The sequence below is a fragment of the Burkholderia sp. KJ006 genome, assembly GCF_000262695.1.
GTDB lineage: Bacteria > Pseudomonadota > Gammaproteobacteria > Burkholderiales > Burkholderiaceae > Burkholderia > Burkholderia vietnamiensis.
The window spans coordinates 1423361-1536419 of the sequence record NC_017920.1; the positions used below are offsets into that span (position 1 = coordinate 1423361).

104 protein-coding genes, 5 tRNA genes and 2 pseudogenes (1 of these 111 only partly in view) are annotated in these 113059 nt (G+C 66.6%); 69 read left to right on the forward strand and 42 right to left on the reverse strand.

The features are described 5' to 3' along the window. Positions 1–46: 46 nt before the first annotated feature. Both MYA_RS06450 and MYA_RS06455 read right to left on the reverse strand, forming a co-directional pair. Positions 47–316 (reverse strand): hypothetical protein, encoded by a 270-nt coding sequence (locus MYA_RS06450; RefSeq protein ID WP_014722915.1) that lies wholly within the window; start codon positions 314–316, stop codon positions 47–49. Positions 317–535: 219 nt separating this feature from the next. Next, positions 536–1252: a YdcF family protein gene (locus MYA_RS06455; protein ID WP_014722916.1), complete on the reverse strand. Its 717-nt coding sequence runs from the start codon at positions 1250–1252 to the stop codon at positions 536–538. A gap of 157 nt (positions 1253–1409) precedes the next feature. Between MYA_RS06455 and MYA_RS06460 the strand changes: the two genes are divergently transcribed. Then, the gene (locus MYA_RS06460) at positions 1410–1727 is read left to right on the forward strand and encodes a hypothetical protein (protein ID WP_011884575.1); all 318 of its coding nucleotides are present in this window, start codon (positions 1410–1412) and stop codon (positions 1725–1727) included. A 208-nt stretch (positions 1728–1935) separates the two neighbouring features. On the opposite strand, the gene MYA_RS29400 is transcribed toward MYA_RS06460, so the two are convergent. Together MYA_RS29400 and MYA_RS06465 are read right to left on the reverse strand one after the other, a co-directional pair. Next, the gene (locus MYA_RS29400) at positions 1936–2187 is read right to left on the reverse strand and encodes a hypothetical protein (RefSeq protein ID WP_014722917.1); all 252 of its coding nucleotides are present in this window, start codon (positions 2185–2187) and stop codon (positions 1936–1938) included. A gap of 199 nt (positions 2188–2386) precedes the next feature. Continuing rightward, positions 2387–2782: pseudogene (locus MYA_RS06465) on the reverse strand (transposase); the annotation flags it as partial. Between the two features lie 428 nt (positions 2783–3210). Between MYA_RS06465 and MYA_RS06470 the strand changes: the two are divergent. The 8 genes from MYA_RS06470 to truB all read left to right on the forward strand — a co-directional run bounded on the left by MYA_RS06470 (position 3211) and on the right by truB (position 14105). Further along, entirely contained in the window at positions 3211–4113 is a 903-nt protein-coding gene (locus tag MYA_RS06470) for a LysR family transcriptional regulator (protein ID WP_041493818.1), read from the forward strand. Positions 4114–4510: 397 nt separating this feature from the next. Then, complete coding sequence (scpB, locus tag MYA_RS06475; RefSeq protein WP_014722921.1) at positions 4511–5533, forward strand: SMC-Scp complex subunit ScpB; 1023 nt, start codon at positions 4511–4513, stop codon at positions 5531–5533. Between the two features lie 60 nt (positions 5534–5593). After that, a complete protein-coding gene (rluB, locus tag MYA_RS06480; RefSeq protein ID WP_034195583.1) occupies positions 5594–7285 on the forward strand; it encodes a 23S rRNA pseudouridine(2605) synthase RluB in 1692 nt (563 codons plus the stop codon). A 414-nt stretch (positions 7286–7699) separates the two neighbouring features. Beyond that, positions 7700–8158 carry a ribosome maturation factor RimP gene (gene rimP / locus MYA_RS06485; protein WP_011884583.1) on the forward strand — a complete coding sequence of 153 codons (459 nt, stop codon included), beginning with the start codon at positions 7700–7702 and terminating at the stop codon, positions 8156–8158. Next, on the forward strand, positions 8158–9633 hold the full coding sequence (gene nusA, locus MYA_RS06490) for a transcription termination factor NusA (RefSeq protein ID WP_011884586.1): 1476 nt from the start codon (positions 8158–8160) through the stop codon (positions 9631–9633). Before rimP ends, nusA begins: the two co-directional genes overlap by 1 nt. Before the next feature lie 91 nt (positions 9634–9724). Then, a complete protein-coding gene (gene infB, locus MYA_RS06495) occupies positions 9725–12649 on the forward strand; it encodes a translation initiation factor IF-2 (protein ID WP_014722923.1) in 2925 nt (974 codons plus the stop codon). A gap of 112 nt (positions 12650–12761) precedes the next feature. Beyond that, positions 12762–13160 carry a 30S ribosome-binding factor RbfA gene (gene rbfA, locus MYA_RS06500; protein ID WP_011884590.1) on the forward strand — a complete coding sequence of 133 codons (399 nt, stop codon included), beginning with the start codon at positions 12762–12764 and terminating at the stop codon, positions 13158–13160. 12 nt (positions 13161–13172) lie between these two features. Beyond that, positions 13173–14105, forward strand: coding sequence for a tRNA pseudouridine(55) synthase TruB (truB, locus tag MYA_RS06505; RefSeq protein ID WP_014722924.1), 933 nt, complete (start codon positions 13173–13175; stop codon positions 14103–14105). An 84-nt stretch (positions 14106–14189) separates the two neighbouring features. Here truB and MYA_RS06510 read toward each other — a convergent pair whose 3' ends face one another. The 4 genes from MYA_RS06510 to MYA_RS06525 form a co-directional block, all read right to left on the reverse strand. Next, the gene (locus MYA_RS06510; protein ID WP_011884592.1) at positions 14190–15749 is read right to left on the reverse strand and encodes a DHA2 family efflux MFS transporter permease subunit; all 1560 of its coding nucleotides are present in this window, start codon (positions 15747–15749) and stop codon (positions 14190–14192) included. 27 nt (positions 15750–15776) lie between these two features. Beyond that, a complete protein-coding gene (locus MYA_RS06515; RefSeq protein ID WP_014722926.1) occupies positions 15777–17000 on the reverse strand; it encodes an HlyD family secretion protein in 1224 nt (407 codons plus the stop codon). A 52-nt stretch (positions 17001–17052) separates the two neighbouring features. Further along, positions 17053–18558, reverse strand: a complete 1506-nt coding sequence (locus MYA_RS06520) for an efflux transporter outer membrane subunit (protein ID WP_014722927.1) — start codon at positions 18556–18558, stop codon at positions 17053–17055. Between the two features lie 87 nt (positions 18559–18645). After that, positions 18646–19137 carry a MarR family winged helix-turn-helix transcriptional regulator gene (locus MYA_RS06525; protein WP_014722928.1) on the reverse strand — a complete coding sequence of 164 codons (492 nt, stop codon included), beginning with the start codon at positions 19135–19137 and terminating at the stop codon, positions 18646–18648. A 334-nt stretch (positions 19138–19471) separates the two neighbouring features. Here MYA_RS06525 and typA point away from each other — a divergent pair, with 334 nt between their 5' ends. The 6 genes from typA (at position 19472) to MYA_RS06555 (ending at position 29157) form a co-directional block, all read left to right on the forward strand. Beyond that, a complete protein-coding gene (gene typA / locus MYA_RS06530) occupies positions 19472–21298 on the forward strand; it encodes a translational GTPase TypA (protein ID WP_011884600.1) in 1827 nt (608 codons plus the stop codon). A gap of 316 nt (positions 21299–21614) precedes the next feature. Then, the gene (locus MYA_RS06535) at positions 21615–24479 is read left to right on the forward strand and encodes a 2-oxoglutarate dehydrogenase E1 component (protein WP_014722930.1); all 2865 of its coding nucleotides are present in this window, start codon (positions 21615–21617) and stop codon (positions 24477–24479) included. 135 nt (positions 24480–24614) lie between these two features. After that, positions 24615–25892, forward strand: coding sequence for a 2-oxoglutarate dehydrogenase complex dihydrolipoyllysine-residue succinyltransferase (gene odhB / locus MYA_RS06540; protein ID WP_011884604.1), 1278 nt, complete (start codon positions 24615–24617; stop codon positions 25890–25892). An 81-nt stretch (positions 25893–25973) separates the two neighbouring features. Further along, entirely contained in the window at positions 25974–27404 is a 1431-nt protein-coding gene (gene lpdA, locus MYA_RS06545; protein WP_014722932.1) for a dihydrolipoyl dehydrogenase, read from the forward strand. A gap of 99 nt (positions 27405–27503) precedes the next feature. Beyond that, positions 27504–28601, forward strand: a complete 1098-nt coding sequence (zapE, locus tag MYA_RS06550) for a cell division protein ZapE (RefSeq protein ID WP_014722933.1) — start codon at positions 27504–27506, stop codon at positions 28599–28601. Positions 28602–28743: 142 nt separating this feature from the next. Continuing rightward, positions 28744–29157 carry a transposase gene (locus MYA_RS06555; RefSeq protein ID WP_014722934.1) on the forward strand — a complete coding sequence of 138 codons (414 nt, stop codon included), beginning with the start codon at positions 28744–28746 and terminating at the stop codon, positions 29155–29157. Positions 29158–29257: 100 nt separating this feature from the next. Here MYA_RS06555 and MYA_RS06560 read toward each other — a convergent pair whose 3' ends face one another. The 4 genes from MYA_RS06560 to MYA_RS06575 form a co-directional block, all read right to left on the reverse strand. Continuing rightward, positions 29258–29719, reverse strand: a complete 462-nt coding sequence (locus MYA_RS06560) for a DUF2147 domain-containing protein (protein ID WP_014722935.1) — start codon at positions 29717–29719, stop codon at positions 29258–29260. A gap of 166 nt (positions 29720–29885) precedes the next feature. Continuing rightward, complete coding sequence (locus MYA_RS06565; protein WP_014722936.1) at positions 29886–31571, reverse strand: ShlB/FhaC/HecB family hemolysin secretion/activation protein; 1686 nt, start codon at positions 31569–31571, stop codon at positions 29886–29888. Between the two features lie 144 nt (positions 31572–31715). Next, on the reverse strand, positions 31716–33068 hold the full coding sequence (locus MYA_RS06570) for a collagen-like triple helix repeat-containing protein (protein WP_014722937.1): 1353 nt from the start codon (positions 33066–33068) through the stop codon (positions 31716–31718). A gap of 41 nt (positions 33069–33109) precedes the next feature. Next, a complete protein-coding gene (locus tag MYA_RS06575; protein ID WP_041493819.1) occupies positions 33110–34678 on the reverse strand; it encodes a collagen-like triple helix repeat-containing protein in 1569 nt (522 codons plus the stop codon). On the opposite strand from MYA_RS06575, the gene MYA_RS31830 reads away from it, so the two are divergent. The 15 genes from MYA_RS31830 to MYA_RS06645 all read left to right on the forward strand — a co-directional run bounded on the left by MYA_RS31830 (position 34655) and on the right by MYA_RS06645 (position 49196). Next, the gene (locus MYA_RS31830; RefSeq protein WP_014722940.1) at positions 34655–34879 is read left to right on the forward strand and encodes a hypothetical protein; all 225 of its coding nucleotides are present in this window, start codon (positions 34655–34657) and stop codon (positions 34877–34879) included. The genes MYA_RS06575 and MYA_RS31830 overlap by 24 nt on opposite strands. Before the next feature lie 460 nt (positions 34880–35339). Beyond that, positions 35340–35555 carry a Flp family type IVb pilin gene (locus tag MYA_RS06580; RefSeq protein WP_014722941.1) on the forward strand — a complete coding sequence of 72 codons (216 nt, stop codon included), beginning with the start codon at positions 35340–35342 and terminating at the stop codon, positions 35553–35555. 88 nt (positions 35556–35643) lie between these two features. Further along, positions 35644–36144 carry an A24 family peptidase gene (locus MYA_RS06585; protein ID WP_014722942.1) on the forward strand — a complete coding sequence of 167 codons (501 nt, stop codon included), beginning with the start codon at positions 35644–35646 and terminating at the stop codon, positions 36142–36144. Then, the gene (locus MYA_RS06590) at positions 36141–36584 is read left to right on the forward strand and encodes a TadE/TadG family type IV pilus assembly protein (RefSeq protein WP_011884614.1); all 444 of its coding nucleotides are present in this window, start codon (positions 36141–36143) and stop codon (positions 36582–36584) included. The genes MYA_RS06585 and MYA_RS06590 overlap by 4 nt, the downstream gene beginning before the upstream one ends. Positions 36585–36676: 92 nt before the next feature. Then, positions 36677–37621, forward strand: coding sequence for a Flp pilus assembly protein CpaB (cpaB, locus tag MYA_RS06595; RefSeq protein WP_014722943.1), 945 nt, complete (start codon positions 36677–36679; stop codon positions 37619–37621). Positions 37622–37685: 64 nt separating this feature from the next. Beyond that, entirely contained in the window at positions 37686–39017 is a 1332-nt protein-coding gene (locus MYA_RS06600) for a type II and III secretion system protein family protein (protein WP_011884617.1), read from the forward strand. A 60-nt stretch (positions 39018–39077) separates the two neighbouring features. Then, complete coding sequence (locus tag MYA_RS06605) at positions 39078–40352, forward strand: fimbrial protein (protein WP_011884619.1); 1275 nt, start codon at positions 39078–39080, stop codon at positions 40350–40352. Between the two features lie 3 nt (positions 40353–40355). Then, positions 40356–41732 carry a CpaF family protein gene (locus tag MYA_RS06610; protein WP_011884621.1) on the forward strand — a complete coding sequence of 459 codons (1377 nt, stop codon included), beginning with the start codon at positions 40356–40358 and terminating at the stop codon, positions 41730–41732. After that, a complete protein-coding gene (locus MYA_RS06615; protein ID WP_014722945.1) occupies positions 41725–42711 on the forward strand; it encodes a type II secretion system F family protein in 987 nt (328 codons plus the stop codon). Before MYA_RS06610 ends, MYA_RS06615 begins: the two co-directional genes overlap by 8 nt. 4 nt (positions 42712–42715) lie before the next feature. Beyond that, positions 42716–43708: a type II secretion system F family protein gene (locus tag MYA_RS06620; protein WP_011884625.1), complete on the forward strand. Its 993-nt coding sequence runs from the start codon at positions 42716–42718 to the stop codon at positions 43706–43708. An 18-nt stretch (positions 43709–43726) separates the two neighbouring features. Continuing rightward, complete coding sequence (locus MYA_RS06625) at positions 43727–44569, forward strand: tetratricopeptide repeat protein (RefSeq protein WP_011884626.1); 843 nt, start codon at positions 43727–43729, stop codon at positions 44567–44569. Positions 44570–44589: 20 nt separating this feature from the next. Next, on the forward strand, positions 44590–44919 hold the full coding sequence (locus MYA_RS06630; RefSeq protein WP_011884628.1) for a DUF3613 domain-containing protein: 330 nt from the start codon (positions 44590–44592) through the stop codon (positions 44917–44919). Between the two features lie 10 nt (positions 44920–44929). Next, positions 44930–46936, forward strand: coding sequence for a pilus assembly protein TadG-related protein (locus tag MYA_RS06635; RefSeq protein WP_238539583.1), 2007 nt, complete (start codon positions 44930–44932; stop codon positions 46934–46936). Positions 46937–47045: 109 nt separating this feature from the next. Then, on the forward strand, positions 47046–48437 hold the full coding sequence (locus tag MYA_RS06640; protein WP_011884633.1) for a sigma 54-interacting transcriptional regulator: 1392 nt from the start codon (positions 47046–47048) through the stop codon (positions 48435–48437). Positions 48438–48491: 54 nt separating this feature from the next. Beyond that, positions 48492–49196, forward strand: coding sequence for a DUF2968 domain-containing protein (locus tag MYA_RS06645; RefSeq protein ID WP_011884635.1), 705 nt, complete (start codon positions 48492–48494; stop codon positions 49194–49196). Positions 49197–49279: 83 nt separating this feature from the next. Here the strand turns inward: MYA_RS06645 and hfq are convergent, their stop codons facing one another. Next, the gene (gene hfq, locus MYA_RS06650; protein ID WP_014722947.1) at positions 49280–49855 is read right to left on the reverse strand and encodes an RNA chaperone Hfq; all 576 of its coding nucleotides are present in this window, start codon (positions 49853–49855) and stop codon (positions 49280–49282) included. Between the two features lie 294 nt (positions 49856–50149). Between hfq and MYA_RS06655 the strand changes: the two genes are divergently transcribed. Beyond that, the gene (locus tag MYA_RS06655; RefSeq protein WP_041493957.1) at positions 50150–50431 is read left to right on the forward strand and encodes a PXPV repeat protein; all 282 of its coding nucleotides are present in this window, start codon (positions 50150–50152) and stop codon (positions 50429–50431) included. Positions 50432–50461: 30 nt separating this feature from the next. Here MYA_RS06655 and MYA_RS06660 read toward each other — a convergent pair whose 3' ends face one another. The 4 genes from MYA_RS06660 to MYA_RS06675 all read right to left on the reverse strand — a co-directional run bounded on the left by MYA_RS06660 (position 50462) and on the right by MYA_RS06675 (position 55690). Next, positions 50462–51382, reverse strand: a complete 921-nt coding sequence (locus tag MYA_RS06660; protein ID WP_014722950.1) for a DUF1571 domain-containing protein — start codon at positions 51380–51382, stop codon at positions 50462–50464. 27 nt (positions 51383–51409) lie between these two features. After that, complete coding sequence (locus tag MYA_RS06665) at positions 51410–53164, reverse strand: AMP-binding protein (protein WP_014722951.1); 1755 nt, start codon at positions 53162–53164, stop codon at positions 51410–51412. Between the two features lie 270 nt (positions 53165–53434). Continuing rightward, on the reverse strand, positions 53435–54253 hold the full coding sequence (locus MYA_RS06670) for a TetR/AcrR family transcriptional regulator (protein ID WP_011884645.1): 819 nt from the start codon (positions 54251–54253) through the stop codon (positions 53435–53437). A 216-nt stretch (positions 54254–54469) separates the two neighbouring features. Then, complete coding sequence (locus MYA_RS06675) at positions 54470–55690, reverse strand: MFS transporter (protein ID WP_014722954.1); 1221 nt, start codon at positions 55688–55690, stop codon at positions 54470–54472. A 268-nt stretch (positions 55691–55958) separates the two neighbouring features. Between MYA_RS06675 and MYA_RS06680 the strand changes: the two genes are divergently transcribed. The 3 genes from MYA_RS06680 (at position 55959) to MYA_RS06690 (ending at position 58996) form a co-directional block, all read left to right on the forward strand. After that, positions 55959–56501 (forward strand): GNAT family N-acetyltransferase, encoded by a 543-nt coding sequence (locus MYA_RS06680; protein WP_041493958.1) that lies wholly within the window; start codon positions 55959–55961, stop codon positions 56499–56501. Between the two features lie 111 nt (positions 56502–56612). Then, complete coding sequence (locus tag MYA_RS06685) at positions 56613–57239, forward strand: ParB-like protein (protein ID WP_011884649.1); 627 nt, start codon at positions 56613–56615, stop codon at positions 57237–57239. A gap of 38 nt (positions 57240–57277) precedes the next feature. Beyond that, on the forward strand, positions 57278–58996 hold the full coding sequence (locus MYA_RS06690; RefSeq protein ID WP_011884651.1) for a SulP family inorganic anion transporter: 1719 nt from the start codon (positions 57278–57280) through the stop codon (positions 58994–58996). Between the two features lie 289 nt (positions 58997–59285). On the opposite strand, the gene MYA_RS06695 is transcribed toward MYA_RS06690, so the two are convergent. The 7 genes from MYA_RS06695 to MYA_RS06725 all read right to left on the reverse strand — a co-directional run bounded on the left by MYA_RS06695 (position 59286) and on the right by MYA_RS06725 (position 65199). Next, entirely contained in the window at positions 59286–60230 is a 945-nt protein-coding gene (locus MYA_RS06695) for an ABC transporter substrate-binding protein (RefSeq protein WP_011884652.1), read from the reverse strand. 82 nt (positions 60231–60312) lie between these two features. Next, positions 60313–61350, reverse strand: coding sequence for an ABC transporter permease subunit (locus MYA_RS06700; RefSeq protein ID WP_011884653.1), 1038 nt, complete (start codon positions 61348–61350; stop codon positions 60313–60315). 38 nt (positions 61351–61388) lie between these two features. Next, positions 61389–62942 (reverse strand): sugar ABC transporter ATP-binding protein, encoded by a 1554-nt coding sequence (locus MYA_RS06705; protein WP_014722957.1) that lies wholly within the window; start codon positions 62940–62942, stop codon positions 61389–61391. Beyond that, positions 62929–64176 carry an ROK family protein gene (locus tag MYA_RS06710; RefSeq protein WP_014722958.1) on the reverse strand — a complete coding sequence of 416 codons (1248 nt, stop codon included), beginning with the start codon at positions 64174–64176 and terminating at the stop codon, positions 62929–62931. Before MYA_RS06710 ends, MYA_RS06705 begins: the two co-directional genes overlap by 14 nt. A 277-nt stretch (positions 64177–64453) precedes the next feature. Continuing rightward, positions 64454–64540: transfer RNA gene (locus tag MYA_RS06715), tRNA-Leu, on the reverse strand. A gap of 259 nt (positions 64541–64799) precedes the next feature. Continuing rightward, positions 64800–64886 (reverse strand) — tRNA-Leu (locus tag MYA_RS06720). Positions 64887–65112: 226 nt separating this feature from the next. Further along, positions 65113–65199 (reverse strand) — tRNA-Leu (locus tag MYA_RS06725). 248 nt (positions 65200–65447) lie between these two features. Between MYA_RS06725 and rnr the strand changes: the two genes are divergently transcribed. The 6 genes from rnr to MYA_RS06755 all read left to right on the forward strand — a co-directional run bounded on the left by rnr (position 65448) and on the right by MYA_RS06755 (position 72651). After that, positions 65448–67931, forward strand: a complete 2484-nt coding sequence (gene rnr / locus MYA_RS06730) for a ribonuclease R (RefSeq protein WP_011884656.1) — start codon at positions 65448–65450, stop codon at positions 67929–67931. 149 nt (positions 67932–68080) lie between these two features. Next, positions 68081–68824: a 23S rRNA (guanosine(2251)-2'-O)-methyltransferase RlmB gene (gene rlmB / locus MYA_RS06735; protein WP_041493820.1), complete on the forward strand. Its 744-nt coding sequence runs from the start codon at positions 68081–68083 to the stop codon at positions 68822–68824. Between the two features lie 131 nt (positions 68825–68955). Further along, positions 68956–69786 carry an N-acetylmuramoyl-L-alanine amidase gene (locus tag MYA_RS06740; RefSeq protein ID WP_050991221.1) on the forward strand — a complete coding sequence of 277 codons (831 nt, stop codon included), beginning with the start codon at positions 68956–68958 and terminating at the stop codon, positions 69784–69786. Between the two features lie 89 nt (positions 69787–69875). Further along, positions 69876–70568, forward strand: coding sequence for a ribose-5-phosphate isomerase RpiA (gene rpiA / locus MYA_RS06745; RefSeq protein WP_011884660.1), 693 nt, complete (start codon positions 69876–69878; stop codon positions 70566–70568). A gap of 282 nt (positions 70569–70850) precedes the next feature. After that, positions 70851–71567: a FadR/GntR family transcriptional regulator gene (locus MYA_RS06750; RefSeq protein WP_011884662.1), complete on the forward strand. Its 717-nt coding sequence runs from the start codon at positions 70851–70853 to the stop codon at positions 71565–71567. 97 nt (positions 71568–71664) lie between these two features. Beyond that, complete coding sequence (locus MYA_RS06755) at positions 71665–72651, forward strand: Gfo/Idh/MocA family protein (RefSeq protein ID WP_014722961.1); 987 nt, start codon at positions 71665–71667, stop codon at positions 72649–72651. A gap of 46 nt (positions 72652–72697) precedes the next feature. Here the strand turns inward: MYA_RS06755 and MYA_RS06760 are convergent, their stop codons facing one another. The 7 genes from MYA_RS06760 to MYA_RS06790 form a co-directional block, all read right to left on the reverse strand. Further along, on the reverse strand, positions 72698–73390 hold the full coding sequence (locus tag MYA_RS06760) for an amino acid ABC transporter permease (protein ID WP_041493821.1): 693 nt from the start codon (positions 73388–73390) through the stop codon (positions 72698–72700). A gap of 122 nt (positions 73391–73512) precedes the next feature. Continuing rightward, the gene (locus tag MYA_RS06765) at positions 73513–74307 is read right to left on the reverse strand and encodes a cystine ABC transporter substrate-binding protein (RefSeq protein ID WP_011884668.1); all 795 of its coding nucleotides are present in this window, start codon (positions 74305–74307) and stop codon (positions 73513–73515) included. Positions 74308–74406: 99 nt separating this feature from the next. Continuing rightward, complete coding sequence (locus tag MYA_RS06770) at positions 74407–75444, reverse strand: quinone-dependent dihydroorotate dehydrogenase (RefSeq protein ID WP_034193041.1); 1038 nt, start codon at positions 75442–75444, stop codon at positions 74407–74409. 159 nt (positions 75445–75603) lie between these two features. Continuing rightward, positions 75604–76434, reverse strand: coding sequence for an arginyltransferase (locus tag MYA_RS06775; RefSeq protein ID WP_011884672.1), 831 nt, complete (start codon positions 76432–76434; stop codon positions 75604–75606). 33 nt (positions 76435–76467) lie between these two features. Then, positions 76468–77232, reverse strand: coding sequence for a leucyl/phenylalanyl-tRNA--protein transferase (gene aat, locus MYA_RS06780; RefSeq protein WP_014722964.1), 765 nt, complete (start codon positions 77230–77232; stop codon positions 76468–76470). A gap of 11 nt (positions 77233–77243) precedes the next feature. After that, positions 77244–77789: an NUDIX hydrolase gene (locus MYA_RS06785; RefSeq protein WP_011884676.1), complete on the reverse strand. Its 546-nt coding sequence runs from the start codon at positions 77787–77789 to the stop codon at positions 77244–77246. 172 nt (positions 77790–77961) lie between these two features. Then, positions 77962–78038, reverse strand: a tRNA-Met gene (locus tag MYA_RS06790). A 213-nt stretch (positions 78039–78251) separates the two neighbouring features. On the opposite strand from MYA_RS06790, the gene MYA_RS06795 reads away from it, so the two are divergent. From MYA_RS06795 to MYA_RS06805, 3 genes are read left to right on the forward strand one after another with little or no spacing between them, the layout of a single operon-like run. Further along, a complete protein-coding gene (locus tag MYA_RS06795; protein WP_014722965.1) occupies positions 78252–78749 on the forward strand; it encodes a heme-degrading domain-containing protein in 498 nt (165 codons plus the stop codon). Positions 78750–78758: 9 nt separating this feature from the next. Then, positions 78759–79091 (forward strand): DMT family transporter, encoded by a 333-nt coding sequence (locus MYA_RS06800; RefSeq protein WP_371464602.1) that lies wholly within the window; start codon positions 78759–78761, stop codon positions 79089–79091. A 31-nt stretch (positions 79092–79122) separates the two neighbouring features. Further along, positions 79123–80283: an enoyl-CoA hydratase/isomerase family protein gene (locus tag MYA_RS06805; protein ID WP_041493822.1), complete on the forward strand. Its 1161-nt coding sequence runs from the start codon at positions 79123–79125 to the stop codon at positions 80281–80283. A gap of 130 nt (positions 80284–80413) precedes the next feature. Here the strand turns inward: MYA_RS06805 and MYA_RS06810 are convergent, their stop codons facing one another. After that, positions 80414–80842 carry a hypothetical protein gene (locus MYA_RS06810; RefSeq protein WP_014722967.1) on the reverse strand — a complete coding sequence of 143 codons (429 nt, stop codon included), beginning with the start codon at positions 80840–80842 and terminating at the stop codon, positions 80414–80416. 341 nt (positions 80843–81183) lie between these two features. Between MYA_RS06810 and ssuD the strand changes: the two genes are divergently transcribed. The 8 genes from ssuD (at position 81184) to MYA_RS06850 (ending at position 86309) form a co-directional block, all read left to right on the forward strand. Continuing rightward, entirely contained in the window at positions 81184–82341 is a 1158-nt protein-coding gene (gene ssuD / locus MYA_RS06815; RefSeq protein WP_014722969.1) for an FMNH2-dependent alkanesulfonate monooxygenase, read from the forward strand. A 16-nt stretch (positions 82342–82357) separates the two neighbouring features. After that, positions 82358–83167: an aliphatic sulfonate ABC transporter permease SsuC gene (gene ssuC / locus MYA_RS06820; RefSeq protein ID WP_014722970.1), complete on the forward strand. Its 810-nt coding sequence runs from the start codon at positions 82358–82360 to the stop codon at positions 83165–83167. Further along, positions 83164–84129 (forward strand): ATP-binding cassette domain-containing protein, encoded by a 966-nt coding sequence (locus tag MYA_RS06825; protein ID WP_014722971.1) that lies wholly within the window; start codon positions 83164–83166, stop codon positions 84127–84129. Before ssuC ends, MYA_RS06825 begins: the two co-directional genes overlap by 4 nt. A gap of 55 nt (positions 84130–84184) precedes the next feature. After that, positions 84185–84400 carry a TOBE domain-containing protein gene (locus MYA_RS06830; protein WP_006400187.1) on the forward strand — a complete coding sequence of 72 codons (216 nt, stop codon included), beginning with the start codon at positions 84185–84187 and terminating at the stop codon, positions 84398–84400. 143 nt (positions 84401–84543) lie between these two features. Continuing rightward, positions 84544–84741, forward strand: a complete 198-nt coding sequence (locus tag MYA_RS06835) for a hypothetical protein (RefSeq protein ID WP_011884695.1) — start codon at positions 84544–84546, stop codon at positions 84739–84741. A 55-nt stretch (positions 84742–84796) separates the two neighbouring features. Further along, positions 84797–85051, forward strand: coding sequence for a hypothetical protein (locus tag MYA_RS06840; RefSeq protein ID WP_011884697.1), 255 nt, complete (start codon positions 84797–84799; stop codon positions 85049–85051). A gap of 136 nt (positions 85052–85187) precedes the next feature. Then, positions 85188–86174 (forward strand): tRNA dihydrouridine(20/20a) synthase DusA, encoded by a 987-nt coding sequence (gene dusA / locus MYA_RS06845; RefSeq protein ID WP_014722972.1) that lies wholly within the window; start codon positions 85188–85190, stop codon positions 86172–86174. Between the two features lie 59 nt (positions 86175–86233). Next, positions 86234–86309, forward strand: a tRNA-His gene (locus MYA_RS06850). 403 nt (positions 86310–86712) lie between these two features. Here MYA_RS06850 and MYA_RS06855 read toward each other — a convergent pair. Further along, positions 86713–87441 (reverse strand): lysozyme inhibitor LprI family protein, encoded by a 729-nt coding sequence (locus MYA_RS06855; RefSeq protein ID WP_041493960.1) that lies wholly within the window; start codon positions 87439–87441, stop codon positions 86713–86715. Positions 87442–88088: 647 nt separating this feature from the next. Between MYA_RS06855 and MYA_RS06860 the strand changes: the two genes are divergently transcribed. After that, positions 88089–89528, forward strand: coding sequence for a PAS domain-containing sensor histidine kinase (locus MYA_RS06860; protein WP_034193189.1), 1440 nt, complete (start codon positions 88089–88091; stop codon positions 89526–89528). A 79-nt stretch (positions 89529–89607) separates the two neighbouring features. On the opposite strand, the gene MYA_RS06865 is transcribed toward MYA_RS06860, so the two are convergent. Next, complete coding sequence (locus MYA_RS06865) at positions 89608–90072, reverse strand: plasmid fertility inhibition factor family protein (RefSeq protein ID WP_011884706.1); 465 nt, start codon at positions 90070–90072, stop codon at positions 89608–89610. Between the two features lie 618 nt (positions 90073–90690). Beyond that, positions 90691–91434, reverse strand: coding sequence for a DUF695 domain-containing protein (locus MYA_RS06870; RefSeq protein ID WP_014722976.1), 744 nt, complete (start codon positions 91432–91434; stop codon positions 90691–90693). Between the two features lie 120 nt (positions 91435–91554). On the opposite strand from MYA_RS06870, the gene MYA_RS06875 reads away from it, so the two are divergent. Both MYA_RS06875 and MYA_RS06880 read left to right on the forward strand, forming a co-directional pair. Then, positions 91555–91863 (forward strand): hypothetical protein, encoded by a 309-nt coding sequence (locus tag MYA_RS06875; RefSeq protein WP_011884709.1) that lies wholly within the window; start codon positions 91555–91557, stop codon positions 91861–91863. A gap of 270 nt (positions 91864–92133) precedes the next feature. Next, positions 92134–92607 (forward strand): VOC family protein, encoded by a 474-nt coding sequence (locus MYA_RS06880; protein WP_014722977.1) that lies wholly within the window; start codon positions 92134–92136, stop codon positions 92605–92607. 95 nt (positions 92608–92702) lie between these two features. On the opposite strand, the gene MYA_RS06885 is transcribed toward MYA_RS06880, so the two are convergent. Next, positions 92703–93674: a GGDEF domain-containing protein gene (locus MYA_RS06885; protein WP_011884713.1), complete on the reverse strand. Its 972-nt coding sequence runs from the start codon at positions 93672–93674 to the stop codon at positions 92703–92705. 228 nt (positions 93675–93902) lie between these two features. Between MYA_RS06885 and MYA_RS06890 the strand changes: the two genes are divergently transcribed. Beyond that, positions 93903–94124: a hypothetical protein gene (locus MYA_RS06890; RefSeq protein ID WP_011884715.1), complete on the forward strand. Its 222-nt coding sequence runs from the start codon at positions 93903–93905 to the stop codon at positions 94122–94124. Positions 94125–94284: 160 nt separating this feature from the next. Here the strand turns inward: MYA_RS06890 and MYA_RS06895 are convergent, their stop codons facing one another. Then, on the reverse strand, positions 94285–94908 hold the full coding sequence (locus MYA_RS06895; protein ID WP_011884717.1) for a phospholipase D family nuclease: 624 nt from the start codon (positions 94906–94908) through the stop codon (positions 94285–94287). Positions 94909–95145: 237 nt separating this feature from the next. Between MYA_RS06895 and MYA_RS06900 the strand changes: the two genes are divergently transcribed. The 5 genes and pseudogenes from MYA_RS06900 to MYA_RS06920 all read left to right on the forward strand — a co-directional run bounded on the left by MYA_RS06900 (position 95146) and on the right by MYA_RS06920 (position 99531). After that, a complete protein-coding gene (locus MYA_RS06900) occupies positions 95146–96198 on the forward strand; it encodes an NADP(H)-dependent aldo-keto reductase (protein WP_014722978.1) in 1053 nt (350 codons plus the stop codon). Positions 96199–96358: 160 nt separating this feature from the next. Further along, a pseudogene (locus MYA_RS06905) lies at positions 96359–96548 on the forward strand (LysR family transcriptional regulator); the annotation flags it as partial. 153 nt (positions 96549–96701) lie between these two features. Continuing rightward, a complete protein-coding gene (mnmH, locus tag MYA_RS06910) occupies positions 96702–97841 on the forward strand; it encodes a tRNA 2-selenouridine(34) synthase MnmH (protein WP_014722980.1) in 1140 nt (379 codons plus the stop codon). Beyond that, on the forward strand, positions 97838–98896 hold the full coding sequence (locus tag MYA_RS06915) for a permease (protein WP_011884723.1): 1059 nt from the start codon (positions 97838–97840) through the stop codon (positions 98894–98896). The genes mnmH and MYA_RS06915 overlap by 4 nt, the downstream gene beginning before the upstream one ends. Before the next feature lie 212 nt (positions 98897–99108). After that, positions 99109–99531, forward strand: coding sequence for a hypothetical protein (locus MYA_RS06920; protein ID WP_011884724.1), 423 nt, complete (start codon positions 99109–99111; stop codon positions 99529–99531). A gap of 48 nt (positions 99532–99579) precedes the next feature. On the opposite strand, the gene MYA_RS06925 is transcribed toward MYA_RS06920, so the two are convergent. Together MYA_RS06925 and nodI are read right to left on the reverse strand one after the other, a co-directional pair. Then, complete coding sequence (locus tag MYA_RS06925) at positions 99580–100413, reverse strand: ABC transporter permease (RefSeq protein WP_014722982.1); 834 nt, start codon at positions 100411–100413, stop codon at positions 99580–99582. A gap of 6 nt (positions 100414–100419) precedes the next feature. Continuing rightward, positions 100420–101334: a nodulation factor ABC transporter ATP-binding protein NodI gene (gene nodI / locus MYA_RS06930; protein WP_014722983.1), complete on the reverse strand. Its 915-nt coding sequence runs from the start codon at positions 101332–101334 to the stop codon at positions 100420–100422. Positions 101335–101659: 325 nt separating this feature from the next. Between nodI and MYA_RS06935 the strand changes: the two genes are divergently transcribed. Next, complete coding sequence (locus MYA_RS06935; RefSeq protein ID WP_011884727.1) at positions 101660–102157, forward strand: universal stress protein; 498 nt, start codon at positions 101660–101662, stop codon at positions 102155–102157. A gap of 111 nt (positions 102158–102268) precedes the next feature. On the opposite strand, the gene MYA_RS06940 is transcribed toward MYA_RS06935, so the two are convergent. From MYA_RS06940 to lexA, 3 genes are read right to left on the reverse strand one after another with little or no spacing between them, the layout of a single operon-like run. Further along, on the reverse strand, positions 102269–102970 hold the full coding sequence (locus MYA_RS06940; protein WP_014722986.1) for a DUF2939 domain-containing protein: 702 nt from the start codon (positions 102968–102970) through the stop codon (positions 102269–102271). A gap of 29 nt (positions 102971–102999) precedes the next feature. Next, a complete protein-coding gene (locus MYA_RS06945) occupies positions 103000–103338 on the reverse strand; it encodes a hypothetical protein (protein ID WP_011884731.1) in 339 nt (112 codons plus the stop codon). 26 nt (positions 103339–103364) lie between these two features. After that, positions 103365–104012, reverse strand: a complete 648-nt coding sequence (gene lexA, locus MYA_RS06950) for a transcriptional repressor LexA (protein WP_011884733.1) — start codon at positions 104010–104012, stop codon at positions 103365–103367. Positions 104013–104276: 264 nt separating this feature from the next. Here lexA and MYA_RS06955 point away from each other — a divergent pair, with 264 nt between their 5' ends. The 8 genes from MYA_RS06955 to MYA_RS06990 all read left to right on the forward strand — a co-directional run. Further along, complete coding sequence (locus MYA_RS06955) at positions 104277–105314, forward strand: sulfate ABC transporter substrate-binding protein (RefSeq protein WP_034193191.1); 1038 nt, start codon at positions 104277–104279, stop codon at positions 105312–105314. Positions 105315–105460: 146 nt separating this feature from the next. Next, a complete protein-coding gene (cysT, locus tag MYA_RS06960; protein ID WP_014722988.1) occupies positions 105461–106348 on the forward strand; it encodes a sulfate ABC transporter permease subunit CysT in 888 nt (295 codons plus the stop codon). Further along, positions 106345–107292: a sulfate ABC transporter permease subunit CysW gene (cysW, locus tag MYA_RS06965; RefSeq protein WP_014722989.1), complete on the forward strand. Its 948-nt coding sequence runs from the start codon at positions 106345–106347 to the stop codon at positions 107290–107292. Before cysT ends, cysW begins: the two co-directional genes overlap by 4 nt. Before the next feature lie 13 nt (positions 107293–107305). Beyond that, positions 107306–108364 carry a sulfate/molybdate ABC transporter ATP-binding protein gene (locus MYA_RS06970; RefSeq protein ID WP_014722990.1) on the forward strand — a complete coding sequence of 353 codons (1059 nt, stop codon included), beginning with the start codon at positions 107306–107308 and terminating at the stop codon, positions 108362–108364. A gap of 80 nt (positions 108365–108444) precedes the next feature. After that, the gene (locus MYA_RS06975) at positions 108445–109371 is read left to right on the forward strand and encodes a CysB family HTH-type transcriptional regulator (protein WP_011884743.1); all 927 of its coding nucleotides are present in this window, start codon (positions 108445–108447) and stop codon (positions 109369–109371) included. A gap of 531 nt (positions 109372–109902) precedes the next feature. Continuing rightward, on the forward strand, positions 109903–110853 hold the full coding sequence (locus tag MYA_RS06980) for a sugar ABC transporter substrate-binding protein (protein ID WP_014722991.1): 951 nt from the start codon (positions 109903–109905) through the stop codon (positions 110851–110853). Positions 110854–111008: 155 nt separating this feature from the next. Further along, entirely contained in the window at positions 111009–112622 is a 1614-nt protein-coding gene (locus MYA_RS06985) for a sugar ABC transporter ATP-binding protein (RefSeq protein WP_041493823.1), read from the forward strand. Then, positions 112619–113059 carry the start of an ABC transporter permease gene (locus tag MYA_RS06990; RefSeq protein WP_014722992.1) on the forward strand. The gene runs 579 nt beyond the window's last position, so 441 of the gene's 1020 nt are visible here — the first part of the coding sequence; its start codon is at positions 112619–112621; the stop codon falls past the right edge of the window. The genes MYA_RS06985 and MYA_RS06990 overlap by 4 nt, the downstream gene beginning before the upstream one ends.

Sequence of the window (113059 nt, forward strand, 5' to 3'; positions counted from 1 at the left end):
CCCGGTTGCCCGGATTCGGCTTTTCGCTTGTGCGGTGCCGTCGAACTTACTGGCTGGCAGCGTCTGCCGGGGCGGCCTTCTTGGCGGCCTTCTTCGTTGCCTTGTGGTGGGCAGCCTTCTTGCCGTGATGCTCTTCGTGCATCATCGGCTGAGCCGCTTCGGCCGCTTGCTGCTGTTGCAGCGCCTGCGCGCGTTGCTCGATTTCGGCGATTTTTGCGGGATCGGTGATCGTCTGGATTTGCGTGCTCTCTTGCGCATACGCTGCGCCAGTCAGCGCCGACATCGCGACCAGAATAGCCAGGGACGTCTTCTTCATTGCTTTACCTCCGCTAAAGTGGTGATGAACCCGAATGTTGCCGTTTTCTGGCGACCGCAAACGAGTGCGTGACGAGTGTAACAAAAGTGACGGATCAATGTGAACCGGATCGCCGCGCGGCGCAACCCCTCGTTGAAGTCGCGCAACACTTCGCTAAATTCGTCATGCGCATGCCGTTCGGCGCAGTGTAGTGGCGGTCGGTCACGGGTCGCAACGCCTTCAAAACCAGCCGAGTTGCCGATATACGTAGAACTGGGCGATACCGATGAGCTCGTGCACCGCCTGGTTCGCCGCCGCCAGATTGCGCCAACGGGGCAGCAAGCCGCATTGCGCGAGCCGGCGGTTCGCGTACACCGGCTGCGGATCGATGCCGAAGTGACGGAAATCGAGTAGCGCGCGCCGCATTTGGTACGACGACGTGACGAGAATGCGCGAGTCGTCATGTTGTGAGCGTAGTATAGACGCAGTGAACTTGGCGTTTTCGTAGGTCGTGCGGCTGTCGGGTTCGAGAATGAGGTCAGCCGGTGCAACGCCCTGTGCGAGCAACAGGCGGCCATAGACGGCAGCCTCGGTGTCGCCGTGACGCTGCGGGTCGCCGCCCGACATTACGACGGTGCAGCGGATCGTCTGTTCGCGACAGACGCGATAGAGCGCAGCGGTTTTGCGGATTCGCGCTTCGCCATCGGGTGGCGGTCGCAGGCCGTTGTCGCTGCGGCGCGTCCCGGTGCCGAGCACGATCAACGTCGTTCGCCCGTGCATGTCGGGGTGCTCGACGGGTGCGACGCCAGCTTCGCTCCATGCGATCAGCGGGGCGGCGAGCCATCCGGTGGCGAGCAGCCAGAACACTGCGGCGGCGGCGATGGCGATGTGCCGCCGCTGCTTGCGACAGAGCATGAAACAGATGAAGAGAAGTGCAAATGAATCGAACAGAATCAATTTGATTGGGGTATGGTGTCTTTTTATGGATCAGTGACGATCCAGCCTTGACGCGACGCCGAATCTCGGCCCCCAGAACCGGTGGCGGTATCCGCGGGTGGTGATTTTGCCCGACGTGCCGCTTCGCATTGTCGCTGCACTTTAAGAAAGAATCGAGATGGCCACGTATTCCAACGAAGCGGTGCTCGACGCATTGAGACGAGTGCAGTACCGCCAGGTACCGTGGGCGCGCCGCCCGGGCGTGTTCGAGTATCTCCGGTCGCTGGGGCTGATGGACACGGTCAGGCAGAAAACCGTCGCTCCTGCACCGGGTTTTCATGCCCCGGTCGACATCGCGGTACTCACCGACAGCGGTCGAGCCGAATGTGCGCGCCTCGAGCGCGACGAGAAATTGCTCTCCTGGGTCGATCGTCGTATGGACGACTACGTATTGAGCGATGCGGGCGCCATGTCGATCCTCGAAAGCCGCCTCTAGCAGCGCACTCCCTTCCTCGCCCGTCCGCTCGCGGGCGATGTCAAAAAAAAGCCCGTATCGCGAGGATACGGGCGTACCGGATACTTTTGCTGTTGCCACGCTGTGCTCATGGCAACCATGTGACTCGTCGGCTGGCGGCCAGTTCCCCAAGCGAGGGATTTTCTTTAGGGAACCGTTGCGATGCGACGTACCAATATCGGACTGCAGACTACGGATGACGCCGCGGCTCAGACAACTGCGGGCCGATGCGCGCGCGTGCATTGCTTGCAATGTCGCCGCGCAAATCGCCACGCGGCACCGTCTGCCGATTGAACGATGCCGGCGGTGGTTGCTGGCGAAGGGTGGTGCGGTGATCCTGCTGGCGGTGAGGCGGTTTCGCGCGATCGTCAGCGCGTGCGGGGGCGGTCAGCGCCAGCGAAATCACAATGCCCCATGCAACGAGCAGTGACATTGGTTTCATGGCGGGCTCCCTTCAAGCCGTCGGTGCGGCTTGTTGATATTTCGCTAAGGTAAGCGCGGGAGTGCAGGCTTGCTGTAAATATTAGTAAATAGATGTATCGCTACGCGACAACGACGCCGACGGGACGACCGTCGCGTGCACGACGCCGCGGCGCCAAAACGAACCGGGCGGCCGAAGCCGCCCGATCACGGATGCGTTACGCCATCTTCACGGGTGCGCGCCACGATTCCGGGTTGGTCCAGAACGCGCCGCGCAGGCGGTCGCGGCTGGGCGGTGCGGGCGGCTTTGCCGCAGTTGCGCCGATCCGGCCGCGCAGCGAGATCTGACGGCCGTTCGTGCCGAGTCGCTTGACGATTTCGGCGAGCGTACCATCAGCCTGCCATTCGTCGAAACGACGGCGGCAGGTCGGCGGCGACGGGTAGCGGCCGGGCAGCTTCGACCAGCCTTCGCCGGTCGACAGTACCCAGAGCACGGCGTTGACCACCGAACGGGCCTCCACGCGGGGACGGCCGCGTCGTTCGCTCCGAGCCGGCTCCGAGCAAAACAGACCCTCGACCAGCGCCCATTCGTTATCTCTCAAATCGTCGAACAGCATCATGTCCTCACCTCAGCGAAGCTAACTCCGGTGCGCTGCCCTGCGCCGCGCACTCTTCAAGCACTCGAGCGTCGAGTGCCAGGTGGGGGCGTCCGGTTGGCCGGCAGCGGCGTTTCTGCCTTCCGCCCGACGAAACCTGCGCCCTGTACGCCATCTCACGCATGAAGCGTGCCATGTCTGGGGCGATACCCTCGAGAGCCGCTTGGCAGCGGGCTGACGGCTAAGTCAGCTAGGGGCGTATAAGACGCCAAAATAACCCGCCAGCAAATCGGGACAATCACCAATCTTGTGCAAGTCGCCCGCGTCACGTGCGTTTGCGGTGATATTGCACCGCAGCGAAACATGGCCGATAGGCGCTCGATCGGCGTGTCGTCGCTCGGCAGGCATTAGAATCGCGCATCGATGGCGACGATTGATGAGGGGTGGAGATGAACGTAACGCTGCGGCAGCTTCGCGTATTCATCGAAGTCGCGCGGCTCAGCAGCTTCAGCCGCGCGGGCGACGAGATCGGGCTCACGCAGTCCGCGGTCAGCCGGTGCGTGCGTGAGCTCGAGGCCGAGCTCGGGCTGAAACTGATCGACCGGACCACGCGCGACGTGCAGCTGACCGACGTCGGCGCCAATCTGATCGCGAGCGTGTCGCGCCTGATCGACGATCTCGACGATACGTTGCGTGAAATTCGCGAGATCGGCGAACAACGGCGCGGGCGCGTGATCGTCGCCGCGAGCCCGACGATTGCCTGCCGACTGATGCCGCGCGTCGTGGCGGCGTGCGAGCGCCAGTTTCCGTTCGTCACGCTGGGGCTGCGCGACGACGTGCAGAGCGACGTGCTGCGCAAGGTGAAATCGAGCGAAGTCGATTTCGGCGTGGTCATCGGCCCGCTCGCTGCCGGCGATCTCGTCTGCGAACCGTTGATGACCGATTCGTTCTGCCTCGTAGCGCGCGCCGATCATCCGCTCGCGGCGCGCAACTCGGTGCCGTGGGCGGCGCTCGAGGGTGAGCGCCTCGTGCTGCTCGACCACGCGTCCGGAAGCCGGCCGCTGATCGACGCCGCGCTGGCCGCTCACCGCGTCAACGCGACGGTCGTGCAGGAACTCGGTCATTCGGCGACCGTGTTCGGGCTCGTCGAAGCCGGCGTCGGCGTGAGCGTGCAGCCGTGGCTGTCGTTGCCGCTGCCCGCCGGATCGACGCTGGTCGCGCGGCCGCTCATGCCGCGCACCGAGCGCACCGTGGAACTGGTGCGCCGCCGTGACCGGTCGCTGTCGCCCGCCGCGCAGGCGATCTGGGAGCTGGTGCGCCAGATGCCGTCGAGGGCGGAGGATCTGGACTAGGCGTGGGTTGTGCGCATGTGCGTCTACGGCGTGGGTCGTGTGTTTCGACGCCGATTTTCGAGCACCGCTTGCGTGCACGCCACGCGCCGACGCCGACACTGTGCCGCATGGCCGACCCGCACCGCAGCCGGAATGGAGCAGCGTGGTATGAGGCGGAGTAGTGCGATCGGCTTATCTTTACGCACCGGGCAATTTTGCGTAATATGGCGCTCAGTCACGCGGTTCCGCCGTTGAGCCGTGCTGTTCCGTCCGGTTTGGGCCTGGCTTGAAGTTGGTTCGCCGCCCCCGGTTCGTGCTCCCATCAATATGACCGATCAGAATCGGGCGAGCGCGTCTTCCGTTCCTTTCGTCTGTTCGTTGATCCGGTTCGTTTGACCACAGGGTCTGGCCTAGCTGCATGAATACCCAAGAGGCGAAGATCGTCCTCGAGACTGCTTTGATCTGTGCGCAGGAGCCGCTGAAGCTCGGCGATTTGCGTAAGCTCTTTGCCGACGGCGTGTCGGCTGACACGGTCCGCACGTTGCTCGAAGATCTGAAACAGGATTGGTCCGGCCGAGGCGTCGAACTGGTGGCGCTGGCAACCGGATGGCGCTTCCAGAGTAAGCCGGCGATGCGCCATTTTCTGGATCGCCTGCATCCCGAGAAGCCGCCGAAATATTCGCGCGCGGTGCTCGAAACGCTCGCGATCATCGCGTATCGGCAGCCGGTCACGCGCGGCGACATCGAAGAGATTCGCGGCGTCACGGTCAATACGCAGGTGGTGAAGCAGCTCGAGGATCGCGGCTGGATAGAGGTGATCGGCCATCGCGACGTGCCGGGCCGCCCGGCGCTGTACGCGACGACCAAGCAGTTCCTCGACGACCTCGGCCTGAAGGCGCTCGACGATCTGCCGGCGCTCGAGGAGCCCGCGGCGAACATCGAGGCCGCGCTGCTTGCCCAACAGGCGATGGATTTCGACGGCGATGCGGCGGTTGCGGAAGCGGAGCCGGAGGCCGTCGAACCGGCGGCCGACGAGCCGCATGACGCACCGAATGAATTGCCGGTCGACGCTGCCACGGGCGCAGCGTCGACGCAGGAAACGCCGAATCGCGATACGCTGCAAGCTGATCGCGCCCAGGCGGAGCAGGGCGGCGCCGAAGCAGCGCCGGCCGGCGTGCAGCCCGAGCCGCTGCACGAGCAATGGAACGAGGAAGACCGCAAGCCGGCCGCCGATGCGGCTGCCGGAGACGGAGCGGAAGCGGCCGGCGACATGCCGGGCGAGGCTGGCCAGGCCGATGCCTCGCGCTCCCGTCCCGCGGACGGCGAGATGCTGGACGATACGTCCGACAGCCTGGCCGATGCCGTACGCAGTGCGAGCGCGCCCCGCGGCGCCGACGCGCTGCCCGACGACGAAGCAGAACCCGAACAGCGCCGCGCCTGATCGCGGCCGACTTCTTGCCGCGCCCGGGCCGGGCGCGAGACCTGACATTTTGAGGTTGTTTTGACAGATATCCACGATATTGAATCGTCCGCGCCTGCCGTGCAGGCCGCGCGTGCTGACGATGCGCCGGAGCAGGACGCTGGCGCCGCGGGTGGTGACGAACGTCCCCGTCGCGGCCTGCGGCGCGGCCCGCGCAGCCTGATCGCGCGCCGGCGCGCTGCTGCCAAATCGAAGGGCGCCGATGGCGAACCGCAAGGCGGCGAAGCCGCGGATGCGCCGCCGGCCGACGCTGCCGACGCGCAACCCGCGCGTGCGCCGCGCAAGGACGCAGCGGCCAAGGGCGGCCGCAAGCCGGCCGGCAAGCGCGAAGGTGCGGCCAAGGCCGCGCAGGGCGGTCAGGGGCGGCGCGGCGGCGCGGCCAAAACCGACGGCGCCGTCGCGAATGCCGGCACCGAGGCGGCATCGCAGGACGATCTGTTCGCCTACGTGACGTCGCCGGCGTTCGACGCGGACAACGCCGCGGGCGGCAGCGGCGTGCGTGCGCCGATGCTGCGCCGCGGCCGCGCCCAGCCGGCGAATAAGCGCGTGCTGTCGCCGGACGACGATGCGCCGAAGCTCCACAAGGTGCTGGCGGAAGCCGGCATGGGTTCGCGCCGCGAAATGGAAGAGCTGATCGTTGCCGGCCGCGTGTCGGTGAACGGTGAGCCCGCGCACATCGGCCAGCGCATCATGCCGACCGACCAGGTCCGCATCAACGGCAAGCCGGTCAAGCGCAAGCTGCCCAACAAGCCGCCGCGCGTGCTGCTGTACCACAAGCCGACCGGCGAAATCGTCAGTCACGCCGACCCGGAAGGTCGTCCGTCGGTGTTCGATCGCCTGCCGCCGATGAAGACGGCGAAATGGCTGGCGGTCGGCCGTCTCGACTTCAACACCGAAGGTCTGTTGATGCTGACGACGTCGGGCGATCTCGCGAACCGTTTCATGCATCCGCGCTACAGCGTCGAGCGTGAATACGCGGTGCGCGTGGTCGGCGAGCTGTCCGAGGGGATGCGTCAGAAGCTGCTGCACGGTGTCGAGCTCGACGACGGTCCGGCGAACTTCCTGCGCATCCGCGATGGCGGCGGCGAAGGCACGAACCACTGGTATCACGTCGCACTGGCCGAGGGCCGCAACCGCGAAGTGCGGCGGATGTTCGAGGCGGCCGGCCTGATGGTGAGCCGCCTGATCCGCACGCGTCACGGCCCGATTCCGCTGCCGCGCGGGCTCAAGCGCGGTCGTTGGGAAGAGCTCGACGAGGCGCAGGTGCGCAAGCTGATGGCGACCGTCGGCCTGAAGGCGCCGTCCGAAGAAAAGGGCAAGCGCGCCGGCGGCCAGCAGGAGCGCCGCCAACCCGATCCGATGCAGACGTCGATGGGCTTCATCAGCCGCGAGCCGGTGCTGACGACGCATGGTCAGCTCGATCAGCCGCGTCGCGGCGGCGGCCGGCGCGGCGCGCCCGGCCTGCCTGGCCTGAGCGGCTACGGCAGCCTGCCGGTTGCGCCGTCGGGCTATGGCAATCGCTCGGGCGGTCGCGATGTCGACGGCAATCGTGCGTCGTATGGCGCCGGTCCGAAGCGTGAAGGCGCGGGTGGCAAGCGAGGCGCCGGCAAGGGCGGCCCGCGCACCGCGAACGGCAATCGTGCCGACGGCGCCGGCAACGGCGGTGCGCGCGGCGGCCAGCGTCCGCAGCGCAATCGCTCGCGCGGTCGCTGACCGTTCGCGCAAACGACGGCGGCATGACGCCGCCGATGTGCCGGCGAAATCGGCGCACGCCGATTCGGCCGGTATCTCGCCCGCTGTTTTCGACTGTATATATGTCGTGTTGCCGGATTGTGCCGCGTGGTCGGGCAGTCCGGCTTCGCATTTTTGGCCGGTAAAGGCGGGCTGAACGCTGCTTTAACCGGCTGGCTTGGCGATTGCGCTAAAAAACGCTATAATCGCGGAGTCGCTGGGCGTACGGATTCAATGTGCGGCTCAGGTGCGACCACCAGTAAGAGAAGATGGGCGTTCCGCCCATTTTTTTTTGCTGAAACGGTTAGGCATCTCGGGTAGCGCTTCCTGCGCCGGCTAAGGCGCGCGCCCGCGGGTGAATCGCGAGCGGCGGGCGCGAACACCTGAGAGGACACTGTGCAACTGACGGAACTGATAGAAACCACGGTCACCGGGCTCGGCTATGAGCTCGTGGATCTCGAGCGCACCGGGCGCGGCATGCTTTGCATCTATATCGATCAGCCTGCCGGCATTTCGCTCGACGATTGCGAAAAGGTGACGCGTCAGCTCCAGCACGTCTTGACGGTCGAAAACATCGATTACGAACGGCTCGAAGTCTCGTCCCCGGGGCTCGACCGCCCGTTGAAGAAACTGGCCGACTTCGAGCGCTTCGCCGGCAGCGAAGTTTCCGTGACCTTGAAAAAGCCGCTGGACGGGCGCAAGACGTACCGGGGCATTCTGCACGCGCCGAATGGCGAAACGATCGGTTTGGAATTTGAGAGGAATAAGGGCGAGGCCGCCATGCTGGATTTCACGCTGGCCGATATCGACAAAGCCCGCCTGATTCCGCAAGTTGACTTTAGGAGCCGCAAATAATGAGTCGCGAAGTGTTGATGCTGGTGGATGCGCTGGCGCGCGAGAAAAACGTCGACAAGGATGTGGTGCTGGGCGCCCTCGAGGCCGCGCTCGCTTCCGCTTCCAAGAAGCTGTTCGACGAAGGCGCCGAAATCCGCGTCCATATCGATCGCGAAAGCGGCGAGCACGAAACCTTCCGTCGCTGGCTCGTCGTGCCCGACGAGGCAGGCTTGCAGGAGCCGGATCGCGAGATCCTGCTGTTCGAAGCACGTGAGCAGAAGCCCGACGTCGAAGTCGGCGAATTCATCGAGGAACCGGTGCCGTCGATCGAGTTCGGCCGGATCGGCGCGCAGGCTGCCAAGCAGGTGATCCTGCAGAAGGTGCGCGACGCCGAGCGCGAGCAGATCCTGAACGACTACCTCGAGCGCGGCGAAAAGATCATGACCGGTACGGTCAAGCGCCTCGACAAGGGCAACTTCATCGTCGAATCGGGCCGCGTCGAAGCGCTGCTGCGCCGCGACCAGTTGATCCCGAAGGAAAACCTGCGCGTGGGCGACCGCGTGCGTGCGTACATCGCGAAGGTCGACCGCACCGCGCGCGGCCCGCAGATCGAACTGTCGCGTACCGCGCCCGAGTTCCTGATGAAGCTGTTCGAGATGGAAGTGCCGGAAATCGAGCAGGGCCTGCTCGAGATCAAGGCGGCCGCGCGCGATCCGGGCGTGCGCGCGAAGATCGGCGTGATCGCATACGACAAGCGCATCGATCCGATCGGCACCTGCGTCGGCATCCGCGGCTCGCGCGTGCAGGCCGTGCGCAACGAGCTCGGTGGCGAAAACATCGACATCGTGCTATGGTCGGAGGATCCCGCCCAGTTCGTGATCGGCGCGCTCGCGCCGGCAGCCGTCCAGTCGATCGTCGTCGATGAAGAAAAGCACTCGATGGACGTCGTCGTCGACGAGAACGAGCTGGCCGTCGCGATCGGCCGCAGCGGTCAGAACGTTCGCCTTGCCAGCGAACTGACCGGCTGGCAAATCAACATCATGACGCCGGACGAATCCGCCCTGAAGCAGGGCGAAGAACGCGAACGGCTGCGTGCATTGTTCATGGCGCGTCTCGACGTCGATGAAGAAGTCGCCGACATCCTGATCGACGAGGGCTTCACGAGCCTCGAAGAGATCGCCTACGTGCCGCTCAACGAAATGCTCGAAATCGAGGCGTTCGACGAGGACACCGTGCACGAACTGCGCAACCGCGCACGCGACGCGCTGCTGACGATGGCGATCGCGAACGAAGAAAAGGTTGAGAACGCTGCGCTGGATCTGAAGAGCCTCGACGGCATCACGCCGGAGTTGCTCACGAAGCTGGCCGAACACGGCGTGCAGACGCGCGACGATCTCGCCGAGCTTGCTGTGGATGAACTGGTCGACATGACCGGAGTGGAAGAGGATGCCGCTAAGGCGTTGATCATGAAAGCACGTGAACATTGGTTCCAGTGAGAAATGACCATGGCGCACTGATTTGATGGCGGCCGTATGGCCTGACCCGATGCTAACCGCAAGGAATCGGTCCTTGCACTAAGAGGAATGAATGGCGAGTAACAACGTAGCCCAATTTGCCGCGGAACTGAAAATGCCTGCTGGTGTGCTGCTCGAACAGCTGCAGGCAGCGGGCGTCCAGAAAGCGAGTGAAGACGATGCGCTGTCCGAGACGGACAAGGCGCGTCTGCTCGATCATTTGCGCAAGTCGCACGGCGCAACCGACGGCGACAAGCGCAAGATCACGCTGACCCGCAAGCATACGTCGGAGATCAAGCAGTCTGACGCGACGGGCAAGGCTCGCACCATTCAGGTCGAGGTCCGCAAGAAGCGTACGTTCGTCAAGCGCGACGACGTCGCCGAAGGTGCGGAACAGGGTCAGGCGCAAGTCGCCGAAGCGGACGACGATGCAGAACTGAAGCGTCGCGAGGAAGAAGCGCGCCGCGAAGCCGAGCTGCTCGAGCAGCAGGCGCAGGAGCTGCGCGAGCGTCAAGAGCGCCTCGAGCGTGAAGAAGCCGAGCGCCGCGCCCGCGAGGAAGCGGCCGAAGCCGAGCGCCGTCGTGCCGAAGAAGAGGCAGCGGCCAAGCGTGCGGCGGCGGAAGCCGCAGCGGCGCAGCAGGCTGCCGCGCAGCAAGCCGCCGAAGCGAAGCAGGAAGCGCCGGGCGCGCAGTCCGCGCAGGAAGAAGCACGCGCGGCTGCCGAGCGTGCAGCGCAGCGCGAAGCGGCGAAGAAGGCCGAGGACGCAGCCCGAGAGGCGGCGGACAAGGCGCGCGCCGAGCAGGAAGAGATTCGCAAGCGTCGCGAGGCGGCCGAAGCCGAAGCGCGCGCGATTCGCGAAATGATGAACACGCCGCGCAAGGCAGTCGTGAAGGCCGTCGAGCCGCCGAAGCCGGTCGAGGCACCGAAGCCCGCCGAGGCGAAGGGCACGCTGCACAAGCCGGCGAAGCCGGCAGGCGCAGGCGTGCAGGCACGTCCGGCCGTGAAGAAGCCGGCCGGTGCGACGCCGGCCACGACGCAGGCGCCGGCAGCAGGCGCGGGCGACCGCAACAAGAAGCCGGGCGGCGGCAAGGGCGGCTGGCAGGACGACGCAGCGAAGCGTCGCGGCATCAAGACGCGCGGCGATTCGAGCGGCGGCGTCGACCGCGGCTGGCGCGGCGGCCCGAAGGGGCGCGGCCGTCACCAAGACAGCGCATCGACGTTCCAGGCACCGACCGAACCGATCGTGCGTGAAGTGCACGTGCCGGAAACCATTTCGGTTGCCGATCTCGCGCACAAGATGTCGATCAAGGCCTCGGAAGTCATCAAGGTGATGATGAAGATGGGCCAGATGGTCACGATCAACCAGGTGCTCGACCAGGAAACGGCGATGATTGTCGTCGAGGAACTGGGCCACCGTGCGGTCGCGGCCAAGCTGGACGATCCGGAAGCGCTGCTGGTCGAAGGCGAAACGAGTTCGGACGCCGAGCAGCTGCCGCGTCCGCCGGTCGTCACGGTGATGGGTCACGTCGACCACGGCAAGACCTCGCTGCTCGACCACATCCGCCGCGCGAAGGTTGCCGCAGGCGAAGCGGGCGGCATTACGCAGCACATCGGCGCATACCACGTCGAAACGCCGCGCGGCGTCATCACGTTCCTCGACACGCCGGGTCACGAGGCCTTCACGGCCATGCGTGCACGCGGCGCGAAGGCGACCGACATCGTGGTGCTGGTGGTGGCGGCCGACGACGGCGTGATGCCGCAGACGAAGGAAGCCATCGCTCACGCGAAGGCGGGCGGTGTGCCGATCGTCGTGGCGATCAACAAGATCGACAAGCCGGAAGCGAACCCGGATCGCGTCAAGCAGGAGCTGGTCGCGGAAGGCGTCGTGCCGGAAGAGTACGGCGGCGATTCGCCGTTCGTGCCGGTGTCGGCGAAGACGGGCGCAGGCATCGACGATCTCCTCGAGAACGTGCTGCTGCAGGCCGAAGTGCTGGAACTGAAGGCACCGGTCGAGGCGCCGGCCAAGGGTATCGTGATCGAAGCGAAGTTGGACAAGGGCAAGGGCCCGGTCGCGACGATCCTGGTGCAGTCGGGTACGCTGAACCGCGGTGACATCGTGCTGGCAGGCTCGGCTTACGGCCGCGTGCGTGCGATGCTCGACGAGAACGGCAAGCCGACGAAGGAAGCCGGCCCGTCGATCCCGGTCGAAATTCAGGGTCTGTCGGAAGTGCCGGGCGCAGGCGAGGAAGTGATCGTGCTGCCGGACGAGCGCAAGGCGCGCGAAATCGCGTTGTTCCGCCAGGGCAAGTTCCGCGACGTCAAGCTGGCGAAGCAGCAGGCCGCGAAGCTGGAAAGCATGCTCGAGCAGATGGGCGAAGGCGAAGTGCAGAACCTGCCGCTCATCATCAAGGCCGACGTGCAGGGCTCGCAGGAAGCACTCGTGCAGTCGCTGCTCAAGCTGTCGACCGACGAAGTGCGTGTGCAGATCGTGCACAGCGCGGTGGGCGGCATCAGCGAAAACGACGTCAACCTCGCGACGGCATCGAAGGCGGTCATCATCGGCTTCAACACGCGTGCGGATGCACAGGCGCGCAAGCTGGCCGAAGCGAACGGCATCGACATCCGCTACTACAACATCATCTATGACGCAGTGGATGAGGTGAAGGCGGCGATGTCGGGCATGCTGGCGCCGGAGAAGCGCGAAGTCATCACCGGTATGGTCGAGGTGCGCCAGGTGTTCAAGGTGCCGAAGATCGGTACGGTCGCCGGCTGTATGGTCACCGACGGTATCGTCAAGCGCTCGTCGTCGGTGCGCGTGCTGCGCAACAACGTCGTGATCTTCACGGGCGAACTCGAATCGCTGAAGCGCTTCAAGGACGACGTGAAGGAAGTCAAGCAAGGCTTCGAGTGCGGTATGTCGGTGAAGAACTTCAACGACATCGTCGAAGGCGACCAGTTCGAAGTCTTCGAAGTGACCGAAGTCGCCCGTACGCTGTAATCGTCGCGTATCGGCTCGTGGGCGGGGCAGGCTTGGGCCTGTCCCGCCCATTTTCATGGCGGCGCGCCAACGGTGCGCCGCTTCATCCTGATAAACGGATCACGGATCGATCATGTCCAGGAAACGTACTTCCCCCAATCGCAACGTACAGATCGCCGACCAGATTCAGCGCGATCTGTCCGAGCTCATCATGCGCGAGGTCAAGGATCCGCGCATCGGCATCGTGACCATCCAGAGCGTGGAGCTCACGCCGGACTACGCGCACGCGAAGGTCTACTTCACGGCGCTCACCGGCGATCCCGAGAAGACGCAGGAAGCGCTGAACCACGCGTCGGGCCATCTGCACAACCTGTTGTTCAAGCGCCTGCACATTCACACGGTGCCGACGCTGCATTTCCATTACGACCAGACGATCGAGAAGGCCGTCGAGATGTCGCGGCTGATCAAGGAAGCCAACTCGACGCGCGCGAAGGACGACGACGAAGCCGGCGCGCCCGCGCAGGACGATTGAGCGCACGCGCCTATGACGACTGCAGCTCCCCAACGTCCGCGCGTGCCGCGGCGCGCGCTCGACGGCGTGCTTCTGCTCGACAAGCCGGTCGGCCTGTCGAGCAACGACGCACTGATACGCGCGAAGCGCCTGTTGCTCGCGAAGAAGGCCGGTCATACCGGCACGCTGGATCCGCTCGCCTCGGGGCTGTTGCCGCTGTGCTTCGGTGAGGCGACGAAGTTTTCGCAGGACCTGCTGGAAGCGGACAAGACCTACGAAGCGACGATGCGTCTCGGCGTGCGCACGACCACCGGCGACGCGGAAGGCGACGTGCTCGAGACGCGCGCGGTCGCATGCGATCGCGCGGCAGTGGCGGCGGCGCTCGCGCGCTTCACCGGCGACATCGTGCAGGTGCCGCCGATGTACTCGGCGCTCAAGCGCGACGGCAAGCCGCTGTATGAATATGCGCGGGCCGGACAGACCGTCGAGCGCGAAGGCCGCAACGTGACGATCCATGCGCTCGACCTGCTCGATTGCGCGCTGCCGGACGTGACGTTCCGCGTGACCTGCAGCAAGGGCACCTACGTGCGTACGCTCGCCGAGGACATCGGCGAAGCGCTCGGTTGCGGCGCGCATCTGACGATGCTGCGCCGTACCGGGGTCGGCGCGTTGACGCTCGAGCACGCGGTGACGCTCGACGCACTGTCGGACGCTGCCGAAGCGGCGCGCGACGCGTGGCTTCAGCCGGTCGACGCGCTGCTGTCGACGTTCCCGCTGGTGCGTCTCGACGACGCCAGCGCGAAGCGGTTCCTGCACGGGCAGCGCCTGCCGCTGTCGGCGCTCGATCCGATCGATGCGGCCGAAGGCGCGCGCGTGCGCGTGTACGACGCGCAGCGGCTGCTGGGCGTCGCACGCAAGGCGAGCGGCGTGCTCGCACCCGAGCGTCTCGTCGTGACGGCCGCCTGACCGGCCGCGCGCAAGCGCGGCGTCGGAACGAAAAAAGCCCGGCTGTCGCCGGGCTTTTGCATTGCATGCGTTCGCGCGTGCCGCTCAGTGCGCCGCCGACGCCGCCGCACCCGCATCGCCGCCGCCCGCGCGTTCGGGCTTGGTGATCCAGATCAGTCCGATCAGCAGCACGAAGATCGCCGCCGAGATGTAGAACAGATCGTTCACGCCGAGCTGGGCCGCCTGCTGCGTGGCCATGTTGTTGATGAGGCCGTGCGCCTGGTCCGGCGTCAGCCCGAGCTTGCCCATCTGCGTGACGGCCTGATTGAACGTCGGGTTGTACACGTTGGTCTGCTCGACCAGTTGCGCGTGGTGGAAGTTGTTGCGGTGATCCCACGCGGTCTGGAAGATCGACGTGCCGATGCCGCCGCACATGATCCGCACGAAGTTCGACAGGCCCGATGCCGCGGGAATGCGGTGGCCGGGCAGGCCGGACAGCGTGATCGACACCAGCGGGATGAAGAAGCCGGCCATCGCGATGCCCTGCACGAGCGTCGGCAGCGTCAGCGACCACTCGTCGACGTCGGTCGTGTAGCGCGAGCGCATCCAGAAGCACAGCGCGAACGTCAGGAACGCGGCCGTTGCGATATAGCGCGGATCGGTGCGCGGCAGGAACTTGCCGGTCAGCGGCGACAACAGGATCGCGAACAAGCCGACGGGCGCCATCACGAGGCCCGCATCGGTGGCGGTGTAGCCGATCTGCGTCTGCAGCCACAGCGGCAACAGCACGAGGTTGCCGAAGTAGAGACCGTAGCCGACGGCGAGCGCGATCGTGCCGCCCGTGAAATTGCGGATGCGGAACAGCGACAGGTCGACGACCGGATGTTCGGCGGTCAGCTCCCAGATCACGAAGAACGCGAACGAGACGACGGCGATCAGTGCGAGCGCGACGATCGTCGTCGACGCGAACCAGTCGAGATCCTTGCCCTTGTCGAGCATGATCTGCAGCGAGCCGACCCACAGCACCAGCAGCGCGAGGCCGACGCCGTCGATCGGCGCGCGGCGCACCGTCGATTCGCGCGTGCGATAGATCGACCACGTGGCGAGCGCAGCGGCGATGCCGACCGGGATGTTCACGTAGAAGATCCACGGCCACGAGTAGTTGTCCGAGATCCAGCCGCCGAGAATCGGCCCCGCGACCGGCGCGATCAGCGTCGTCATCGACCAGAGCGCGAGCGCCATCGGCGCTTTCGCGCGCGGATAGCTCGACAGCAACAGCGATTGCGACAGCGGAATCATCGGCCCGGCGACCGCGCCCTGCAGCACGCGCGACGCGAGCAGGAACGGCAGGGTCGGCGCGAGCCCGCACATCCACGACGAAATGACGAACAGGATGATCGACGCGAGGAACAGGCGCACCTGTCCGAAGCGGTCGGTCAACCAGCCCGTCAGCGGCACGGAGATCGCGTTCGCGACCGCGAACGACGTGATGACCCACGTGCCCTGGTCGGACGACACGCCGAGGTCGCCCGAGATGGTCGGGATCGCGACGTTCGCGATCGACGTGTCGAGCACGTTCATGAACACGGCGAGCGACACCGCGATCGTTCCGAGCACGAGTTGCCCGCCCTGCAGCGGCGGGTAGGAGACTGGAGCCTGTGCCATGTCGGTAGTTGTCCGGTGTCGAAGCCGTTACATCATCTTCGCGGCGGTGCCCGTCTTCGCCGCAGCCGCGGCCGATGCCAGCGCGTTGCCGCCGGCGTTCGCGGCGATGATGCGGGCGATTTCCGCGTCGGCTTCGTCGCCGTACTTCGCGAATACGTCGGTCTCGTAGACGGTGTTGTGTGCGTTGGCGAGCTGATCGCCGCGCTCGTCCTTGATGTCGACGTCGACCTGCATCGACAGCCCGATGCGCAGCGGATGCTTGTCGAGATCCTTCGGATCGATCTCGATCCGCACCGGCAGGCGTTGCACGACCTTGATCCAGTTGCCGGTCGCGTTCTGCGCCGGCAGCAGCGAGAACGCCGAGCCCGTGCCGGCCGAGAAGCCGACGACCTTGCCGTGGTAGACCGCCGACGAGCCGTAGATGTCGGCCGTCAACTCGACCGGCTGGCCGATGCGCATGTGCCTGAGCTGCACTTCCTTGAAGTTGGCATCGACCCACACCGCGTTCAGCGGCACGACCGACATCAGCGGCGTGCCCGGCGACACGCGCTGGCCGACCTGCACCGAGCGCTTCGCGACATAGCCGGTGACCGGCGCGGGCAGCACGTTGCGCGCGTTCGCGAGGTAGGCGTCGCGAACCTTCGCGGCCGCGGCCATCACGTTCGGATGCGACGCGATCGTCGTGTTGGCGGTCAGCGCGCGGTTCGACGCGAGTTCCTGCTGCGCGGCGTCGACCGATGCCTGCGCGGCGCGTACCGCGTCGCGCGCATGCGAGATTTCTTCCTGCGACACGGCGCCCGTCTGCGCGACGGCCAGCCGGCGGCGCAGGTCGTCCTGCGCCTTCGACAGGTCGGACTGGCGCAGCGCGACTTGCGCACGGTACTGATCGTCGTTGACGAACAGGCCGCGCACCTGACGCACCGTCTGCGCGAGATTGGCCTCGGCCTGCTGAAGCGCGATCTGCGAATCGGCCGGATCGAGCACGACGAGCGGGTCGCCGGCCTTGATCGTCTGCGTGTCGTCGGCCTTCACGGCGATCACCGTCCCGGTGACCTGCGGCGTGATCTGCACGACGTTGCCGTTCACGTATGCGTCGTCGGTTTCCTCATGGAAACGCGCGACGAGGAAGTAGTACAGACCGTACGCGATGGCCGCGATCACGATCACCGCGATCAGCAGCGTCATCATCCGTTTGCGCTTGCCGTTGTTCTGCGGCTGGGCGCCGGCCGCGTTTTGTTGAGGGTCGCTCATGGCGATTTTCTCCGTCCGTTATTTCGAGTGTCTGCGTAGTGGTGGCGCCGGATCAGTTGGCGGCCTGCCTTGTTTGCGTTTTCTGTTGTTCTGCGTCGGGCGCCGCGAGCCGCGTGCCGGTTGCGTCGAAGCCGCCGCCGAGCGCCTTGATCAGCGCGAGCTGCATGTCGCGCCGGCGCATCTTCAGGTTCGTGACCGTCTGTTCCGATGCGAGGCGGTTGCTGTCGGCGGTGAGCACCTGCAGCTGCGGCGACAGGCCGGCCTTGTAGCGGATCACGGCCAGGTCATAGGCGCGCGTCGATGCGTCGAGCGCACGCTGCGCGTCGTCCATCTGGCGGTCGGCCGCGCGGATCGACGCGACCTGCGTCGCCACGTCGTTCAGCGCGCCGATCAGCGTCTGGTTGTAGTTCGCGACCGACAGGTCGAAGTCCGCATAGCGGCCCTTGAGCTGCGCACGCAATGCGCCGGCATCGAAGATCGGCAGGTGGATGGCCGGGCCGAACTGCGCCTGGCGGCTCGCGAAGTTCAGGAATTTGCCCCAGCCGAACGCATCGAAGCCGAAGCCGGCCGCGAGGTTCACGTCGGGGAAGAACTCGGCCTTCGCCTCCTTCACGTCGTGCATCGCGGCTTCCACCTGCCAGCGCGCGGCGACGATGTCGGGGCGGCGCGCCACGAGGTCGGCCGGCAGGTTGCCGGGCAGGGCGACCGCGCCGGACGGGTTCATCACCGGCGCGGCGATCTGCAGCCCGCGGTCCGGCCCCTTGCCGAGCAGCGCGGCGAGCTGGTAGCGCACGGTCGTGATCTGGCCGTCGAGGTCGGACAGCGACGCCTGCGTCGTCGCGATGTTGCCGCGGGCGGTCTGACGCTCGACATTCGTGTCGAGGCCGGCCGACACGCGACCGTCGGTGATCTTGCCGACCGTCTGACGGTTGGTGATCTCGCGCTGCGCGATGTCGCGCAGCGCATACAGTTGCGCGAGCGAGTTATAGGTGCGGGCGACCGACGACGCGAGCGTGATGCGCGCCTGCTGCATGTCCGCTTCGGCGGCCTTTTCCTGCGACACGGCGGTGTGCAGCCGCTCGCGATTCTTGCCCCACAGGTCGAGATCCCACGACGCGCTCGCGAGCACATTGTTCTCGCTGTACCACTGGCCGCCGTATGGGGGCGGGAATAGCGCATTGGAAGAATAGAGCTCGCGCGTCCACGAGTAGCTCGCTTCGGCCTTCGGCATCAGGTTCGAGCGCGACGATTCGATATACGACGACGCCTTCGCGATCCGCGCCTGCGCCTGCGCGATCGATGGATTGCCCTGGAGCGCCTCGTCGATCAGCTTCGGCAGCTGCGGATCGCCGAACTGGCTGGCCCAGTCGAGCGTCGGCCACTGGCCGCCCTGGGCTGGCAGGCTTTGCGCCGATTCGAATTGCGACGCGGGCGCGATCTGCTTGTCGCTCTTGATGCCGATATAGTTTGCGCAGCCCGCCAGCGCCAGCGCGGCAACTGCGGCGGCGACGGCGGTGCGGCACGACCCGGCGCGCACGGACAACGTGGAGGATTTCATCGCGCTGTTCCCTGACTCGGAATGAATGATGGACACTGCAAGGATTTCCTTACATTAATCTGTCAAAAGTAATTGTTATGGCAACTATTACGTGATGCTATTGCCCGCGTTCTCGCAATAATTGCTGAGAATGCGGCGCAGCATGCTCTTCAAAAATCCGACTTCTTCCGGCGTGAAGCCCTCGAGCAGCTCGTCGAGCACGCTGCGGAACACGGGCGGCAACCGCTCGGCGAGCGCACGCCCTTCGTCCGTCAGCTCGAGGCGCACGACGCGGCGGTCCTCGATGCTGCGCACGCGGGACAGCAGCCCGCGCTTCTCGACGCGATCGAGCAGCCGCGTGACCGCGCTGGCGTCGATCCCATACTCGCGCGCCAGCTCCGCGGCCGTCGAACATTTGCCGACCGCGATCATGAACAGCATGCTCGCCTGCGTGCCGGTGATGCCGAGCTCTTCCTGCGTGCGCTGCGTGACGAGGTTGGTCATCACGGACTTCACGCGCGACATCAGATAACCGACGCTGTCGTTGATCTGGTACGAGGACAGCGGCGAAACGGGCGATTGAGAAGGAGAATCGGACATAAAACCCTGAAGCTGCAATAGTTGACTAGGCAGCAGTATAGGGGCAATTTGCTTGCCGCGGCAAATGTTAATCGAACAGGCAACGGCGCGCTGAAGGTGGGCGAATCACCTTGTCGGCGGCGGGGTTTTTGTCGCGGGTGGGCGCCGCCGGCGGGTGGGCGGGACGCGTCGGCGGGGCGGCCGAAGCGGCGTTGCTTGCTGCGATGCAACGGACGGTCCGGCTTTCGACATTCCGACGTGCTATAATTTGCGGTTTCCAAGCTGCAACGCGCGCGCACGTGTCCCGGTGACTGACGAGCGTGCGCGTTTGCGCGTTCAACGATTTCAGGTTTCTATGACCCGCGCCCTTCGCAACATCGCCATCATCGCTCACGTCGACCACGGCAAGACTACGCTCGTCGACCAACTGCTTCGCCAGTCCGGCACCTTCCGCGAGAACCAGCAGATTGCCGAGCGGGTGATGGACTCGAACGACATCGAAAAAGAGCGCGGGATCACCATCCTCGCGAAGAACTGCGCGGTCGAATACGAAGGCACGCACATCAACATCGTCGACACGCCGGGGCACGCGGACTTCGGCGGCGAGGTGGAGCGCGTGCTGTCGATGGTCGACTCGGTGCTGCTGCTGGTCGACGCGGTCGAAGGCCCGATGCCGCAGACGCGCTTCGTCACGAAGAAGGCGCTCGCGCTCGGTCTGAAGCCGATCGTCGTGATCAACAAGATCGATCGTCCGGGCGCGCGGATCGACTGGGTGATCAACCAGACCTTCGACCTGTTCGACAAGCTCGGTGCCACCGAAGAGCAGCTGGACTTCCCGATCGTCTACGCATCGGGCCTGAACGGCTACGCGTCGCTCGATCCGGCGACCCGCGAAGGCGACATGCGCCCGCTGTTCGAGGCGATCCTCGCGCACGTGCCGGTTCGCCCGGCCGATCCGGAAGCGCCGCTGCAGCTGCAGATCACGTCGCTCGACTATTCGACGTACGTCGGCCGCATCGGCGTGGGCCGCATCACGCGTGGTCGCATCAAGCCGGGTCAGCCGGTCGTGATGCGCTTCGGTCCGGAAGGCGAGGTGCTGAACCGCAAGATCAACCAGGTGCTGTCGTTCAAGGGGCTCGAGCGCGTGCAGGTCGAGTCGGCCGAAGCCGGCGACATCGTGCTGATCAACGGCATTGAAGACGTCGGCATCGGCGCGACGATCTGCGCGGTCGACACGCCCGAAGCGCTGCCGATGATCACCGTCGACGAACCGACGCTGACGATGAACTTCCTCGTCAACTCGTCGCCGCTGGCAGGCCGCGAAGGCAAGTTCGTGACGAGCCGCCAGATCCGCGACCGCCTGATGAAGGAACTGAACCACAACGTCGCGCTGCGCGTGAAGGACACCGGCGACGAAACCGTGTTCGAAGTGTCGGGCCGCGGCGAACTGCACCTGACGATCCTCGTCGAGAACATGCGCCGCGAAGGCTATGAGCTCGCGGTGTCGCGTCCGCGCGTCGTGATGCAGGAAATCGACGGCGTGAAGCACGAGCCGTACGAGCTGCTGACGGTCGACGTCGAAGACGAGCACCAGGGCGGCGTGATGGAAGAGCTCGGCCGCCGCAAGGGCGAGATGCTCGACATGGCGTCGGACGGCCGCGGCCGTACGCGTCTGGAATACCGCATCTCGGCGCGCGGCCTGATCGGCTTCCAGAGCGAATTCCTGACGCTCACGCGCGGCACGGGCCTGATGAGCCACATCTTCGACTCGTACGCACCGGTCAAGGAAGGCTCGGTGTTCGAGCGTCGCAACGGCGTGCTGATCTCGCAGGACGATGGCGCCGCGGTGGCGTACGCGCTGTGGAAGCTGCAGGATCGCGGCCGCATGTTCGTGAAGCCGGGCGACGCGCTGTATGAGGGCATGATCATCGGCATTCACAGCCGCGACAACGACCTGGTCGTGAACCCGATCAAGGGCAAGCAACTGACCAACGTGCGTGCGTCGGGCACCGACGAAGCCGTGCGCCTCGTGCCGCCGGTCCAGATGTCGCTCGAATATGCGGTCGAATTCATCGACGACGACGAACTCGTCGAAGTCACGCCGCAATCGATCCGTCTGCGCAAGCGCTTCCTGAAGGAACACGAGCGTCGTCGCGCAAGCCGTGAAGGCGCGGTCGACTGAGCATCGTGCGTTCCCGTGCATGACGAAAAAGGCTGCCTTCGGGCGGCCTTTTTTGCATTCGCTCGACGTGCAACCGAATAGCCGGCAAAACACTGTTTCCGCGCCTCGTGCCAATCCGGCAAAACCCCGCCACGCGGTGCTTTCGGGCACATTTCGGCGCGAACTCCGGTATCGGTTCTGTGATATGCTGCGCGCACGCAAGTTTAGGTCCTTCCAAGCAAGACTTGATTCGCAATCCGCTAAACGGTCAGGCCGTGTCGCGGAAGGTTGAGCAACCCGCTATTTCTCGAGAAGCTCGAAGAAAGGTGAGCGTAAAATGTCAGATGTAATGAAGCAGTTTCAGCTGAACTCCTATCTGTTCGGCGGCAATGCTTCGTACGTTGAAGAACTGTACGATGCATATCTCAACAATCCGGCGTCGGTGCCGGAAAACTGGCGAGAGTATTTCGACGCGCTGCAGAACGTGCCGGCAACGGACGGTTCGAATGCCAACGACGTCGCTCACTACCCGATCGTCGAATCGTTCGCCGAGCGTGCGAAGGCCAATGCCTTCATCCCGCGCGAAAGCGGCAGCAATCTGGCCACCGCGCGCAAGCAGGTTCATGTCCAGTCCCTGATCAGCGCCTATCGCTTCCTCGGCTCGCAATGGGCCAATCTGGATCCGCTGAAGCGTCGCGAACGTCCCGCCATCCCCGAGCTCGAACCTGCTTTCTACGACTTCTCCGAAGGCGACCTCGACCAGACGTACAGCGCAAGCAATCTGTACTTCGGTTTCGACCAGGCTTCGCTGCGCGACATCGTCAAGGGCCTGCGTGACACGTACTGCGGCACGATCGGCGCCGAGTACATGTACATCAGCGATCCGGAGCAGAAGCGCTGGTGGCAGGAGCGCCTCGAATCGACGCGCGCGACGCCGGCGTTCTCGGCCGACAAGAAGAAGCACATCCTGAATCGCCTGACGGCCGCCGAAGGCCTCGAGCGCTACCTGCACACCAAGTACGTCGGCCAGAAGCGCTTCTCGCTCGAAGGCGGCGAGAGCTTCATCGCGGCGATGGACGAAGTCGTCCAGCACGCGGGCAAGAGCGGCGTGCAGGAAATCATCATCGGCATGGCCCACCGCGGCCGTCTGAACGTGCTGGTCAACACGCTGGGCAAGATGCCGGCCGACCTGTTCGCCGAATTCGAAGGCAAGCACGTCGACGACCTGCCGGCCGGCGACGTGAAGTACCACAAGGGCTTCTCGTCGGACGTGTCGACGGAAGGCGGCCCGGTCCACCTGTCGCTCGCATTCAACCCGTCGCACCTCGAAATCGTGAACCCGGTGGTCGAAGGTTCGGCGAAGGCGCGGATGGACCGTCGCGGCGACGACGACGGCCTGCAGGTGCTGCCGGTGCAGATCCACGGCGACGCGGCATTCGCGGGCCAGGGCGTCGTGATGGAAACGCTGAACCTCGCGCAAACGCGCGGTTACGGCACGCACGGCACGCTGCACATCGTCATCAACAACCAGATCGGCTTCACGACGTCCGACCCGCGCGACGCGCGCTCGACGCTGTACTGTACCGACGTGGTCAAGATGATCGAAGCGCCGGTGCTGCACGTGAACGGCGACGATCCTGAAGCCGTCGTGCTCGCGATCCAGATCGCGATCGACTACCGGATGCAGTTCCACAAGGATGTCGTGATCGACATCGTGTGCTTCCGCAAGCTGGGTCACAACGAACAGGACACGCCGGCGGTCACGCAGCCGCTGATGTACAAGAAGATCGCGCAGCACCCGGGCACCCGTGCGCTGTACGCCGAGAAGCTGGTTCAGCAGGGCGTGATCACGGCGGAAGACGCGGACGGCTACGTGAAGGCGTACCGCAAGGCGATGGACGACGGCCACCACACCGTCGATCCGGTCCTGTCGAACTACAAGAGCAAGTACGCGGTCGACTGGGTGCCGTTCCTGAACCGCAAGTGGACGGACGCAGCCGATACGGCCGTGCCGCTCGCCGAACTGAAGCGCCTGGGCGAACGCATCACCACGGTCCCGGAAAACTTCAAGGTTCACCCGCTCGTCGAGCGCGTGATCAACGACCGCCGCAACATGGCGCGCGGCGACCAGCCGCTCGACTGGGGCATGGGCGAACACCTCGCATTCGCGTCGCTCGTCGCATCGGGCTATGCAGTGCGCCTGACCGGCCAGGACTCGGGCCGCGGCACGTTCACGCACCGTCACGCGGTGCTGCACGACCAGAACCGCGAGCGTTGGAACGACGGCACGTACGTGCCGCTGCAGAACATCGCCGACGGCCAGGCGAAGTTCACGGTGATCGACTCGGTGCTGTCGGAAGAGGCGGTGCTGGGCTTCGAATACGGTTACTCGACCGCCGAGCCGAACACGCTCGTGCTGTGGGAAGCGCAGTTCGGCGACTTCGTCAACGGCGCGCAGGTCGTGATCGACCAGTTCATCTCGTCGGGCGAAGTGAAGTGGGGCCGCGTGTCGGGCCTGACGATGCTGCTGCCGCACGGCTACGAAGGCCAGGGTCCGGAACACTCGTCGACCCGCATCGAGCGTTTCCTGCAACTGTGCGCGGATCACAACATGCAGGTCGTTCAGCCGACCACCCCGGCGCAGATCTTCCACCTGCTGCGTCGCCAGATGATCCGCCTGTTCCGCAAGCCGCTGATCATCGCTACGCCGAAGTCGCTGCTGCGCCACAAGGAAGCGGTGTCGGATCTGTCCGAGCTCGCGAAGGGCTCGTTCCAGCCGGTGCTGGGCGAAACCGACGGCGGCATCGACCCGAAGAAGGTCAAGCGTGTGCTGGCATGCTCGGGCCGCGTGTACTACGACCTCGTCGCGCACCGTCGCGAAGCGAAGGCGAACGACGTCGCGATCATCCGTATCGAGCAGCTGTATCCGTTCGCGCACAAGCAGTTCGAAGCGGAAATGAAGAAGTACGAGCACGCGACTGAAGTGGTCTGGGTGCAGGACGAGCCGCAGAACCAGGGCCCCTGGTTCTACGTCGAGCACCACCTGAAGGAAGGCATGAAGGAAGGGCAGAAGCTGGCATACAGCGGCCGCCCGGCTTCGGCCTCGCCGGCAGTTGGCTACTACGCGAAGCACTACGAGCAGCAGAAGGCCCTCATCGAAGGTGCATTCGGCCGCCTGAAGAGCACATCGATCGCGAAATAATCGACGTAAGCGAAACGGGAAGGCGCGCGGCGCTTTCCCGTCTCGTTTGGCCCGCGTGGCGCGTCGCGCGCCCTGGTGGCCGAGCGAGTCGCACGAACCTCGTCATTACCCAGATTAAGCATCCAGGAAAATCACATGGCTATCGTAGAAGTCAAAGTCCCCCAGCTTTCGGAGTCGGTTTCGGAAGCCACCATGCTGCAGTGGAAGAAGAAGCCGGGCGAAGCAGTCGCGCAGGACGAAATCCTGATCGAACTCGAGACCGACAAGGTCGTGCTCGAAGTGCCGGCACCGGCCGCGGGCGTGCTCGCACAAGTGCTGCAGAACGACGGTGACACCGTGGTCGCCGATCAAGTGATCGCGACGATCGACACCGAAGCGAAGGCAGGTGCTGCGCAAGCCGCAGCGGGCGCCGCGGAAGTGCAGCCGGCGGCAGCGCCGGCCGCAGCAGCACCGGCCGCACAGCCGGCTGCCGCAACGGCATCGAGCTCGGCCGCCGCATCGCCGGCCGCAGCGAAGCTGCTGGCCGAGAAGGGTCTGTCGACGGGCGACGTCGCAGGCTCGGGCCGCGACGGCCGCGTCACGAAGGGCGACGCGCTCGCCGCAGGCAGCGCACCGAAGGCTGCACCGGCCGCCGCACCGGCGAAGACCGCCGCTGCGAAGCCGTCGCTGCCGGAAGTGAAGGTCCCGGCATCGGCCACGACCTGGCTGAACGACCGTCCGGAACAGCGCGTGCCGATGTCGCGCCTGCGCGCGCGTATCGCCGAGCGTCTGCTCGAGTCGCAGCAAACGAACGCGATCCTGACGACGTTCAACGAAGTCAACATGCAGCCGGTCATGGACCTTCGCGCGAAGTACAAGGACAAGTTCGAGAAGGAACATGGCGTGAAGCTCGGCTTCATGTCGTTCTTCGTGAAGGCGGCCGTGCACGCGCTGAAGAAGTTCCCGCTGGTGAACGCGTCGATCGACGGTAACGACATCGTCTACCACGGCTACTTCGACATCGGTATCGCGGTCGGTTCGCCGCGCGGCCTGGTCGTGCCGATCCTGCGCAACGCGGATCAGCTGAGCCTCGCCGAGATCGAGAAGAAGATCGCCGAATTCGGCCAGAAGGCGAAGGACGGCAAGCTGTCGATCGAGGAAATGACGGGCGGTACGTTCTCGATCTCGAACGGCGGCGTGTTCGGCTCGATGCTGTCGACGCCGATCATCAACCCGCCGCAGTCGGCGATCCTCGGCGTGCACGCGACGAAGGAACGTCCGGTCGTCGAGAACGGCCAGATCGTGATCCGTCCGATCAACTACCTCGCGCTGTCGTACGACCACCGCATCATCGACGGCCGCGAAGCCGTGCTGTCGCTCGTCGCGATGAAGGATGCGCTCGAAGATCCGGCACGTCTGCTGCTCGACCTGTAAGCCGAGTCTCACCGCACTGACCCGTTCCGCACGCGCGCGCCTTCGCGCGCGCGTGCGGACGTACAAGTAGAAAGGATTGACATGTCCAAGGAATTTGACGTCGTCGTGATCGGCGCCGGCCCCGGCGGCTACATCGCCGCGATTCGCGCCGCGCAGCTCGGCAAGACCGTTGCCTGTATCGAGAAGTGGAAGAACCCGGCCGGCGCGCTGAAGCTCGGCGGCACCTGCCTGAACGTCGGCTGCATCCCGTCGAAGGCGCTGCTCGCGTCGTCGGAAGAGTTCGAAAACACGTCGCACCATCTGGCCGACCACGGCATCACGGTCGACGGCGTGAAGATCGACGTCGCGAAGATGCTCGGCCGCAAGGACGCGATCGTCGAGAAGATGACGAGCGGGATCGAGTTCCTGTTCAAGAAGAACAAGATCACCTGGCTCAAGGGCCACGGCAAGTTCACCGGCAAGACGGACGCCGGCGTGCAGATCGAAGTGAGCGGCGAAGGCGAAGCCGAAGTCGTCACCGCGAAGAACGTGATCATCGCGACGGGCTCGAAGGCGCGTCATCTGCCGAACATCCCGGTCGACAACAAGATCGTGTCGGACAACGAAGGCGCGCTGCGCTTCGACTCGGTGCCGAAGAAGCTCGCCGTGATCGGCGCAGGCGTGATCGGCCTCGAACTCGGCTCGGTGTGGCGTCGTCTGGGCGCCGACGTGACGGTGCTCGAAGCGCTGCCGGCGTTCCTCGGCGCAGCCGACGAAGCGCTCGCGAAGGAAGCGGCGAAGCTGTTCAAGAAGCAGGGCCTCGACATTCATCTCGGCGTGAAGATCGGCGACGTGAAGACGACCGCGAACGGCGTGTCGATCGCCTACACGGACAAGGACGGCAACGCGCAGACGCTCGACGCCGACCGCCTGATCGTGTCGGTCGGCCGTGTGCCGAACACCGACAACCTCGGCCTCGAGGCAATCGGCCTGAAGGCGAACGAGCGCGGCTTCATCGACGTGGACGACCACTGCCGCACGGCGGTGCCGAACGTGTATGCGATCGGCGACGTGGTGCGCGGCCCGATGCTCGCGCACAAGGCGGAAGACGAAGGCGTGCTGGTCGCGGAAGTGATCGACGGCCAGAAGCCGCACATCGACTACAACTGCATTCCGTGGGTGATCTACACGTACCCGGAAATCGCATGGGTCGGCAAGACGGAGCAGCAGCTGAAGGCGGAAGGCCGCGAGATCAAGTCGGGCAAGTTCCCGTTCTCGATCAACGGCCGCGCGCTCGGCATGAACGCGCCGGACGGTTTCGTGAAGATGATCGCGGACGCGAAGACCGACGAACTGCTCGGCGTGCACGTGATCGGCGCGAATGCGTCGGACCTGATCGCGGAAGCCGTGGTGGCGATGGAATTCAAGGCGGCGTCGGAAGACATCGCCCGCATCTGCCATCCGCACCCGTCGATGTCGGAAGTGATGCGCGAAGCGGCGCTCGCGGTCGACAAGCGCTCGCTGAACAGCTGAGCGCGGTATAGCGCCGGCCGGCGCTCGGCCGGCGCAGCCGTCTCATGACGAAGGCGGGCGGGAATTTCCCGCTCGCCTTCGTCTTTTCCGGTTTGCCCGATGAACGTCAACGAATACTACACGCGCGAACTGAGTACGCGCGGCTATCAGTCCGATCCCGCCCAGCGCGCGGCCGTCGATCGTCTGCAGCGCTGTTTCGACGAATGGGTCGAGTACAAGGGGCGCCGCTCGAACGCGTTCAAGAAGCTGATCAATCGTCCCGATCTGCCGCGCGGCGTCTACATGTGGGGCGGCGTCGGGCGCGGCAAGAGCTTCCTGATGGACAGCTTCTACGCGGTGGTGCCGGTGCAGCGCAAGACGCGCCTGCATTTCCACGAATTCATGCGGGAAGTCCATCGCGAGCTCGAGGAGCTGAAAGGGCAGGCCGATCCGCTCGACGAGCTCGCGCGACGTATCTCGAAACGCTACCGGCTGATCTGCTTCGACGAATTCCACGTGTCGGACATCGCCGACGCGATGATCCTGTACCGGCTGCTCGACCGGCTGTTCGACAACGGCGTGCAGTTCGTGATGACGTCCAACTACGATCCCGACGATCTCTATCCCGACGGCCTGCATCGCGACCGCATGCTGCCGGCGATCGCGCTGATCAAGCAGAAGCTCGACGTGCTGAACGTCGACGCGGGCGTCGACTATCGGCAGCGCACGCTCGCGCAGGTGCAGATGTATCACACGCCGCTCGGCGCCGACGCCGATCGCGAGCTGCGCCGTGCGTTCGCGAAGCTCGCCGCGGTGCCCGACGAGAGCCCGATCCTGCATATCGAGAAGCGCGAGCTGAAGGCGTTGCGCAAGGCGGACGGCGTCGTGTGGTTCGATTTCGCGACGCTGTGCGGCGGCCCGCGCTCGCAGAACGACTATCTCGAGCTGGCCAGCCGCTTCCACGCGATCGTGTTGTCCGAGGTGCCGCAGATGTCGCCGCGGATGGCGTCCGAGGCGCGGCGCTTCACGTGGCTGATCGACGTGCTGTACGACCACAAGGTCAAGCTGCTGATGTCGGCCGCGGTGCCGGCCGAGCAGTTGTACGTCGAAGGGCCGATGGCGAACGAGTTTGCCCGCACGGTATCGCGGATCGTCGAAATGCAATCGAAGGAGTACCTCGAAGCGCCGCGCCGCATCGTCGATACTTCGCTGACCTGAGCGCGGCTGCCGCAAGTCATGCGCTTCAATCGTCAATTCCGGTCAAATTGCCTCAATTTGACGGTATTTTCGGATTTGTCTTATAGTCGCCGAAAAGGTCGGGCGATATCGTGTGTCATGGTTCCTGAGGCTGGAGATGTCCATGACACCGTATCGCGATCTGACCGACCAGGAGTGGCGCTCCATCGTGCCGCTTCTGCCTGAAATGAAGCCGCGCACCGAATTGCGCGGTCGGCCACTGGCCAACACACGCGCCGTGCTGAACGGCGTGCTGTGGGTGATCTACAGCGGCGCGACATGGTCCGCGATGCCGCGTCGCTACCCTTCGTATCAGACCTGCCATCGCCGCTTCAAGGCCTGGCACGACACGGGCACGTTGATGCAGGTGATGAGCGTGCTGTACGGCGAGGCGGGCGTGAACCTGTGCAATGCGCTGTCCGCGCGGATGCGCAAGCACTGCCAACCGGATGCGGTAGCGGTGCCCGATGCCGCCGTGCCGGCCTACGTTGCACATGGCAAGCGTGCAGCCGCCGACACGATGGAGCTCGCGACGTGACGTCGTGCGATTTCACTATCGTGCGCGCATAAAAAATCGGCCTGACGACGTTGTCGCAGGCCGATTTTTCATTGCATCGCGCGCATCGACGCGCGCTGCATTACTGCGCGCGCACCCAGGTCTGCGAGCGGCCGAGCAGCGATACGCCGATGTAGCCGCGCACGACCAGCTTCTGGCCGCCGTCTTCCAGCGACATCTTGCACTTGTAGACCTTGCCGTTTTCCGGATCGAGGATGTTGCCGCCGTCCCAGTGGTCGCCGTCCTTCTTCATCGCCTTGATGATCGTCATGCCCTTGATGAGCTGATCCTTGCGTTCGTCCGTGCATGCGGTGCAGCGGCGATCGGGCGTGTCGTTCGCGCCGAGGCCCTTGACGACCTTGCCCGACAGCGAGCCGTCGCCATCTTCGGCGATCTGCACGAGGGCCTTCGGCGCGTGCGTGTTGTCGTCGATCGTCTGCCACATGCCGACGGGGCTGTCGGCCTGAGCGAAGGTGGGGGCAGCGCAAGCGAGCAGTGCGCCGGCGACGGCCAGTGCGCGCAACGGGCGGGTCAGTTGAACCATTGTCTTCCTCCTTGTTTCGTGTCGTGTTCGATTCGCTCGCACGACCGCCTGCATAGGGCGGTGGCATGTTGCGAGCCACGTCAGAATACGTGAAACAGCGTGCCGCGTTTGATAGACGGGACTCTAATCTAAACGGCCCGCCACATGCGGGCCGTGCGCTGCGCAATCAATTGAGCTGATACGAAAACGCCGCGTTCACGCGCGGGCTGCGCGATGCGCTTTCGACCGGCGCATCGCCGACGGGCTTCGCGATGTTCAGGTCGAGACTGTAATAGCGGTTGTCCGTGAAGCGCACGCCGATGCCGACCGACGACAGCCGGCTCGGCGACGGCGTGCCGGTGTGCAGGTACACGCGCGCCATGTCGTACGCGATGTACGGCGTGATCGACTTCATGTAGGTCCAGCCCGGCGTGAACGCGCGATTGACCTCCAGCGACGCTCCCCAGCCCGAGTCGCCCGACGTTTCGCCGGGCTGGTAGCCGAGCGCATAGCGCGTCGAGCCGAACGAGATCTGTTCCGACGTCGGCAGCGAATCGGGGCTGTACTGGCCCGTCAGCGACACCGACGTGCCGATCTTGAACGGCCATTCGTTGGTCTGCGTGAAGGTCGCGCCGGTGCGCACGAACGTGAGCGAGATCGGGCTGTCGGCCGATGTCGTGTTCCCGCCGATCGTCGTGTTCTGCGACTTCGACGCACCGAGGATATTGAAGCCCTTCGCGACGTTGACGCTCAGCTTCTGCACCTGCTTGGCGGACACGCTCGTGTAGTCGAGCTGCATCTGCAGCACGCGCACTTGCGAACGTGTGTCGATGCTGTTGCCGGTGATCGTGTTCTGGTAGCGGTCTTCGTTGTGCGACGCGTAGCCGGACACCGTGCCGAGCAGGCTGCGCTGGTTGTTCAGCAGCAGTGGATAGGAAGCCGAAAGACCGAGCTTCTCGTTCTTCACGGTGCGCTCGACGGTGGACGGCAGGCCGGGGTTGTCGGTCGGCTTGCCGCGGTAGGTGCTGGCATCCAGCCGCGTGACGAGGCCGCTGCTGCCGACCGGCACCGCGCCGCTGAACGCGACGTAGGTCTGCTTGTCGCGTCCGGGCGGCACCAGCGCCGAAATGCTCAGCTGCTCGCCGAACGACGTGAGACCGTTTTCCGTCGCCGTGATGAGCCCCTGGACGCCCGGGTGATTGAAATCGATCCCGGTGCTGATGTTGAAGGCCTTGCGATCGACGGCGAGCTCGAGCGTCGTTGCGCCGTCGGTCGTCTGCGGGGGCGGCACGTTGGCCTTCACCGATACGCCGGGCAGGAGGCCGAACGTGTTCACGTAGCGTTCGAAGGTCGCGCGGCGCAGCGGTCGGTCGGCCGTGATGTGCGCGGCAATCGCGCGAATCTTCGACTCCATCGCGCCGGGCTTGCCGGTGACCTTCACGTCGGATACATAGCCTTCGACGACGGTGATGCGCACGACGCCGTTCTCGAACGTCTGCGCGGGAACGAACGCGAACGACAGCGCGTAGCCGCGCTCCTGGTACAGCTTGGTCACGCCGTTGGCGGTCTCGATCAGCTGGCCGATCGTGATGTCCTTGCCGACGAGCGGCGTGAAGCGTCGCGAGATTTCGTCGAACGGCACCGACTTCACGCCCTCGACCTGGAACGTGGAAGGCGTCAGATGTCGCGACAGCAGCTCCTGGAGTTGCGGCGCCTGCGGCGCGACCTGCACGGTGACGTTCGGACCTTGTTTCGGTGTGTTGATCTGCGGAAGGGAGTCGAGCGGGTTGCCTGCCGCGCGCGTCTGCGCGTGTGCGCCGCCGGCCGCTGCGATGGCGAGCAGCAGCATCCAACTGTCGAGTCTGGATTTCATTGTTCTTCCTCGTAGGCCTTGCTTTTCATCTTCTTTGTATTGCGTGCGCGCGACACCGGAATGTTGCGCGCCGCGTGCCGCGTTGCCGGTCGTGTTGGTACGGCCGCGCGTCGTGCACCGGCTGCACGGGCGCGGCCGTCCTCCTTACTTGCCGACGCTGCCCAGCGTGCCGAGCAGGCCCGTTACCGGCGCGAGCAGGCCGGTCGAGCTGCCCGACGACGCCGAGCCCGACACGCCGCCGACGAGCGACGTGACCGGCGCAAGCGGACTCGACGATCCCCCGGATCCCGCTGCGCCGCCGACCGCACCCGTGACAGTATTCAGCAAGCCCGTCACCGGCGCGAGAGGGTTTGCCCCGCTTGCGCCGCCCGTTGCTCCGCCGAGCGTGCCCGTGACCGTCGACACGAGATTGGTGAGCGGCGCGAGCGGGCTGCTGCCCGAGCCACCCGTCGCGCCGCCGACCGCGCCGGTGAGCGAACCGAGCGGCGTCGAGCCGAGACCGGACAGCAGGCCGCCGAGCGGGTTCGTCGCACCCGAACCCGACGACGAGCCGCTCTGGACCGTCGCCGTCGAGCTGCCGACGAGGCTCGTGATCAGGCCGGGGATCGGTGCCGCACCGTTCGGGCCGTTCGGGTTCACGAGACCGCCCGCGTTGGTCACGGTATTGCCCACCGCGGTGACGAGCTGGCCGACGTCGCCGACGAGCGGCTGCTTCGACGTGCCCGCGACCTGCGTGCCGGCCGAGCTGATCGCGCCGCCGATCTGGCCGAGCAGGCCCGACACCGGTTGACCGAGGCCCGTCGTCGTGCCGACCTGTTGCGTGACCTGGCCGGCGGTGATGACGAGCGGCGTGATCGCCGAGCTGAGCGGCTGCGTTACCTGCTGCACGGCGCCCGACGACAGCGTCGAGCCGATCGTCGTGCCCGCCGCGGACAGGCCGTTGGCGACCGTGTCGAGTACCGTGCCGACCGGCGACGTGACCGGTGCGAGCGGCGCGAGCGGGCCGGTGCCGAGCGCCTTGACGGTCGAGCTCAGGCCGGACACGGTATTGCTCGTCGCGCCGACCACGTTGCCGAGGCCCGCGACAGTTGTGCCGACCGGATTGCTCGTCGTGCCGGTCTGTCCGAGGCCGTTGCTCAACGCGTCGGCGGCGGCGCCGATGATCGTGCCGGTGCTCGACAGCGTGCTGCCGACGCCCTTCGTCACGCCGTCGCCGAGGCCCGGCAGGCTGACGTTGCCCACCGTGCTGCCGAGGTCCGTCGCGGTCTGGCCGACCGTGCTGACCACGCCCTTGGTGCCCGTCGTCGTGCCGCTGGTGCCGCTCGTCCCGCTGCTGCCGGTGCCGCTGGTACCGCTCGTGCCGCTGGTGCTGCTCGTCGGCGGCGAGCTGACGCCGCCGCCGCCGCAAGCGGCGAGCACGCACGCTGCCGCGAACGCGGTGAGGGGAGCGCGCCACGGGCGCAGGGCGGCCGTCGTGAAGGAACGTTGTTGGGACATGATTGGACTCCTCGCTGTCTTGTCGATGAATGGATGCCGGATTACTTGCCGTGCGTGCCGCCGAGCAGGCCGCCGATCAGCGACGTGACGGGCGCGAGCAGGTTCGAACCCGAGCCCGAGTTCGTGACGGTGCCCGTGGCGCCGCTCAGTGCGGGCGCGCCGGCTGCGCTGGTGACCGTGGACAGCGCGCCCGTCACCGGGGCCAGCGGGCCGCTGCCGGCAGCACCGCCCGTCGCGCTGCCGAGTGCACCGGTGACGGTGGAGACGAGGCCGGTGACCGGCGCGAGCGGACCGCTGCCGCCGCCCGCAGCGCCGCCGAGTGCGCCGGTGACGGTGGAGACGAGGCCGGTGACCGGTGCGAGCGGGCCGCCGCTGCCGCCCGTTGCGCCGCCGAGTGCGCCGGTGACCGGCGCGAGCGGACCGCTGCCGCCGCCCGCTGCGCCGCCGAGTGCGCCGGTGACTGTGGAGACGAGGCCGGTGACCGGTGCGAGCGGGCCGCTGCCGCCGCCCGTTGCACCGCCGAGCGTGCCGGTGACGGTCGAGACGAGGCCCGTGAGCGGCGCGAGCGGATTGGTCGCGCCGCCGGAGCTGCCGGCCAGCAGGCCGCCCACGGACTTCACGGTATTGCCCGCCGACGACACGGTGTTGCCGAGGCCGGTCGTGATCGGATTGCCGCCCGTCGATGCGATCAGCGCGCCGCCCTGGTTCAGGCCGTTGCCGATCGTGCCGAGCAGCGTGTTGACAGGCGCGCCGAGCCCGGTCGCCGTGCCGATCGTCTGCGTCGTCTGGCCGACCATCGTCGTGATCGGGGTGATGGCCGAACTGACCGTTTGCGTGAGCTGCTGGACCGGCCCGGTCGACAGCACGTTCGACAGTGTCGTGCCGCCGCCCGAGACCGCGTTGCCGACGGTCGTCACGAGGCCACCGACGGCGCCGGTGACCGGTGCGAGCGGCGCCAGCGGGCCGCTGCCGAGGCTGGTGACCAGGTTGCCCGTCTGCGTCACTGCGCCGCCGAGCTGGTTGACCACGTTGCCCGTGCTGGCGACGGTGACACCCACCGGGTTGGCGGTTGCGCCGAGCTGGCCGAGCCCGCTGCCGAGGCCGTTGCCGAGTGCCGTGACCGCGCCGCCGACGCTCTGCACGATGCCGCCGGCCGCCTGCGTCGTGCCGGGGTTCACACCGGGCAGCGACTGACCGGCGATCACGGTGCCGAGACCCGATACCGTCGAACCGACTCCGGTGACGATATTGCCGCTGCTTGCGAGGACAGTTCCCACCGAGTTCGACGACACACCCGACGTTCCGCTCGTTCCGCTCGACGTGCCGCTGGTCGTTCCACTCGTGGAGCCGCTGGTGGAGCCACTGGTCGAACCGCTCGTCGAGCCGCTGGTGCTACCCGACGTGCTGCCGCTGGTCGAACCCGACGTGCCGCCCGAGGTGCCGCCGCCCGAGGTGGAGATCGAATCGCCGCCGCCCGAGCTCGACCCGCCGCTGATGCCCTTGCTGATCGAACCGGAACCGCCGCACGCGGAAAGGGAAAGCATGGCTGCCACGGTGGCCGCGATCATAGTCGTCCGGAGCGTGCCATGAGGGATAACCTGAATGTCCATTTCGTCCTCGCATTGAAGCTGATGTTGTGTTGGGTGATGCGAGGATTACTCTGCAACTGTCGTGCCATTCCGATGGCGACGGAGTCGATGAATCGCTTAAAACGCGCCAATTCCTTGTCGCAAAAGGCATTGGCGGTAATTGAAAGATTGTTGAAACTGTTTAAAGCCGGATTGAGGCAAACGATTTCGCGCGTTTCGTAACGTAACGTGCGGTCTTTGGCGTTACGCGCGCGGCGTAACGTGGATGTGGGGCAGGTGGCACGGGTGCGCGAATTGTTTTACTGGTGGACTAGATGTGCACATCTAACCTATCGTAAATCCTATGTGTAAGTCGTACCGAAACCCCGTACAAATGGTCCTGCGGCGGAAAGTTTTTCGGCCGGCTCTTAAAAGAGGTTGGAACATAAATAGGATCGGATATAGAATCCGGATCGGTGTAAGTAAATGTACAGTCCGGTACACGACGTTCGAGGAGGATCACTATCGCGAATGTTAACTTGCATCAAATCGTCGTATGCGCCCTTCGGGGTGACCTATAAAGAAAGCGCACCCGCTTGTCGTTACAGCACAAGTAACGAATCACGCGGGGCAACGGCCGGATATGCGGGGATGTACAACGTATAACAGGCCAAAGAACGTACATACAGGCACGAGGAATAAAATGAAAGCACTCATCAAGCGCTTCCTCAAGGAAGAAACCGGGGTTACCGCGATCGAATATGGGTTGATCGCGGGTCTTGTCGCGGTCGCCATCATCGCCGGCGTGTCGTCGCTGGGTGGCAATCTCAACACGATGTTTACATCGATCGGATCGTGTGTCTCGTCGCTTGGCGGCGCGAGCGCTACCGTTGCGTCCGCATGCAAATTGGGCAGCTGAGTATTCCCAATCGTCGTTTTTAGGCGCGATGTCAGACGGCTCGCTGGTGCGAGCCGTCTGATCCATATCCGCGATCGGTCGTGGCGCGATGGCATATTTCATTTCAGTCGGGGTTTTTCTGGCCTGGGCGATATTCGTCGCGGCCAGTGATATCCGCTACCGACGAATTCCGAATTCGCTCGTCTTCGGCGGCGTTGCTGCCGCATTCGCAAGCGCGTTGTGCGGCGCCAGTCCGTTCGGCATCGCGCCGCTGCACGCATTGCTCGGCATGCTCGTCGGGATGGCGTGCCTTTTGCCATTTTTCGTTGCGCGCGTGATGGGCGCGGCGGACGTCAAAGTGTTCGCCGCGCTCGGTGCGTGGTGCGGCGTGCACGGACTATTGTGGCTATGGATCGCGGCGAGCCTGGTCGCTTGCCTGCATGCGCTTGCGGTCCTGTTGTTGACTCGCACGCCGCTTCGCGCGTTGCGCGGCCGCAGTGCGCCGACGCTGGCGCTGGGCCGGTATCGCGCGACGCCCTATGGGGCGTGCCTCGCGATTCCCGCGGCGCTGTGGCTCGTCTGTGTCGCTACGGCGGGAGGCGTGCGATGAAGCGGCAGGGGCGTCCGGCGCGATATCGGCGGCAGCGCGGGGCGACCGCCGTCGAATTCGCGATCATCTTTCCGCTTTTTTTCGTGATCTGCTACGCGATCATCTGCTTCGGCATGATTTTCGTGATTCAGCAGAGCCTGACGTTCGCGGCGAGCGAAGGCGCACGCGCGGCGCTGAACTACGCGCCGGACCTCGCGACCCGCACGTCGAAAGCGCAGTCTGCCGCGCAGACCGTCGTGGGCTGGCTGAATATCAGCGCGCCCAGCGTCACGGTGCAGGCACCGGCATGCAAGTACGACGCGACGCTGTATTGCCTGTCGGTCACGGTGAGTTATTCGCCTCGAGCGTGGGTGACCACCATGCCGTTTCTCGGAACCATTGTCACTCAGCCGTTGACCAGTACGGCAGTAGTCCAGATTTCGCAGTCGCTGCTTCAATGAAGACCGTGTCGTGAAGCGGCGGCTTCGCGACGCACGATGTTCCTGACCAAAATAATCGACACAGCCCCAATACCGGCACCCCAAACGACAAAATGGCCAATAACGTAACGAAGATCATCGCGGGGCTGCTGATCGCGATCGCCGTTCTGCTCGGCTTCTACGCGTGGATGCTCGGACGCAGTGCGTCTCATTCGGTGCCCGCGCAACCGGCGGTCGCCGCCAATCCCGCACCCGTCGTGATCGCGACGCGCACGCTGCCGGCGGGCCAGCCGATCGCCGCCGACGCGGTGAAACTGCAGGCGATTGCATCGGTACCGACAGGAGCGGTGGTCGATCCCGCCACCGTGGTCGGCCGTGTCCCCGCCCGCGACATCCCCGCATCCGCGCCGATCACGCCCGACGCGCTGGTTTCCGGCCTCGCCGAAGACATCCAGCCTGGCGAGCGCGCGATCGCGGTGCGCGTCGACGAGACCAATGCCGTCGGCAACCGGCTGCGCCCCGGCAACTTCGTCGACGTGTTCCTGAATCTGAAGCGCGAAGGCGGCGGCGCGATGTTCGACGGCGAGGTGTCCCAGACGCAGGCGCGCCTGCTGATGTCGAAGGTACGCGTGCTGTCGTTCGGCGACGCGACGCCGGAGCGCGACAGCGGCAGCACCACGAACGGCAGCAACGGCCAGCCGAGCAACGCCCGCATCGCCGTACTCGCGGTGCCGACCGCCCAGGTCGACGCGTTGACGCTTGGCGAGGCCACCGGCCGGCTGACGCTCGCGCTGCGCAACCCGCGCGACGACGAGCTCGCGATGCAGACCGTCGCGGTACGCACCGACAACAAGCTGTCGCCGTCGGCGCTGGCCGCTGCCGGCGTCTCGCTGCAACAGCTGTCGGGCACCCAGCGCAATGCCGCGGCGGCCAATGTCAATGTCCCGCCGCTGCCGTCGCACCTTCCGCCGGCCGTGCGGTCCGCCGCGGGGGCGACGGGCAGCGGCGGCAGCATCGAAGTGATCCGCGGCGGCCGCTCGGAAACGGTTGCGTATTGAAGAGCATCGATTCCTATCGATATCAGCGACGACATGTAATGGCCGTGCCACGGTACAACAATCCATGAAAAACACCCTGACTGCATTCGCGATGGCTTTGTGGGCCCTGACCTTCGCATCCATGGCAAGCGCGAGCGGGACGATCGAGCTCGCGGTCGGCGCGCAGCGGCAGATCGCCGCCGGCCGCGCGCTGCAGCGGGTCGCCGTCGGCGATCCGGCGATCGCCGACGTGCTGATCATGAAAGGCAGCCGTGCCGGCTCCGTGCTGCTGACCGCGAAGGCGCCCGGCACCACCAACGTGATGGTCTGGGAGCGCGGCCACGACGAGCCGACGGTCTGGAACGTCGAAGTCGTCGATGCGGCCGCGCAGGCCGTGCTCGACGCGTCGACGCCGCAGGTGAAGGCCTATGGCGGCACGTCGGTGCTGCGCGGCACGGCCGGCTCGCTCGATGCGCACGAACGCGCGGTGGCCGTCGCGAAGAACATGAGCCCGAAGGGCGCGGTGATCGATCGTTCGACGCTGGCCGGCAAGAACGTGGTGCAAGTGGACGTGCGCGTCGTCGAATTCAGCCGGTCGGTGCTCAAGCAGGTCGGCTTCAACTTCTTCAAACAGAGCAACGGCTTTTCGTTCGGCTCGTTCTCGCCGGGCGGCGTGCAGTCGTACAACGGCGGGTCCGGTCCCGGTACGGCGGCCTATATCCCGACGCTCGGCGCACCCGTTGCGTCCGCCTTCAATCTGGTCGTGAACGCGGCCGGGCACGGCATCTTCGCCGACCTGTCGCTCCTCGAAGCGAACAACCTCGCGCGCGTGCTCGCGGAACCGACGCTCGTCGCGCTGTCCGGCCAGAGCGCCAGCTTTCTCGCCGGCGGCGAGATTCCGGTGCCGTCGCCGCAGGGGCTCGGCTCGACCGCGATCCAGTGGAAGCAATACGGCGTCGGGCTGTCGCTGACGCCGACCGTGCTGAGCCCGAACCGGATCGCGCTGAAGGTCGCGCCGGAATCGAGCCAGCTCGATTTCGTGAACAGCGTGACGATCAGCGGCGTCGCGGTGCCGGGCATCACGACGCGCCGCGCCGACACGACGGTCGAGCTCGGCGACGGCGAGAGCTTCGTGATCGGCGGCCTGATCGACCGTCAGACGATGTCGAACGTCAGCAAGGTGCCGCTGCTGGGCGACCTGCCGATCATCGGCACGTTCTTCAAGAACCTGAATTACCAGCAGAACGACAAGGAACTGCTGATCATCGTGACGCCGCATCTCGTCGCGCCGATCGCGAAGGGCGCGGTGCTGCCCGCGACGCCCGGCGAATTGGCCGAGCAGCATGACGGGCCGGTATGGCGGTCGTATCTCGGCGGTGCGGCGTCGCCGGACGCGGCGCCGGGGTTTTCGAAATGAGCACGAAGCACGACGCGCCGGGTCCCCGCGCGGCGCATTGCGCAATCGGGAGTGTGCGACATGAATGCACGAATCGAATCACTATGTGAACCCGCCGTGACGGACTACTTCGTTTGCGCATCGCAGAAGGAAGCACACGTGCGCTGGCTCGCCGACACGCTCGTGTCGGCCGGTGCGGTCGAAGCCGCATCGCTCGAGCCCGGCGTGCTCGCGCAGCGCATCACCGGCCTCAACCCGGCGCTCGTGTTCGTCGACTTCTCCGCAAGCAGCGACGCGGCGAGCATTGCCGTCGCCGCGATCCGCGCCGCGCATCCGGGCTTGCCGATCGTCGCGCTCGGTTCGCTGGCCCAGCCGGAGAGCACGCTCGCCGCGCTGCGCGCGGGCGTGCGCGACTTCATCGACGTGTCGGCGCCTGCCGAGGAGGCGCTGCGCACGACGCGCGGCCTGCTGTCCAACGTCGGCGAGCCGGCGAGTCGCCACGGCAAGGTCGTCGCGTTGCTCGGCGCGCGCGCGGGCATGGGCGTCAGCACGCTCGCCGCGAATCTCGCCGTGTGGTTGCAGAAGCACGCGCTCGGACCGGGCGCGAAAGACCAACACGGCGGCAGCACGCCGGCCGGCCGTCAGACCGCGCTGGTCGATCTGGGACTGCCGGCCGGGGACGGCGCGCTGTTCCTGAACACGCGCTGCGAGTTCCATTTCATCGACGCCGTGCAGAACCTGCGCCGCATCGACCGCACGTTCGTGAACACCGCGCTGACGCGGCACCAGAGCGGCGTGGCGCTGACCACGCTGCCGCCCGACCTCGGCGGCCTGCGCGACGTGTCGTATGCGGCTTGCGTCGGCTTGCTGAACCGGTTTCGCGCGTTCTTCGATCAGCAGGTCGTCGATCTCGGCGGCTTCTCCAATCGCGACTTCGTCACGCAGATCGCTGCGTCGGCCGACGAAGCGTGGCTCGTCTGCGATCAGGGCGTCGCGTCGATCGTGTCCGCGGCCGATCTGCTCACCGGCTTGCGTGACGCGGGGATCGACACCGATCGCGTCAAGCTGGTGGTCAACCAGTACGACCCCGCGCTGGACCTGATGCCCGCGCAGATCGCCGAGCGTCTCGGGCTGTCGCTGGTCGGCACGTTGCCCGCGCGGCGCGTCGCGATCGGCCATGCCGCGAACCAGGGGCGGCTGATCGTCGATGCGGCGGAGCGCGATCCGTACGTGCGCGCCCTCGAATCCCTCGCCGTGCGGTTGCCGGGCATCTCCGGCACGGCCGGCGCGTCGCGTGCCGCGCCGCGCCTGTCCGCGCTCAAGCGCTTCATTCAACCTTCGTCCAAGCGGTCGTAACCGATGGCACACGACATCCAATTTGCCGACGGCGCAGCGCCGTTCTCCCAGACCCAGCAATTCCACGACATCAAGAATGCCGCGCACGAGCACTTGCTCACGCGCATCGAGGAGCTGGGCGCCGAGTTCGGCCGCTGGTCGCGCCAGGCGATCAACCAGTTCGTCGATCTGGAGATCGACAGCTTCGTGCGCCTGCGCCGCATTCCGCTCAACGAGAACGAAGTGCGCGCGATCGCCGAGGCGCTGACGAAGGAGCTGGCGGGCTTCGGGCCGATCGAGGACCTGCTCGCGGACCCGGCCGTCGAGGACATCCTGATCAACGGCTACAACGACGTGTACGTGTCGCGTCACGGCATGCTCGCCAAGCTGCCGGTGCGCTTCACCGACAACGCGCATCTGCTGCGCATCGTGCGGCGCATCCTCGCGCCGATCGGCCGCCGGCTCGATGAGTCGAACCCGATGGTCGATGCACGACTGCCGGACGGCGGACGCGTGAACGTCGTGATCGAGCCGCTGTCGATCGACGGCCCGATCGTGTCGATCCGGAAGTTCCGCAAGGATCCGCTGAAGCCGTCGGACCTGCTCGGCAACGGCACGTACAACGAAGAAATCGGCGCGCTGCTCGAGGCGGCCGTCGAAGCGCGCTGCAACGTGCTCGTGTCGGGCGGCACGAGCTCGGGCAAGACGTCGTTGCTCAATGCGCTCGCGTTTCATATTCCCGAGCCCGAGCGCGTCGTGACGATCGAGGATACGGCCGAGCTGTCGCTGAACCATCCGCACGTCGTGCGGCTCGAGAGCCGGCCGGGTGGATTCGACGGCTCCGGCGTGGTGACGATTCGCGACCTGCTGCGCAATACGCTGCGGATGCGTCCGGACCGGATCATCGTCGGCGAAGTGCGCGGCGGCGAAGTGCTCGAAATGCTGCAGGCGATGAACACCGGCCACGACGGCTCGATGGGCACCGTGCATGCGAGCTCGCCGCGCGAGTGCCTGTACCGTCTCGAGATGCTCGCGGGCTTCGCCGGTTTCCAGGGCACCGAGTCGAGCCTGCGGCGGCAGATCGCGAACGCGATCGACTTCATCGTGCAGATCGGGCGGCTGTCGAACGGGCGTCGCCGGATTCTGTCGATCACCGAGGTGACCGGGCTGTCCGACAACATCATCGCGACGCAGGAGCTGTATCGCTACGAGGCGCGTGTGACGCCGGAGGGCGAGGAAGTCGATCACTGGGAGTCGCTCGGCATCCATCCGCATTCGCCGAAGCTCGCGCGGTTCCGTCAGACGCTGTCGGGCGGCGCGGCGGGCGGTGGATTCGGCGGCGGGTTCGGCGGCGGGTTCGGCGGTGGCGGATTCGGTCGCGGCGGGGGCTTCAATGTATAGCGCGATGGTCTGGGTGCTCGCGGTCGCGATGCTGTGCGTGGCATCGGCATTGATGCTGTGGCGACATGCGGAAACCCGGCGCGTGCGAACGGACGCGAAGCGCTTCATCGACAGCCGGCTCGAACCGGGCGCGCGCGCGCCGGCGCAGCCGGCGGCGGCATCTGCCGGCGCGCGCACCGCGTCGCCGTCCGGTGGCGCGCGCGGCGCGATGGCCGAGGCCTTCTGGGTGCAGTGGTATGCGTCGGCCGCCGAGTACCTCGCCAATCTAGTCAACCGCGCGGGCATCGAAGGCGCTCGCGGCAAGGCGATCGGTGCGCTGGCCGTGCTGCTGGCGATCGCCGGGCTGGCGACCCATCGCGCCGGCGTGCTCGCCGGTCTGGCGGCGCTCGTGTGCGGCGGCGCGATGTTCGGCGTCTGGCTGGCATCGCGCATCCAGCGGCGACGGCTGAAGATCGTCCGGCAGATTCCGTCGTTCCTCGACGGCATCGTGAGGCTGGTGACGCTCGGCAACAGCGTGCCCGCGGCGTTCCAGGCGGCGCTGCTGACGTGCGAGGAACCGCTGCGCGGCTGTCTCGATCACGTGTCGCGGATGCTGCGCTCGGGCGTCGAGATCGATCGCGCGATGCTGCATGTCGCGAAGGTGTACCGCACGAAGGAATTCGAGCTGCTCGGCTCGGTGCTGCGGCTGTCGGTGAAATACGGCGGACGCGCGGACGTGATGCTCGAGCGGATGGCCGTGTTCATGCGCGATCTCGAGCAGGCGGAGCGCGAGCTGACGGCGATGTCGGCGGAGACGCGGTTGTCGGCGTTCGTGCTGGTGATGTTGCCTATCGCGATCGGCAGCTTTGTCGTGATGACCAATCCGAGATACCTGGAGGGCATGTGGAACGATCCGAGCGGTCGCACGCTTCTGATGCTCGCATTTCTGGCGCAGGTGGCCGGCAGTCTGTGGTTGTACCGAATGGCTAGGCTCAGGTGACGCGATGACGGCAGCTCAAATCGGATCAATAGCGCTCGCGCTTGGCGCACTCGGCGTGCTGTTGCTCGGCATGGCGGCATTGCTGCGTGCGAGTGCGGCCTCACGCGCGGAGCGTGCGCTTGCAGATGCGCTCGAGCGGCGCATGGCGGCGTTGGAGGCCGCGAGGACGCGCACCGCGCCGGACGACGGCGCGGGCACGCAACAGGTAGCACGCGGCCGCGAGCGTATCGAGCGCATGTTGTCGCGCTTGGCGGCGGCAGGAATGCGCTTGCTCGATACCGGTTTCGGCAAGCACATCGTCGCCGAAGAGGACCGTCGGTTGCTCGAGCAATGCGGGTATGTCGACGCGCGCACACGCGGGTTGTTCCTGAGCGCGCGGCTCGTTTGCGGGATCACGGTGCCGCTGCTGTTCGCAATACTGGCGAGCGGCAGAATGAAAGGCGGGTACTGGACGATCGGCATGTTTGCCGCTTTTTCGGTCGGTTTCATGCTGCCGAAACTCTACGTACAGCGTCGTGCGGCCGCGCGACGCCAGAGCGTGATCGACGAACTGCCGCTGTTCGTCGACATGTTGCGACTACTGCAGGGCGTCGGGTTGTCACTGGACCAGAGCCTGCAGGTGGTCACGAACGATTTCCGCGGGATGATGCCGGTGCTGTCGTCGGAAGTGGGGATCGCGCAGCGCCAGTTTGCTGCCGGCCGCACGCGCGACCAGTCGATGCAGCGGTTGTCGAGCGGATTCGACAACGAGGACCTGCGCGCGATCGCGCGGCTGATGGTGCAGGTCGACAAGCATGGCGGTGCGGTGCAGGAGCCGCTCAAGCAGTTCGGCGATCGATTGCGCGAGACGCGCCGCGCAATGCTGCGGGATCGCATCGGGCGGTTGACCGTGAAGATGACCGGCGTGATGGTGGTGACGTTGTTGCCTGCGTTGCTGATCGTGACTGCCGGGCCGGGATTGTTGGCCGTGATGCGCGCGCTAGCCGTGCATCATTGACGGACGAAAGGAAGGACGATGAAGCGGATCGGCAGGATGGCAAAGCAGGTCGGCATGGCGACGATGGCGTTGATGCTCGTTGCGTGCGCGACCAAGGAGAGCGGGTACGGTGTCGGCGCGCAGACCGAACGTGCGGCGTTGATCCAGGCCGCGGACCAGAAGCAAGCGGTGCCCGATACGCCGGGCATGTATCTCGGCCTGATCCAGCGGATGCAGACACAAGGTCTGTATTACGCGTCGCTCGCGCATATCGACGCGTACGACAAGACCTACGGCGTATCGCCGGACACGATTCTGCTGCGCGCAGATGCGTTGCGCATGACCGACCAGCCGGCTGCCAGCGCGGCGGCATACGCGCAATTGTTGAAGACGCCGCTGGCCGCCCGCGGTTATCGGGGCCTCGGGCTGATCGCCGGAGCGGCCGGAGATTTCGGTCGCGCGGTAGAGGCGCTCACGCAGGCTGCCGACCTGGCGCCGACCGACGCGTCGTTGTTGTCCGATCTCGCATACGCGAAATTGCGCAACGGGGACGTGGTCGGCGCGCGGGTCCCATTGATGAAGGCGGCGGAACTCGATCAGCGCAATCCGAAGATCGTCAGCAACCTCGCGCTGTATCTGCTTGCCGCCGGCCGCACCCAGGACGCGCAACGGCTGATGAATCAGCAGCGTATGCCGGCCGGGATCCGCAAGGACATCAGCAGCGATGCGGCGAAAATCGCAGCTGCCGCACGCGCGCAGCAGCGCGCGGTTGCGACGCCGCCGGTGGTGTCGCGCCGCGCCGCGACTGCCCCCATCACGCCGATGGCAAACAATGTCGGCTATGACCAGACCGTGCCGCTGTTGCAACGGTTTGCACAATGAACAGACAGGCGGGGAACGACATGAACAACAATCGTCATCGAAACATGTGGTCCGGCCGGCATGCGGCGTTGGCTGCGATCGCGTGCATCACGCTCGGTCCGGTCGGCGCACACGCACAGCAGCAGGATGCGGCGCCCGATGCATCCGTCGTCGGACGTTCGACACGGGACTGGCTGACGCTGCAGGCGCAGAACCGCGCTGCAGCGCCGACGCAACCGTTGCTCGGCGACGTTGCGTCGCTGGTCTACCAGCGCTATCTCGATTCATTCAAGAACAAGATTCCCGAGTCGATGAGCACGCAACTCGGCGCGTCCGGCGGGATGTCGGGCAGCGGGCAGGGTGCGCAGTAAGCGAGTGGCGATGCGCGCAGATCAATCACGAATGGCACGGCGCCGCGGCTCCGGCTGGCTCGCGCAGCGCCGCCAGCGCGGCTCCATTGCGATCATGGCGGCGATCTGGCTGTCGGTGGCCGTCATCGTGTTGAGCGGCATCGATATCGGCCGGTTTTATTCGGAACGACGCCATATGCAGGCGGCCGCAGACCTGGCCGCGCTGTCGTCCGTCATGAAGGCGAGCGCCGACTCGACGTGCACGGCGGCAAAGACCGCCGCCCAGCAAGTCGCGAACCCCACTGCGAATGCGGTGCCGGCGAACGCGACGCTGTCCGTGACGTGCGGTGTCTGGACAGCGCCTCAGTCGAGTAGCGGCAGCGCGCTGTTTACACCGACTGCCGGGGATCCGACCGCCGGGCAATGCGGCGGGCTGCAGGCGGGAACTGCAAACGGCCAGTCGGCCAATGCCGTATGCGTGACCGTCTCCGAGCCGGTCATCGGATTTTTCCGCAGTGGAACGACGATCAGCGCTTCGGCGATCGCGAAGAGCACGCCGACGGACACCTTCACGCTGTCCTCGTCGCTTGCGTCGTTGAACGGCGGCCTCGCGAACCAGTTGCTTCAATTGCTGACGGGGTCGCCGAATGCGTTGACGCTCAACGCGGTCGATTATCAGGGGTTGGCGCAGGTCAACCTGAAGCTCGCCGGCATTCTCGCCAATCTGCCGGTCGGCTCCAGCACGTCGGTGCTCAACGGCACGGTGACGCTGGGGCAGCTTGCGAATGCGATGATTCAGGCGGCGACGCAGCAGAACGTCGCCAGCGTCAAGCTGAACGTGCTGAATGCAATCACGGCCGGACTGTGCAGCGCGGGCGCATGCGGCGGCCCCACGATCGCACTGAATCAGCTGGTGTCGGTTGCGACCGCCACGGGAAGCTCCGCGGTCGATGCGAGCGTCAACGCGTTCGGTTTGCTGTCGACCGCACTTCAGGTCGCGAACGGCACGAACGCCGTATCCATTCCGAGCATCATGGTCCAGACGCCGACCGCACTGGCACCGCTGCTGAATGCAACGGTGACGGGTTCGGTGGCGCTGACCGGAATGCCGCCGTCCACGGCGAGCGGCCCGCCCGGGCCATCCAATTGCGGGACGTCGGACTGCGTGACCAATACGTCGACCGCGCAGGGCAACGTGTTCCTGAATATGTCGATTTCGCTGCTGTCGACGTGTTCGAACGGTTCGCTCGTCTTTCCGGGGGGCACATGTCCGTCAGGCAAGGCGACGCCGCTGGCAGCCGTTCAACTGCCCGTTACCGCTTATGTCGCTCCGGCGACGGCCGGGCTCGCATCCGTCACCTGCTCCGCGAACGGCACGAAGAGCGCGACGGTAAACGTGCAGACCGGGTTACTTGCCGTCTATCTCGGCGGCTCGGCGAACACCCCGATCAACCTGAAGGCGCCGAGCGGATATACGGCGAGCGGCAGTGCGACGCCGATCACGCTGGTATCGGTCAATCTGCAGAGCCTGCTGAACCTGCTCAATCTAGGCGGATTGATCTCCGGGCTGACGACGTTGGTCGATGTGCTGACGCTGGGCGCGCTCGACCTGACCGAGATTTCGGTCAACATCAATCTCACGCCGGGACAGTTGACGATCCCCGTCGCGAATCAAAGTCCGACGCCGCTGGTGTTCACGTATCCCGGCACGCCATCGTCGCCGTACACGCTGAGCGCCGGCACCGACCAGCTTTTGTCCCCCACGGTTCAGAGCGCGCTCAACAGCGGTCTGTCGGTGCAGTTGACGGCCAACGGCGGCCTGCTGAAATTACTGGGCGACGTAACGACTCCGATACTCAACGTCGTGCTGGGGCCGCTGCTGTCGGCGTTGGGCAGTACGCTCGTTCCGATGCTCCTGCAACCCGTCGACTCGCTGCTGACTTCGGTCACCGGCCTGCTGGGCCTGAGTCTCGGGAACGCCTATGTCACCAATACACCGGACTCGATCAAATGCGGCAATCCGATGCTCGTGCAATGAAGCCCGCAGCGTTCGTGCGCAGCGGGAGGGCGGCCCGCGCAGCCGGCCGTCGCCTGCGACCGACCTGCGATGCCGCATCTTTCGTCCATAACCGTAGCCGTACTGAATCATGAGAAACACGCCCGCAATCGCAGAACTCGACCTGTACGTCTGGGAAGGCAAGGCGGACATCGTCGACCGCGTTGCCCGCTGCATGGCGAGCTTCGACGTCGAGGTGATCCGTGCCGACAACGCGGAGATCTCGCCCGAGCGCGCCGCACTGCGGCCGTCGCTCGCGATCATCAGCGTGACGATGATCGAAACCGGTGCGGCGTTCCTGCGCGACTGGCAGGCCAACATCGGCATGCCCGTCGTGTGGGTCGGTGCGGCGCGCGATCACGATGCGTCGCAGTATCCGCCCGACTATTCGCACATCCTGCCGCTCGACTTCACCTGTGCCGAACTGCGCGGGATGGTCGGCAAGCTCGTCACGCAATTGCGCGCGCACGCGGCCGAAACGCTGCAGCCGTCCGAACTCGTCGCGCACTCGGAGTCGATGCAGGCGCTGCTGCACGAAGTCGATACCTTCGCCGACTGCGACACCAACGTGCTGCTGCACGGCGAAACCGGCGTCGGCAAGGAGCGCATCGCCCAGTTGCTGCACGAGAAGCATTCGCGCTACCGGCACGGCGAATTCGTGCCGGTGAACTGCGGCGCGATCCCCGACGGCCTGTTCGAATCGCTGTTCTTCGGCCATGCGAAGGGCTCGTTCACGGGTGCGGTTGTTGCGCATAAAGGCTACTTCGAGCAGGCGGCGGGCGGCACGCTGTTCCTCGACGAAGTCGGCGATCTGCCGTTGTATCAGCAGGTCAAGCTGCTGCGCGTGCTCGAGGACGGCGCGGTGCTGCGGGTCGGTGCGACGACGCCGGTCAAGGTCGATTTCCGCCTCGTCGCGGCCAGCAACAAGAAGCTGCCGCAACTCGTGAAGGACGGGCTGTTTCGCGCGGATCTGTACTATCGGCTCGCGGTGATCGAGCTGAGCATTCCGTCGCTCGAGGAGCGCGGCGCGGTCGACAAGATCGCGTTGTTCAAGTCGTTTGTCGCCGACGTGGTGGGCGAGGCGCGTCTCGCCGAACTGTCGGACCTGCCTTACTGGCTCGCCGACGCGGTCGCGGACAGCTATTTCCCGGGCAACGTGCGGGAATTGCGCAATCTGGCCGAGCGCGTCGGCGTGACGGTGCGGCAGACGGGCGGCTGGGATGCCGCGCGGCTGCAGCGGCTGATCGCGCACGCGCGCAATTCGGCGCAGCCGGTGCCGGCGGAGAGCGCGGCGGAAGTGTTCGTCGATCGCAGCAAGTGGGACATGAACGAACGCAGCCGCGTGATTGCCGCACTGGACGCCAACGGCTGGCGACGCCAGGACACCGCGCAGCAACTCGGCATCAGCCGCAAGGTGCTGTGGGAAAAGATGCGCAAGTACCAGATCTTCGACGAAGAGCCCGAGACTCGCGAAAGCGATTAATTAATGAGATAAAATCGCGCTCAATTACAACGACACGGGCGGGAATAAAAATTCATGAGCCACATTACGGGGTTGGGGCGAGCATGCGTGCTGTTCGCCATGATGGGAGGCATGCAGGGCGTGTACGCGCAGGGATTGGCAGCCGATGCGGCATCGGCGGTGCAGCAGGCGTCGGCGCCGGTAGCGGCGATTCCGGCGCTCGATCCGCAGGTTCAGTCGGTGCAGCCGCAGGCGGGCGAGACGACCGGGCAAAGCACGGTCGACGAGCTGCAGCGGCAGATGCAGGCGCATGCGTTGACGGAAATGCGCACGAACTATAACGGCAGCTACGGCGCGAGCCTGTTGTTCAACGTGAAGGACGGTGCGTATTTCGTGGCGCTGTTTCAGCAGAAGGCGTTCTGGCGTGTGATCAAGACGCACGACGACGCGCGCGCCGAAGCGATCTACCGCGACTTCTCGCATCAGGCGGCGCGGCTGGCCGTCAACGAGTTGCGGGCGGCGAAGCTGGAAGCGCAGAAGGCGCAAACCGACCGGCAGATTCAGGCCACGCAGGACCGCGCACGTCGCCTGCAAGCCGACCTGTCGATCGCGCACGAGCAGCAGGCCGCGGTCGCCGATCACCAGAAGAACGTACGCGACGAAACGGCGGCGCTGCAGACGCAGCAGGCGCAGCTTCAGGGTCAGTTGCGCGCGTTGCAGAAGCAGGTGCGCGCGCTGCAGCGTGAGGCCAATGCGGGCTTGCCGTCGACGGCACACTGAGCGGTCATGGGGTGCGCGGTGCGGCGACATGCCGCGCCGGCCTACCAGCAAAAAGGGCAAGCCGTTTGGCTTGCCCTTTTGTTTTACTGGCCGTCCGGCACGATTCGCCGGCGCCGGGTGACGATCACCGGCCCGGTGCCGCCACGCGAATCGGACGGCGCGCTGCTGCCCGGTGCGTCGCTGGTATCGCGCGGCGCGCCGTAGCTTTCGCGCGGTGCGCCATAACCTTCGCGCGGTGCGCCGTAGCCTTCCCGCGGCTCACGCGAGCCGTATCCTTCGCGCGGTTCGCGGGAACCGTAGCCCTCGCGCGGTTCACGCGAGCCGTAGCCGCCGTCGCCGCGCGACTCGCGCGAGCCGCCGTGCGAACCGTACGGGCTGTGGCCGCCGCCTTCACGGCCGCCCGGCCGGCCGCCGGGACGCGGGCCGCGCGGGCCGCCGGGACGCGAGCCGCCCGTGTCGAGCTGGATCGTCGAAATCGCGCGCTTGTAGATGCCTTGCAGACCCACAGGGGTGCGCAGCATCACCAGGTACTGATCGAACGACTCGATGCAACCCGTCAGACGAATGCCGTTGACGAGATAGATTTCAACACGCTTACGTTCCTTGCGTGCCGAATTGATGAAGTCGTTTTGCGGATGGGATTCTGCGGGATTGGCCATTGAGGTGCGGCAGGAGCCTGCGTCAGAGATGTGTTGTGCGTGTGTGTGGCGTGATCGCTCACCAAGTATTTAGCGGGATTCTACCCTGTTCGTTCCGCCCGCGCGTGATCGCGATTGTGTCGAACCGTAACCCACTATAGACGCTCCAGGGCATTTTCGCGATTCGGCCGAACGGCCGATTGCCGTTCGGTTACGTCGCGTTACGACTCTCGCAGCGGCGTAGCACCTCGTCGTGCGCGTCCGGATTACAGTCGCGGCGAATGCCGGGCAGGCCGGCGGAACATGGAACGAAACATGAACAAGAGGGGCTTGGCGGTGTGGATCGGCGGCGCGGCATTGGTCGCGTCCGGCAGCGCAATGGCGGGGCACGTCGACCTGTCCGTCGGGATCGGCGTGCCGGTCGCGCCGGTCTATGTCGAGCCGGCGCCGGTCTATGTGGCGCCGCAGCCGGCGGTCGTCGCCTATCCGGGCTACGGGTACGGCTACTACGGCGACGATGACGACGACGGTTACCGGAAGTGGCGCAAGCACTATTACAAGCACTGGCGCAAGCACCACGACGATGACGACGATTGAGCACGGCGCGCGGCGCAGCACGCGTGACGCTCAGAACGCGTAGTCCGGGTTCTTCGGATCGAACGCGGACGCGTCGAGCGTCGCCGGCGCGATCGTCTCGATGACGATCCGCTCGAAGATCCTGCCGTCGTTGTCGTACGACTCGACGGTCCGGAAGTAGGGCGCGTGCAGATCGAGGCCGAGCACTTCCTTCTTCGCATAGAACTGCGGGCGGCCGGTCGGCGTTTCGTAGGTGAGGGCGACCACGCGTACGCCGCCGATGGTTTTCGCTTCGACGTGGGTCGGCCGCTGGACGCCGGCCTCCTGGTATTTCCTTGCTTCGCTCAGGTACAGGTTCGCGATGAACTCGGTGCCGAGATCCTTCACCTGGTGATTCGACTGGGCGCGCGCCAGCGCGCCGTCGAGCGCCGTCCACAGCGGAATCTTGCCGAGCAGCCCGCCGAGATGGCCGTACATCTCGTCCTTGCGCAGCGTCGTGTCGTAGATCGTTTCCTGTCCCGCATGCGCGCCGCCCGGCAGCCATTTCGCGTACACGCGCAGCGGCTCGCGCGTCGTCTTCACGAGCATGCGGTCGGGCGTGTCGGGCCACTTGCCGTTGATGCGTTCCTGCCGCGCCATCGTGAACTGGTACGACGGATAGCCGTTCGGGCCATGACCGACATAGAGCGGCACCGCGAGCGGATCGAGCGCGTTGAACAGCGCGGTGAGCGTCGCGTCGTCGAGTTGCGCGAGCGTGCCGCGCTGCGCGGCCGCGCGCAGCCAGCGTGCCTGCTGCGCAGCCGGTTCGTGCGTGACCTTGTCGAGCTCGGCCGGCAGCGTCGTGGCTGTGGCCGTGGGTGCGCTGGCGGCAGCGGCGGCCGTTTCCTGCGCGTGCGGCGGCGGCGCCAGCGTCAGCATGCATGCGACGGCGGCGGCCGCATGCGCGGCGCGGCGCATCGTTCGTGGGTTCATCGGCGGCGTCTCCGGGCGAGCCATCGTTCAGCGTTGTTTCGCGGCCTCGAGTTTCGCGAGCTCCTCGTCGCGCAGCGCGCGGCGCAGGATCTTGCCGACGTTCGTCTGCGGCAGCGCGTCGCGGAATTCGACCGACTTCGGCATCTTGTAGCCGGTGAGGTTCTTGCGGCAATGCGCGAGCACGTCGTCGACGGTGAGCGCGGGGTCGCGCCGCACGACGAACACCTTGATCCGCTCGCCGTGCACCTCGTCCGGAATGCCGATCGCCGCAGCCTCGCTGATGCCCGGATGCATGACCAGCACTTCCTCGATCTCGTTCGGGTACACGTTGAAGCCGGATACGAGAATCATGTCCTTCTTGCGATCGATCAGACGGATGAAGCCGTGCTCGTCCATCACGCCGATGTCGCCGGTGCCGAGCCAGCCGTCGGCGTCGAGCACCTTGGCGGTTTCGTCGGGGCGTTGCCAGTAGCCGCGCATCACCTGCGGGCCGCGCACGCACAGCTCGCCGGGCTCGCCGATGCCGGCCCAGGTGCCGTCCTCGCGGCGAAAGCGCACCTGGGTCGATGGCGCGGGCAGGCCGACGGAGCCGCTGAACGCGGCCATGTCGCTGAGGTCGACCGGGTTCATCGTGACGATCGGCGAGCATTCGGTGAGCCCGTAGCCTTCGACGACCGGCCTGCCCGTGACTTCCTCGAAGCGTTCCGCGACCGCGCGTTGCATCGCCATCCCGCCAGCCATCGCGAGCTTGAGCTTGGAGAAATCGCGCTTGCGGAATTCTTCGTTGTCGAGGAACGCGTTGTACAGCGTGTTGATGCCGGTGATGCCGGTGAAGGTTTCGTTGCGGATGATCTTCATCACCATCGTCATGTCGCGCGGGTTCGCGATCAGGATGTTGCGCCCGCCGAGCCCCATGAAGATGAACGCGTTCACCGTCAGCGAATAGATGTGGTAGAGCGGCAGCGGCGTGAGGACGGTTTCGACGTCGCCCGACACTTGGTCGGCGATCCATGCCTTCGCTTGCAGCAGGTTCGCGATCAGGTTGCCGTGCGTGAGCATCGCGCCTTTCGCGACGCCGGTGGTGCCGCCGGTGTATTGCAGGAACGCGAGGTCGTCGCGGGTGACGCGCGCCGGCTGGGGTTTGGTGCGCGCGCCGAGCGCGAGGGCCGAGCGCAGCCGCACCGCCTGCGGCAGGTTGTAGGGCGGCACGAGCTTCTTCACGTGCTTCAGCACGAAGTTGATCAGGTGTCCTTTGGCGTTCAGACCGTCGGCGAGGAGGTCGCCGAGCGCGGTGACGACGATGTTCTTCACCTGGGTGTCGGGCAGCGCGTCCTGCAGCGTGCGCGCGAAGTTTTCGAACACGACGATGGTTTGGGCGCCGCTGTCCTTGAGCTGGTGCGCGAGTTCGCGGGCGGTGTAGAGCGGATTGACGTTGACGACGATCGCGCCGGCTTTCAGCGTGCCGAACAGTGCGACCGGATACTGGAACGTGTTCGGCAGCATGATCGCGACGCGGTCGCCCGGCTTCACGCCGATGCTTTGCAGATACGACGCGAACGCATCGACTTTCTGCGCGAGCGTGCGGTAGGTCATCGATGCGCCGGCGCTCACGTACGCGACTCGCTCGGCGAAACGCGTCGTGCATTCGTCGAAGAATTGCACGAGCGACGTGTATTGCGCGACGTCGATTTCGTGCGGCACGCCGCGCGGGTACGACTTGTACCAGATGCCGTCGGTGGCGGGCGGGAGCTGCGCCGTTGCGGTTGCTGCGGGTGCTGACATGATGTGTGTCTCCGGTGTCGGCGAGAGTTGGCGCTTCAGCGCTTGCTCTCACCCCATGCTTCGCGGTCGGCGAGCGTCAGCGCTTCATCGCCTACTCTCGCCCCATGCTTCGCGGTCGACGCACCCCAGCGCGTCACCGCCCGCACTATCCTCATCCGGCGAAAACCCCATCGGTTTTCGCCACAAAAATCCGGTCCCAACCGGCGACGTACCCCCACCGGCCTCGATCAAACGAGTCATGAAACGCTGGATCTGCGCCGCGCGCCGCGTTCAACCCGCCGAATGCGCTGCCGCCGTATCGACGGCGGCCGCCGCCGACGGCATCCCGAGCGCTTCGCTCGCGCCGGCATCGTCGAGCACGGCCGCGAAGATCGCCAGCTGCGCGCTGTCGGGCATCGGCGCCTTCAGCGCGGCGACGATCAGCGACGACAGCCGCGCGATCATCTGCACGTCGTTCATCGTGCGGCGTTGCGAGAATTCGTCGATCAGGCTTTCGGTCTCGGCGCCGGCGAGCGCGCCGGACAGCGCGCCGATCGCAAAGTGAAGCCGCCAGCCGAGTTCCGTGCGCGGCAGGTGCGGCAGCGCGCGCTGGAACGCATCGAAGAAACGACCGGCGACGCTCGCATAGTGCGCGGTCAGGAAGTTGCGGACGAACGGCGACGGGTCGGTGTATGCGCGGCCGATCAGCCGCAGGAACGCAGGGCCGCCGCGCTCGGGATCGCGCGACGCCTTCAGCGCGGGAATGAACATCGCGCCGAGCACGTGCTCGCAGGTGATGTGGGTGCCCAGTTGCGCATCGAAGCGGTCGAGGATGCCGAGCCGTTCCTGGTTCAACTGGTCGAGCCGACGCGACAGCATCGCGTGGATCAGCGCTTCCTTGCTGCCGAAGTGGTAATTGACCGCGGCAAGGTTCACCGCCGCACGCGACGTGATCTGCCGCATCGACATCGCTTCGAAGCCGTGCTCGATGAACAGATCCTCGGCTGCATCGAGGATGCGCACCTTCGTGCCGCCGCTCTGCCGAGTGCCGGACGGTCGCGTCCCCGACGGCCGTCCCGTCGACGGCCGCCCCTCCTGAGTTACTGCCATGTCCCGCCTCCCAATGCCGGTCGCCCGGCCGCGAACAGCAGATTCGTTCGTCTGATTCAAACGGCTGTTTTTATTAAGATAAAAAGACGGAGGCAGGCCGGGCAAGCGCGGAGTCTCGGCAAATTCCTCTAGTTCGATGTGCAGATGCGGGATACGTCGGACGCAAGCCACGCCCCGCGCGGCGCATCCGATGGTGCGGCGCGGCAACGCGCGCGTTCAGCCGGCGCCGGTACGTGTATTGACCGATTGCGTCATGTCGATGCCGCGCCGTTCGCGGCTGAACAGGATCAGCACGGCGATCGCGACGGCCACGATGCCGGCCACGAGCGCGAGCGCAAACGCATAGTCGTTGCCGTGCGACACGGCGAGCGACGCCTGCATCGTCGCGTTGCCGGACGCGAGCAGATTGCCGAGCTGGTAGACGAAACCGGGGAAGGTCGCGCGGATCTCGTCGGGGGAGATTTCGTTCAGATGCACGGGGATCACGCCCCACGCGCCCTGTACCGATATCTGCATCAGGAACGCGCCGGCCGCCAGTGCGAGCGGGCCGCTCGAGAATGCCCACAGCGGCAGCACGGGTAGTGCGATCAGCGCCGCGATGAAGATCGCGCGGCGGCGGCCGATCCGCTCCGAGATCGCGCCGAACGAGAGGCCGCCGACGATCGCGCCGAGGTTCAGCACGATCGTGATCCACGACACGGTATGCGGATCGAAGTGATGCTGTTCGCGCAGGAACGTCGGATACAGGTCCTGCGTGCCGTGCGAGAAGAAGTTGAATGCGGTCATCAGGACGATCGCGTAGATCGCGAGCTTCCAGTTGTGCCGAAACGTGGCGGCGAGGCTCGGCCGCGTCCGTTTCTCCATCTGCTTCCACGCGGGCGACTCCGGTACGTGCGCGCGCACGTACAGCACGAGCAGCGCAGGCAGCACGCCGACCATGAACATGCCGCGCCAGCCGATGTACTGGTAGAACAGCCCGAACACGACCGAAGCGAGCAGATAGCCGCTCGGGTAGCCGGCCTGCAGCAGCCCCGACACGATGCCGCGCGCATGCGTCGGCACGGTTTCCATCGTCAGCGCCGAGCCGACGCCCCATTCGCCGCCCATCGCGACGCCGAACAGCGCGCGCAATGCCAGCAGCGCGGTCAGGCTCGGCGCGAAACCCGACGCCAGCTCGAGCAGCGAATAACATGCGATGTTCACCATCAGCGTCGGGCGGCGGCCGAAGCGATCGGCGAGGCGGCCGAAGATCAGCGCGCCGAGCGGGCGCATCGCGAGCGTGAGCGTGAGCGCGAACGCGACGGCGGGGATCGTCGTTGCGAATTCGGCCGCGATGTCCTTCAGCACGAACACCATCAGGAAGAAATCGAATGCGTCGAGCGTCCAGCCGAGGTAGGCGGCGATCGTGACGTTGCGTTGCTCGCGAGTCCAGCTCATGTCGTGGGTTCTCCTCGTTGGCTTGCCTGCCTGCCGGCTCGTACGGTTGCCGGCCGGCAGGCGCGCAGTGCGGCGGGCATGGATCGAGTGTAGGCCGTCGCGCCGCGCGATACGGGCGAATCGGGAATAATCCCTATGAAATGATCCATTGCGTGCAACGGAGGCGATGCCGGCCGAGCGACGCGTCAGCCGTCTGTATCATTGCGGCAGGCTTTTTGTATCGATCACGTCACGCGCGATGCGCATCGTTCCCGAAGCAGGAATCCAGATGGCCGAATCCCCCGATCCCGCGTTGCCGGTGCTGCAGACCGAGCGCTTGTGGCTGCGCCCGCGCGTGCTCGCCGATCTCGACGCGTGTATCGAGATGGATCGCGATCCGGAAGTGACGCGGTACATCGCCGGCCCGTGGCACGACCCCGCCGAGCATCGCCGCTTCGTCACGCACCGGATCACGCGCGACTATCCGGCCGGCCTCGGCTACTGGTCGATCTTCGAGAAGGCCGCGCCCGACCGGTTCATCGGCTGGGTGCTGCTGATTCCCGACTACGCGGGCGGCGCGCGCGACGTCGAGATCGGCTGGCGGCTCGTGCGCGCGGCATGGGGGCGCGGCATCGCGAGCGAGGCCGCGGCGGCCGTCGTGCGGCACGCATTCGACACCGTGCGGCTGCCGCGCGTGATCGCCGACATCGCGGCGGCCAACACCGGTTCGCTGAACGTCGCGCGCAAGCTCGGGATGCGCCGCGTGGGCGTCGTGGATGACGGCATCTCTTACGTGCGGCATCGTCTGGAGCGCGACGACCTGCGCACCTAGCGGCGCCGGTTGTCAGAGATCGTCAAGCGTACGCGTATCGAGGTCGCGACGTATTAACGGCTCGTCCGATCAGGAGTATCGTTGCCGACATTCGCAACATGGGGTACGACCATGGCACTCGGCAACGACGTTCATCTGATTCCCGTCCGGCTCGACGCGCTGCGTCCGACGCAGATGACGGTCGGCTATCGCGAAGTGAAGGCGAAGCGCAAGCACTGGAAGACGCTCGGCAAGCGCGCGCGCCAGGCCGCGATCGAATCGCACTGGTTTCCCGCGGTGCTCGGCCCGGGCGGCCTGCATTACATCACCGATCATCACCATCTCGGCCTCGCATTGATCGAGGAGGGCGAGACTCGCGTGAACGCCATGCTGCTGAAGGATCTGTCGTGGCTCGACGACACGATTTTCTGGCGGATCATGGAGCACAACCAGTGGGTGCATCCGTTCGGCCCGGACGGTGCGCGGCGCGAATACGCGCATCTGCCGCAGGCGCTGACCGGGCTCGAGGACGACCCGTATCGCAGCCTCGCGGGCGAGCTGCGCACCGCGGGCGGCTACGCGAAGGACGCGACGCCGTTCAGCGAATTCCTGTGGGCCGACTACCTGCGCCAGCACGTGAGCCTCGACCAGATCCGCAAGAATTTCGACAAGGCGCTCGACCTGTCGCTGCGCCGCGCCCACGATCAGGACGCGCGCTATCTGCCGGGCTGGTCCGGCGTGATCGCGGTCAAGCCGTGACCGGCGCAGGCGATCCGACGTTCGATGAAGAAGGCTCGATGACGACCACCCAGACTCGCCCGGAAGCCGGCCCGCAGCGCGCCGAGCATTTCGCCGCACTCGATGCGGCCGCGCCTTCGCCGCCGCGGCGCGTTGGCCTCGACGCGCTGGCCGGCCTGTCGATCGCCGGTCTGCTGATCCCCGAGGCCGTCGCATATGCCGGCCTTGCGAACCTGCCGCCGCAGGCGGGCCTCATCGCGCTGCTGTCGGGGCTCGTCATCTATGCGCTGACCGGCAGCAGCCGCTTTGCGATCGTGTCGTCGACGTCGTCGTCGGCCGCCGTGCTCGCCGCGACCGTGCTGAGCGAGTCGGGGCTCGCGCTGGCCGCTCAACTCGCGCTGGCGGCCGCACTCGTGACGGTGACCGGCGTGCTGTTCATCCTGTCGGGCGCGGCGCGGCTCGGCGGCATGTCCGATTTCGTCGCTCGGCCGGTTCTGCGCGGGTTCACGTTCGGGCTCGCGCTGACGATCGTCATCAAGCAACTGCCGAAGATCCTCGCGGTTTCCGTGCGGCACGGCGATGCGCCGCACGTCGTGCTCGAACTCGTCAGGGGCGCGCCGCAGGCGAACCTCGCAAGCGTCGCGCTCGGCGCGGCCGCGCTCGCGCTGCTGTTTGCGCTCGGGCGCCGCTCGCGCGTGCCGGCGACGCTCGTCGTGATCGTGCTGTCGATCGTCGCCGGCTATCTGGTCGACTGGCAGCGCTACGGGATCGCGGTGGTCGGACACATCGATTTCCGGCATATCGAATTCGGGCTGCCGCGGCTCGACCGCAATGCGTGGATGCAGACGGTCGAGCTCGCATTCGCGCTGATGCTGATCCTGTACGCGGAGTCGTACGGATCGATTCGCAACTTCGCGCTGAAGCACGGCGACAGCGTGTCCGCGAATCGCGACCTGGTCGCGATCGGCTGCGCGAACCTCGTCTCGGGGCTGCTGCACGGGATGCCGGTCGGCGCCGGCTATTCGGCGACGGCCGCGAACGAGGCCGCCGGCGCGCAGTCCCGCTTCGCGGGGCTGTGGGCCGCGGCGGTGGTCGCGCTGATCGTGGGGCTGCTGCTGCCGCAGCTCGCGCGCACGCCGGAGCCCGTGCTCGCGGCGATCGTGATCTTCGCGGTCAGCCACTCGCTGCATCCGTCGATATTCCGGCCGTATTGGGTATGGCACCGCGACCGGCTCGTCGTGATCGCGGCGCTGCTGGCCGTGCTCGTGCTCGGCGTGCTGCACGGGCTGCTCGTGGCGATCGGCGTGAACCTGCTGCTGACGCTGCGCAAGCTGTCGGAGCCGAACGTCAGCGTGCTCGGCCGGCTGCGCGACGGGCACGATTTCGTCGACGTCGCGAATCATGCCGATGCGAAGCCGGTGCCCGGCGTGCTGATCGTGCGGCCCGAGGCGCAGCTGTTCTTCGCGAACGCGGACCGGATGCTCAACCGCGTGCGCGCGCTGATGAAGGACGCACCCGATGCGCACACCGTGATGCTGAGCCTCGAGGAAACGCCCGACGTGGACGGCACGACGATCGAGTCGTTGCGCACGTTCGCGGCCGAGTGTGCGGCGCGCGGGCTGCGGCTCGCGATCGTGCGGCTCAAGGCGCATGCGCTCAATGCGCTGCGCCGGGCGGCCGACGATACGCTGCGCGACGACGCGATGTCGGAACTGAGCGTGGATGAGAGCCTGCAATTGCTGCAGGCGCGCGGTCGCGACGGGGCGAGTGGCGGGTGATGGGGGCGGGTGGTGCGTTGAGCGGGATATGTAACGGGCAAGCGGGACGCTCGCGCCGGCGGCGTCGACGCGAAGCGCGGCGGGCGGTCGCGCTGCATGCGGCGTGACGGGCGGCGGCTAATGCAATCCGTGCCGCCAGCGCCGCTCGTGCCACCCGTGCCGCTCGTGCGATCCACGGCGCGGGGCCGCCAATGAATGCGGCCAGTGCGACTCGTGCCCCGCGACCACCCGCATCCGCCCTCAGCCCACACGCCCCGTCCGACACCGCACGCGAGCACGTACGCCGCGATCAGCGCGGGCTGGTCCAGCCCTTGTAGCCTTTCACGTTGTCGCGCGTGACGAGCGTCGGCTCGATCAGGATCATCGGGTTGGCCGGCTTCTGACCGTTCATGATGCCGTAGCCGACGTTCACCGCCTGTTGCGCCATCGCCCACGGGTCCTGGCTCGACGACGCCTGCACGAGCGTGTTCGACTTCAGCGCGACCTCGATGTCGGGCGCGCCGTCGACCGACGTGATCACGATGTTCGGACGGTTCAGTTGCTTCGCCGCGAGATCGCTGCCGATCGCCTGCGGATCGTTGATCGTGAACACGCCGTCGAGCTTCGGAAAGCGCGTCAGGTAGCCTTGCATCGCGTTCATCCCGCCTTCGCGCGAGCCCTTGCCGTCCTGGTCGCTCGACAGCAGCTTGATGCCCGGGTTCTTCGCGAGCACGGCCTTGCAGCCGTTCACGCGGTCGATCACGGCCGACACCTGCGGGCCGTTCTCGATGATCACGTTGCCCTTGCCGTTGAGCTTCTTCGCGAGGTAGTCGCACGCGAGTTCGCCGGCCTTCACGTTGTTGGTCTGCACGGTCGCGTTCGCGCCGGCGGCCGCGACGTCGACGGCGACCACCGTGATGCCGGCTGCCTGCGCCTTCTTCACCGCCGGCTCGATCGCCTTCGGATCGGTCGCGTTCAGTAGGATCATGTCGACGTGCGCGGAGATGAAGTTGTCGATCTGCGTGAACTGCTTGTTCAGATCGTAGTCGGCCGACACCGCGGTGACTTTCGCGTTCGGATTGATCTGCTTCGCGCGCGCTTCGGCGCCCTTGACGATCGTGACGAAGTACGGGTTGCCGAGCGATCCGACCGTGACGCCGATCGATTTCAGCGGCTTGTCGGCCGCGTGGGCGGCGGCGGTGCCGAATGCGAGCGCGCAGGCGACGGCGGTCAGGGCGGCTTGGTGCTTGAACATGTCGTTGTGTCTCCGAAGGTCCGTTGGCGGTCGGGCGCAGGAGGACCTGCCTGCGCCCCGATGGTTGAACGGGAAGGGCGGCTCAGGTGCGGGCCGAGTCGCGCTGGCGATAGCGGTCGAGCGCGACGGCGCCGATGATCACGAGCCCCTTGATGATGTACTGCCAGATGTCCGATACGCCCAGCAGCACGAGGCCGTTGGTCAGCACCGCGATGATCAGCGCGCCGATCAGCGTGCCGACGATCGAACCGACGCCGCCGACGAAGCTCGTGCCGCCGAGGATCACCGCGGCGATCGCGTCGAGCTCGTACGACTGGCCGAGCTGCAGGCCGTTGGCCGCGTAGAGCCGGGCGGCCGACATCACCGCGCCGAGCCCGGCGAGCAGCCCCGACGCCGCATAGACGAACAGCTGGATCGCGCGCACGTTGATGCCCGACAGCCGCGCGGCTTCCGGGTTGCCGCCGACCGAGTAGATCCGCATCCCGAGCACGGTGCGGCGCAGGATGAACCACGACAGAGCGATCACCGCGCAGGCGATCACGACGAGCCAGGGCACGCCGAGTACCGTGCCGTTGCCGATGAACGCGAACGGCAGTTGCGGGTTGAAGATGGTCGTGTCGTTGCCGATCAGGCGCGCGACGCCGCGCACGGCCGTCATCGCGCCGAGCGTGACGATGAACGGCGGCAGGCGCAGGAACGAGATCAGGCCGCCGTTGATCGCGCCGAACGCGAGGCCGACGGCGAGCGCGATCGGCACGCCGAGCCAGCCCCAGCCGGGGATCGTCGACGCGAGCAGCGCGGCGACCGCCGACGCGGCGAGCACCGAGCCGACCGACAGGTCGATGCCGCCCGTCAGGATCACGAACGTCATGCCGGCGGCCAGCACGATGTTGATCGACGCCTGCTGCGTGACGATCGACAGGTTCTGCAGCGTGAAGAAGCCGTCGGTCAGGAAGCCGAAGCCGATGCACAGCACCAGCAGCACGGGCAGCATCCCTGCCGTGCGCAGCAGCGACTGCATGCGTGCGCGATGATCGGCGCCGCGCAACAGCGGCGTGCGGGTGGCGACCGGTTGGGCCGCCGCGGAAGCGAGGTTCCGTTGCTTGGGCTGGTTGATCATGTCGGTACCTTGGATGAAGGAGTGAGTGAGGGCCGCGGTCAGTGCGCGTCGGCGAGTTCGGCCTGCGAGCCGGTCGCGAGCGCGATGATCGCTTCCTGCGTGATCGGCGTGTGCGTGTGGCCGCCGAGTTCGCCGGCGATTTCGCCTTCGCGCATCACGAGCACGCGGTCGGCGACGCCGATGATCTCCGGCAGCTCGCTCGAGATCACGATCACGCCGACGCCCGCGCGGGCCAGTTCGTTGATGATCCGGTAGATCTCGGACTTGGCGCCGATGTCGACGCCGCGCGTCGGTTCGTCGAGGATCAGCACGCGCGGCTTGGTCTCGAGCAGTCGCGACAGCAGCACCTTCTGCTGATTGCCGCCCGACAGCGCGCCGACGTTCACGTTCGCGTGCGGCACGCGGATCGACAGCGACGCGATCGCGTCGCGCGCGCGCTCGGCGCCGCGCGCGAGATCGAGCGTGCCGAGCCGCGCGTCGCGGTTGCACACCGAGATGTTGATGTTGTCGCGCACGCTCATGTCGAGGAACAGGCCCTGGCGCTTGCGGTCTTCGGTCAGATAGACGAGGCCGGCGTCGATCGCATCGCGCGGCGAATGTGCGCCGAACGTGCGCTCGCCGAGCTTCACCTCGCCGCGCGTGCGCGGCTCCGCGCCGAAGATCAGCCGCGCGAGTTCGGTGCGGCCCGCGCCGACCAGCCCGGCGATGCCGAGCACTTCGCCCGCGTGCAGGTCGAGGCTGCAGCCGCGCACGCGCTCGTCGTCGGCGATGTCGCGCACCGACAGCAGCAGGTGGCCGGGGTCGTACGGCGCGTGTTCCTTCTTGTAGAAGCCGGAGATGTCGCGGCCCACCATCATCGCGACGAGCCGGTCGGCCGACAGCGCCGCGCGCTCGAGCGTGCCGACGTAGGTGCCGTCGCGCAGCACCGACACGCGGTCGGACAGCTCGTAGATCTCGGCCATTCGGTGGCTGATGTAGATGATCGCGAGGCCTTCCTCGCGCAGCTGGCGGATCAGGCCGAACAGATGTTCCGTTTCGCGCGACGACAGCGGCGTCGTCGGTTCGTCCATCACCAGAATGCGCGCGCGGGTATGCACGGCGCGCGCGATCTCGACGAGTTGCTGCTCGGCGATCGACAGCGTGCCGACCAGCGTGTCCGGCCCGAACGGCGCGCCGAGGCGCGCCAGCACGTCCTGGCAGCCGCGCGCCATCGCCGCGCGGTCGATGGTGCCCCAGCGCCGGTTGCCGCGGCGCAGCTCGCGCCCGACGTAGATGTTCTCCGCGACGGTGAGGTTCGGCGCGAGGCACAGCTCCTGATAGATCACCGCGACGCCGGCATCGCGCGCGGCGAGCGGGCCGTCGACGTCGATGCGCTGGCCGTCGATCAGGATTTCGCCGCCGGCGTCGGCACGATACGCGCCCGAGAGGATTTTCATCAGCGTCGACTTGCCCGCGCCGTTCTCGCCCATCAGCGAGTGGATCTCGCCCGGATAGACGGTCAGGCTGACGTTGTCGAGCGCGCGCACGGCCGGGAACGTCTTGCTGATTCCGCGCATTTCGAGCAGCGGCCGCGGCGACTCAGATCGCGACATGGTTGACCTCCTGCGATTCGATGCGGGCGCCCCTGAGGATGCCGGCCCGCGGGGAGAAGTTGAAGTACATCGGCAGCGTCGCGGCGCCGATCGCGCCGGCGTCGGCGCCGAACGTGCCGCGCACGAGCGTCGGCGTGCCGCGCGCTTCCGGAGCGGTGGCGACGAGCGCAGCGCGCAGGCGGCTGGTCAACGCGTCGAGCAGGCCCACGTCGGTATCGGCGTCGAGCACGACCACTGGCGCATCGACGACGCACAGCACCGCACGCAGTGCCGGTGCGAGCGCATCGACGCAGTCGTCGATCCATTCGGTCACCGCCGGCAGGCCACGGGCGATGCACGCCTCGAGGTCGGCGCGGCTTTCGACCGTCTCGCCGTGATGGCGCAGATGGCGCACCAGCGCATGCAGCGACGCGCGCGCGAGCAGGATGTCCCACGGCCCGCGTGGCGGCGGCGCGGAGGCGAGCCGGCTCGGCAGCACGGGGATCACGGCGATGTCGCCGGCATTGCCCGTCACGCCGCGCAGGCAGTCGCCGTCGATCGCGATGCCGCCGCCGATCGCCGGGCCGATGAACAGATAGACGAAGTCGTCGCACTGGCGGCCGTACCCGTAGAACAGTTCGGCGATGGCGGCCGCGTTGCCGTCGTTCTCGCCGAACACGGGCAGCGACACCGTGCGCCCGAGGTCGCTGGCGAAGTCGACGTCTTCCCACGCGCGGAACGTGTCGGGCGCCAGGCCGAGCTCGCGCATCCACGCGCCGAGGTTGTACGGCTGGGCGACGCCGATGCCCGCGAGCCGCGCGCGTTCGTGCGCGGGCAGCAGAGCCTGCATCGCGTCGATGTCGTGGCGCACGATCTCGATGACTTCGGCGGGCGGCGGCAGCAGGGTGTCGTGCGAACGGCGGCCGAGTACGTCGCCGGCGAAATTGACGAGCGCCGTCTCGATGCGCATGCGGTCGAGATGGACGCCGATGCCGAACGCGCCGCGCGGATCGAGACGGATCAGCGACGCCGGCTGGCCGCGCTGGCCTTCGGTGCGCCCGGCGAATTCGATCAGCTTCGCATCGGCGAGCGACGCGATGATGCTGCCGACGGCCGTGCCGGTCATGTTCGCGAGTCGGGCGAGATCGGCTTTCGACGCGCTGCCCGCGCGGCGCAGCGTCTTCAGCAACAGGCGCTCGTTGTAACGGCGCACGTTGGCCGAGTTGCTGCCCTGACCGATGTGCGGGCTTCTCATCGCGTCTCCTTCCATGTCGCACCGGTGTCGGCGCATTAAATAAATCATGTTGATTTATTTAACCGCGTGGACGGCGTCATGTCAGCCTAGGGAAATCCCGGTTTTTCTTGGTGACGAGAGTGGGGGCATGCGGGAGAGGGCGGTTGCCGGCGCGTTACCGCGCGGATGCGGCGCATGCCGGGCGGCTGGTCGCGTCGTGTCGGCGCGATCGGGAATCGTGGTTCAGGGAGCAGAAATGAAAAAAGGCCGGCTAAAAGCCGACCTTTTCGAAAACAGATGGTGCCCAGGAGAGGACTCGAACCTCCACGATGTTGCCACCGCTAGGACCTGAACCTAGTGCGTCTACCAATTCCGCCACCTGGGCACGTTTCGCTTGCTGCGATGCGAAGACCGCTATTCTAGCGTGTCTGAGAGATCTGTCAACAGAATTTGAGGTCGCGAACGATAATATTTTTCGGATGAAATTTCACGGCGGTGCAGGGTGAAGTTGCCGCGCATCACGCCGCTGGATGAATCGCGCCGCATGCGCGTGGCTTCCCCCAGCCCGTGCACTTGGCGAGCCCATCGAATCGCGCGCGGAAAATAAAAAAGGCCGGCTAGAAGCCGACCTTTTCGAAAACAGATGGTGCCCAGGAGAGGACTCGAACCTCCACGATGTTGCCACCGCTAGGACCTGAACCTAGTGCGTCTACCAATTCCGCCACCTGGGCACGTTTCGCTTGTTGCGATGCGAAGACCGCTATTCTAGCGTGTCTGGGAGATCTGTCAACAGAATTTGAGGCTGCGAACGATAATATTTTCCGGATGCGATTTCACGATGGTGCAGGGTGAGGTTGCCGCGCATCACGCCGCTGAACGAGTGCACCTGGCGATCTCATCGAACCGCGCGCGGAAAATAAAAAAGGCCGGCTAGAAGCCGACCTTTTCGAAAACAGATGGTGCCCAGGAGAGGACTCGAACCTCCACGATGTTGCCACCGCTAGGACCTGAACCTAGTGCGTCTACCAATTCCGCCACCTGGGCACGTTTGCAGTAGCTGCTTGCTGCAAAGAAGCGAAATTATAGCGCCCCAATTATTCGTGTCAACACTTTTTTGCGATGCACCGTGAACGGCGCGCGGCGGCGCATGCATGCGGCATTCGGGTCATTTCGCGACACGGGCGGGTGATAGAATGACTCGCCGCCGTCACTATAGAACTGTCTGACGGACACTTCTATGTTGATGCCGTGCACCATCAGTCAACGCAACGAGAACAACCATCGACAAGCCCTTGAGCAAATACCCGTACCCCATTCCGAGCCGTGAAGAAATTCTGGGCGTGCTGCGCACGAGCGACGCGCCGCTGGCCGCCAACGACATCGCCGAGGCGCTGTCGATCAAGCGCCAGGAGCGCGAGGGGTTCTTCCGGCGTGTCGCCGCGATGGAACGCGACGGCCAGATCCGCCTCGACAAGCGCGGGCACTATCAGCTCACCCACCCATCGAACTTCGTCGCCGGCCGCGTGCAGGGGCATCGCGACGGCTACGGCTTCGTGATCCGCGACGACGGTCAGGACGACCTGTTCCTGCCCAACGGCGAAATGCAGAAGGTGATGCACAACGATCGCGTGCTCGCGCGCATCGTCGGCTACGATCGCCGTGGCCGCCCGGAAGGTCACGTCGTCGAAGTGACCGAGCGCGCGAACAAGCGCGTGATCGGCCGGCTGCTCAACGAGAACGGCGCGCTGATCGTCGCACCGGAAGACAAGCGCATCGGTCACGACATCCTGATCACGCAGAACGTGAAGAAGGCGAAGGTCGGGCAGGTGGTCGTCGTCGAGCTGACCGACTTCCCGAGCCGCCATTCGCAGCCGCTCGGCCGCGTCGTCGAAGTGCTCGGCGACATCGACGATCCGGGCATGGAAATCGAGATCGCGGTGCGCAAGTACGGCGTGCCGCACGAATTCAGCCAGCCGGCGCTCGACGAAGCCGCCGCGCTGCCGGACAAGGTACGGCCGGCCGATCTGCGCTTCCGCGTCGATTTGCGCGACGTGCCGCTCGTGACGATCGACGGCGAGGACGCCCGCGACTTCGACGATGCCGTCTACTGCGAGCCCACCAAGGTCGGCCGCGGCGACGGCTTCCGGCTGATCGTCGCGATTGCCGACGTTTCGCACTACGTGCAGCCCGGCAACGGCCTCGACGCCGACGCGCTGGAGCGCAGCACGTCGGTGTACTTCCCGCGCCGCGTGATTCCGATGCTGCCGGAGAAGCTGTCGAACGGCCTGTGCTCGCTGAATCCGCAGGTCGACCGCTGCGTGCTCGCGTGCGACATGGTGATCACCGCGCGCGGCGAGATCAAGGCGTACCAGTTCTATCCGGCCGTCATCCACTCGGCCGCGCGGCTCACGTACACCGAAGTCGCTGCCGTGCTGTCGAACACGAAGGGGCCGGAAGCCGCGCGCCGCGCGGATCTCCTGCCGCACCTGCAGGATCTGTACGGCGTGTACAAGGCGCTGTTCGCCGCGCGTCAGAAGCGCGGCGCGATCGACTTCGACACGACCGAGACGTACATCGTCTGCAATTCGCAGGGCAAGATCGAGCAGATCGTGCCGCGCCAGCGCAACGACGCGCACAAACTGATCGAGGAATGCATGCTGGCCGCGAACGTCTGCGCGGCCGATTTCCTGAAGCGCAACAAGCATGCGGGCCTGTACCGCGTCCATGCGGGCCCGACGCCCGAGAAGCTCGAGAACCTGCGCGCGTTCCTGCGCGGCATGGGCCTGACGCTCGGCGGCGGCGAGAAGCCGCACGCGAGCGACTATGCGGCGCTGATGGCGCAGATCCGCGACCGGCCCGACGCGCAGATGCTGCAGCCGATGCTGCTGCGCTCGATGCAGCAGGCCGTGTACAGCCCGGACAACATCGGCCACTTCGGTCTCGCCTACGAGGCGTACGCGCACTTCACGAGCCCGATTCGCCGCTATCCCGATCTGCTCACGCACCGCGCGATCTACGCGATCCTGTCGGGCAAGAAGTACACGCCGAAGGCGCCGGAAGGCTTCGAGCTGAACACCGCTTTGTCGCCCCGCGCGCGCGCGATGCAGCAGGCCGACGACGAAACGCGCGGCCGCTCGCGTCCGAACACGGCGATCTGGGAAGAGCTCGGTCTGCACTGCTCGGCGAACGAGCGGCGCGCCGACGAAGCGTCGCGCGACGTCGAAGCGTGGCTCAAGTGCTACTTCATGCGCGACAAGCTCGGCGAGGAGTACGGCGGGATGGTGAACGGCGTCACGTCGTTCGGCATCTTCGTGCAGCTCGACACGCTGTTCATCGAAGGGCTCGTGCACGTCACGGAGCTCGGCTCGGACTATTTCCAGTACGACGAGATCAAGAACGAACTGCGCGGCGAGCGCACGGGCATCCGCTATCGCTTGTCGGATCGCGTGCGCGTGCAGGTGAGCCGCGTCGATCTCGACGCGCGCAAGATCGACTTCCGCCTCGTGCGCGACACGCCGGTGAAGGCGCCGCGTCCGGCGCCGCAGGCGCCCGCTGCGGGCGGCAATGGCAACGCCAATGCCAACGGCAGCGATCGCGGCGGCCCGCGCTTGCGCATGCTGCCGGCCGCGGACGAAGCCGCGCCGCGCCGCAAGCAGGCGGCGAGCGCGCCGACTGCCGCGGTGAAGGAGGCACGTGCCGCGCGCGCCGCGAAGAAGAAGGGCGGTGCGGCGGCGAAGACGCCCGCCAAGAAGGCGCACCCGCGCAAGAAGTATTGAGCGTACGGGGCGGCGCCGGCGCCGCCCTCGCCGTATCGACAGACGCCGCGTTGCACCGGCCGCCGGCCGGCCACGCGGCGCTTTCCTTTTCCATGGTCGCGGCCGCGCGCGTTGCGCGGCCGCACGTTTGATCGAAGGTTGTTCCAGTCATGTCACGTCTGAAGGTTCTTTACGGTTTCCATGCGGTGACCGCACGTATGCGGCACGATGCGTCGACGGTTGCGGAGGTGTTGTACGACCAGACGCGCCGCGATCGCCGCATGCAGGAGTTCCTGCACGCCGCGAAGGAAGCGGGCGTGCGGCTGATCGCGGCCGACGAAACGCGTCTGTGGGGGCTCGCGCATACCGAGCGCCATCAAGGCGTCGTCGCGCGCGTCGAGGACGTTCCGCTCGCGCAGAACCTGTCCGAGCTGCTCGACGGCATCCAAGGCCCGGCGCTGCTGCTGGTGCTCGACGGCGTCACCGATCCGCACAACCTCGGCGCGTGCCTGCGCGTCGCCGACGCGGCGGGCGCCCATGCGGTGATCGCGCCGCGTGACCGCGCCGTCGGCCTGAACGCGACGGCCGCGAAGGTCGCGAGCGGCGCGGCCGACACCGTGCCGTACATCACCGTCACCAACCTCGCCCGCGCGCTGCGCGAGCTGAAGGACGCGGGCGTGTGGATCATCGGCACCGCCGACGAAGCGTCGGGCACGCTGTACGACACGAAGCTCGACGGCCCCGTGGCGATCGTGATGGGCGCGGAAGGCGAAGGCATGCGCCGGCTCACGCGCGACACGTGCGACGACGTGATGAGCATCCCGATGGCCGGCAGTGTCGAAAGCCTGAACGTGTCGGTCGCGAGCGGCGTATGCCTGTACGAAGCGGTACGGCAGCGGCGCATGAAGGGCTGACGCGCCGGGCGTTACGTATGGGCAAGCCGCTTCACCCGAACCACGCGTGCCGCGATCGCGCGCGGCGCGTGCTCGACGCACTGCGAACCAGGTTCCTGTTGCGCATCGGTGCGTCGTGCGCGATCGCCGGCATGCTGGCCGGTTGCGCGACGCCGTCGCTCGTCGAGCGCGGCAGTTACTACGCGGACACGAGCCTGCACGCGCGCGGCGCCGATTCGCGCATCCGCTTCCTCGTGATGCATTACACCGAAAGCGACGAAGTGCGAGCGTTGCGCACGCTGACGGGCGACTCGGTCAGCGTGCACTACGTGGTGCCGCCGCAACCGCGCATCGAACGCGGTGAGCCCGTCGTGTACCAGCTCGTTCCGGAATCGAAACGCGCGTGGCATGCGGGCGTCAGCGCATGGCAGGGCACGACCGAGCTCAATGCGGTGTCGATCGGCATCGAGAACGTGAACCGCGGGCCGCTCGATCCGCAGCACCGCAGCTGGCAACCGTACACGCCGGAGCAGGTCGATGCGCTGATCCGGCTCTCGAAGGACATCGTCGCGCGCTACGGCATCCCGCCGACGCGTGTGGTCGGCCACAGCGACATCGCGCCGCAGCGCAAGATCGATCCGGGCCCGCTCTTTCCGTGGCATGCGCTCGCGCAGGCCGGCGTCGGCGCGTGGCCCGACGATGCGACCGTCGCCGCGCGGCTCGGTACGCGCGATCCGCATGCACTCGTCGACGTGCGCGAGCTGCAGTTGAAGCTCGCGCGCTACGGTTACGACGTCCCGACCGATGGCGTGCTCGATGAGCGCTCGCGGCGCGTGTTCGCGGCGTTTCAGATGCACTTCCGGCCGTCCGACTATGACGGCAATCCGGATGCGGGCACCGACGCGATCGCGCAGGCGCTGCTCGACAAGTATTTCCCCGGCACGCCGGCTGGCGGCGACGCGACGGCGCCCGGCGCACCTTGATCGCCGGCACCTCCCGCGCCGAAAAAGCGTGGGCCGTGGTCCGAGTCCGGTAAACTGGCGCCTTTTCGCCATCCCGCAGCATTTCCACCATGACTCAAGACGAACTCAAACGCCTGGTCGGCCAGGCGGCCGCCGATTATGTGATCCAGAACGTGCCCGAAGGCGCGGTGATCGGCGTCGGCACCGGCTCGACCGCCAACTGCTTCATCGATGCGCTCGCGGCCGTCAAGTCGCGCTATCGTGGCGCCGTATCGAGCTCCGTCGCGACGACCGAGCGGCTCAAATCGCACGGCATCAAGGTGTTCGATCTGAACGAGATCGACGCGCTGCAGGTGTACGTCGACGGCGCCGACGAGATCGACGCGAGCGGCGCGATGATCAAGGGCGGCGGCGGTGCGCTGACGCGCGAGAAGATCGTCGCGTCGGTGGCCGATACGTTCGTCTGCATCGCCGACGGCAGCAAGCGCGTGCCGGTGCTCGGCGCCTTCCCGCTGCCGATCGAAGTCGTGCCGATGGCGCGCACGGCGATCGGCCGGCGCGTCGCCGCGCTCGGCGGGGTGCCGGTGCTGCGCGTGACGAAGGACGGCGCGCCGTACATCACCGACAACGGCAACGAGATCATCGACGTCAAAGGGCTGCAGATCGCGGAGCCGCGCGCATTCGAGGCGAAGGTGAACGCGTGGCCGGGCGTCGTGACGGTCGGCCTGTTTGCCGAGCGCGGCGCGAACCTGTGCCTGCTCGGCACGGAAAACGGCGTTGAAACGATTATTTATCCCGCTTAATCTTTTCTGAATGAGAAGCAGTCCGTAGTTGCGTCACGAGTCGTAACGGACTGCATGTTTAAATATTGTTCAATGGCCCGCCCGGCAAGCGCAGAGCGCTTCCCGGGCTTTTTTTGAGGCCTTATAAATCACTCCATATAAAAGAGGGATAACCCTGTCAGGTGTTTACCAGATAGCGAAATATCTCCGAACTCATCAACTTATAGATCATAAGAACAGTCGTAACCAGGGCCGGCGGAACTGCGGAGCAGTTATTCGCAAATAGACGCACGGGGAGGTGTCATGGAGCAGGGCAAAGACCGGTCACTGGTCGCTAAAGTGATGGATGGACTTGTCGCGGGTATCGTCGAGGACAAGTACGGCGGCATTTTGCCGCCGCAGGATGTGTTGTCGAAAGAGTTCGACGTCAGCCGCACGGTCATGCGCGAAGCATTGTCGATGTTGCTGGCGCGCGACATGCTCGACGTGCGTCCCAAAGTCGGCACGCGGGTTCGGCCGATGCGCGATTGGCGGATGATCGATGAAGACGTCGTGAGCTGGCGGTTTCGTGCGAAGCCCGACCCGCAGTTCATGCGCGACGTGATCGAATTCCGCATGCTGATCGAGCCGCGCGCCACCGCCCAGGCGGCCGTGCGCGCGACGGCGGTCGACATCGCGGGCATTCGCGAGGCATTCGAGGCGTTCAAGGTGCTGCAGCCGGGCGACCCGAACTACGACACCGCGGACGAGCTGCTGCATACGCGCATCGTCCAGGCGAGCGGCAACCAGTTCTTCCAGCAGATGGCGGCGATCGTGCGAGGCGCGGTGCGGCTCGTGAATCCGCGCGTCGTGCAGAAGGAAGGTGCGCACGACATCGCGGTGAAGGCCCATGCGCGCGTCGTCGACGCGATCGAACGACGCGATCCGCGCGAGGCCGAGGCCGCCTCGCTCGCGCTGATCGACTTCAGCGCCGACGAGATCTCGCGCGACTTCTCCGTCGACGTGCCGGTGCGGGCGTGACGCTGCACGGGTCGTTCATCGGCGAGCCGGTGCGCGTATCATGACGGCCGGCCGGCAGTGCGCCGGCCACCGTCATACGACCGCCACGGAAGATCCGATGAACGACTTGAACGACCGCCCGGTGCGCTTCGGCATCGTCGGCGCAGGCAGCATCGCCCACCGTTTCGCGCAAAGCCTCTCGCACGTGCCCGGCGCCGTACTCAGCGGTGTGTGGGCGCGCCGCGCCGACGCCGCCATCGCGTTCTGCAACAGCTGCGGCGGCACGCCGGCCGCGAGCCTCGATGCACTGCTGGCAAGCGATATCGACGCCGTCTACATCGCGACACTCCACGACAGCCATGCGCAGTACGCGCAGGCCGCGCTCGCGGCCGGCAAGGCCGTGCTGTGCGAAAAACCCGCGACGCTGAACGCAGCGCAGCTCGATGCCGTGCTCGACGCGGCACGCGTGGCGGGGCGGCTTTTCATGGAGGCGATGAAGCCGCCGTTCTTTCCGTTGTACCGACGATTGCGCGCGCATCTCGATGACGATCCGATCGGCGAGATCCGGCTCGTGCGCGCGGGCTGCGCGTCATCGACGGTGCCGGCCGAGCATTCCGTCTATCGGCTCGACCGCGCAGGCGGCGCGTTGCTGGACATCGGCATCTACGAAGCGTTTCTCGCGGTCGACTGGCTCGGCGCGGTGCACGACGTGCAGACGCTCGGCCGCGTCGGTGCGACCGGTGTCGACGTATTCGCGAGCCTGAACAGCCGCCACGCGAACGGCGGCATCGCGCAGCTCTTTTGCGGGCTGGACGTGATGGGGCGCGGCGACGCGTTGCTGGCGGCGGCCGGCGGCCACGTGACGATTCACGAGAAGTGGTGGAACCCGGCGCGCGCGACGATCCGCTACGCGGACGGCCGCACCGTCGAACTCGATGCGCCGGTCGAAGGCGGCGGCCTCAATTACGAAACCGCGCATTTCTGCGAATTGCTGCGCGCGGGCGCGCTCGAGAGCCCGATCGTGACGCACGACCGTTCGCGGCAGATGATCGCGATGACCGATGCGGCACGCGCGGCGCTCGGCGTGCGCTATTCGGGCGAGTAGGGAGAGAGCAGGCCGGCCGCGCCGGCCGCGAAGCGCAGCGCGGCGTTCAGTGCCGGCCGGGCAGCGACAGGCGCTTCTCGTACCAGCGCTGGACCCATTCGAGGATCTGGCACAGCACCCAGTACACGGCCGCGGCGGCCAGATACAACGGCAGCGGCTGATAGGTCGCCGCGATCACTTCCTGCGCGCTGCGCAGGAGCTCGGTGACGGTGATCACCGACACGAGCGACGTGTCCTTGATCAGGCTGATCAGGCTGTTCGACAGGCTCGGCACCGCGATGCGCAGCGCCTGCGGACCGATCACGTAGCGCAGCGTCTGCGACCACGACAGCCCGAGGCTGTAGGCGGCCAGCCACTGGCCGCGCGCGATCCCGTTGATGGCGCCGCGCATGCTTTCCGACATGTACGCCGCGACGTTCGCCGACAGCGCGATGACGCCGGCCGGCGTCGGATCGAGCGAGATGCCGAGGCTCGGCAGCCCGTAATAGATGACGAAGATCTGCACGAGCAGCGGCGTGCCGCGCATCAGGCTCACGTAGCCGCGAGCGAGCCATGCGAGCGCGTTGACCCAGATCCGTTCGAAGCCTTCGAGCGCTTCGCTTTGCCGGATGCCCATCATCGCGAGCACGACCGCGCCGAGCAGGCCGAACACCATCGACAGCACGGCGAACTTGACGGTCAGCACGGCGCCCTGGGCGAGCACCGGCAGCGATTGGACGAGCAGGGACGTTGTCGACATGGATGGCGAATCGAGTGCGTGCGCGAAAGCGCAATCATAAACCGGACGAATAAAACAAAGGGCGGCATCGTTTCGGATGCCGCCCATTCCAGCCCGCCGTCAGGCGGGAAACAGAGGCGTGCTTACTTGACGGGCTTCGTCACGTCGATGCCGAACCACTTGTCCGAGATCTTCGTGAACGTGCCGTCGGCTTCGAGTTGCGTCATCGCGTCGTCGATCGCCTTCTGGAACTTCGGGTTGCCCTTCTTGAACGGGATGCCCGACGGGTTCGCCGAGCCGACGTTCGCGCCCGGGCGCAGCGGCAGCTGCGAGTTCTTCGTCAGATACGCGAGCATCAGACGGTCGTTCAGCGCCGCGTCGAGACGGCCGGCCGCCAGGTCGCGCAGATACTCGGGCGCGCCCGGGTACGTCTTCACGTCGATGCCGGGCACCGACTTCGCCATGTCCATGTAGTTCGTGCCGAGCGCGACGCCGAGCTTCTTGCCCTTCAGATCCTCGAGCGACTTGAACTGGCGCGTGTCGTCCTTGCGCTGGATCAGCTGCGCGGACGAGTACGTATATGCCGGCGAGAAGTCGAGCGTTTCCTTGCGCTTGTCGGTGATGCCGACCTGGTTGGCGATCACGTCGAACTTGCCGGCCTGCAGGCCCGCGATGATCCCGCTCCATTCGGTCGTCACGAACTCGGCCTTCACGCCGAGCTTCGCGGCGACGGCCTTCGCGATGTCGACGTCGAAGCCGACGAGCTCGCCCTGCGGGCTCTTCGAGTTGAACGGGGGGAACGTGCCTTCGAGGCCGACGCGCAGCGTGCCGCGTTGCTTGACCTCGTCGAGGAGGTCGGCCGCGTGCGCGGTGGCAGCAGCGAACGACGTGCCGACCAGGCCGGCGACCAGCAGCTTCTTCAGCAGCGAAATTTTCATCGTGTGAGCTTCCTTGCCCCAGCGGGCGTGATTCGGACAGTGACGCCGATCATAGCAAGAATGCAATCGGCTACTAAATATCGTTTGATTATGGCTATATTACGCGGCGCGCTCGGCGGCGATTGCCTTCACGCATTCGGCGACGAGCGCCGGGCCGCGATAGATGAAGCCGGTATACAGCTGGACCAGCGACGCGCCGGCGGCGAGCTTCGTGCGGGCGTCGTCGCCGGAGAAGATGCCGCCGACGCCGATGATCGGCACCGCGCTGCCGAGTTCGGCGTGCAGCTTGCGGATCACTTCGTTCGAGGCGTCGAAGACCGGCCGGCCCGACAGCCCGCCGGCTTCGTCCGCGTGCGGCAGCCCTTGCACGGCTGCGCGCGACAGCGTCGTGTTGGTGGCGATGACCGCTTCGATCTTGTGGCGCAGCAGCGTGTCGGCGATTTCCTTGACCTGCTCGTCGTCGAGATCGGGGGCGATCTTCAGCGCGAGCGGCACCAGCTTGCCGTGCAGGTCGGCCAGCCGCTGCTGCTTGTCCTTCAGCGCGGCGAGCAGCGCGTCGAGCTCGCCGGCGCCTTGCAGCTGGCGCAGGTTCTTCGTGTTCGGCGACGAGATGTTGATCGTCACGTAGCTCGCGAACGGATACACGCGTTCGAGGCAGTACAGGTAGTCGTCGGCCGCGCGCTCGATCGGCGTGTCGGCGTTCTTGCCGATGTTCAGACCCAGCACGCCGCGATAGCGGGCCGCCTGGACGTTCTTCACGAACTGGTCGACGCCGTGGTTGTTGAAGCCCATCCGGTTGATCAGCGCGTCGGCCTGCGGCAGCCGGAACATGCGCGGGCGCGGATTGCCCGGCTGCGGCCGCGGCGTGACCGTGCCGACCTCGATGAAGCCGAAGCCGAGCGCGGCGAGGCCGTCGATGGCCGCGCCGTCCTTGTCGAGGCCCGCCGCGAGGCCGACCGGGTTGCGGAACGTGAGCCCCATCACGGTGCGCGGCGCATCGGGCACGCGGGCCGACAGCGCGCACGCGAGGCCCGTGCGGCCGGCCGCGCCGAGCGCGCGCAGCGTGAGGTGATGAGCGTCTTCCGCATCCATCTTGAACAGGGATGCGCGGGCCAGCGGGTAGAGGGAACTGAACACGGGAATTGGGCGGACGGCCGAAATGGATGACAACCCGCTATTTTACCGGGAGTTGCGCGGCAAGGGCGCGCTTCGCTTCGTAGGCGTCTCCGTTGCGCGGCGGCGCGGCGCGGTGCGCGGGCAAAGGGGAGAGTGAAGGCGCGCGAGCGCGCGCCGTCCTCAGCCTGCGCCGGAATGCCCGCCCGGCAGCGGCGCGCGGGCGAGCGCGGCGTCGACGGGCGGCAGGTCGACGCGGGCCGGATCGAGCGTCTTCCAGCGTCCGTCGAGCAAGCCTTCGAGCGGATGGAAGTTCGCCTTGTACGCCATCTTCGGGCTTTCGCGGATCCAGTAGCCGAGATACACGTACGGCAGCCCGAGGCTTCGCGCCTGCTCGATCTGCCACAGGATGTTGTAGGTGCCGTAGCTCGTGTGCGCGTCGTCCGGCTCGAAGAACGTGTAGACCGACGACAGCCCGTCGCCGAGGATGTCGATCATGCTGACCATGCGCAGCTTGCCGGGCTCGCCGCCCGACGCGTCGAGGTCGCGGAATTCGACGAGCCGCGAGTTGATCCGGCTTTGCAGCAGGAACTGCTCGTACTGGTCGCGGCTGTCGCGGTCCATGCCGCCGCCCGCATGACGCGCCGACTGGTAGCGCATGTAGAGCGCGTAGTGCTCTTCGTCGTAGTGCAGCGGCGAGACCGTCGCCACCAGTGCGCGGTGGCGCTTCCACATCCGGCGCTGCGTGCGCGACGGCGTGAACGCGCGCACCGGCACGCGCACCGGCACGCACGCGCGACAGCCGTCGCAGTACGGCCGATAGGTGAACACGCCCGAGCGGCGAAAGCCGGCCTTCACGAGTTCGGTATAGATGTCGGAGTTGATCAGGTGGCTCGGCGTCGCGACTTGCGAGCGCGCGATGCGACCGTCCAGATAGCTGCACGGATAAGGCGCCGTTGCATAGAATTGCAACGCCGAAAGCGGTGAAAGCGGCAGCTCAGTCGGGTGAGTCATGGGCAGCTCTCGATGCAGGGAAGGAGTGCCGCGCTAGCGCTCGATCCCACGAGGGGCCGCCGCTCCGGCGGGGCCCGTCAGCGCGGCGAGCGCGCGCTTGTCGAACTGCCACGGAATCGGCGGTTCGGCCACCGCGCGGCGCACGTGAGCGACAAAGGCCTTGCGTGCGATCTCGCGGCCGCCGAGCGACGCTAGATGCGACGTATTCTGCTGGCAGTCTATCATTTCCAGCCCCTGGTCGCGAAGGTGCGCGACCAGCGTCGCCAGCGCGATTTTCGATGCGTCGGTGGCATCCGCGTACATCGATTCGCCGAAGAACATCCGTCCGAACGCGACGCCGTAGAGGCCGCCCACCCGCCGGCCGTCGTGCCACGTCTCGATGCTGTGCGCGTTGCCCGAGCGGTGGAGCGACGTGTACGCGTCGATGATCTCCGCGGTGATCCACGTGCCGCGCTGACCGCGGCGCGGCGCCTGCGCGCAGGCGCGCATCACGCCGGCAAAATCGTGATCGACGCGCACTTCCCATGCGGCGTCGCGCAGCACGCGCTTGAGCGTCTTGCGCAGCGACGGCGACACCTTGAATTCCGCCGGCGCGAGAATCATCCGCGGATCGGGGCTCCACCACAGCACCGGCTGGCCGTCCGAGTACCACGGGAAGATGCCGCGCAGGTAAGCGTCGATCAGCCGCGACGGCAGCAGGTCGGCGCTCGCGGCGAGCAGCCCAGGCGCGCCGGTCGCGGGCCCGAGCGCGCGTTCGACGGGCGGAAACGGATCGTCCGGGTCGAGCCAGGGGACCATGGGGCGCGGGCTCAGCCGGTGCGCAGCGAGCGGAAGATATCGCCGGTATGCACGCCGTAGTCGCCGGCGGCGCGATCGGCGAAGAAGAAACGCAGCGTCTGGCTGACGGTCGGGAACGCGATCTCGTCCCACGGGATGTCGGCTTCGTCGAACAGCTTCACTTCGAGGCTTTCCTCGCCGGCCTCGTAGTCGGGATCGATGAGCCGCGCCAGATAGAACAGGTGGACCTGGTGCACGTGCGGCACGTTGAGCAGCGTGAACAGGTTCTGTATCTCGACGCGCGCGCCGGCTTCCTCGAGCGTTTCGCGTGCGGCGGCCTCGGCCGTCGTCTCGCCCATTTCCATGAAGCCCGCGGGCAGCGTCCAGAACCCGTAGCGCGGTTCGATCGCGCGGCGGCACAGCAGCACCTGATCGCCCCAGACCGGCACCGTGCCGACCACGTTGCGCGGATTCTGGTAATGGATCGTGCCGCAGTGATCGCAAACGAAGCGCTCGCGGTTGTCACCCTGAGGAATGCGCGCGATGACTTCGTGGCCGCAGACGGAGCAGAATTTCATGTCGAGTGGAAGGGACGAGGTGATGCGAGTGTATCACCGGGGCCGCGCATTCTCGAACGCCGGCGCGTGTGCGCGGTGTACCGCGGTGCGCGCGACGAGCGATGCAAGAAACCAGGCGCGGAAAAACAAAAAGCCCGGCGCAGAGCCGGGCTTTTTGCATGAATCGGGACGTTGGTTGCGGGGGTAGGATTTGAACCTACGACCTTCGGGTTATGAGCCCGACGAGCTGCCAGACTGCTCCACCCCGCGTCCGTCGAAGAATTGAATTATATGGACTTCCCCAAATGCATGCAAGCACTTTCTGACAATCGTGCTGCACGGCCCATCGCGGGCCGCGCAGGGCGGAGGTTCGGGCGCGTGCGCTAGAATCGCTCGGTTTGCTCGTGTCATTCATACCGCAGCGCGGCCGTGCGCATCTCGCATCGTCGCCGTTGCAACCCTCACTACTGCCTCGACGGATTCATGGACATCGCTCACGATCTGCAATCGATCGGCGCGCAGGAACAGGCGCTCGTGTTTCCCCAATTCGACCCCGCGCGCGCATGGTCGCTCGGCAACCGCATGCATGCGCTCGCGACGGCACGCGGCCATGCGATCGCGATCGACATCGCGACGTTCGGTCAGCCGCTGTTCTTTGCGGTGCTTGCGGGCGCGACGCCCGACAACGCGGACTGGGTGCGTCGCAAGCGCGCCGTGGTCGCGCATTTTCGCCGCAGCTCGTATGCGATCGGCCTGCGCATGCAGCAGGCCGGCGCAACGCTCGCGGACAAGCACGGGCTGCCGATCTCCGAATATTCGCCGCACGGCGGCTCGTTTCCGCTGACCGTCGCCGGGGCCGGCGTGATCGGCTCGATCACCGCATCGGGGTTGCCGCAGCGCGCGGATCACGAGTTCGTCGTCGAAGCGCTGTGCGCCGAACTCGGACACGACTATGCGGTGCTGGCACTCGAAAGGAGCTGACCCATGCAGCTGCCCGGTTACGCATGGCTCGCGATCGCGATCGTCGCGGAAGTGGTCGGCACATCCGCGCTGCGCGCGGCCGACGGCTTCACGCGCTTCTGGCCGTCGGCGCTGGTCGTCGCGGGCTACGGGATCGCGTTCTACTGCCTGTCGCTGACGCTGCGCACGATGCCCGTCGGCATCATCTACGCGGTGTGGTCCGGCGCCGGCATCGTGCTGATCACGCTCGTCGCGATGCTGCTGTATCGCCAGGTGCCCGACGTACCGGCGGTGATCGGCCTCGGGCTGATCGTCTCGGGCGTCGTGGTACTGAACCTGTTCTCGAAGATGCAGGCGCACTGAGCGTGCGCCCGCGATACGCCGGATGACTCACATGACCGATTCCACTTCCCGTTCCGGGCCCGCTGGCGCGGACACGCCTCAGCCCGATGTGCGCGCGTACGTCGCGAACCGCATCGGCTATCTCGAACTGAACCGGCCGAAGGCGCTCAATGCGCTGTCGGTCGGGATGATCCGTCTGATGCAGCAGGCGCTCGATGCGTGGCGCGCCGATCCCGACGTTGTCGCCGTCGTCGTGCACAGCCCGCATCCGCGCGCATTTTGCGCGGGCGGCGACGTGCGCTTCTTCCACGACGCATGGCAACGCGGCGAGCGCGATGCGATCGACACGTTCTTCATCGACGAATACACGCTCAACCATACGATCTTCACGTATCCGAAACCGTACATCGCGCTGATGCACGGCGTCGTGATGGGCGGCGGCATGGGCATCTCGCAGGCCGCGCGCCATACCGGCGGCCTGCGGGTCGTGACCGATTCGACCAAGATGGCGATGCCCGAGACGCGCATCGGCCTGTTCCCGGACGTCGGCATGAGCTGGTTTCTCGCGCGCACGCCCGGCGCGATCGGCCGCTACCTCGCGGTGACGGGCGCGACGCTCGATGCGGCCGGCGCGTTGTACGCGCAGCTCGCCGACGTCTATCTGCCCGATGCGGCGCTGCCTGCGCTGCTCGATACGCTGCGCAGCGCGCGCCTCGACAGCGGCGCGCACGCAGTGCAATGCGTGATCGACGCGGCCGCCGCGCACCGCGTCGTGCCGACGCCCGATACGTCGGCGCTCGCCGCCGCGCGCGCCGGCATCGACCGCCATTTCGCGCAGCCCGACCTCGGCGCGATCCTCGCGTCGCTCGACGCGGCGCGCGACGGCGCGGCCGTCGACGGATGGGTCGCGCAGGCCGCCGATGCGATGCGCAGCCAGTTGTCGCCGCTGTCGATGGCCGTGTCGCTCGAGGTCGTCGAGCGCGCGCGCGATGCGACGATGGCCGATTGCCTGCGGCGCGACCTCGACCTCACGCGCTCGACGTTCGCGCACGGCGACGTGATCGAAGGCGTCAGGGCCTTGATCGTCGACAAGGACCACCAGCCGGCGTGGCGCTTCAAGTCGATCGACGCGCTCGATCGCGCGGACGTCGTCGCGATGTTCGACAGCCCGTGGCCGCCCGACACCCATCCGCTGCGCGACCTCGAGGACTGATCGCGAGCGTCACGCGATCGCTTCAAAAACAAAAGAGGCCGCGTGCGAGTGCACGCGGCCTCTTTGCGTTGCGGATAGCGGTTCGGCCGCGTCGCGGCCGCAACGCCGTCCGCGCTGCGGACGGGCGCGCTTACTCGTCGCCGGCGTCGTCCGACATGAACGCGCGCATGAACACGAGCGCGCCGAATCCCCACACCGCGTTGGTCGCGAAACCGGCTGCGAGCACGGGCATCATGTTGCCCGACGGCCAGATGCCGCGCAGCGGATCGATCGCGAACACGCGTGCCGCGGTCAACACGATGCCGCCGAATACCAGTGCGCCGATCCACGGTGCTTCGCGATCCGGCGACACGCGCAGCAGCCACGCCATCGGCACCGCACAGCACGCGCTGATCAGCGCGTTCGCGACGAATTCAGGAATACCGAGCGGCGCGAACGGTTGCGTCGAGAAGCCGGCGGCGGCGATCAGATCGGCCGTATGCAGCAGCGCGAGCGTCGCTTCGCGGAAGAACAGGGCGGCCAGGAAGCCGGACAGGAACGGCAGGATCAGTTTCTGCATCGATGAGTGCATTGCAGGCGTGCACGACGCAAGCCGGGCGCGCGAAGTTGTTCGGAGAGATCCGTCATTATAGGGGCCGGTCGACGCGATATTCGCTGCAGCGTCGTGCTAATCACGAAAGCGGAAAACCTAAGCTCAAAAAAATCGTTCCTAAGCCCTGTAGCGATCCATAGACTGATTTCCCGGAATCAGCCGTGCAGTGGCGCTCTCGCGAGCGGCACGATCAGGCCGGCGAGCCATCCCGATTTGAATGCACACCATGCATGCGCCGCGTAATCGCGATGCATGCAGGGGCGCCTTTTGTCCGAATTCCGGCACGAACAGTCAAGCAGGAGCAGCAGATGAACGTTTTCTGGTTTATTCCCACGCACGGCGACAGCCGATACCTCGGCACGACCGAAGGCGCGCGCGCAGCGGACTACGACTATTTCAAGCAGATCGCCGTCGCCGCCGATACGCTCGGCTACGAAGGCGTGCTGCTGCCCACGGGCCGTTCCTGCGAGGATGCGTGGGTCGTCGCGTCGAGCCTGATCCCGGCGACGCAGCGTCTGAAGTTCCTCGTCGCGATCCGTCCCGGCATCGCGTCGCCGGGGCTGTCGGCGCGGATGGCCGCGACGTTCGACCGGCTGTCGGGCGGCCGGCTGCTGATCAACGTCGTGACGGGCGGCGACTCCGCCGAGCTCGAAGGCGACGGCCTGTTCGCCGATCACGACACGCGCTACGAAATCACCGACGACTTCCTGAACATCTGGCGTGGGCTGCTCACCGCGTCCCACGACAACGGCGGCTTCGACTATATCGGCAAGCATCTGCAGTCGAAGGGCGGCAAGGCGCTGTATCCGCCCGTGCAACGGCCGCATCCGCCGCTGTGGTTCGGTGGCTCGTCGCCGGCCGCGCATGCGATCGCAGCCGACCACATCGACACCTATCTGACCTGGGGCGAGCCACCCGAGGCCGTCGCGAAGAAGATCGCCGACATCCGCGCCCGCGCCGACGCGCGCGGCCGCAAGATCAAGTTCGGCATCCGCCTGCACGTGATCGTGCGCGAGACCGAGGACGAAGCGTGGCGCGACGCGGAGCGCCTGATCAGCCGTCTCGACGACGAAACGATCGCCCGCGCGCAGCAGGTGTTCGCGAACATGGATTCGGAAGGCCAACGCCGGATGGCCGCGCTGCACGGCGGCAAGCGCGGCGGCCGCGACACGCTCGAGGTGTATCCGAACCTGTGGGCCGGCGTCGGTCTCGTGCGCGGCGGCGCGGGAACGGCGCTCGTCGGCAATCCGCAGCAGGTCGCGGAACGCATGCGCGAATACGCGGATCTCGGCATCGAGACGTTCATCCTGTCCGGCTATCCGCATCTCGAGGAGTCGTACCGTTTCGCGGAACTCGTGTTCCCGCTGATCAAGAGCGGCGGCGCGAAGCGGGCGTCCGGTCCGCTGTCCGGGCCGTTCGGCGAGATCGTCGGCAACAACTATCTGCCGAAGGCGAGCCAAAGTTGAACGAAGGAGGCTGGCGATGACAACGAAAACCTCCGTGACCGCCGCCGTCGCCGCCCGCGCGTGGCGCGGCGTCGCGCCGTGGCTCGTGCCGCTCGCGCTGTTGGCCGGGTGGGAGATCGGCGCGCGCGCCGGCTGGCTGTCGACCCGCGTGCTGCCCGAACCGGTGGCGGTGGTGCGCGCCGCATGGTCGCTCGTGACGTCGGGCGAAATGTGGGCGAACGTCAAGGTCAGCACGTGGCGCGCGCTGTTCGGCTTCGCGATCGGCGGCGGCGTCGGCCTGGCGCTCGGCCTCGCGACCGGTCTGTCGAAGGCGGCGGAGGTCGCGCTCGATTCGACGATCCAGATGATCCGCAACATCCCGGCGCTCGCGATGATTCCGCTCGTGATCCTGTGGTTCGGCATCGACGAGAAGGCGAAGCTGTTCCTCGTCGCGCTCGGCGTGTTCTTCCCGATCTACATCAACACGTATCACGGGATCCGCTCGGTCGACGCGAACCTGATCGAGATGGCGAAGAGCTACGGCGTGCGCGGCTTCGCGCTGTATCGCGACGTGATCCTGCCCGGCGCATTGCCGTCGATCCTCGTGGGCGTGCGCTTCGCGCTCGGGCTGATGTGGGTGATGCTGATCGTCGCGGAAACGATCTCCGCGCAATCGGGCATCGGCTACATGACGATGAACGCGCGCGAATTCCTGCAAACCGATGTGGTGGTGGTCGGCATCCTGCTGTACGCGGTGCTCGGCAAGCTGGCCGACGTGCTCGCGAAATGGATCGAGCGCGTGACGCTGCGCTGGCACCCCGCTTATCAACCCGGAGCAAAGGCATGAATGCGACGACTTCGGCGGCGGCCTACGGCGCGCTCGCCGGCGCAGACCTCGAGGCCGAGCTGGCACACGCGCGCGTGACCGACGATGACGCGCGCGACGCGGCGCTCGCCGAGCGGGACGGCCGCGCATCGGTGGTCCCGATCGCGCCGCGCCGCGCGGGCAATCCGTCACGGGACGATGCGGTGAGGCTGTCGGGCGTCAGCAAGCGGTTCGGTGCGCGCACCGTGCTCGATGACGTCGAACTCGGCATCGCGCGCGGCAGCTTCGTGGCGATCGTCGGTCGCAGCGGCTGCGGGAAATCGACGCTGCTGCGTCTCGTCGCGGGGCTCGACGCGCCGAGCAGCGGCACGCTCGCGACGCACGGCGACGGCGGCGGCGCGCTCGACACGCGGATCATGTACCAGGACGCGCGCCTGCTGCCGTGGAAGACCGTGCTGCAGAACGTGATGCTTGGCCTCGGCCGCGGCCGAGAGGCGCGCGAGCGGGCGCGTGCGGTGCTCGACGAAGTCGGACTGCTGGAGCGCGCGAACGACTGGCCGGCCCAGCTGTCGGGCGGCCAGCGGCAACGCGTCGCGCTGGCCCGTGCGCTCGTGCACCGGCCGCAGTTGCTGCTGCTCGACGAGCCGCTCGGCGCGCTCGACGCGCTCACCCGCATCGAAATGCATGCGCTGATCGAGCGCTTGTGGCGCGAGCACCGGTTCACCGCGCTGCTCGTCACGCACGACGTGCAGGAAGCCGTCGCGCTCGGCGACCGGATCCTGCTGATCGAGCAGGGGCGCGTCGCGCTCGATCAGCCCGTGCCGCTCGAGCGGCCGCGTGCGCGCGCGTCGGCGGCGTTCGCGGCGCTCGAGGACCGCGTGCTGCAACGCGTGCTCGCCGGCGGGCCGGGCGGTGCCGATCCGCACGCGGCACGCGACGACGATTACGTACGACCGGCCGCGCAGATTCGCTGGGCCGTTTAAACGCGGGCGGCTGAGGCCGCCCGTCCCTGGACTTTCCATTCGGAGCGATTACCCGATGAGCATCACTGCAATCAACGTACGTAACCAGTTCAAAGGCAAGGTGAAGGAGATCATCCGCGGGCCGGTGGTGTCGGAAGTCGACGTCGAGACGCCGTTCGGCATCGTCACGTCGGTGATCACCACGCGCTCGGTCGACGAACTCGAACTGAAGGTCGGCGCGGAAGTCGTTGCGCTCGTCAAGTCGACCGAGGTGTCGATCGCGCGCCTCTGAGCCGGTTTGCCGTGCCGGCGCGCGGGTGGGGCGGTTGCCCGTCCGCGCGGCGGCGGGCGGCGGGTTCAGCCCGCGTTTGCCTCGGTATTCGCCGTCCGGACGAAGTGCTAGGATGGAGCGACACCGATGCCGGAGGCCAACGCATGACCCCCATCCTTTCTCCCGAAGCCATCGAGGCGCTGAAGTGGATCGACCAGTTCGGCGACAGCCGGCCGGTGCCCGCCGCGTTCGACGACGTGGTGTATGCGTTGCTGAACGAAGGGCTGATCTACCAGGCGGCAGCCGGGCGCGTCGATCTGACCGCCGACGGCCGATCCGTTTTGTCCAACGAATACGATTGAGCGCGCGTCGCCGGCCGCCGCGGCGGCCAGGCGCCGTGGCGCGACGGAGCCAGCGATGGAACCGACGGGCAGCGATCTCGGCGATTTCAGCGAGCCGTACCGAGGCTATGAGATCGAGGTGAAGACCGAGCAGGTGTGGGACGGCGAGCACGCGCACTACCGCGTGCTGCAGGACGCCGTCGTGCGGATCGACTGGCGGCTCGTGAAAGTCGACGGGATGCTGCTGACCGAACGACGTGTGATCGAGCGCGTGCTCGACGAGGCGCGGCGCGCGGTGGACGTCGAACTGGGCGGCGGCGCGGCCGCGTAGCCTCGTTACGGTGGCCGGCGCGGCCGTGCGGCCCGCGTTGCGGTAAAATCACGGGTTGCCTTTCGCGCTGCTTGCTGCCCCGAATTCCATGTCCGCACCGTCTACGCTTCCTCCCCGCCGCGTTTCCGTGGCGCCCATGCTCGACTGGACCGATCGTCATTGCCGCTCGTTCCATCGCACGCTGACGCGCGACACGTGGCTGTATACGGAAATGATCACGACGGGCGCGCTGCTGTTCGGCGACGCGCAGCGGCATCTCGCGTTCACGCCGAACGAATCGCCGGTCGCGCTGCAACTCGGCGGCAGCGAACCGGACGATCTCGCCCGCGCCGCGAAGCTCGGCGAGCAGTGGGGCTACGACGAGATCAACCTGAATTGCGGGTGCCCGTCCGAGCGCGTGCAGCGCGGCGCATTCGGTGCGTGCCTGATGAACGAGCCGCAACTCGTCGCCGACTGCGTGAAGGCGATGCGCGATGCGGTGTCGGTGCCCGTGACGGTCAAGCACCGGATCGGGGTCGACGCAGTGGAGGACTATGCATTTGTGCGCGACTTCGTCGGCACGGTTGCGCAGGCAGGCTGCGACACGTTCATCGTGCATGCCCGCAATGCGATTCTGAAAGGGCTGTCGCCGAAGGAGAACCGCGAGATCCCGCCGCTCAAGTACGACTATGCGTATCGGCTGAAGCGCGATTTCCCGGCGCTGGAGATCGTGATCAACGGCGGGATCAAGACGCTCGACGAGGTGGCGGAGCATCTCGAGCACGTGGACGGCGTGATGCTCGGCCGCGAGGCGTATCACAACCCGTACGTGCTCGCGGGCGTCGATGCGCGCTTTTACGGATCGACCGCGCCAGCGCCGACGCGCGAAGAGGCCGAGGCGAAGCTGATCGAATATTGCGCGGCGGAGTTGAAGCGCGGCACCTATCTCGGCGCAATCGTCCGGCACGCGCTCGGCCTGTATCGCGGTGTCGCGGGCGCACGTGGCTGGCGGCGCGTGCTGTCGGACAACAAGAAGCTCGCGCGCGGCGATCTGAGCGTGTTCGACGAGGCGCGCACGCATCTGAACGACGCTATCGAAAATTTTGAAAAAAATGCTTTGCAAGATGGAAAAGTGTTCGTATAATCTTGTTCTTCGCTGCTGAACACGAAACGAAACAGCGAAGACGCAAAGCAGTATCAGTGGTGGCTGTAGCTCAGTTGGTAGAGTCCAGGATTGTGATTCCTGTTGTCGTGGGTTCGAGTCCCATCAGCCACCCCAAAGAATTCCTAGCGGTATCAAGTTGTTGAAAACGGCACTGTCCTTCAGGACAGTGCCGTTTTTGTTTTGGCATTCCCGAATTGGGAATTGCGCGCGGTAACGCTTTACGAGCTATGTGAAGTCGCAGGGGCGGGCAGCCGTCGCCGGACGCATGCCGATCCCGCAACGCACTGGGTCCGCCTTTGCCGGGTCACGAATACGTGCGCCGGCTCCCAGTGCCGAGTCCGTCGCGCGGCAGCGGTGCGCTGCCGGAAACGGCTCGCGGCCGAGCAGTCGCTTCTCGTCGCGCCGTTGAAGCCGCGCGCGTCAGCCGACGCAAGCCACCCGAACCCGGCCCGGGACCCGCGGCGAACCCAGACAGCGTCCCTCATCGAGCGGAGTTTGACCCGCGGCGGTCGCCGTCCTAGTTGTCTTGAACGGCCGCGTCACCGGTCTGGGCAATCTTGGATAGCACGCGCTTCTGATATGCATACCAGGACATCAGGCAGTCTTTATCGCGGCAATTTTTTTCTCGAAAGTTCCATTGCCGCCTCGTTCTATTATTGAACGCCGTTTTGTCTACCGCGGCCTCCTTGGCCTGACGGTACGTGTCGGCGAGGTCGCGGTCAGCTGCCGCCAAATCCGGATCGTGACAGATCAGAAACTCTGGAATCGACTTCGCCTTGCTGCAGTCGAAGCTCGTTTGCTGGACGGGGCCGTTGGCAGAGTCATGCTGAGCGTCGGTGGCGGGTGTGGTCGTGGTCGGTGGTTGCAGCACTTGCGATGACGATGTTGCACCGACCGGAGCTTGGCTCACGGTCTGACTTGGCGCTCTCTGGCCGAACGGAATCAGTTGCCCGGCTACGGCATCTTCCACCATTCCATTCAACAGGGATCCCGGCGCAACACGTATGGTTTCCGTCTTTACCACCATATCTCCGGCCATAGTCTGCGATTTTGCGAATTCACAGGGCGCTTGACACGCGACGCGCGTCGAGAAATTGGGATTATCTTCGTCGATCAACAGCAGGATGTACGTGCCGTCGCGAAGGCCGACGTATCGCATCATGACCAAAGGCTTGGCCGTCTTTCCGGCACGAATATCATCTTCGCTTAGGCCCGGCTCGTAACCATAAGTCCCGTCCTGATTGATGGCGTAATTATGCCGAGGCGCGGGCGGGGCAGTGGTGGTCGTTTGCGTCGGAGAAACCTGAGAGGCCGGGGCAGTGTCACTGGCCGCGGCAGGTGCCGCCGTTGTGGTTGCCGAATGAGTGTTGTCCTGCTTCGAATTACATCCCGCGAGAGCTGCAACGACAAGCAGCACAGGGCCAATATGTTTCATGGTCTTCCTCGTTTCTTGTTTGATTTAGTCTTTCCATTGCGACTAGCAGATTTCGCTGCACGCACATGCGCCTAAGGTGCGCTTGCGAGTCGATCATGTCAGTCGGCCGCGGGCATCGCAAGCGGCCCATCGCATAGCCGAGCCCGCTACCTACGGTCTGGTTCAAGGTTATTTGTTTTGTTAACTAATTTGATGCTAAATCAGTATGCCGGTGTTGACTTGGATCAGTCGGTGGCTGAAGGTGTCAAATCAGCATTTTTTTCTGATGGACACAAACGGGGAAGCAGCACGATCGCTTTTGGCGCCCCTATTTTCAGCATGATTACCGCCGCAATATCACCGCCAATTCGACCGCGGTTTATTCTGTCGATATCCGACACAAGGTTTATGGAGGAACGAGCGCCTTGGAATATGCCGAAAACGGACCGAACGGCGGGCACCCGAGCGAGGCGATCGCCATGGTTTCAGCGGAGGAGCGCTACCGCTCGCTGGTCGACGCAATCCGCGACTATGCGATTTTTCTGCTGGACCCGACCGGGCATGTCGCCAGCTGGAACGCCGGCGCGGAGCGTATCAAAGGCTATCGCGCCGACGAAATCATCGGCCAGCACTTCTCGGTCTTTTACCCATCCGACGCGCAACAGCGCGGCTATCCGGCGGAAGAACTCGCTCGCGCCGTCACGCTCGGACGCTGGGAGGACGAAGGGTGGCGCATACGCCGCGATGGTTCGAGGTTCTGGGCCAACGTCGTCATTACGCCGCTGCGAGACCGCGACGGCATGCTGGTCGGCTTCGCGAAAGTCACGCGCGACCTGACCGAGCGCCGCAGCAATGAAGAGAGACTGCGTCAGAGCGAAGAGCGCTTGCGTTTGCTGATGGACGCGGTCGAGGATGCCGTTTTCATGCTCGACCCGGACGGTCACATCACCAGCTGGAACGCCGGTGCGAAGCGGCTCAAAGGTTTCGAACCGGCGGAGATCATCGGCCACCACGTGTCGCGTTTCTATCCGGCGGAAGACATCGCGGCGCGCAAGCCGGAGAGGGAACTGGCGACCGCGGCCGCACAGGGCCGGGTGGAGGACGAGGGCTGGCGGCTGCGCAAAGACGGATCGCGTTTCTGGGCCAACGTCGTGATTACGGCGGTCTACGGTCCGGCCGGCAAATTGCTGGGCTTCGCGAAAGTCACGCGCGACATGACCGAGCGTAATCGCCTGAAGCAACTGGAGTACGCAAGCGAACTCGCGTCGCGTATCGAGACGGCCCGCGAGGAAGAAAAGAAGCGGATCTCGCGAGAACTGCACGACGACCTCGGCCAACAACTGACGGCGCTGAAGATGGGCCTGAACAGGCTCGTGACGCAGGATGACGCGACGCCGAGTGCCCAAGCGGCCCAGCTCGCCGACAGCATGCGCGCCGCGCTCGACCGCGCGATCCTGTCGGTGCGGCGCTTGTCGGCCGGCTTGCGGCCGGCGATCCTGGACGATCTCGGCCTGCTTCCCGCGCTCGAGTGGCTGGTGGACGACTTTCGGCAACGCTCCGGCTTGCGGGTGCTGTTCCACACAGAGCGTTGCGATGTGAGATTCACGGACGCCGCGTCGACGGCGTTGTTCCGCATCGTCCAGGAGGCGCTCACGAACATTGCGCGGCACGCATGGAATCCGACCGAAGTCCGGATCGCATTCCGTTGCACGGAATCGCAATGCGACCTGTCGATCGAGGACGACGGCGAGCCGGCCCCGTCAACCGAGCGCCCGCCGGCTGCGGTTCACTCGTCGGGGCTCGCCGGCATTCGCGATCGCGTGCGACGGCTTGGCGGCACGAGCGTCGCGGAGCCTTTACCGTCGCGGGGCTTCGGCATCAGTCTGTCGGTCCCGCGCAGATCGGTCACGACCGACTGAGGCCAACGGCACAACGTCGTCGTGCCGTGCTCCAGGACGTCGAGATCGAACCGGCCGCCACTACCGACCCGATCGAACGTCACATACCGCAATAGCGCGCGAGCAAATCCGCTTCCGTCTCATGCACCTCCACCGGCACGCGCGTCGCGCCCGCGTGCGCCAGATAGCGCGCGCGATGCTGCCCGTTCCGGAACGACGCAACGCCGGTCTTCGACAGACTCGGGATGCCGAGCAGCGTCCGCGGCCGCGTCTCGCGGAACGTGATGAACGGCATGTCCGGAATCCGCGCCTTGTCCGGGTCGAGAAATTCGCGAATGCCGGCCGCCTTGCCGGGCGGCCAGTCCTGAACGGACGGCAGCACGTAATCGGTCGTGTCGCGGTCCGCGCACGCGAGCAGCCGACGCAGGTCGATGGTCACGACGCGATGTCGCGAGTCGTCGGATCCGAATACCCGCTTGAGGTGCGTATAGGCGTAGGCGGCGTGTCCGGGCAACGGAACGATCCAGACGTCGACGCCGTCGTGTTGTGCCTGAGCGAGTGTCATGGTTTGCATCGTATTGCGGTGATTTCTATAGCTCGACTGTCGCAGTGCGGCGGCCTCCGTCCGCAGCGGAATGCGGCGACAGAGGTCACACGAGCAGCTAACGCGCGATCGCCGCCGCGCCGCGCTCGTCGACGCGTTCGCGATCATTCCGAGAATAACGGCACCGTGCGTCCGGAATTTATTCCCACGAGCGAAATTCACACAAGATTCACGCGGTGCAGCGCGCATCCGGACGCGCCGGCACATCGCGGACGCGGCGCGTGCCGCGCGGAGGGAAACAACGGAATTCGCCGACGAAAGGTGCAAGCGTCGCTGTCGCCGAGTGCGATCGACACTGGCGCTTGCCGGTTGCAAGGGTGAGTTGTCGCACAGACGGTTGCGCGCGCCACGATCACAATCCGACGAGTTGACCGTTCTCCCCGGCCCGGTCAACGTTTCCCCGCTCGCTCGTGCAGGAGCGGGGACTTTTTGCAGGCCGGATGCGTCAGTGGCTGTCAGGGCTCGAGCGAGCGCTCGGGACGACCGCGTCTATAGGTTGATGATGCCTATTTCCGCCGATGCGCCGCCGGGGCGTCTCGGCCCGCCAGCCGTCAGCGCGCGCGCTACGCTCCGGCCCGCTCACCCAGCCTGTTCGACGCTCGTTTCCCAACCGTCGTAGTTGCCGCCGAGCGCGCGCACCTCGCGGTTGATCTCGAGCGTATGGCGCGTGATGTCGGCCAGCGCCATCGTCCCTTCGTGCGCGAAGCGCACGGCCGATTTGCCGTCCTCGGTCGGCGCGACCGATTCGACCAGATAGCCCTTCGATTCGGCCCAGTCGGCGAACTGGTGCGCGTCGCTCGGATCGGGGAAGTAGGCCCAGTGCGCCACGCGCCGGCTCACGTCGCCGACGTCGCCTTTTTGCAGCAGGGCGTCGAGCCCGCGCATGTCGCGCATCAATTGCCAGTCGTCGTCGGTCGGGTAGAGCGTGCGCCAGTAGGTCTCCTTGTCCGGATCCTCGTGGTATGCGTATTGAAGTGCGTAGGCCGTCTGGTCGGCCAGCGCGTCGACGATCCCGGCCGCGGTGTCTTCGTCGAACGACACGTAAAACAGGAAATCCTGGTTGTTGTCGACGGTGATGCGGCCGACCTGTACGCCGTTGCGCCCGGTCACCGCGGCGTCCAGCAGCGTCTCGACGCGCGTGAGTTCGGCGAATTCGTCGCTGCCGGGCAGGCCGTCGGGCGTCGGATGCGCGAGCGCGACGCGCACGCTGAGCAGCGACGTGCGCGGGTCGGTCTCGGCGATTTCCGCGAACGCGTGATTGAAGCTGATGAAAGCCTGATGGTCGCCCATTCTGGCCGGGAAGGTTCCCCAGGCGTCGGTCATGTGTTTCTCCGGTGCACGATGGTCTGTTGACGGTTGCAAAGCGTCTCAATGTATCATCGAAAATCGCGTCGGCCGAAGCCGCGCGCGCGGCCGGTCGCAACCGTTTCGAAGGAGAGGTCGATGTCGATGTTCGCGGTGAATGGTGTCCGAATCGATGTGCGCAGCGCGCGGGTGACACACGTGCGCTGGGCGGCCGTCAACCCAACGGACCGCTCGTGGGCCGCAGCGCCCAGCGAGGCGACGGTCGCGGAGGTCGCCCGCGCGCTCGCCGCCGGCGCCGACGTGTTGGCCGTGTTCGACGAAGCGGACGCAACGGCCGTCGGGCCGAGGTTGAAACGCGTGCTGTACCGCGACGCATCCGAAGGGATCGAGCTCGACATCGACGCGACGAACGAGTCGCGCACGCTGCGCGACCTTCCGCAAATCTGACGGCAACTGCGGCGCGCGCCCGCACTGCGCAGCGCAGCACGACGACCCATCCCGCCGCGGCGGCAAACGCGATGCCGCCGGTCTCCAGCGCGCCGTTGGCGCCGCACCGCGCTCGCTGCCCGCGTACGTTCGTGCCGGTCCGGCACGACGCAAAAAAATTTCCGAACCGATGTCGATTTCAGTCGAGCCCGTTCGTCGTGTCATCGGCGGCGGATGCATCGCGCGTCCGTCCCGTTTCCGATACGACAACTCACTGAAGGAGCGACACCCATGGCCACGTCCGTCAAACCGATTCCGGAAGGGATGCGCACGCTGACGCCGCACCTGATCTGCGCCGGCGCAACCGCCGCGATCGAGTTCTACACGCGCGCGTTCAACGCCACCGAACGGTTCCGCCTGATGCTGCCCGACGGCCGGCTCGCGCACGCGTGTCTCGCGATCGGCGATTCGGCGCTGATGCTCGTGGATGAAATGCCCGAGCACGGCGCGGTCGGGCCGAAGGCGCTGAAGGGCACGCCGGTCAGTCTGCATCTGTTCGTGCCGAACGTGGATGCGGCCATCGAGCAGGCCGTCGCGGCCGGCGCGACCCTCCGGGTTCCGGCGGCCGACATGTTCTGGGGCGATCGCTACGGTCAGGTCGAGGATCCGTTCGGTCATCGCTGGTCGATCGCGACCCACCAGCGCGATCTGACGCCCGGGCAGATCGCCGAGGCGATGGCCAGCGCGCCGCCTTGCGGCAGCTGACCGCAGCAGGCAGGCCCCGCGGGGCCGACGCAGCGGGCTGAACGCCGCAGCCCCGGCCGCGCGCCGCCGCGGCATCGGCAGCGGCGTGCCGGCGCTCAGCCGCCGGTGGCCTTGCCGCGCCGCTTGTCCTCGTACATGCGCCGGTCGGCCGAATCGAGCAGGTCGGCCACCGTGCGATGACGGGCGGGATCGTAAGCGACGTGGCCGACGCTGAAGCGGATCGCGTAACCGCGCGCGTCGTCCGCGTTGCGCCGCTCGAGCGCCTGCTTCACGCGTTCGATCGGCTCGCCGACGTCGGCCGGGTCGATCGCGCTCAACAGCACGACGAACTCGTCGCCGCCGAGCCGGGCGATCACGTCGCTGTCGCGCAGCGTGCCGGTGAGCGTCTGCGCGAACGCCTTCAGTGCACGGTCGCCTTCCGCATGGCCGCAGCGATCGTTGATCGCCTTGAAACCGTTCAGGTCGAAGAACAGCAGTGCCGCTTGCCGGCCCGTGCGCTCGCACAGGCCGAGCACCTGACGCGCGAGAATCTCGAAGCCGCGCCGGTTTGTCAGTTGCGTCAGCTCGTCGGTGGTCGCGAGATGGAGCGCCGCGATTTCGCGTTCGGTCATGTGGGCGAGATCGCCGAGCAGCGCGAGCTCGTCGGCGCACAGCTCACGCGGCCGCGTATCGATCAGGCACAGCGTGCCGACCGGCGCGCCGTTCGGCGCGGCAAGCGGACGGCCTGCGTAGAAGCGAATGCCGGGCTGGCCGGTGACGAGCGGGTTGTCGTGGAAACGATCGTCGTTGAGCGCGTCCTTGACGACCATCGTGTCGTCCGCGAGCAGCGCATGCGCGCAGAACGACACGTCGCGCGAAGTCTGCGTGGCGTCGAGCCCCGGATGACTCTTGAACCACTGGCGGTCCTCATCGACGAGGCTCACGACAGCGATCGGCACGTCGAACAGCCGGCGCGCGAGGCGCGTGATGCGGTCGAAGCGTTCTTCGGGCGGCGTGTCGAGAATCGACAATGAATGGAGTGTGGCGAGCCGGGCCGTCTCGTCGGCCGGTTTGGAAGCAATCTGCATGGGTCTTTGTCTCGGGTGCCGGCATGGGCAGCCGGTCATCGAACGAATGTCGCCTCGCGCGGACACGACGTAGCAGGCGGGCGGCGGTTGCTGCCGAAGGCGCGCCGACGAGCGACTGTGAATCAGTATCGCGCATTCTCCATCGCGCCGCCAGAACGGGCTGGGCGCTCAAGCCGCCCGCTGCGAGGCCGTAAACAGGGGCGAGATCAATCGTTCCGCTATCGCCTCATGGTCCGTTTTCTGTATGCAGCGTATCTCGCGTTTGCGCTGTATCTGCTCTATCCGATGGTCCAGAACACGCTGGCCTTCAGTGCGGGCTGTATCGTCGGCGCGCTGCCGGGCGGTGCGCGCGACGTGCCCAAGCCTTCCGCGAGCGACGCGCACGCGCATCCCGGGCGATGTGTCGCGACGGCGCAGAGCGGTGGACGCTCTTCTGCCGAGATCCACTGACGTCGCTCGTTCGTACCGGCTGCGCTAGCGTCGTGCGTGCGGGGCTGGCCATTCGGCCAGGTTGATGCGTGCGCCGTCCACGCGGATCATGGACGACGTCGCGGTGCTTGCCGACCGCGGCGTGCGTGAACGGCCACGGCGATCGCGCCGATGCGGCGCGTCAATACGATGAGCGATACGGCGTGCCCTGGTCGAAGCGGCTCTGCCAATGCGCGAGGTAGCGCGACGCGAGCTGCGGGTTGTTCCACACCACGACGACGTTCTCCGAATTACGGCTGGCGGCCGACGCGCTGTAATTGAACGAGCCCGTCTCGACATGCTCGGCGTCGATCACGAGGTACTTGTCATGGTGGATCGCGTACACATCGATCGTGCGTGTCGGGATGCCCGCGTTGACGAGCAGGTTCAATGCCTGCTGGCTGCTTTTCGCGCGGTTGCCCTTGTCGTCCACGACCACCGCGACGTTGACGCCGCGCCGCTTCGCGGCGAGCAGCGCGCGCGTGATCGGCGGCGACGTGAACGAATAGGCGGCCACGCGGATGGAAGTGCGTGCTGCGCCGATCGCCTTCAGCACCAGCGCCTCGGCGCCGCCATCGGGCGAGAACGCCGATTCGACGACCTGCGTGGCGGGCGCTGCATGGGTGGGGGCGGGCAGCAGCTGCGTGACGAAATCGATCGCCTGCTGAAGCAGCGATTCGTTGTGCGTCTTGCCGAACGCGGCGAACGGAGTGGCGAGCAGGGAAGCGGCGAGACAGGCGGCGGCGAGGCGTTGGCGCGACAACATCGTGGACAGCGAATGATTTTGAGACAGCGGGCCGTGAGTGTAACGCAGACAGGGCGGCGCGGCCACGCCCGGATGTGGATGCAACGGACGACGTGGCGGGTGCGGGTACCGGGATCGCCTGCGGCAACGTGCGGCGCCCGGGGCAGCAGGCGGTCCGTAAGCGTACGCACGGCCCATCTGAACGGCGCGCGCCGATGTGATAGCGTTCCTGCTTTCCACTGACGCGACGGGAGCACCATGGAATACCGCACACTCGGCGATTCCGGCATCGAGGTCAGCCTGATCGGCCTGGGCACGATGACTTGGGGCGAGCAGAATTCGGAGCGCGACGCGCACGAGCAGATCGATTACGCGCTCGCGCAGGGCGTGACGCTGATCGATACCGCGGAGATGTACCCGGTGCCGCCGAAGGCCGACACGCAGGGCCGCACCGAGCAGTACATCGGCACCTGGCTCGCGCAACATCGTGCGCAGCGCGCACGCATCGTGCTCGCGACGAAAATCGCCGGCCCGGCGCGACAGCCGCACAACCCGCGTCACATTCGCGGCGAAGGCAATCAGTTCGACCGCAAGAATCTGACCGAGGCGCTCGATGGCAGCCTGAAGCGTCTGCAGACCGACTATGTCGACCTGTACCAGCTGCACTGGCCCGATCGCAGCACGACGACGTTCGGCCGTAGCGCGTATCCGTGGATCGACGATGCCTATACGGTGCCGATCGAGGAAACGCTCGGCGTGCTCGCGGAGTTCGTGAAGGCCGGCAAGGTCCGCGCGATCGGCGTGTCGAACGAAACGCCGTGGGGCGTCGCGCAGTTCCTGCGCGCGGCCGAGCGGCTCGGGTTGCCGCGCATCGCGAGCATCCAGAATCCGTACAGCCTGCTGAACCGCACGTTCGAGAATGGCCTGTCGGAGTTCACCCATCGTGACGGCATCGGTCTGCTCGCGTATTCGCCGCTCGCGTTCGGCTGGCTGTCGGGCAAGTACGAAAACGGCGCGCGGCCGGCCGGTGCGCGCATCACGCTGTTCGAGCGCTTTCAGCGTTACAGCAAGCCGCACACCGTTGCCGCGACGTCGCGCTACGTCGCACTCGCGCAGCGCCACGGGTTGTCGCCCGCGCAGCTCGCGCTCGCGTTCGTCAACAGCCGGCCGTTCGTGCGCAGCAACCTGATCGGCGCGACGTCGCTCGAGCAGCTGAAGGAGAACATCGGCAGCATCGACGTGAAGCTGTCCGACGAGGTCCTCGCCGAAATCGACGCGCTGCACGAATTGCAGCCGAACCCGGCGCCGTAAGCGGCCTCGATCAACGCGCGGCATCGCTATCGATGCTGCGAGGTCGCTTCATGGCGCAGCGTGGTCAGCGCATCCCGAGCCGGATGCGCGCGCTCGGCTGTGCGGCAAGACCGAACGGCGCCAGCCCATCAGGTACAGTCCAGGCGCGAGCTGGTTGCCGGGCGGCGAGCGGCTGCTGCACTTCGCACGGCTGCCTGTTGGAGGTCGAGCACGCGATGAAGGAAATCGGCGTGCTGGAAGTGCTGTATGGCAGCGTGTTGAAGATTGTGTGCCCGGAGGGATTCTTGAGCGAGTTCCTGCCCGGCGCGCTCGCCGCCTTCAAGGCGCGCCGCGCCGGTTTCTCGTTGTGGCGCCCGTGCGCGCTTTTCGCGATCACCTGCTCGACGCGATGAGCGCCACGCCGACCGCGCGCCGCCGGCGACGCCCGGCCGTGAGATAATTGCGAATCCGCCTTCCGTGCCCGTGCGGCTCGCCGAGCCGCATCGCCCCTGTTCGACGCCAAATTGAAGAACCTGATTGTCACCCTCGATCGCGCCGGCGAGTTCGACGAGATCATCGACGTGCGCACGCCGCTCGAGTTCGCCGAGGACCACATCCCCGGCGCCCTGAACGCGCCCGTACTCAGTAACGAGGAGCGCGTGATCGTCGGCACGATGTACCGTCAGGTGTCGCCGTACGAAGCGACGCGGGTCGGCGCGGCGATGGTCGCGCGCAACATCGCGCGGCATCTCGATACCACCTTCGCCGACCGTCCGCGCAACTGGCGGCCGCTGATCTATTGCTGGCGCGGCGGCAAGCGCTCGGGTTCGATGACGGCCTGGTTCAACCTGATCGGCTGGCAGGCGCGCCAGCTCGACGGTGGCTACAAGGCATACCGGCGCTCGGTGTGCGCGACGCTCGATACGCTGCCCGCGCAGTTTCGCTATATCACGCTCGTCGGTCATACGGGCTGCGGCAAGACACGGCTGCTGAACGCGCTGCGCGCAGAAGGGGCGCAGACGCTCGATCTCGAGGCGCTCGCCCGTCATCGCGGCTCGCTGCTCGGCGCGCTGCCGGGCGTGTCGCAGCCGACGCAGAAGGCGTTCGATTCGGGGCTGGTCGGGACGCTCGAACGTTTCGACCCCGCGTGGCCAGTGTTCGTCGAGTCGGAAAGCCGCAAGATCGGGCTCGTGCAACTGCCGCTCGCGTTGCTCGACGCGTTCCGCGCGGGGCCGTGGGTGCAAATCGAAGCCGCGCACGACGAGCGCATCGCGTTCCTGCTCGACGACTATGCGCATCTGTTCGACGACCCCGACGCGTTCAAGGCGCAACTCGCGCGGCTGATCGGGCTGCACAGCCGCGAAGAGGTCGCGCACTGGAGCGCGCTGATCGACGCCGATGCGCGCGCCGACCTGTTCCGCGCGCTGATCGACCGGCATTACGATCCTGCCTATGCGCGCACCTATCGTTCGTCGTACGACAGACCGAACCGCGTGCTGACGTTCACGTTCCGGCCGAACGCAGCGGACGCGCGCGATCAGGCGCGCGCGCTGCTCGACGCGCTCGCGCAGGCCGGCCTGCCGGCATCGCCCACGGGCGATGCGGCGGCGCGTGCCGACACCAATACCGATACCCACAACAACGCAACGACTCCCACACGATGACGACCACACGCTCCCAACCCAGTCCGGCGCTCGGCTGGATGACCTTCCTGCTGATCGCAGTCGCGGGCCTGTTCTACGTGAAATGGTTCCCGTACTACAACAAGGCGTTCGTCGCCGCCGAGCATCACTCGATCGGCAACTCGATCCTGATGGGCACGTCGGCGAGCGCGCCCGAACCGTCGCTGAAGGCGGCGCTCGACTACGCATGGGCGTACGGCAAGGCGATCTGGCAGGCGATGGTGCTCGGCCTGCTGCTCGGTTCGGCCGTGCAGGCGCTGTTGCCCGCGCACTGGGTCGCGCGCGTGCTCGGTCGCAGCGGCTTCGGCAGCGTCGCCGCGGGCGGCCTGCTGTCGCTGCCGGGCATGATGTGCACCTGCTGCGCGGCGCCGGTCGTCGCGGGCCTGCGCGCGCGACATGCGTCGCCGGGCGGTGCGGTCGCGTTCTGGCTCGGCAACACGGTGCTCAATCCGGCCGCGCTGGTGTTCATGGGCTTCGTGCTCGGCTGGCAATGGAGCGCGCTGCGCCTCGTGCTCGGCGTCGCGATGGTGTTCGGGATCGGCTATCTGCTGAACCGCATCGCGCGCCCCGAGGATCGCAGCATCGACGACGCGCAGCTCGCCGCTCTGGCGGCCGAGCAGGCCGCCGCCGGCAATCCGTTCGTCCGCTGGGTGAAGCTGCTCGCGCGCATGGCCGTGCGGCTCGTGCCCGAATACATCGTGCTCGTGCTGCTGCTCGGCGCGGCGCGCGCGTGGCTGTTCCCGCACATCGGTCCGGACATCGGCAACCATCTCGGCTGGATCGTCGCGTTCGCGGTCGCCGGCACGTTGTTCGTGATCCCGACCGCCGGCGAGGTGCCAATCATCCAGGCGATGCTGTCGCTCGGCATGGGCGTCGGCCCGGCCGCTGCGCTGCTGATGACGCTGCCGCCGATCAGCGTGCCGTCGCTCGCGATGCTCGCGCGCTCGTTCAAGCCGTACATGCTGGCGATCGTCTCGGTGCTCGTCGTCGTGTTCGGGGTCGTGAGCGGGCTGCTCGCGATCGCGTTCGGGTTCTGACCGGCGGCCGGCGCCGTATTGGCGGATGCTCGCTGCTGCCGCCGCTGTCACCGCAGTAGCCGCGCGCGACAGCCGCCCATGCGGACCAGCAAGCCGGCCGTGTGCGCGTGCCCGGTGACCGGCCGGCCGGCGCGCCGCCCGCGCCTCGTATTCACCCGGCACCGCCGCTACACGCGTGCGGTGCCCTTTACAAGAAGCAAACAGGAAAACGCATGACCCAACCGAAGATTCATCCTCGACTCGAAAAGGCGCTGACGCGCGGCGATCTCGCGATCCGCCAGGCCAATTCCGCACGCGCCACGGCCGTGCTGAACGCGCTCGGCACGATGATCATCGAAGCGTCCGCCACGATCGGCGTCGAAGCGAGCATCGAGATTCCGCACGGCGATCGCATCTACGACCCGGTCAACGGCCTGTGGCCGCAGAAGATGCTGGTGTCGTTCGACGGTCCGGTAGCCGAGGCCGACGCGGAGGAATTGCGCGCGGTCTATCTGATCGCCGACGATCCCGGCACGCAGTTCCGGGTCGAGTGGCATCGCGCGGACGGCAAGCTCGGTCGTCAAGAAGGCGGCCCGCTCGCGACTGTCGCGTTCCTGACCGACGTCGAAATTCCGTGGAGCGACGACGACGAGTGACGTCGCCGTCGGCTCGGCACACCGGCCGGCGCGGTATGCGCGTGCGCGTCAGCGCATCATCCGCCGCCGGAACAGCCACGCCGACACCACGAAGCCGCCGAGCGCATAGGCGGCGAGCACCGCGACGTGCAGCCCGACGTCGGTTGCCGGCCGGCCGAGCATCGCGGGCCGGATCAGTTCGACCGCGTTCGCGAGCGGCAGCAGATGCGCGGCGTGCTGCGCGAGCGGCGGCAACTGCGTGATCGGGAAGAACACGCCGGACAGCAGCAGCATCGGCGTCAGCACGAGCGTCTGGTAGAACATGAAGAAGTCGTAGGACGGCGCGAGCGCGGTGACGATCATCGCGGTGCTCGCGAACGCGAGGCCGGCGAGCGCGATCACCGGCAGCGCTGCGAGCATCGACGGAAACCGCGCATAGCCGAGCAGGCCGGCGACCAGCATGATCGCGGCGCCCGACAACAGCGCCTTGCTCGCGCCCCAGACGATCTCCCCGAGCACGATGTCGCCGAGCGCGAGCGGCGTGTGCATGATCGCTTCCCACGTGCGCTGCACGTGCATGCGCGAGAAGCCCGAATACATCGACTCGAAGCTCGCGGACATCATCACGCTCGAACCGACCGTGCCGGCCGCGAGGAAGGCGATATACGACACGCCGTCGACGTGCCCGAGCATCAGCCCCAGCCCGAATCCCAGCCCGAACAGGTAGATCATCGGATCGGCGAGATTGCCGAACAGCGACGCGAGCGCGAGCTTTCGCCACACCAGATAATTGCGCCGCCACACCGCGATCCAGTTGGTCGCATTCGCGGGCAGCGCGATCGCGAAGCGCGTTTCGCGCGGCGGGGCGGACGATGCGGAGGCGGAATAGTTGCGAACGTCCATGGTCGGTCAGTCCTGCATTTCGCGGCCCGTGAGCCGCAGGAACACGTCTTCCAGATTGGCCGGACGGTGCAGATAGCGCAATCCCGCACGGCCTTTGAGCCGCGCGGCGAGCGGTTCGGGGTCGCTCACGTAGCAGAACAGCGTTTCGCCGCTGATCTCGGTGCGCTCGGCGAACGGCGCCACCTCGTCGCGCAGCGCGACCGGATCCGGCCCGTAGATCTCGATCACGTCGCACCCGATCTCCGACTCGATCAGCGCGTGCGGCGCGCCTTCGGCGATCTTGCGGCCTTCCTCGATCACGCACAGCCGATCGCACAGGCGCTCGGCTTCTTCCATGAAGTGCGTCGTGATCAGGATCGTCTTGCCGCGCGCGAGCAGCGAGCGCAAGCGTTCCCACATCAGGTGCCGCGCCTGCGGATCGAGGCCGGTCGTCGGCTCGTCGAGCACCAGCACGTCGGGATCGTTCACGAGCGCCCGCGCGAGCGTCAGGCGCCGCTTCATGCCGCCCGACAACTCGCCGACGCGCGCGTCCGCCTTGTTCTCCAGCTTCGCGAATTCGAGCAGCGGCGGCACGAGTGCGCGCGCGGCCGGCGCGGAGATCCCGAAATAGCGGCTGAACACGAGCAGGTTCTCGCGGACCGTGAAGTCCGGATCGAGATTGTCGAATTGCGGCACGACGCCGACGCGCCGGCGCGCATGGCGGGCGCGCGACGGGACCGGCTCGCCGCAGAGCGAAATGGCGCCCGCGTCCGGATAGACGAGGCCAAGCAGCATTTTCAGTGTGGTGGTCTTGCCGGCGCCGTTCGGGCCGAGCAGCCCGTAGCATTCGCCGGCCTCGACGTGGAAGGACAGGTCGTTGACGACGAGTCGGTCGCCATAGCGTTTTTCGACGTTCCGGAAATCGATCGGTGCAACGGACATGGGCAGGGTGTCGTTGTGAACGGGCGCCGCCGCGCCGGCCGGCTCGGCGGATGCCACGCGCCGTATGCGAACGGCTCGGACTGTCGCCGGTCACACGGACATGGCTCGCGTGCCCGCGCTGACGGCACGGACGACCCATTCTAGTGCATCGACCGCGCCGCTTCAGCGCGGGCCTGCGGTTTGCGTCGGATGCGCACACGAATCGTGCGCTGCATCATTGCCGACGCGCGTGGTGCGGCGAATCAGCGTTTTCCATCCCTTGCGCGTTGGATTGCGGCGCACCATGATGATTGCATAGCGCACGTAGTCGCGACCGGGAGGTTTCATGGCTAGCTACAACAAGATTCTGCTTTGCTACGACGGCACGCTCGAGGGACGCAAGGCACTGCGGTGCGGCGCGAATCTCGCGCTCGACCTGAAGGCGGAAACGCATTTGCTGTCGGTCGTCGACATGCGCTCGAGCATCGCGCAGAGCGCGGGACTGCTGACCGATGTCGCGTGCGGCCGCTTCGAAGAAACCGCGCGCGAGATCCTGCAGGAAGGGGTGAACTGGCTGCGCGAGCGCGGCGTGCAGGCCGAAGGTCATTTTGCGTTCGGCTACCCGATCGACGAAATCGCGAACCTCGCAACCGAGATCGGCGCCGACCTCGTCGTCGTCGGCCATCGCTGTCGTAGCGGATTGTCTAGATGGTGGATGGGGGCCGGCAACACGCTACTGCTCGATCGCGTGAACTGCAGCATCCTCGTCGCATGTTCGTCGGCCCAGGAGCAGAAGGCCGAAATCGCACGCGAGCGCGAGGCGGCTACCGCGAGCGGTAAATAGTGGGCTAATGGCACGAGGATGCACGCGTTTGCCGCATGACCAGCTCGCTGGCTTCGCGATGAGCGCGTGCCGTGTGCCGCATCCGCGGCACCGCCTACCGGCAACGCGCGCTCAGCCGTGCAGGTCGATTGCCGCGAGCTTCCACGTAAACAGGCCGAAGCGGTGGAAAATCGCCGCGTAGCGTGTGCCGTCGGCGCTGCGCTGGTACGTCACGACGAACTCGTCGATATTGCGGTAGCCCGCGCTCGTTTGCTGCGTCCGGCTGGGTTCGCTCGCGCCGGCGGGCGCGGGCGCCGGGACCGATGTGGCGCCGCTGGCGGGTGCCGGCACGCTCGCTGGACTGCCGGCGCTCGTCGGTGGCACAGCCGGCGCGCTGGCTGGCGCGGTGCCTGACGGCGACCCCGACGGCGAGCCGGCCCATTCGGGAGGCCGTTCGCCGGGACTACCGCGCGGCGGGATGCCGCTCATCAACGCTGCAACACCTTCCGGCGTCGCGTACGCGTCGACCAGCGGGCCGATCAACGCAGACCCGATCAACGCGCCCAGCACCGCGAACGGATTGTTCTTCTTCACCGCGTCGATCCGGCGCATCAATTCTTCCGTGACCTGCTGCTTTAGACTGATGCGCAGCGACGGAAAATCGACGTACTCGCTGACCGCCTGCGCATCGCGCGCATCGATTGCCGATTTGAGCCGGCCGAGTGCCACGTATGGCGACGCATATGCGTAACCGATCGCCGCCAGTACGGCGACGATCAGCACGGCGATCAGTAGCGGCTTGAGCCGCCGGACGCGGCCCGCAGATCCAGTCACGATGCCTCCGGTACGGATGGGTTCCGCCCTCAGAGACCGTGGTGCGCTGCCGATCGTTCCTCGGCGATGCAACGGTCGATCATCCGGCAGACGGCGTCGATCGTCCCCACCATGATCAGGCGCGAGCGGCCGTGATAGACGCGCACCGGTGCGCGGCGCGCCGGTTCCGCATGATTCAGGCCGGCATTCAGCGAGACCCGCGCGAATGCGGGCAGCGCCGACGGCAGCAGCGACGCCTGCCGTTCGACTGCGACTTCTTCGCTCACTGCGGGCGCCGCAGCGGACAGCGGCGCGCAGGGCGTGCGGCCGCGCAGGTGACGCAGGCGGCCGAATTGACGGAAAGGCAGCAGACGGGACAGGCGTTCCATGGTGTTCTCCTCAGCGAGACCGATTGTCAGAGTTCGCCCGAGCGGATCAGCCCGACGGCGATGCCTTCCAGCGCAAATTCCGCGCTGCCGGCTTTGACGAAGATGTTTTCGTAATCCGGGTTCTCCGCGATCAGCTCGATGCCGCCGGGACGGCGCATCAGGCGCTTGACGGTGACGTCGTCGCCCAGCCGCGCGACGATGATCTGGCCGTCCTTCGCTTCGGTGCGCTTTTGCACCGCGAGGAGGTCGCCGTCGAGAATGCCGGCGTCGCGCATCGACAGGCCGCGCACCTTCAACAGATAGTCGGGCTTGCTCGTGAAGAGCGCCGGATCGCACGCGTAATGCTGCGAGATGTGTTCCTGCGCAAGGATCGGGCTACCGGCAGCGACGCGGCCGACGAGCGGCAGCGACAACTGCATCAGCCCGGCGTGCGGCAACGTGAACTGGTGCGGCATGTCGTCGATGCCGAGCAGGCGGATGCCGCGCGAGGCGCCTGCCGCCAGCTCGATCACGCCCTTGCGCGCCAGCGCGCGCAGGTGCTCCTCGGCTGCATTCGGCGAGCTGAAGCCCAGTTCGGCGGCGATCTCGGCGCGCGTGGGCGGGAAACCCGAGCGCTCGATCGCGCGGCGGATCAAGTCGAACACTTGCTGCTGACGTGCGGTGAGTTTGGTCATGGCTCAACTGTATGGATAGACAGTGAGCTGTATTTTTATACAGTACTTCGCGAATTTCAAGTGTTACTTGAGGTTCGATGCGATCGCGCCGGTTCCGCCGTCGTTTTGCGACGTCCCGACGCCGGTTCATCCGCCGCAACCGTCCGCCCAGTCTGCGTTAGCACTTTTGAGTATTAAAAAATGAAGAACGATTATTTTTAATAATGTAACCCGTTCGTTAGACTGGCCCGACATCGCAACACCGACGACACTGGAGAACCAATGATGGCGAAGCGCAATACGGGGCTGGGCGGCGCAGCGGGGCGCCTGATCGCAACACTGGCGTTGGGCGCGGCGGCGGCGCTCGGCGTCGCCTCGCACGCATGGGCCGACACGACGTTCCTGAACGTGTCCTACGACCCGACGCGCGAGCTGTACCAGGACTACAACCAGGCGTTCGGCAAGGAATGGAAGGCGAAGACGGGCGAGACGGTCAACTTCAAGCAGTCGCACGGCGGCTCGGGCGCGCAGGCGCGCTCGGTGCTCGACGGGCTGCAGGCCGACGTGGTCACGCTCGCGCTGGCATACGACATCGATGCGCTCGCGAACAAGGGGCTCGTCGCGAAGGACTGGCAGAAGCGCCTGCCGGACAACGCATCGCCGTACACGTCGACGATCGTGTTCCTGGTGCGCAAGGGCAACCCGAAGGGCATCAAGGACTGGGACGATCTGACCAGGCCCGGCATTTCGATCGTCACGCCGAACCCGAAGACCTCGGGCGGCGCGCGCTGGAACTATCTGGCCGCGTGGGCGTACGCGGTGCACAAGCCGGGCGGCAGCGAGCAGAGCGCGAAGGAGTTCGTGACGAAGCTCTACAAGAATGCAGGCGTGCTCGACTCCGGCGCGCGCGGCGCGACGACGAGCTTCGTGCAGCGCGGCATTGGCGACGTGCTGATCGCGTGGGAGAACGAGGCGTTCCTGTCGATCAAGGAATTCGGCACCGACAAGTTCGAGATCGTGGTGCCGTCGGTGAGCATCCTCGCCGAGCCGCCCGTCGCGGTGGTCGACAAGGTGGTCGACAAGAAGGGCACGCGCAAGCTGGCCGAGGCCTACCTGAATTTCCTGTACAGCCCGCAGGGCCAGGAGATCGCCGCGCGCAACTACTACCGGCCGCGCTCGAAGAACGTGCCGGCGGAGCTGACGAAGCAGTTCCCGAAGCTCAAGCTGTACACGGTGGACGACACGTTCGGCGGCTGGACGAATGCGCAGAAGACGCATTTCGCGGACGGCGGCGTGTTCGATTCGATCTACAAGCCGCAATAACGCCACGCAGTAACGACACGCAGCACACGATAACGACAGCGGCGCGCCACGACAGCGCGCCGCATACCCGACGGGCCGGCGCGCGATTCCGAGCGCCGGCATATGCGTCGGGCCCATGAGCAGCATCGACCCAGCAAGAGCATCCGATGACGACGTACATCTTTCGCAAGCCGAGCGCGCTGCCCGGTTTCGGCGTGACGCTCGGCATCACGGTGGCGTATTTGAGCCTCGTGGTGCTGATTCCGCTCGCCGCCACATTTCTCAAGACCGCGACCTTGTCGTGGGACCAGTTCGTCGCGGCCGTCACGTCGCCGCGCGTGCTCGCGTCGTACCGGCTGACGTTTTCGGCCGCACTCGGCGGCGCGTTGATCAACGCCGTGTTCGGCTTTCTCGTCGCGTGGGTGCTGGTGCGCTACACGTTCCCGTTCAAGCGCGTCGTCGATGCGATCGTCGACCTGCCGTTCGCGCTGCCGACGTCCGTCGCCGGCATCTCGCTCGCGGCCGTCTACGCGACTAACGGCTGGGTCGGCCAGTATCTCGCGCCGCTCGGCATCAAGATCGCGTTCACGCCGGCCGGCGTGCTGGTCGCGTTGACGTTCATCGGGCTGCCGTTCGTCGTGCGCACCGTGCAGCCCGTGCTCGAGGATTTCGAGCGCGAGCAGGAGGAGGCCGCCGCATGCCTCGGCGCGTCGCGCTGGCTCACGTTCCGCCGCGTCGTGCTGCCGGCCGTGCTGCCCGCGCTGCTCACCGGCTTCGCGCTCGCGTTCGCGCGCGCGCTCGGCGAGTACGGGTCGGTGATCTTCATCGCCGGCAACGTGCCGATGAAGTCCGAGATCACGTCGCTGCTGATCATCACGAAGCTCGAGCAGTACGACTACGCGGGCGCGACCGCGCTGGCGGTCGTGATGCTGGTCGTGTCGTTCCTGATGCTGCTGCTGATCAACACGCTGCAGTGGTATCTGCAGCGCCGCACGAGCCGGGGCGCGAGCGCGCCCGTCGCGGTGGCCGCGAGCGCCGCGGGAGGTGCGCAATGAGCCGCCAGTCCAGCATCGTGTCGAACAACCATGCCGCCGCGCACGCCCGCGCGGCGACGCGGCTCGATCCCGTGACCGAGCCGCGCGCCGTGCGCTGGCTGCTGATCGGCGTCGCGCTCGCGTTCCTCGCGTTCTTCCTCGTCGTGCCGCTCGCTGCGGTGTTCTTCGAGGCGCTGCGCAAGGGCGTCGGCTTCTATCTCGAATCGCTCGCAGATCCGGACGCGTGGTCGGCGATCAGGCTGACGCTGACGGTCGCCGTGATCGCGGTACCGCTCAATCTCGTGTTCGGCGTGTGCGCGTCGTGGGCGATCGCGAAGTTCGAGTTCCGCGGCAAGGCGTTGCTGACCACGCTGATCGACCTGCCGTTCTCCGTGTCGCCGGTGATCTCCGGGCTCGTCTACGTGCTGTTGTTCGGTGCGCAGGGCTGGCTCGGGCCGTGGCTGCAGGACCACGACGTGCAGATCATCTTCGCGGTGCCGGGCATCGTGCTCGCGACGATCTTCGTCACCTTCCCGTTCGTCGCGCGCGAGCTGATCCCGCTGATGCAGGCGCAGGGCAGCGACGAGGAGGAAGCCGCGCGCGTGCTCGGCGCGTCGGGCTGGCAGATCTTCCGGCGCGTGACGTTGCCGAACGTGAAGTGGGGTCTGCTGTACGGCGTGATCCTCTGCAATGCGCGCGCGATGGGCGAGTTCGGCGCGGTGTCGGTCGTGTCCGGCCACATCCGCGGCGTGACCGACACGATGCCGCTGCACGTCGAGATCCTGTACAACGAATACAACTTCGCGGCGGCGTTCGCGGTGGCGTCGGTGCTTGCGCTGCTCGCGCTCGTCACGCTCGCGCTGAAGCTGCTCGCCGAGCGTCACCTCGCCGCCGAACTGGCCGGGGCACGCGACGACGTTCCCGCTCATGCCGGCCCCGTCGCGGCCGTTTCGTCGAAATCGTAAAGAGGCAAACAGAATGGGTATCACCGTCCGTCATCTTCAGAAGCGCTTCGGCGATTTCACCGCGCTCGACAACGTGTCGCTCGATTTCCCGCCGGGCGAGCTCGTCGCGCTGCTCGGGCCGTCCGGCTGCGGCAAGACCACGCTGCTGCGCGTGATCGCGGGCCTCGAGCACGCGGACGCCGGCCAGGTCCTGCTGCAGGGCCTCGACGTCGCGTCGGTCGGCGCGCGCGATCGCCAGGTCGGCTTCGTGTTCCAGCATTACGCGCTGTTCCGCCACATGACCGTGTTCGAGAACGTTGCCTTCGGCCTGCGCGTGAAGCCGCGCCGCGAACGCCCGTCGGAAACGGTGATTCGCGACAAGGTGCACGAGCTGCTGAAGCTCGTGCAGCTCGACTGGCTCGCGCAGCGCTATCCGTCCGAACTGTCGGGCGGCCAGCGCCAGCGCATCGCGCTGGCTCGCGCGCTCGCGGTGGAGCCGAAGGTGCTGCTGCTCGACGAGCCGTTCGGCGCGCTCGACGCGAAGGTGCGCAAGGAACTGCGCAGCTGGCTGCGGCGCCTGCACGACGACCTGCACATCTCGACGATCTTCGTCACGCACGACCAGGAGGAGGCGCTCGAGGTGGCCGATCGCATCGTCGTGCTGAACCGCGGTCACGTCGAGCAGGTCGGCAGCCCGCAGGACGTCTACGACCATCCGCAAAGCGCGTTCGTCTACGAATTCCTCGGCGCGGCGAACCGGCTGCCGGGCACGGTCGCCGCGCGCGGTTTCGTCGCCGATGGCGCGGCGGCGTCGATCGCGGTCGACGCCGATTTCGCGGGCCCCGCACACGCCTACGTGCGGCCGCACGACCTGCAGCTGTGGCCGGTGGGCGGCGGCCATCGCGACGGCATCGCGGTGGACGTGCGCCGCGTGATTCCGCTCGGCGGCTCGGTGCGCGTCGAGCTGGAGGCGCGCACGGGCGGGGCGCTGGAAGCCGAGCTCGATCGCGACGCGTGGCGTGCGCTCGCGCTGCAGGTCGGCGACGGCGCGACGGCCGTGCCGCGCGCGCTGCGGGTCTTTCCCGCACACTGACGCCCGAACCCGGTCATGAGAAGAGGGCGGATACCGCTCCCGATCGATCTTCGAACAACGACAGCCCAAGAGGCATACCCATGAATTTTCAGCAATTGCGCTTCGTGCGCGAGGCCGTGCGCCAGAACATGAACCTGACCGAAGTCGCGAACGTGCTGTACACGTCGCAGTCGGGCGTGTCGAAGCAGATCAAGGATCTCGAGGACGAGCTGGGCGTCGACATCTTCATCCGGCGCGGCAAGCGGCTCACCGGCCTCACCGAGCCGGGCAAGGCCGTGCACCAGCTGATCGAGCGGATGCTGCTCGACGCCGAGAACCTGCGGCGCGTCGCGCGCCAGTTCGCCGATCAGGACAGCGGCCACCTCGTCGTCGCGACGACGCACACGCAGGCGCGCTACGCGCTGCCGAAGGTGATCCGCCAGTTCACCGAAGTGTTCCCGAAGGTGCATCTCGCGCTGCGCCAGGGTAGCCCGCAGCAGATCGCGCAGATGATCCTGAACGGCGAAGCCGATCTCGGCATCTCGACCGAGGCGCTCGACCGCTATCCGGACATCGTCACGTTCCCGTGCTATTCGTGGCACCACACGGTCGTCGTGCCCAAAGGGCATCCGCTCGTCGGACGCGAGCATCTGACGCTCGACGAGATCGCCGAATATCCGATCATCACCTACGACCAGGATTTCACCGGCCGCTCGCACATCGACCAGGCGTTCGCGCAGGCCGGCGCGGTGCCCGACGTCGTGCTGACCGCGATCGATGCTGACGTCATCAAGACTTACGTCGAGCTCGGGATGGGGATCGGCGTGGTCGCGGCGATGGCGTTCGATCCGCAGCGCGACACGGGGCTCGTCGCGCTCGACACGCAGCACCTGTTCGAGGCGAGCACGACCCGCGTCGGGCTGCGCAAAGGCGCGTTCCTGCGCGCCTATGCTTACCGCCTGATCGAGATGTTCGCGCCGCAGTTGAACGAAGCCGAGATCGCGGCGCAGTTGCGCGAGGCGGTGTAACTGGCGGCGAAGTGAAGGGCGGCAGGCGCTCGCCTGCCTGTCGCTCCCTACGGCCGCGCGACGACGCGGCATCGCGTGGTCCGGCCGGCCGGGCGCGGCTGACGGTGCGCTGCCGCGATTCACGCGACGGTCTGAAGCGCATCGCCTCGGCTGGAGGTGGCACATCCGCCACATCTGGAAACACCGCGCCGGCAAGTCCTGCCGCAACGTACCGCCGCAGCATAACCAGCCATCGCGGGGTAACGCACCCCAGCCCGCTCAGAACAAACCCTTAAATAGCGATCGCCCGGGTTGCGCGCCGAACCGAAACGGTACAGCATAGCCGTCACTCCGCCGGCTTCCCGCCGGCGGTGGCGCGTCGACGACAGCGCGCGCCAGGCAGTCGGCCGTCTGCCCCGTTTCCATTTCGTGATACCGACAAGCAGCATCGATGGCCAATGTCCGGCTCATGTAGCGCAAACGTTTGCTTGCATTAAAACAACAGCCAAACAAAACAATCCGGCCCGCCGGGCCGATCGCCAGGAGATGAGTATGAAGGTCCTGTTTCGCCGTCGCTTCCTGACCGCCGCGCTCGCCGCCGTCGCGGTCGCCGCCACCCCGGCCGCGTATGCGCAGTCTGCGGCCAAGCCGAAGGTCGCGCTGGTGATGAAGTCGCTCGCCAACGAGTTCTTCCTGACGATGGAAAACGGCGCGAAGGAATACCAGAAGCACAACGCCGGCCAGTTCGACCTGATCACGAACGGCATCAAGGACGAGACCGACACCGCCAACCAGATCCGCATCGTCGAGCAGATGATCGTGTCGAAGGTCGACGCGATCGTGCTCGCGCCGGCCGATTCGAAGGCGCTCGTGCCGGTGGTGAAGAAGGCGGTCGACGCGGGCATCGTCGTCGTGAACATCGACAACCGGCTCGATCCCGACGTGCTGAAGTCGAAGAACCTGAACGTGCCGTTCGTCGGCCCCGACAACCGCAAGGGCGCGCGCAAGGTCGGCGACTACCTCGCGAAGAGGCTCAAGGCGGGCGACCAGGTCGGCATCGTCGAAGGCGTGTCGACGACCACCAACGCGCAGCAGCGCACGGCCGGCTTCCAGGATGCGATGAAGGCGGGCGGCATGAAGGTCGTGTCGGTGCAGTCGGGCGAATGGGAGATCGACAAGGGCAACGCGGTCGCGTCCGCGATGCTCAACGAATACCCGAACCTGCGCGCGCTCCTGTGCGGCAACGACAACATGGCGATCGGCGCCGTGTCGGCGGTGCGGGCGGCGGGCAAGCAGGGCAAGGTGCTGGTGGTCGGCTACGACAACATCAACGCGATCAAGCCGATGCTGAAGGACGGCCGCGTGCTCGCGACCGCCGACCAGTACGCGGCGAAGCAGGCGGTGTTCGGCATCGACACGGCGCTGAAGGCCATCGCCGAGCATCGCAAGCAGTCTGAGCTGTCCGGCGTGGTCGAGACGCCGGTCGACCTCGTCACCAAGTGACCACGTGACGCCGCACCGATGACGGCCGCCGTCCCTCAAGAATTCCGGGCGGCGGCCGTTATCTGGAGTGAGCGCGATCACGGCCACGGCATACCCATGCACTTGTGAGCGTCATAACCGCACGCCGCGGGCGCGCGGCCGCAACCAGGATCGCGATGGAACCGACCTTCCAACCTTCCCGTCCAGTCGTCCCCGTGCTCGCCGTATCCGGCGTGGGCAAGACCTACGCCGAACCGGTGCTCGCCGACGTCACGCTGACGCTCGCGGCGGGCCAGGCGCTCGCGCTGACCGGCGAGAACGGCGCGGGCAAGAGCACGCTGTCGAAGATCATCGGCGGGCTGGTCGAGCCGACGACCGGCACGATGCAGCTCGGCGGCGACGCGTATGCGCCGGCCAGCCGCACGCAGGCCGAGGCGCTCGGCGTGCGCATGGTGATGCAGGAGCTGAACCTGCTGCCGACGCTGACGGTCGCCGAGAACCTGTTTCTGAACCGGCTGCCGCGGCGCTTCGGCATCATCGACCGCGCGCGGCTGCGCGCCGATGCGCGGGCCGCGATGGCGCAGGTCGGGCTCGACGCGATCGATCCCGATACGCCGGTCGGCGCGCTCGGCATCGGCCATCAACAGATGGTCGAGATCGCGCGCAATCTGATCGGCGACTGCCGCGTGCTGATCCTCGACGAGCCGACCGCGATGCTGACCGCGCGCGAGGTCGACCTGCTGTTCGAGCAGATCGACCGCTTGAAGGCGCGCGGCGTCGCGATCGTCTATATCTCGCACCGGCTCGAGGAGCTCGCGCGCGTCGCCGAGCGGGTCGCGGTGCTGCGCGACGGCCGGCTCGTGCACGTCGGCGACATGGCCGCGATCAGCGCCGACGGGCTCGTCACGCTGATGGTCGGCCGCGAGCTCGGCGAGCACATCGATCTCGGCGCGCGCCGGATCGGCGCGCCGCGCCTCGTCGTGTCGGGCATGACGCGCGGCACGGCCGTGCAGGACGTGTCGCTCGAAGTGCGCGCCGGCGAGATCTTCGGCATCTCCGGGCTGATCGGCGCGGGGCGCACCGAATTGCTGCGGCTGATCTACGGCGCGGACACGCCCGATACGGGCATGATCGCGGTCGGCGAACCGCCGCAGCCGGTGCGCATCCAGTCGCCGGTCGACGCGGTCGCGCACGGCATCGCGCTGATCACCGAGGACCGCAAGGGCGAAGGGCTGCTGCTCACGCAATCGGTCGCCTCCAACGTGTCGCTCGGCCAGCTCGATCGGCTCGCGCGCGGCGGCGTCGTCGATACGGCGCGCGAAACGGCGCTCGCCGAGCAGCAGATCGACGCGTTGCGGATCCGCACGCACGGCGCGGCGCAGCCAGTCGGCGAACTGTCGGGCGGCAACCAGCAGAAGGTCGTGATCGGCCGCTGGCTCGCACGTGACATGGGCGTGCTGCTGTTCGACGAGCCGACGCGCGGCATCGACGTCGGCGCGAAGTTCGAGATCTACACGCTGATGGGCGCGCTGGCGCGCGACGGCCGCGCGCTGGTGGTCGTATCGAGCGACCTGCGCGAGCTGATGCTGATCTGCGACCGGATCGGCGTGATGTCGGCCGGCCGCATGACCGCCGTGTTCGAACGCGGCAACTGGACTCAGGATGCGCTGCTGGCCGCCGCGTTCGCCGGCTTCGGCCGCGACGCGTTGCCGGACGGCATGCAGCATCCGGATGCGGGAGCGGCGCCGCGCGCGGCTTCCGCGGTTTCGACCACAGGACCACACTCATGACCCAGCCTCCCGTATCGCCGAGTGACGCAGGCGCACAGCAGGACCTGGCCGGGGGCCGCGCGCGCACGCTGTCCGGCACACGGCTCGGCGTCTCGAACTACCTCGGGCTCGCCGGTGCGCTCGTCGCGATGGTCGCGCTGTTTTCGGCGCTGAGCTCGCACTTCCTGACCTACGACACGTTCAGCACGATCGCGAACCAGATTCCCGATCTCGTCGTGATGTCGGTCGGCATGACGTTCGTGCTGATCATCGCCGGCATCGACCTGTCGGTCGGCTCCGTCCTGGCGCTGGCCGCGTCGATGGTCAGCGTGGCCGCGCTGAAATGGCAGTGGGCGCCGTTGCCGGCCGCGCTGAGCGGCATCGCGGTCGCCACCGTGACCGGCTCGCTGACGGGCGCGGTGACGGTCGGCTGGCGGATTCCGTCGTTCATCGTGTCG

What these genes read in the sequence shown, in the direction of transcription:
- dusA (WP_014722972.1), top strand. Translation starts at nt 85,188, where the DNA reads ATGCTCGACTGGACCGATCGTCATTGCCGCTCGTTCCATCGCACGCTG.
- MYA_RS06635 (WP_238539583.1), top strand. Translation starts at nt 44,930, where the DNA reads ATGCGCGCAGATCAATCACGAATGGCACGGCGCCGCGGCTCCGGCTGG.
- MYA_RS06580 (WP_014722941.1), top strand. Translation starts at nt 35,340, where the DNA reads ATGAAAGCACTCATCAAGCGCTTCCTCAAGGAAGAAACCGGGGTTACC.
- MYA_RS06640 (WP_011884633.1), top strand. Translation starts at nt 47,046, where the DNA reads ATGAGAAACACGCCCGCAATCGCAGAACTCGACCTGTACGTCTGGGAA.
- MYA_RS06510 (WP_011884592.1), bottom strand. Translation starts at nt 15,749, where the DNA reads ATGGCACAGGCTCCAGTCTCCTACCCGCCGCTGCAGGGCGGGCAACTC.
- truB (WP_014722924.1), top strand. Translation starts at nt 13,173, where the DNA reads ATGACGACTGCAGCTCCCCAACGTCCGCGCGTGCCGCGGCGCGCGCTC.
- zapE (WP_014722933.1), top strand. Translation starts at nt 27,504, where the DNA reads ATGAACGTCAACGAATACTACACGCGCGAACTGAGTACGCGCGGCTAT.
- MYA_RS06660 (WP_014722950.1), bottom strand. Translation starts at nt 51,382, where the DNA reads ATGAACCCACGAACGATGCGCCGCGCCGCGCATGCGGCCGCCGCCGTC.
- MYA_RS06630 (WP_011884628.1), top strand. Translation starts at nt 44,590, where the DNA reads ATGAACAACAATCGTCATCGAAACATGTGGTCCGGCCGGCATGCGGCG.
- MYA_RS06555 (WP_014722934.1), top strand. Translation starts at nt 28,744, where the DNA reads ATGACACCGTATCGCGATCTGACCGACCAGGAGTGGCGCTCCATCGTG.
- MYA_RS06710 (WP_014722958.1), bottom strand. Translation starts at nt 64,176, where the DNA reads ATGAGAAGCCCGCACATCGGTCAGGGCAGCAACTCGGCCAACGTGCGC.
- MYA_RS06690 (WP_011884651.1), top strand. Translation starts at nt 57,278, where the DNA reads ATGACGACCACCCAGACTCGCCCGGAAGCCGGCCCGCAGCGCGCCGAG.
- MYA_RS06835 (WP_011884695.1), top strand. Translation starts at nt 84,544, where the DNA reads ATGACCCCCATCCTTTCTCCCGAAGCCATCGAGGCGCTGAAGTGGATC.
- cysW (WP_014722989.1), top strand. Translation starts at nt 106,345, where the DNA reads ATGAGCCGCCAGTCCAGCATCGTGTCGAACAACCATGCCGCCGCGCAC.
- MYA_RS06750 (WP_011884662.1), top strand. Translation starts at nt 70,851, where the DNA reads ATGGAGCAGGGCAAAGACCGGTCACTGGTCGCTAAAGTGATGGATGGA.
- rpiA (WP_011884660.1), top strand. Translation starts at nt 69,876, where the DNA reads ATGACTCAAGACGAACTCAAACGCCTGGTCGGCCAGGCGGCCGCCGAT.
- MYA_RS06755 (WP_014722961.1), top strand. Translation starts at nt 71,665, where the DNA reads ATGAACGACTTGAACGACCGCCCGGTGCGCTTCGGCATCGTCGGCGCA.
- MYA_RS06955 (WP_034193191.1), top strand. Translation starts at nt 104,277, where the DNA reads ATGGCGAAGCGCAATACGGGGCTGGGCGGCGCAGCGGGGCGCCTGATC.
- typA (WP_011884600.1), top strand. Translation starts at nt 19,472, where the DNA reads ATGACCCGCGCCCTTCGCAACATCGCCATCATCGCTCACGTCGACCAC.
- MYA_RS06535 (WP_014722930.1), top strand. Translation starts at nt 21,615, where the DNA reads ATGTCAGATGTAATGAAGCAGTTTCAGCTGAACTCCTATCTGTTCGGC.
- aat (WP_014722964.1), bottom strand. Translation starts at nt 77,232, where the DNA reads ATGGTCCCCTGGCTCGACCCGGACGATCCGTTTCCGCCCGTCGAACGC.
- nodI (WP_014722983.1), bottom strand. Translation starts at nt 101,334, where the DNA reads ATGTCCGTTGCACCGATCGATTTCCGGAACGTCGAAAAACGCTATGGC.
- MYA_RS31830 (WP_014722940.1), top strand. Translation starts at nt 34,655, where the DNA reads ATGAGGGATAACCTGAATGTCCATTTCGTCCTCGCATTGAAGCTGATG.
- MYA_RS06675 (WP_014722954.1), bottom strand. Translation starts at nt 55,690, where the DNA reads ATGAGCTGGACTCGCGAGCAACGCAACGTCACGATCGCCGCCTACCTC.
- MYA_RS06785 (WP_011884676.1), bottom strand. Translation starts at nt 77,789, where the DNA reads ATGAAATTCTGCTCCGTCTGCGGCCACGAAGTCATCGCGCGCATTCCT.
- MYA_RS06920 (WP_011884724.1), top strand. Translation starts at nt 99,109, where the DNA reads ATGACCCAACCGAAGATTCATCCTCGACTCGAAAAGGCGCTGACGCGC.
- MYA_RS29400 (WP_014722917.1), bottom strand. Translation starts at nt 2,187, where the DNA reads ATGAAACCAATGTCACTGCTCGTTGCATGGGGCATTGTGATTTCGCTG.
- MYA_RS06805 (WP_041493822.1), top strand. Translation starts at nt 79,123, where the DNA reads ATGACCGATTCCACTTCCCGTTCCGGGCCCGCTGGCGCGGACACGCCT.
- rbfA (WP_011884590.1), top strand. Translation starts at nt 12,762, where the DNA reads ATGTCCAGGAAACGTACTTCCCCCAATCGCAACGTACAGATCGCCGAC.
- scpB (WP_014722921.1), top strand. Translation starts at nt 4,511, where the DNA reads ATGAATACCCAAGAGGCGAAGATCGTCCTCGAGACTGCTTTGATCTGT.
- MYA_RS06625 (WP_011884626.1), top strand. Translation starts at nt 43,727, where the DNA reads ATGAAGCGGATCGGCAGGATGGCAAAGCAGGTCGGCATGGCGACGATG.
- MYA_RS06700 (WP_011884653.1), bottom strand. Translation starts at nt 61,350, where the DNA reads ATGATCAACCAGCCCAAGCAACGGAACCTCGCTTCCGCGGCGGCCCAA.
- MYA_RS06450 (WP_014722915.1), bottom strand. Translation starts at nt 316, where the DNA reads ATGAAGAAGACGTCCCTGGCTATTCTGGTCGCGATGTCGGCGCTGACT.
- MYA_RS06760 (WP_041493821.1), bottom strand. Translation starts at nt 73,390, where the DNA reads ATGTCGACAACGTCCCTGCTCGTCCAATCGCTGCCGGTGCTCGCCCAG.
- hfq (WP_014722947.1), bottom strand. Translation starts at nt 49,855, where the DNA reads ATGGCCAATCCCGCAGAATCCCATCCGCAAAACGACTTCATCAATTCG.
- MYA_RS06470 (WP_041493818.1), top strand. Translation starts at nt 3,211, where the DNA reads ATGAACGTAACGCTGCGGCAGCTTCGCGTATTCATCGAAGTCGCGCGG.
- MYA_RS06925 (WP_014722982.1), bottom strand. Translation starts at nt 100,413, where the DNA reads ATGGACGTTCGCAACTATTCCGCCTCCGCATCGTCCGCCCCGCCGCGC.
- cysT (WP_014722988.1), top strand. Translation starts at nt 105,461, where the DNA reads ATGACGACGTACATCTTTCGCAAGCCGAGCGCGCTGCCCGGTTTCGGC.
- MYA_RS06685 (WP_011884649.1), top strand. Translation starts at nt 56,613, where the DNA reads ATGGCACTCGGCAACGACGTTCATCTGATTCCCGTCCGGCTCGACGCG.
- MYA_RS06705 (WP_014722957.1), bottom strand. Translation starts at nt 62,942, where the DNA reads ATGTCGCGATCTGAGTCGCCGCGGCCGCTGCTCGAAATGCGCGGAATC.
- MYA_RS06765 (WP_011884668.1), bottom strand. Translation starts at nt 74,307, where the DNA reads ATGAAAATTTCGCTGCTGAAGAAGCTGCTGGTCGCCGGCCTGGTCGGC.
- MYA_RS06895 (WP_011884717.1), bottom strand. Translation starts at nt 94,908, where the DNA reads ATGTTGTCGCGCCAACGCCTCGCCGCCGCCTGTCTCGCCGCTTCCCTG.
- MYA_RS06885 (WP_011884713.1), bottom strand. Translation starts at nt 93,674, where the DNA reads ATGCAGATTGCTTCCAAACCGGCCGACGAGACGGCCCGGCTCGCCACA.
- MYA_RS06620 (WP_011884625.1), top strand. Translation starts at nt 42,716, where the DNA reads ATGACGGCAGCTCAAATCGGATCAATAGCGCTCGCGCTTGGCGCACTC.
- MYA_RS06810 (WP_014722967.1), bottom strand. Translation starts at nt 80,842, where the DNA reads ATGCAGAAACTGATCCTGCCGTTCCTGTCCGGCTTCCTGGCCGCCCTG.
- MYA_RS06670 (WP_011884645.1), bottom strand. Translation starts at nt 54,253, where the DNA reads ATGGCAGTAACTCAGGAGGGGCGGCCGTCGACGGGACGGCCGTCGGGG.
- MYA_RS06520 (WP_014722927.1), bottom strand. Translation starts at nt 18,558, where the DNA reads ATGAAATCCTCCACGTTGTCCGTGCGCGCCGGGTCGTGCCGCACCGCC.
- rlmB (WP_041493820.1), top strand. Translation starts at nt 68,081, where the DNA reads ATGTCACGTCTGAAGGTTCTTTACGGTTTCCATGCGGTGACCGCACGT.
- MYA_RS06740 (WP_050991221.1), top strand. Translation starts at nt 68,956, where the DNA reads ATGCTGGCCGGTTGCGCGACGCCGTCGCTCGTCGAGCGCGGCAGTTAC.
- MYA_RS06515 (WP_014722926.1), bottom strand. Translation starts at nt 17,000, where the DNA reads ATGAGCGACCCTCAACAAAACGCGGCCGGCGCCCAGCCGCAGAACAAC.
- MYA_RS06830 (WP_006400187.1), top strand. Translation starts at nt 84,185, where the DNA reads ATGAGCATCACTGCAATCAACGTACGTAACCAGTTCAAAGGCAAGGTG.
- MYA_RS06525 (WP_014722928.1), bottom strand. Translation starts at nt 19,137, where the DNA reads ATGTCCGATTCTCCTTCTCAATCGCCCGTTTCGCCGCTGTCCTCGTAC.
- MYA_RS06870 (WP_014722976.1), bottom strand. Translation starts at nt 91,434, where the DNA reads ATGACCGACGCCTGGGGAACCTTCCCGGCCAGAATGGGCGACCATCAG.
- MYA_RS06665 (WP_014722951.1), bottom strand. Translation starts at nt 53,164, where the DNA reads ATGTCAGCACCCGCAGCAACCGCAACGGCGCAGCTCCCGCCCGCCACC.
- lpdA (WP_014722932.1), top strand. Translation starts at nt 25,974, where the DNA reads ATGTCCAAGGAATTTGACGTCGTCGTGATCGGCGCCGGCCCCGGCGGC.
- MYA_RS06775 (WP_011884672.1), bottom strand. Translation starts at nt 76,434, where the DNA reads ATGACTCACCCGACTGAGCTGCCGCTTTCACCGCTTTCGGCGTTGCAA.
- MYA_RS06575 (WP_041493819.1), bottom strand. Translation starts at nt 34,678, where the DNA reads ATGGACATTCAGGTTATCCCTCATGGCACGCTCCGGACGACTATGATC.
- MYA_RS06585 (WP_014722942.1), top strand. Translation starts at nt 35,644, where the DNA reads ATGGCATATTTCATTTCAGTCGGGGTTTTTCTGGCCTGGGCGATATTC.
- MYA_RS06975 (WP_011884743.1), top strand. Translation starts at nt 108,445, where the DNA reads ATGAATTTTCAGCAATTGCGCTTCGTGCGCGAGGCCGTGCGCCAGAAC.
- MYA_RS06570 (WP_014722937.1), bottom strand. Translation starts at nt 33,068, where the DNA reads ATGTCCCAACAACGTTCCTTCACGACGGCCGCCCTGCGCCCGTGGCGC.
- lexA (WP_011884733.1), bottom strand. Translation starts at nt 104,012, where the DNA reads ATGACCAAACTCACCGCACGTCAGCAGCAAGTGTTCGACTTGATCCGC.
- MYA_RS06610 (WP_011884621.1), top strand. Translation starts at nt 40,356, where the DNA reads ATGGCACACGACATCCAATTTGCCGACGGCGCAGCGCCGTTCTCCCAG.
- MYA_RS06695 (WP_011884652.1), bottom strand. Translation starts at nt 60,230, where the DNA reads ATGTTCAAGCACCAAGCCGCCCTGACCGCCGTCGCCTGCGCGCTCGCA.
- MYA_RS06880 (WP_014722977.1), top strand. Translation starts at nt 92,134, where the DNA reads ATGGCCACGTCCGTCAAACCGATTCCGGAAGGGATGCGCACGCTGACG.
- MYA_RS06985 (WP_041493823.1), top strand. Translation starts at nt 111,009, where the DNA reads ATGGAACCGACCTTCCAACCTTCCCGTCCAGTCGTCCCCGTGCTCGCC.
- MYA_RS06980 (WP_014722991.1), top strand. Translation starts at nt 109,903, where the DNA reads ATGAAGGTCCTGTTTCGCCGTCGCTTCCTGACCGCCGCGCTCGCCGCC.
- MYA_RS06935 (WP_011884727.1), top strand. Translation starts at nt 101,660, where the DNA reads ATGGCTAGCTACAACAAGATTCTGCTTTGCTACGACGGCACGCTCGAG.
- MYA_RS06560 (WP_014722935.1), bottom strand. Translation starts at nt 29,719, where the DNA reads ATGGTTCAACTGACCCGCCCGTTGCGCGCACTGGCCGTCGCCGGCGCA.
- nusA (WP_011884586.1), top strand. Translation starts at nt 8,158, where the DNA reads ATGAGTCGCGAAGTGTTGATGCTGGTGGATGCGCTGGCGCGCGAGAAA.
- MYA_RS06900 (WP_014722978.1), top strand. Translation starts at nt 95,146, where the DNA reads ATGGAATACCGCACACTCGGCGATTCCGGCATCGAGGTCAGCCTGATC.
- MYA_RS06795 (WP_014722965.1), top strand. Translation starts at nt 78,252, where the DNA reads ATGGACATCGCTCACGATCTGCAATCGATCGGCGCGCAGGAACAGGCG.
- MYA_RS06970 (WP_014722990.1), top strand. Translation starts at nt 107,306, where the DNA reads ATGGGTATCACCGTCCGTCATCTTCAGAAGCGCTTCGGCGATTTCACC.
- MYA_RS06615 (WP_014722945.1), top strand. Translation starts at nt 41,725, where the DNA reads ATGTATAGCGCGATGGTCTGGGTGCTCGCGGTCGCGATGCTGTGCGTG.
- MYA_RS06590 (WP_011884614.1), top strand. Translation starts at nt 36,141, where the DNA reads ATGAAGCGGCAGGGGCGTCCGGCGCGATATCGGCGGCAGCGCGGGGCG.
- MYA_RS06605 (WP_011884619.1), top strand. Translation starts at nt 39,078, where the DNA reads ATGAATGCACGAATCGAATCACTATGTGAACCCGCCGTGACGGACTAC.
- ssuD (WP_014722969.1), top strand. Translation starts at nt 81,184, where the DNA reads ATGAACGTTTTCTGGTTTATTCCCACGCACGGCGACAGCCGATACCTC.
- MYA_RS06865 (WP_011884706.1), bottom strand. Translation starts at nt 90,072, where the DNA reads ATGACACTCGCTCAGGCACAACACGACGGCGTCGACGTCTGGATCGTT.
- MYA_RS06655 (WP_041493957.1), top strand. Translation starts at nt 50,150, where the DNA reads ATGAACAAGAGGGGCTTGGCGGTGTGGATCGGCGGCGCGGCATTGGTC.
- MYA_RS06860 (WP_034193189.1), top strand. Translation starts at nt 88,089, where the DNA reads ATGGTTTCAGCGGAGGAGCGCTACCGCTCGCTGGTCGACGCAATCCGC.
- MYA_RS06460 (WP_011884575.1), top strand. Translation starts at nt 1,410, where the DNA reads ATGGCCACGTATTCCAACGAAGCGGTGCTCGACGCATTGAGACGAGTG.
- MYA_RS06875 (WP_011884709.1), top strand. Translation starts at nt 91,555, where the DNA reads ATGTCGATGTTCGCGGTGAATGGTGTCCGAATCGATGTGCGCAGCGCG.
- cpaB (WP_014722943.1), top strand. Translation starts at nt 36,677, where the DNA reads ATGGCCAATAACGTAACGAAGATCATCGCGGGGCTGCTGATCGCGATC.
- MYA_RS06890 (WP_011884715.1), top strand. Translation starts at nt 93,903, where the DNA reads ATGGTCCGTTTTCTGTATGCAGCGTATCTCGCGTTTGCGCTGTATCTG.
- MYA_RS06600 (WP_011884617.1), top strand. Translation starts at nt 37,686, where the DNA reads ATGAAAAACACCCTGACTGCATTCGCGATGGCTTTGTGGGCCCTGACC.
- MYA_RS06840 (WP_011884697.1), top strand. Translation starts at nt 84,797, where the DNA reads ATGGAACCGACGGGCAGCGATCTCGGCGATTTCAGCGAGCCGTACCGA.
- MYA_RS06825 (WP_014722971.1), top strand. Translation starts at nt 83,164, where the DNA reads ATGAATGCGACGACTTCGGCGGCGGCCTACGGCGCGCTCGCCGGCGCA.
- MYA_RS06945 (WP_011884731.1), bottom strand. Translation starts at nt 103,338, where the DNA reads ATGGAACGCCTGTCCCGTCTGCTGCCTTTCCGTCAATTCGGCCGCCTG.
- MYA_RS06680 (WP_041493958.1), top strand. Translation starts at nt 55,959, where the DNA reads ATGGCCGAATCCCCCGATCCCGCGTTGCCGGTGCTGCAGACCGAGCGC.
- odhB (WP_011884604.1), top strand. Translation starts at nt 24,615, where the DNA reads ATGGCTATCGTAGAAGTCAAAGTCCCCCAGCTTTCGGAGTCGGTTTCG.
- infB (WP_014722923.1), top strand. Translation starts at nt 9,725, where the DNA reads ATGGCGAGTAACAACGTAGCCCAATTTGCCGCGGAACTGAAAATGCCT.
- MYA_RS06645 (WP_011884635.1), top strand. Translation starts at nt 48,492, where the DNA reads ATGAGCCACATTACGGGGTTGGGGCGAGCATGCGTGCTGTTCGCCATG.
- ssuC (WP_014722970.1), top strand. Translation starts at nt 82,358, where the DNA reads ATGACAACGAAAACCTCCGTGACCGCCGCCGTCGCCGCCCGCGCGTGG.
- MYA_RS06915 (WP_011884723.1), top strand. Translation starts at nt 97,838, where the DNA reads ATGACGACCACACGCTCCCAACCCAGTCCGGCGCTCGGCTGGATGACC.
- MYA_RS06565 (WP_014722936.1), bottom strand. Translation starts at nt 31,571, where the DNA reads ATGAAATCCAGACTCGACAGTTGGATGCTGCTGCTCGCCATCGCAGCG.